Raw genomic sequence first — 94,921 nt, 5'->3', positions numbered from 1 at the left:
AAATAAACTAAATTCTCGTCCAAGAAAAAAACTGGGATTCAAAAATCCAGGTGAATTAATGGATGAACATAGGGCTGCGTTAGCAGCTTAAACTTTGATGCACTTCGGATTTGAATCCGCGGGATGAATTGCTCGCTACATTTGCGTTTTCCATATTCATTCTCCCATATTAATAATTGCGGTATGCGTGTTGACAGCATCAAGCTTATTAAGTTTTTTATTATTATTTTAAAAATAAATTTTTGAACTAAGCGCCAATACACGGTCAGAATTACTACTGTTAGCAACATAACTACTAACAACACTGCAAAATACGGAGTCAATATGCTGGGATGGTCACTGATTTTCTTTATCGTTGCCCTTATCTCTGCCGCGCTGGGTTTCGGCGGCATAGCTGGCGCGGCAACAGGCATTGCCAAAATTTTGTTTTTTGTTTTCTTAGCATTACTTGTTATATCAATGCTAATGCAGGCACTGCGGGGCAAACCGCCTCGCCTTTAAAAATATTTCATTTTTAAAAATGAAATATTTATTTCATCAAGAGGAGTACGTTATGAATCAGGATATTGCAGAAGGTAAATGGAAACAGTTGAAAGCTCAGATTAAAGAAAAATGGGCTGATTTAACTGATGACGAAATCGAGCAAGCGCAGGCCAATAACGATCACTTTATTGGCGTTATCCAAGAGCGCTACGGCATCGCCAAAGACGAAGCCGAAAAGAAATTTAATGAGCTAAAAAAGAAAGTATCTTAAGGCCTGAATTAAATTCAATATTTTTGGATTTTTAAGCGTCGAATTTTATGGAGAAAAATATGACTATTAAAAAGACATTAGCGAGTGCCATTGTTCTTTCTACTATTAGTATTACTCCCGTACTCGCCAACGACTGGCAGGGTAAAACCAATGATGCGTGGCTAGATGGCAAAATAGAAACTGCGCTCATGCTTAACAGCGAACTTAACAACTTTGAAATAGACACCAAGGTCGACAAGTCTAAAGTGCTGTTAACAGGTACGGTGAACAGTGAGATTGAAAAAGACTTGGCAGGCAAAATTGCGGAGAATGTCGAAGGGGTTAAGTCGGTTAACAACGAGCTCAACGTAGACCCTAACTACACCAGCAAAACCGCACGCGCTGGCCAAAATTTCAGCCGCACTTGGCATGACCTGAACACTACGGCGGGAATTAACATCAAGTATGCAGCCAACGATGACATCGAAGCCACCGCCATTGATGTCGACACCAAAAACGGCAAGGTGAAGCTCACCGGCACCGTTAAAAGCGACACCGCCCACGATCTCGCCATTGAGATTGCCAAGGGCTTTGACCACGTCAGCGATGTTGAAGACAATCTGCAGGTCGTCAACTAATAGCAGCTAGCTAGCCACAATATGGCGGCAATAAAAAAACCGCGCTAGGCGCGGTTTTTTTACGAATGCTGGAAACCAAAGCTGCTTAAATAGCAGTTACTTGATTTTAGCTTCTTTGTACATCACGTGCTTACGTACTACTGGATCGTATTTTGAAAACTCAAATTTATCCGGAGTATTACGCTTGTTCTTGGTGGTCGTGTAGAAGTGACCAGTACCCGCGCTGGAAACCAGACGGATTTTGTCGCTTGCGCCTTTCTTAGCCATGAGCAGACTCCTTAGAATTTTTCGCCACGGGCGCTAAGGTCAGCTAAAACGACCTCGATACCCTTTTTGTCAATAATACGCATGCCTTTGCTAGAAACGCGCAAAGTAACAAAACGCTTCTCTGCTTCAACCCAAAAACGGTGGCTGTGCAGGTTTGGCAAAAAACGACGACGAGTGCGGTTTTTTGCGTGTGATACATTGTTTCCGGTTACCGGACGCTTGCCAGTAACTTGACATACTCTAGACATGATAGTCGCCTCTTCAACCTTAATCCGCCTGCGCGGTGCAAAAGGTTTATAAAATCAGGTTCAAACCGGGCCGCCGCGCGTTTACCTATACTCGGGAGTCCTAAGAAGATGTGAATCCCGGACACGGCCCAAATGGAGCGCGACTTTATACCAGAAGGAGTCGGCGCAAGCAAGTTTTACTGTAAAATTTTACTCAGACCAAGCCCCGCTCCGCCAGCGAAATCACTTCTGGACCCGCCACCACACAGTGGTCTAACAGGCGGATATCTAGCAGTGCCAAGGCCTCACGAATCCTTTTGGTGATCCGCACATCCGCATCGCTGGGTTCCGCCACCCCCGAGGGGTGATTATGGGCCACGATCAACGCCGCCGCGTGCAGCTCTAGGGCGCGGCGCGCAATTTCCCGCGGGTACACCGCAGCGCCATCAATTGTCCCATAGAACAGCGGCTCGTATAAGAGCAAGCCGTGCTGGTTATCGAGGTACAAGACCGCAAAGACCTCGCGGACCTCTTGGCGCAGCTGGGCCAGTAGGAATTGGCGGGTGGCGGCCGCACTTGCAAACACTGGCCGCTGACGCAATTCCTCGGCCAAATAGCGCCGCGACATCTCTACCACCGCCTGCAGCTGCACAAACTTAGCATCGCCCAAGCCGTGAGAACGGCAAAAGCGCTCTTGGCTCGCGGCCATCAGCGCACTTAAGCCACCGTGTTCAACCAACAGCTCCCGCGCCAAATCCACCGCAGACTTGCCTTTAACGCCAGTGCGCAAAAATATCGCCAACAGCTCCGCGTCGGCCAATGCCGCTGCGCCCCGCTGCAAGAGCTTTTCTCGAGGCCGCTCATCTGCAGGCCAATCCCTAATCGCCATATCACCCTCCTTGGTGAAAATCCCCCACTGGGAGTAGCACTTATAACAGCGCAGGTAGTAGCCAGCGCCGATAAGCCTCATAATACCGCCAACCTCAGCGATGACGAATGGCAATATGAAACAACTGAGCAATAGACATATTTTACTTGGCGTGAGCGGTGGCATTGCCGCCTATAAAAGCGCCGAGCTGATCCGCCGCCTCAAAGACCACGGCGCCGATGTGCGGGTGGTCATGACCGCCGCCGCGATGGAATTCATTACGCCACTCACCTTACAGGCACTGTCTGGCAACCCGGTGCATACCACCTTGCTCGACCCCGCCGCAGAAGCGGGTATGGGCCATATCGAATTGGCGCGCTGGGCCGACCTGATTCTGATCGCCCCCGCCAGTGCCGACTTTATAGCTAGGCTTGTCAACGGCCGCGGCGATGACTTACTCACCACCTTATGTTTGGCCACGCCTGCGCCCATTGCCCTCGCGCCCGCGATGAACCAGGGCATGTGGCGAGACGCGGCGACTCAAGCCAATGTCGATACCCTGCAAAAACGCAAAATCCACCTATTTGGCCCCGCCGCCGGAGAGCAAGCCTGCGGCGATATCGGTCCCGGTCGTATGCTAGAGGCAGAAGAGCTGGCCGAACGCTGCGCAAGCCTGTTTAACAGCCGCCTGCTGGACGGAATTCACCTGACCATTACCGCCGGCCCAACTCGCGAAGCAATTGACCCCGTGCGCTATATTAGCAACCACAGCTCCGGCAAGATGGGTTACGCACTGGCCAGCGCCGCCGCCGATGCTGGCGCCAGAGTAAGTTTAATCAGCGGCCCCACGAACCTAGCCTGCCCAGAGCGCGTTAAGCGAATAGATGTGGTCAGCGCCTCAGATATGCACGATGCAGCGATGGCCGAAATGGGGCAGTGCCAAGTGTTTATCGCCTGCGCCGCCGTTGCGGATTATCGGCCAGCAAATTGCGCCGAGCAAAAAATCAAGAAAACCGATGACAGTATGCGCATAGAACTGGTGCGCAACCCCGATATTGTTAGCGCCGTGGCCAGTCATCCACAGCGCCCATTCACAGTGGGTTTTGCCGCCGAAACACAGGATCTGCTGCGTTACGCCAAAGACAAGCTAGAGCGCAAAAACCTTGATATGATCGTCGCCAACGATGTCGCCAACACCAGCATCGGCTTTAATGCTAACGACAATGCGGTAACTGTGCTGTGGCCCACCGGTAATCAAACCATAGCGCAAATGGGCAAGCGGCAATTAGCGGCGCAGTTGATCACCTTGATTGCGCAGCGATTTCTTAGTGCAGAAAACTAGACAGGCTGCCAAGAGCCTTCCATTATGAGTCTAAATTCGATCAGGACGACACCACAGCTGCGATGACTAAAAAGGCCTCGACTAAAATTCCGCACAAGATTAAAAAGGCATCGCGCTTATCCGCTTTTCAACGCGACATTGTCATCTCAGCTATTTTCAGTATTGGCTGCGTGGTGGCGGCGTTTTACTGGATTCAGAATTTTGAAGAGCCTCGGGCGCTAACCCAGCGCATTAATACGGTAACGGCGAGCAGCGCCGACCACCAGCGCGTAATCATTCGCGAGGCCATTGCCCAGCTCAGCACTCGCATTCAGCACCAAGCGAACAATAGTGAGCTGAGCAAAGCGCTCGCCGCCAATGACCGCAGTGCCCGCGACAACTTTGAGCAAAGCTTACAGCGCGCGTTTCCAGAGGCCGTCGACAGTAAAATCATACTCCTCGGCCCCCAGGGAATTGCCGACGAACGCAGCGAAACAAACCGCCTGCGCAATAATATTGAAATCGACATGCTGCGCAAAAGTGTTAGTGGCGACAATACGATTATTGAAGCCTATAGCCACAACGACAGCTGGCTGATTTCCTTTGTTGCCAAAGTCGATAAGCGCGGCGCCATTTTGGTTACCTTTAGCGCCAAGTATTTTGAAAAAATGCTCAGTAATATTGCTGGCAACACCGTAAACAATGAGCTGATCCAAAGCTATAAAACGCGGCGCGACACCGTAATTCGCCCCGCTAGCACAGAATACGCCGAAGCCATGCAAAGCCGTGTGCTTTCAGTGCCAGGCTGGACTTTACAGGTTTACCCACAGACGCAAACAGTGCAGACGCTGCGCTCAGACACCACCTTGCTGTGGCTGATCTGCGTGCTTTGCGTCGCTATTATCGCGGCCAGTCACGCCGTGTTTTTTGTTCGCGGCTACCGCCTACCCAGCCCAGCTCAGCCCGCGGCTAAAAAAGCCCCTGTCGACAAGATCGAATCAGAAGCCCTAAACCTTGAGCAAGCTTTAGCCCAAAAGTTAGCGGCCAACCGCAGCCGCACCGCCAGCCATCAAGACAACTTCCCCGCACCAGACAGCGCGCCACCGCTGGCCGAACTTCAGCAAGGCCGTTCCGCCAAAGCCCCAAAAATATCCACCAATTGTTTTAGGGCCTACGACATTCGCGGCATAGCAGACACCGAGCTCGACGATAATAGCTGCGTCGCCATCGGCCGCGCGGTAGCCAGCGAGGCTCTGAGCCGTGGCCAAAGTAAAATCTTACTCGGCCGCGACGGCCGCTTGAGCAGCCCTCGGATTCGAGAGGCGCTGGTATCGGGGCTGCTTAGCAGTGGTGTCGATGTGGTCGATCTTGGCTTAATCGCCACGCCAATGCTGCACTACGCCTGCCAGTACCTGAACATTGGCAACGCCATCATGATTACCGGCAGCCACAACCCCAGCCAATACAATGGCATGAAAATCAGCCTAGAGTTTCAAAGCCTAAGCGGCAAAGACATACAGCAGCTGCGTCACCGCATAGATGCGCAAGACTTTGAACAGGGCGAGGGCAATTTAACTAACGACAGCATCGAGCAGCGTTATATCGACCGGATCTGCGGCGATGTGGTGATAGCCCAAACTCTTAAAGTGGTGATTGACGCCGGCAATGGCGCCACCGCCCATATCGCCCCCGCCCTATTCGAAGAGCTCGGCTGCGAAGTGATTCCGCTGTTTTGCGAAACCGACGGCAACTTCCCCAATCACGCGCCAGATCCAACGATTTACGAAAACCTCGCCGCACTGCGAGAAGCAGTAGCCGAACACCATGCCGATATTGGCATTGCCTTTGATGGCGACGGTGATCGAGTCGCGATAGTCAGCGCCAAGGGCGAGTGTCCTCTTGCCGACAAATTAATGATGGTTTTGGCCAAAGACATGGTTGAACGCAACCCCGGCGCCGAAATTTTATTTGACGTTAAATGCTCGCGACTACTGCCAAACTTGATTATTGAGCACGGCGGGCGCCCCACTATGTGGAAGTGCGGCCACTCTTATATGAAGCGCAAAATGAGCGAGACCGGCGCGCTACTGGGCGGCGAGTTTTCAGGCCACATCTTTTTCAAAGAGCGCTGGTACGGCTTTGACGACGGCATGTACACCGCTGCCCGCCTGCTCGAAGTTCTTACCTTGTCCGGTCGCACCATGGATGAGGCTCTGGGCAGCCAAACTAGCCTGCTTAGCAGCCCCGAAATAATTATACCAGTGGCCGAGGATCGCAAATTCGCGATTGTCGAGACCTTTGCAGAAAATCAAGCCTTTACTGAAGTCACGCTGACCGAAATTGATGGCTTGCGGGTCGACTTCCGCCACGGCTGGGGCCTGATTCGCGCCTCAAACACCGGCCCCGCCATTACCTTGCGCTTTGAAGCAGACAGTGAGGCGGCACTGAGCCGAATCAAAAATGATTTCAAGGATTTGCTAGCAAGGATTGATCCCGAGCTGGCAGATAGTCTTTAATAGGCGTCTTTTTTCGCCACCGACCGCACGAGATTTCACCATGTCTATGAGTCGCACCGCCGCTGGGGATGTTGCCCGCGTACTAACCGAAGCCCTTCCCTATATTCAGCGTTTCACTAACAAAACCATCGTAGTGAAGTTTGGCGGCAACGCCATGGTCGACGACAAGCTCAAAGAGCAGTTTGCACGCGACATCGTACTCATGAAGCTGGTTGGTATGAACCCGATTGTAGTGCACGGTGGCGGCCCGCAAATTGGCGACCTGCTCAAGCGCCTGGCCATTGAGTCACATTTTGTTGACGGCATGCGCGTTACCGACACCGCCACCATGGACGTGGTTGAAATGGTCTTGGGCGGCTCGGTGAATAAAGAGATTGTGTCGCTGCTCAACCGCAACGGCGGCAAGGCAATAGGCCTAACCGGCAAAGATGGTCAGCTTATCCGCGCCAAAAAACTCAAAGTAACTCAGCGCACCCCCGACCTTGCAAAAACCGAAATCATCGACATTGGCCATGTTGGCGAGGTTGAATCGATCAACACCGAAGTATTGGATATGCTGGTTAACAGCGACTTTATTCCGGTCATTGCGCCCATTGGCGTCGGTGCAGATGGCGCGTCTTACAACATCAATGCCGACTTAGTTGCCGGCAAAGTCGCCGAAGTGCTCAAGGCCGAGAAACTGATGCTGCTCACCAATATTGAAGGCCTGATGGACAAGTCTGGTAAGGTCTTAACCGGCTTGAGCACCGAACAAGTCGACGCCTTGATTGCCGACGGCACAATCTACGGCGGTATGCTGCCGAAAATTGGCTGCGCACTCTCTGCCGTCAATGCCGGCGTCACCAGCGCCCATATCATTGACGGTCGCGTGCCCCACGCCGTGTTGCTAGAAATTTTCACCAATACCGGTGTCGGCACACTGATTACCAACACCCAAAGTATGCTCGACTAAATCCATTAGCACTAAGCTCAGCACCACAAGGTTATTTATACCGTATGAATAAACGTCCTTCACGACGCGAAGAAATTCTGCAAGCTTTAGCCACCATGCTCGAAAGCCAGCCCGGCACCCGCATTACCACCGCCAAATTAGCGGCGCAAGTCGGGGTGTCGGAGGCCGCGCTGTACAGGCACTTTCCGAGCAAGGCCAAAATGTTCGAGGGCTTAATTGAGTTTGTTGAGGACGCCATATTCAGCCGTGTCACCCTGATTCTCGGCGAAGAAGCCCAGGCGCTGGCACAAATTGCCAAGATCCTCCAGCTGCTGCTGGCCTTCACCGAGCGCAATCCCGGCATTACTCGGATATTTAATGGTGACGCGCTGGCCGGCGAGAACGAGCGCCTGCGCAGCAGGGTGGTGCAGTTTTACGACCGCTTAGAAACTCAGCTTAAACAAATTCTGCGCGAGGCCGAGATCCGCGAAGGGCTTCGCACTCGCATCACCGCCAACAGCACCGCGAATTTACTGATTGCCACCGCCGAAGGCCGCATAGGTCAATTTGTGCGCAGCGATTTTAAACGTCTACCCACCGCCGACTGGGACGAGCAGTGGCAACTGCTCAGTGAAACCATTTTTCGCTAAGGGCTGAATCTGTAGTCGATTAAAGCAGTTATTTTTTCGGCTTGGCGTAGTAATTGCGCCGTAAATCAACCTGCCCTTGCAGGTCGGCGAAACGGCGCTTGTCCCGCTCATAATTATTAGCAACCTCTTCAAGCTCTTCTTGGCGAGACGTAATATGTTGTTCTGTGGTGGTAATTTCGCGGCGCAGTGACGCCAAGGTATCAACTAGCTCACTCGGCACCGCAAGGCCGCGACGCTCAAGCTCAGCCGCTTCGCCTTGGTTACTATAAACCTGCTGTTTAATGATCGACAGATTACTTTTAAGTATAGAGATCCGCACTTTAATATCATTAATCGCACGCTTTTTGGCGACATCGATATCCTGCACATTGCTATAACGCAATAACAAGGACTCATCCCATTTGCGGGTTTTCTCATCTGCGGCAGCCCGCGCTTCTTCAACGCCAAACTCCAATTCGTGGGCTTTGCGCTCCTCATCACTCATTTTCGGCGCAACAGTTTTCACCACGGTGCCATCTAAACGAATAATGTCGTAACCACGGGGAACCGCATTGGGGGGTACGCTGCTGTCAATGACCACCGAACCATCGGGGCCCGGATAACGATAGTAAATGCTCTGGGCATTAGCCTGAATCGCAAACAGGCCAGACCAGCACAAGACTAGCGGCAATAAAACCCGAGCTGCGATCACGGTGTAGCTATCTCCCTATAAATACTATTTCACTTATGACAGTATTTATATCGCAACGCCATAGCGTTCGCGATACGCATTGATACGTGCAACCAGCTCATCATCACCGGCCGACTCAGACAAATAGGCGACAATATCTTTTAACCCAACAATACTCACCACCGCCAAATTAGCGTCCTGCTCTAGCTCCTGAATTGCCGAGCGCTCGCCTTGGCCGCGCTCCTGGCGATCTAAACCAATCGCAACCCCCGCCACCGCAGCACCCTCGGCGGTAATCATGGCAATCGCTTCGCGAATAGCGGTACCGGCGGTGATCACATCATCAATAATCAAAACACGGCCACTTAGCGGTGCGCCCACCAAGGTGCCACCCTCGCCGTGATCTTTCTTTTCTTTGCGGTTATACACATAGGGCACATCGCGCTGATGATGCTCAGCCAGTGCGCAGGCGGTCACTGCCGCCAGTGAAATACCCTTGTAAGCGGGACCAAACAACACATCAAACTGCACACCAGAGGCTACAATCGCGTCAGCGTAGCAACGGCCCAGCGCCGCCAGTGCAGCACCGCTGCAAAACCGGCCCGCATTGAAGAAGTAGGGGCTAACGCGACCAGATTTAAGGGTAAACTCACCAAAACACAGCGCTTCACTTTTGATTGCCTGCTGAATAAATTGCTGCTGATAATGCTTAATACTCATTTATACGTCCAATAGCCAAAGAGATTAAAATATAGACACCCATTTTACCCAGCTCCTGCAAAAACCTCACCTATGACACATTTTGCTCGGAAATATCCCCGCAACTGCGATCAATCCAGTGTTTTTTAACAGATATTTCTTGCCGCGATTGTTGTCAATAGGGTTTCATTGTAGTCTAACGCCTTGTTTATATCGAAAAATCAGCCACTCTATTGCTGAACGCCACTTTTGCATTAAGGTTTGGCGTATTTACTCGCTATAAGTTCTTAGCGCTACGCTAAAAGCTTGGTCACCACGGCCTCGTTATCGACACGATAGGAAACACATGAGAATCATCAGCTTTTGCGCTGACAGCATTGTAGATGCTGCAAAAAAAGGCTTCTTCGACTGGGTCACCAAACAGGATGCCGACATTATCTGCATTCAGAACTTGGGTATCGCCGAATACAAACTTCGCGACGATGTGTATTTCCCACGCGACTACAATCCCTATTTCTTCGATGCCGCCGACGGCAAGCACAATGGCGTGGCCATTTACTGCCGCAAATTGCCCAAGGCCATCATGACCGGCTTGGGGTTTTTAGATTTTGATATGGACGGCCTCTATATTCAGGCCGACTTCGACAATATCAGTATTGGTAGCTTACTCGCGCCCAGCGCAGAAGAAGGTGACAGCGCCGGCTTAATCCGCAAAAACCAATTCTTTGAGCAGTTTGGCAACCACCTGACCAAAGTGCGCAATAAACGTCGCGACTTCATTATTTGCGGCAATTGGAATATTGCCCATCGCGGTATCGATATTCAGGATATTCGCGGCAATCACGGCAAACCCGGCAGCTTGGCCGAAGAACAACAGTGGATGGATCGCCTGTTCAGAGAGCAGCAGTACTCCGATGCGTTCCGTCTAATCAATAACGATCCCGATGAGTTTAGCTGGTGGCCAGACGGCAAGCCTGGCGAGAACGGCTGGCGGGTAGACTACCAAATTACGTCAGAGCACATGACGCCACGCGTTGAATACGGCGCCATTTACAAGGTGCAGCAATTTGGCAAACACGCTCCCGTTATTATGGATTACGACTTTGAATTGCCAGAGAGCCCATTTTAAGGGCTCTCTGCGCCACTCAGGCCAGCGCCGCGCGCTGAGCCGCAACTAGCTCCGCAATACCCTTCTCGGCTAAATCCATCATTGCATTCATTTCGGCGCGGCTAAAGGTTGCGCCCTCTGCGGTGCCCTGCACTTCTATAACACCGCCCTTATCATCCATCACCACATTCATATCGGTTTCGGCGTTGGAGTCCTCGGCGTAATCTAGGTCCAGCACCGGCACACCTTTGTATACCCCGACCGAAATCGCAGCAACTTGCTGCTGAAGCGGATTACCAGTAACCAAACCCTTCTTTTGCAGGCTGGCAATTGCATCGGCCAGCGCCACATAGGCGCCAGTGATAGACGCAGTGCGCGTGCCACCGTCGGCCTGAATCACATCGCAATCCAAGTAAATCGTATTCTCGCCCAACATCGTTAAATCAATGGAGGCGCGCAGTGAGCGACCAATTAAGCGCTGAATCTCTTGGGTGCGGCCACTCTGCTTGCCCCGCGCCGCCTCGCGATCCATACGGCTACCCGTCGAGCGCGGCAGCATGCCGTATTCCGCAGTTACCCAGCCCTGGCCAGAACCACGCAAAAAGCCCGGCACGCTATTTTGTACCGACGCAGTGCAAATTACCTTGGTATTACCCATTTCAATCAACACCGAGCCCTCGGCATGGCAGGTGTAATTGCGGGTAATTGTTACCTGACGTTTCTCATCACTGGCGCGCTCGCTGGGTCGTGTCATCATTTAATTCCATTGGCATTCAAAAGAGTGGCGCAGATTATACCTGCCAAGCCATCCCCACCCCAAACTTCTCCCAGACAAACTCCCGCGGCCAAATCAAATCACTGCTGAAGAAACCGGCTAAAAAGTTTAGAATGGTGTTTCTAATCAACACCAAGGGGAAGACATTGACTACCAGCAGCATGACCGCATTTGCCCACCAGCAATCCGACTACCCTTGGGGCAGCGCCACCTGGGAGCTGCGCTCAGTCAATCACCGTTACTTGGAACTGTCTTTCAAATTGCCGGAAAGCTGGCGCAATTTAGAACCCAGCTTGCGCGACGCCCTGCGCAAAGGCCTGCAGCGCGGCAAAGTTGAATGTGCCCTTAAGGTCCAACTGCACAACCAGCAGCAAGAACTGCAACTCAACAATGTGCTCGCCAGTCAAATACTCGACGCCGCCAATAAGCTAAAATCAGACATCGCCCACGCCGCGCCCATCAATGTTTTTGAATTATTGCGCTGGCCAGGCGTGCTCGAACCCCAAAGCGTCGACGGCGACGCCATTAGCGGCCAACTGCTCGAAGGTTTTCAGCAAGCCCTTGCCGAACACATCGCTCATCGCGAGCGCGAAGGCTTGGCTTTAGCTGGGCTAATCACCCAGCGTCTCGATAGCATCAGCGTCATCGTCGCCGACATCCGCAGCAAAATGCCAGCAATCGTCACCGCCCAGCGCGAAAAACTACAACAACGCCTTGCTGAACTGCAAGTCGAACTCGACCCAGACCGCCTAGAAGCCGAAATTGCCCTAATCGCTCAAAAAGCCGATGTAGACGAAGAACTCGACCGCCTCGACACCCACGTAAAAGAAGTGCGCCGCGTGCTAAGCAAAGGCGGCGCCAGCGGCCGCCGCCTAGACTTTTTAATGCAAGAGCTAAACCGCGAAGCCAATACCCTGTCGTCGAAAGCCGTGGTATCTGAAAGCACACAAGCTGCAGTAGAGTTAAAGGTGTTGATTGAACAGATGCGGGAGCAAATTCAGAATATTGAATAGGTCTAGCGCGCCTCGGGAAATTCATATTTTTCCTTTAAAATTATAAGGTTAAATATATTCAGGGTGCTCCACAACGCCAGCCGCTACACTTTAATGCGCATAAAAATGTGATTTCTTTCTTTTTTACGCGCATTAAAGTGTGGTGTTCAGACTTAGGGAAGCGCTATCCATCTAGCTCTACGGGAAAACTCAGCTTTACTTAGTGACGAGCACTGTAAAATGTGTATTTTTTAATTTTTTACGCCTAAATATAGCAGCTAGACGATTTAACTACTCAACACTATCTCTCATGAATAACCAAATAAGCCTATTATTCAATTTATCCATCACACCTTAATTTTTTTATATACTTCATCCACCTCTGAAAATTTAACGACATTTTCTATCCGTGAAATCGTGGTAAGTTTCATTGAATGTAAAAATTTCCGAAGAGGGACATTGTTTACTGACTGTTGTAACGTAAGTGGTTTACCTAATTCAAACAAGTAGTACAACTCATCCGACCCAGACTGCATTCCCGCCTGATTTTCAGTTATTTCATAGCGTGGTATTAAGGATACTCGTTTTACTGGCCACACCTTGTCTATCTGCTTTGTACTCGGAATTTGTTTCGAAGGCGAAGCCAACGCTAAATAACGAACCTCGTTCACAATGTGAGCGCCAATTTGCCCCTCTAGCTGATGAATCGCTTTTTGCTTTATGTGATACCACTGAGCAGTGCCGTTCTCAAAATTTTCGAGGTAGCTTTTACTACGACCTGTTAGGTTTCCTAGCGCGGCCGTTAGTGTCAAATCCGGATACAGCACTTGGCGCATTCCGTAATAAGGAATACGGGCAGCTTCTTTCACATATTGCCGCTCTGCCATGCCAGCAACTGGGTACAAAGTATCATTGGCTTGCCCCGCCTTCACACTTGAAGCCGTGCCGATCTGGGCCTGCAAAAATTCTGACAGCCATTGATGGCCGCAGTAATTAATTGCCGCTTGACTGGGCAGTAACGCAAATGCGCCTATTCCAACCTCTTCTATCGCCTCTTCGTAAGGGTTAGCCTCTTGGGCTTGATCAAAATAGCCGGGATATAATGCAAACGCGCCAAACACAGGCCGACTTTTCTTAGCTCGGTCGCTTGAAACCGCATTGACCGGTGTCGACAGGCGAATTAAAGCATCTCTGTAACGGTGCATTTGGTTAATGGCATCATTTGGCACGTAATCTGTCTTAGAAGTATTGTCTTCGCCGTCATTAATACGGTATTTGGCATCAAAGAGCCAAATAAACTGTTTTTCTTCGTCAGATTCAGAATTTTTTGGCAGCGTGACCTCCAATACAATATCGGGCTTTTGGTCAACTAAAAATGCTTTTATCGGGGTACTTTTTTTGGAGAACGTTGGCTCATGAGCCAGCCTTGCTAATACGCCATCGGCGCGCTTAAAACGAAACGCACCGCGCAACCCATCCTCTCTAAATTTATATTCAAAAAGGCCATTTTCTTTCAATTCCGCAGCGCCATTTTCAACTAAAATGAAGCCTAGGTCCTGTTCTAAAATATTTTTCACACACAGAAAACACCACACTTCATAAATCTCAGCCACCGATTTCATTGAAATGCTCGACTGACGGCCAAACACATCTAAGTAAAATTTAAGCTCCTGCCACACGCGATAAACCGCGCTGTAACCAGTTTTTTGTTGTAGCACCAACGATTCACGATTCAGCCCACCGTATGCGCCCACCTCTTTTAAAAAGCTTTGATTCAACACCTTTTGCAGAGGCTGTTGCCAGCTATGCAACTCATTTAAAAAAGAATCCGATAAACGTTGCCGCTCTGGCGCTCTGTTACTTGCGCGCAGCTTGGCTTCAAATTCGGCCAACTGCCGCTTACTGCGCTTAACCGCCATTTTAATAAAACGATTTTCTGGCGTATCTACGCTCAGTTGCTTTTTTTCTAGTCGATAACGTTTGTCATATTGGCCATTGGCAAAATCTTGTTTAACTTGCTCACCCAGCTTGTAGGGCAGACGACCTTTTAACTTCGCCGCTTTAATATTGGCCACCGTGGGTTGAAGCCGACTGTGTGGTGCCGTGCAGATGACTTTAAGGCCTAGCTCAAATCGCGATCTTAATGCGACGAAGTTAGCCAACCACATTAGCGGAAAGTGACCTCGCTGCTTACTGCTTGCGGCATCTTGCTCGGTTTTTTCAACCAAACTAAAGCGCCATAGAGGGTAAACAGAATCGATAGTTCTATACATGGCAGGTAAGTCTTGATGCAGCGCCATTTTCGTCGGCAACACTTCAAAAGCAATATGCTGTATGTGCGTTTTCCTCTCTTCCTCAAAAGACAGCGGTAAACGCATCCAGCCAACATCATTGCCGGTATTAATGGAGCCTATTAAACGCGCAGGAAGCGGGCCGCGTTGCTTAACAAAACGAAATGCTTCGCTCATGCTTCGGCTACGGTGTTCTATGCGGGCATCAGATACGGCGCCAAAGAAAACCCATTCAAACTGATATTGGGTATTTTCAAAAAACAAAAACGCATTCAAGGGAAGCGTTGAACGTTTTTCAGGCGCGGTGACACTCGTCGCCAACGCTGATTGCACGTAACTATCGTCCGGCATATCAATAACTGCAATATCAACCAGTTTCACCTCTGGCGCAAAGCGTAGCTCAGGTTTTAAATTTTCCTCATCGTCGGCTCCGGTAAGCGCTAAGCCCGCTCTTTTTTCCACAGTGGCCTGATATACCTTCGCCCGAGCGCTAATGTCATTAGCCCAAACCGAAAATTCGAAATCAGGCGTTTGCAATCGCAATAACTCAGGCATTCCTAGCCACTCCTTTTGCTTTTATTTTAGCGTTATGGCCAAAAACTCGTGAACGTCGCGCTATCTAAGCGCTGCTTCATCCATGCCAATTTTCCTTTTGAACGACACGCAATACGCAGCACTTTATCTTCTTCCGCAGTATCCTCAGCGCCCGATTGTTCGCGATACAAGTCTGGTCGCTGATTAGCTTGATCATTATGTTTGTCCGCATTCCAGATAGGCGATAACTGATCAGCCAACACCTTATTCAGCTCAGCCAACACATTCTCGCCTGTTGTCGTTGTCAGCTTGTCGCTATCGCCTTCAATCCTAGGGAGTACTTTGCACATCATAAAGTCATCCCACACGGCTTTTAGGGTGAGTTCGTTCTGTGGCTGACTGCTGATCACGGCTAGTAATAATTCATTCAGTGCTCGGAACGCCAATTCGAACGGAGTGTTTTTTAAAACCGTATTTACAGCCGTTAAAAATGCGATGGATTTTATGCCCTTCACATCAGCTGTCGCATCTAGCAATACGACACTATTTCTAGCACCTGACCAAATGGGGTAGCTAAGGGTTTTGTGCACGATGGCTGGCGGATCAGACAAAAAATCATCGTAGCTATTGGGAAAAAATGCGCCAAAATCAACGCTCAATGCGCGGTCAATCACCTTACGCGAAAAACCATGAGTCGTTTCATCCATATTCACAGTGCCCGCGACCATTAAATTAAATGGAATTGCTAAGCCATACCCGCAAATCAACTGCCACAGCTCGTCGTAGTCCGACGAATCAAAGCCCAGATCAGCTCTTAGTTTGGACTTATCCGCCACTGCGTTAATCGTTGCCGGCTTTAATAAGGCATCACTGAAGTAGATAAAAGTATCCTCTTCCCAAAGCCATTCTCGCGTTTCGAGCACCGACAAATAATCGGCAAAATACTGCTCGACGGGGGCAAGGTTCATTTCATCTAAACACAACCAATACGGCAACACGTCGGTTAACGCAGTGCGATCGCCACTCACCACCAAACGTTTGCCTTGCCTAGGGCAATCCTGCACTTCAATTGCTAAGCCCTTGTCAGCAATGCCACGCCACGCCTTGGCAATAAATTGTAATACGTCTGTAGTGATATATTCCGCTTGACCGTAATTTGAAAGACGCGAGATATAGCCCAGTATATCACTCGGCTCATGCCAGTCAGGCCTTACCGAAGTTAGGCAATAGGTTTCACTCAGCTGCCCAGAAGATTTTGCTTGTTCACGTACAAAACGGGTTTTTCCTGTACCGGATATGCCTGCAAGAAGTAGAAAAGGCTTCTCTAATCTAACCTCACCAACTAAGCTAATTTTTTCCCCTATGTTCTTATATGAAGACAGAAAATAACCTTTCAATTTATCATATAGCTCTACATTTTCTGTTAATGAATAAACAAGATCACCGAATATGCTTGACGATGAATTCGGCAAATTAATTTGCGTCAACAGCACAGAACCAAAGCAATCCTCGTTAGACCGTATAGTTCTTTTAGCGCCATTTACATTGAAAATTGATTTCCCACCAAGCCTTAACTCATCATTTTTGCTATTTTGATCACTGAATTGAATAAATCCGGCAAACAAATCGTAATCGTCAGCATCGAAATCCTCTTTGAATACCTGTGAATCTACTACTTTATCGATTATTTTTTGTCTATTAGAATCGCACAGCAACATAATATCGGAGCTAGATCTAAACCTGTCAATACATTCAAAATATTTTTTTAGCTCAAAAGCTAAATCCTGTAATTCAACCGCAAATCTATACATTTGATTTGGAAATAAGGCGAAATTCGTTGAGCTTGTATTAGCGTAAGATGAATATGGATTTACCTTTAACTTATTCGCTAGAATATGATTCTGAAGCTCCTCCCTCAAATACGTCGGAATCTTAATTTCACCAAGACTTTCTTGATTTACAATTAACGCCTTATTCTCAACAATAATTCTCAAGTCTTTTAACATTTTCATCCCTATATAATGCTAGATATTTTCTTAGCAAGCGCCGCTACAACTGGGACGGATACGCTATTCCCAAACTGCTTATAAGCCTGAACTTTTGAGTCACTCGTTAAAAACTCATCTGGGAACCCTTGCAACCTTCCCGCTTCCCTCGGGCTTACCTTCCTCGGGTTACTTCCCTTTTGATCGACCAGAATTTCACTTCCGTCTTTGTAATATCGCGCAGATATAGTATTAGTATAGGGCGACTCTGGAGTCACCAATCCATAACCAAAGCCTTTTCCATTAATTTTGTTTTGCTTTTTCCGGCGCTGATGCCCTTCCCACAATCGATCCGAAATAGTTAATTTCGGATCTGGTTTATCCTCTAGGATTGATCCGACCCTAGTCTCTACACCAAGCGGCCGAGGATAATCGAAACGTTCAATTTCTCCATCCCGCCAAAGCACGATGTAAATTCTTTGCCTATTTTGCGGAACACCAAAATCAATTGATTTCAACACCATTTCTTTAGCCAAATTTTGTATTTCTTTGGTGGTACCGTGTTCAATGGTTTCTTTTGGTATATTGCAGCTATACCCTATCATTGTCATAGTTTTAAGAATTACTTTTAAAGTATGCCCTTTATCATGGCTTATCAGCCCCTTTACGTTTTCTAATAGCGCGAATCGAGGCTTCTTAATTTCAATTATTTTTGCTATATCGTGAAATAATGTCCCCCTAGTATCCTCAATCCCAAGTTTTAGTCCCGCATGAGAAAATGGCTGGCAGGGGAAGCCTGCTAAAAGAACATCATGATCAGGGATGCTATTTGGATCTACTAAGGTGATATCCCCAAATGGGTGCTCCCCATGATTACGAAAATATGTCTGCTGAGCATGCCGATCAAATTCAGATGAAAAAACGCAAGCTCCACCCGCATTTTGAAATCCAAGCCTGACACCACCAATGCCAGCAAAAAGATCAATAAATCTAAACCTAGCGTTCTTTTCTGGCCTGAGCTTAAGAGCGCCGAAAACCAGATCAAAAAAATCATCCTGATTTGTATATATTTTCTGTTTTTTAAGTGCCGCGAGTATTTTCTTCTTCATCGCCGCTGGTGGCGTAATAGTAGGATCACAAAAAAACTGACTACCCGTTGCAATAGCATGCAACCATTGATCTACAAGCGCCTTCGGCTCTGTGCCCTCAGGTACATGCGGCAGAACAAATGGTGCAATTAGGCGCTCAGCCGAAGCCAGTATGTCTTTTCTATTCTTCATTATTTACTACTACAATTTTTGATTGTTGACCAAAATACCCAAGTGGTTTTTTAGTTACTTAGCGTGGCGAATGACTTTTTGGTTGTTTTCCGCATCAACGACTCATGTACCAGATAGACCAATGAGCGTAGCGCTCAAGCTTGATCTGAAGCGCACAACATACTGTATATCCAGACAGTTAAAAAACATTAACACCATACACCAATTAGGCAAGCATTGTAGGTCGTTCTACCTACAACGAGAACCAATTTATTCTCCCCAGCCGCTACCAGCTGGGCCAGTGAAAGCTGATGCCCGCAAGATAATGCCCCTGACTTTTCCCCATTGAGTGTGACGCATAGTCCGTAGACTCCAGTTCAATCTTTGGTGAAAATGGGTCATTTAAACGCCTCCGGACCGCAACCATGAATCTACCAACACACGACAGCTCAGGCACAAACGACCGGAACGCTAGATTCGAAATTCATATCGACGCCAATCCCGACCGATGGCGGGGCGGCTTTCAATGGGCTATCACTAAGTCCGGAATAGAGTTTGATTGTGGATTGAGCTTTACTGAGGAAGACGCCGCGGAGGACGCTCAGCGGCGCATCGCCGAAATCCAAGGCACCTAAGATCATCGCTAGCATAATGCCAATACCCACAGAATTCCCCCCCTTCCGTGACGCCTTGCTAAACTGGTCGTATAATCTAAACGCTATCTGTCGCGCAGCCACCGCCGCGAGCACAATAAAGAGGACGACCCCGTCGCTATGCACAGTCAAGGTACTCTCTATACCATTTCAGCGCCCTCTGGGGCCGGCAAAACCAGTTTGGTGGCGGAGCTGCTGAAACGCACTGCCCAGCTCAGTGTGTCGATCTCGCACACCACAAGGCCTATGCGCCCTGGTGAGCAGGATGGGGTGAATTATCACTTTATCAGCCATGAGGTGTTTCAGCAGATGCTGGGCCAAACGGCATTTTTAGAACACGCCCAGGTATTCGATAATTTTTACGGCACTTCCCAGGCGTGGGTGGAGTCGGAGCTGGCCCGTGGCGAAGATGTCATTCTGGAAATTGACTGGCAGGGCGCCCAGCAAGTGCGCCGCCTAATGCCGGAAACAATCGCGATTTTTATTCTGCCACCGTCGCGCGAGGCGCTAAATGAGCGCCTCACTGGCCGGGGTCAAGACGATGACAGTGTGATTCAGCGCCGCATGGACGCCGCTGTTGCCGAAATGTCGCACTATGTTGAAGGCGATTACGTGGTCATTAACGACGACTTTAACACCGCGCTCGGTGACTTGGAGGCGATTATTCGCGCCCGTCGCCTGCAACTCGACAAGCAACAGGACCGTCATGACGCCCTGCTTGCCGCGCTACTGTCATAAGCTCACGCTTTTTGATAGACTGCCAAGTAATTAACAGCGCGCAATTTGTGCGCTGATTTTGTTTAGTCTGCAGGAAACACATCATGGCCCGAATTACTGTTGAAGACTGCCTACAAGCCGTCGATAATCGCTTTGAATTAGTTATGGTCGCCAGCAAGCGCGCCCATGCTCTGGCAACTGGCGGCAAAACTGCGCTGGTAGCTGAAGAAGGCGATAAGCCAACGGTTATTGCGCTGCGCGAACTGGCCGAAGGCAAGATCACCCGCGAACAGGTGATGGCTGCCAACAAGCACGACGACGAGCCAGAAATCGATCTGGGCGCTGAATTGGGCGCCGCTTCACTGTAATTCGCGTCTGAAAGGGGCGTCGATGCATCAATACAGTTTTTTCAATCCAAGCAGCAGCACTAATGTGCCGGCCGGATCGATCGACGCCCTAGCTATTTCCCTTGCTGAATATCTCACCCCCGAACAGGTCAATCAGGTTCGGCGCGCTTACTATTACGCCGAACAGGCCCACGAAGGCCAAAATCGCCGCAGTGGCGAAGCATATGTAACCCACCCCCTCGCCGTTGCCTGCATCCTTGCTGAAATGCACATGGACGTTCAAAGTTTGATGGCGGCTATGCTTCACGACGTTATTGAAGACACCCACGTCACTAAGCAGGGCTTAAGTAATCAATTTGGCGAAGTGGTGGCCGAACTTGTCGATGGGGTTTCTAAGCTAACCCGTATCGAGTTTCAGTCTAAGGCCGAGCAGCAGGCCGAGAATTTCCAAAAAATGGCGCTGGCCATGGCTAAGGATATTCGGGTTATCTTGGTTAAACTGGCCGACCGTCTGCACAATATGCGCACCCTCGGCGCCATGCCCCAAGACAAGCGCCGACGCATCGCCAAAGAAACCTTAGAAATTTACGCGCCAATCGCCCAGCGTTTGGGTATGCACAATATTCGGGTGGAGTTTGAAGACCTAGGCTTTATGTCTATGCACCCCATGCGTGCCCGACGCATTCGCAAGGCCATTACCACCCGCTTTGGCGACCGCAAAAAAACCATAAGCAATATTAAAGAAAGTATTGAAAATTGCCTGACCGAAGAAGGTCATACGGCCAATGTTATCGGCCGCGAAAAGCACCTATTCAGTATTTACAGTAAAATGCGCAATAAGCGTAAGTCGCTTAAAGAGATCATGGATCTCTATGCTTTTCGCATTGTGGTGGACTCGGTCGACAGCTGTTATCGGGTTTTAGGCTGCGTACACAGCCTCTACAAGCCGGTGCCAGGCCAGTTCAAAGATTATATTGCCATTCCCAAAGCCAATGGCTACCAGTCTTTACACACGGTGTTGTTCGGCTTAGAGGGCGTGCCGATTGAAATTCAAATTCGCACCCATGACATGGAAGACATGGCCAATAACGGCATTGCCGCTCACTGGCTGTATAAAAGCTCGGAACACGAACCCAAACGCAATTCCAGCCACGCCCGCGCCCGCCAATGGGTGCAGGGCCTGCTAGAAATGCAGGAGCGTGCTGGCGACTCTCTGGAATTTATCGAGAATGTAAAAATCGATTTATTCCCCGACGAGGTGTATGTATTCACACCCCGCGGCGACATTATGGAATTGCCAGCTGGCGCTACCGCCGTCGACTTTGCCTACGCGGTACACAGCGATATTGGGAATAGCTGTGTGGCCTGTCGGATTAATCGCCGCCTAGCACCACTGTCGGAAACCTTGCAAAGCGGCCAAACTGTAGAAGTCATCACCACCCCCGGCGCCCAACCCAATCCCGCGTGGCTGCATTTTGTGGTTACCGCTAAAGCCCGCACGGGTATTCGCCACCACCTGAAATACCAGCGCAAGAACGAAGCCGTTACCTTGGGCAAGCGCATGCTAGAGCGCGCGCTGGCCAGCATGAACGAGAACATTGCCGACTTTGAAGGCAAGTACATCCAGCAGTTAATTGAAACTACCCACGCCAAAACCCCAGACAATGTTTATGAGCAGATTGGCATGGGCAACCGAGTTGCCTACTTAACTGCGCGCCAGCTGCTCAATTTGCGCGACGATATCGCCGACGGCGACGCCCTGCGACCGCCACCAACCCGACAGTCTATGGTCATTCACGGCACCGAAGGCTTCTTGGTTAACTTTGCCCGCTGCTGCTACCCCATACCCGGCGACCATATCATTGGCATCGTCAGCTCCGAAAAGGGCGTGGTAGTGCACTGCGAAAACTGCCACAACAGCATTGAGTTAAGCAGCCAGCCCGACCGCGTAGTACCACTGAGCTGGGCCGAAAATATCGAGCGCGACTTCTCGGTAGAAATGAAAATTGAACTAACCAAACAACGCGGCATTATTGCTGTGTTAGCTACCCGCGTAAACGGCGCCGATGGCAGCATAGAAAAAATCAGCGTAGAAGACGAAAACGCCAAAATCAGTACCATTCACCTTATTGTCGGCGTGCGCTCGCGGGTGCATTTGGCCAATGTAATGCGCCGGATTAGAAATATTCCGGCGGTGATTAAGGTAACGCGGGAAAGGCATTGATCAGCCAGACGCTTGATGAGAGACGGTAAACGCAAAAGCCGCTTATCTTGGCATCTCCCGTCTCCCGTCCAGCATTAAGCAATTCCACTAATCAATATCAATCCTGAAACTAGGAAGCAAACCCCATGAGCACTAAAGAATACATCAACACCCTTCACGCCCCAGAAGCCATTGGCACTTACTCGCAAGCGGTGAAGGTGGGTAATACGGTTTACCTGTCTGGTCAGATTCCCTTGGTTCCAGAAACCATGACCATGATCGAGGGCGGTATTGTTGAGCAGGCCACCCAAGTTTTTCACAATCTTGCAGCAGTGGCAGATGCCAGCGGCGGCAGCTTGAATAACGCCGTTAAGGTTAATATCTCCTTAACCGACTTAAGTGTATTTGCTCAAGTTAACGAGGTAATGGCTAAGTTCTTTAGCGAGCCCTACCCCGCGCGCGCCTGTGTGCAAGTTGCGGCCCTGCCCCGCAACGCGCTGATTGAAGTCGAAGTGATTCTCGCGCTTTAATCGCTATTTTGCGCTTTTCCGGTACTAGCCCGCCATGCGCGCAGTACCGGTTCAAAGCCGCTGCGAAATGTTGGGTACTTCAATGCGTAACCGCTGGCACGCAGCCGAGCATTTACGCAGCGCTTGCTGCCGGTGCGCGCAATAGGCTCACCCTTGCTGGCGTAGGCCACATTTAATTGCTCTGCCAACCAGCCCTGCACATCTTGAATACTCGCCGCCTCGTCATCAACGCCAACATAGCAATTTTCAAGCTCGCCGCCCTCCTCAGCCTTATTAATTAAATGCGCAATAAAGCCAACGCAGTCGTCGCGGTGGATGCGATTGGTGTAGTGCAGTGGTTCTGCCGGCGCGCAGTCGCCCGCCAAAACTTTATTTAGCATAAAGAATCGACCCGTACCGTAGATACCACCAAAGCGAATATTGCTATACGGCCAGCCAGCGGCGGCAATAGCTTGCTCGCCTCTTAATAAACTTTGCCCAGAGAAGCGATCTGGACTGGTTTCGCTCAGCTCATCAATCAGGTCGTGATTAGCCTGAGCGTAAACACCGGTGCTCGACACAAAAAAGATACGCTTAGGCGCCGTCGCAATCGCGGCCAATATATTCGCCAAACCCTGCTCAAACACCGCAGCATAGCCCGCGGCGTTATTGCCGGCCGGCGTTAAGGTCACCACCACATAGTCGGCCTGCAAAGGGCCAAGAGCTGCAATACTGCGGGGCTCACACACATCTGCCGCCAGCGGTTCAATACCTGCGGCCAGTTTAGTAATATCACGGCGCAGGCCCTGCACCTGCCAGCCGCGCGGCAAAAACATCTGCGCTAGGCCATTGCCGATGTCACCACAGCCAATAATCAGTAACTTCTTTTGCTTGGTCATCTCGTCGTCACCCATCGCCAAACTGCTCTCCTAAATTTAATTTACCAACGTTGCACGCTGGCAATTGGCTCAGTTGCTTCGGTCTTCGCTATACTGACCCACATCTTTTTTGCTAGGTTTTAAGTGGCCACCCTAAACGCCGACGCAGAGCTTAGCACTTTGACCCCGAGGACGACCATGTCAACGATTCCCGCCACCCGCCGCATTGTCATCGTAAATAGCGAAGATCACAGCCTTAGCCTCGGCACCGAAGCCATGCCGACCCCTGCCGCCAACGAAGTCCTCATTAAAGTGATTGGCTCCGGTGTTAATCGCCCCGACTTAATGCAGCGCTATGGCTTGTATCCACCGCCAGCCGGCGCCAGCCCCATATTGGGATTGGAGGTTTCTGGTGAAGTCGTGGCAGTCGGCAGCGAGGTCAGCCGCTGGGCGGTTGGCGATATGATCTGCGCACTGTGCAATGGCGGCGGCTATGCCGACTACACCGTGGCTCCTGCCAGCCAATGCCTGCCGATTCCAAAAGGCTTGTCGGCGCTCGATGCCGCCGCCCTGCCCGAGACCTTGTTCACGGTATGGCACAATGTTTTTCAGCGCGCCAAATTGCAAGCTGGCGAGCACTTTTTGGTTCATGGTGGCAGCAGCGGCATCGGCACCACCGCCATCTGCCTAGCCACCGCGATGGGCGCCAAGGTTTATACCACCGCCGGTAGCGAAGCCAAATGTGCAGCCTGCGAAGATCTCGGCGCCATTAAGGCGGTCAATTACAAAACCGAGGCCTTCGAAACTGTTCTCGCCGAAGCTTCAGACGGCCACGGCATGGATGTGATTCTCGACATGGTCGGCGGCGACTATATCCAAAAGGACATTAAGCTCGCCGCTGCCGACGGCCGCATTGTGTTTATTGCCTTTCAGGCCGGCTTTAACGCCGAACTCAATTTTGTGCCAGTCCTCATGAAGCGCCTCACTTTAACCGCCTCTACCCTGCGCGCCCAAAGCGGCGAACAAAAAGCGCAAATGGCGGCGGAGATTGAAGAGCAGGTACTGCCGCTGTATAGCAATGGCAAAATGAAGCCGGTAATTGACCACGTATTTCGCTTTGAAGAGATCGCCGCCGCCCACGCCCGCATGGAAAGTGGCGCGCATATCGGCAAAATCCTGTTACGATTTGAAGACTAATCTAAGCGACTGACATAAAAGAATAAATTGCCTTTTAAAGACGGCAGGGTACTATTAGACGCCATAGCTATTAACTATTAGGCTTTTGCCGTTAAGCAGGTATCTTTTATGACGCTGACCGAACTGCGCTACATTATTGCCCTGAAAGATTCGGGGCATTTCGGCAAAGCGGCAGAAAAATGTTTTGTCAGCCAGCCCACCCTAAGCGTGGCCATAAAAAAGCTGGAAGACGAACTCGGTATCTCGCTGTTTGAGCGCAACCGCGGCCAAATCAAAACCACACCGGTAGGCGAGCAAGTTATTCGCCAAGCGCGGGTGGTTCTTGAGCAAGCCGATCATATTCGTGAACTGGCCAATCAGGGCCGCGACCCGCTTGGTACGCCGCTCGCCATCGGCGCGATTCACACCGTTGGCCCCTATCTTTACCCGCGCTGTATTCCGCTGATTCGCGAATACGCGCCGGACATGCCCTTGTACATCGAAGAAAACCTTACCGGCGTACTGCGCGAACGCCTGCGCGCATCCCAGCTCGACGCGATTATTGTGGCGCTGCCTTTTAACGAACCCGATGTGGTTACCCAGCCGCTCTACGAAGAACCCTTTGTGGTGCTACTACCCTGCGACCACCCCTTAGCGGCTAAAACAGTGCTGCACCAAGACGACTTGCTCAATGAAAACGTGTTGCTACTCGGCGAAGGTCACTGCTTTCGGGATCAGGTTATGGCCGCCTGCCCAGGCTTGCGGCAAACCTTTGCCAACGGCGATCGGCTTTTGCAGTCAGTGGTGGAAGGCAGCTCATTAGAAACCTTAAAGCACATGGTGGTTTCTAAACTCGGCATAACCATTTTGCCCCTGTCTGCCGCGCAAGTTGCACCCTACGGCGACGGTGTGTTGTGTACGCGGCCCTTTGCCGACCCCGCGCCAACCCGCACCGTGGCACTGGCATGGCGAGCCAGTTTTCCCCGTCACCAAGCCGTGGATGTTGTTAGTCGCGCGATTAAGGCCACCGCGCCCGCGCTAACTATTTTGCCCAGCGCCGAAGCCTAAGCCCAGCTAATGAATCGCCCGCCCACCAATAAACCGCCCGCAACACTTGCGATGGATCAACTCAGCATCGCGGTTTTGAAGGGCGTGGGACCAAAGCTTAAAGAGAAACTGTCGGCGTTGGGTATTACCACCATCCAAGACTTGCTGTTCCACCTGCCGCTGCGCTATCAGGACCGCACCCGCATCACCCCAATTGGCTCGCTGCAACTCAGCACCGATGTTGTTATTGAAGGCAAGGTACTGGTCGCCGATATTGTTTTTGGCCGGCGCCGCAGCTTGGTATGTCGCATTCAAGATGGCAGTGGCACCACCACCCTGCGCTTTTTCCATTTCAGCGCCGCCCAAAAAGCACAGCTCACCCCTGGTGCACGTCTGCGCTGCTTTGGGGAACCTCGGCGGGGCAGCGGCGGCCTAGAATTCTACCACCCCGAATACCGCGTGCTTGGTGGCGACGAACCAGAGCCCGTTGAAGAGCGCCTGACCCCTATTTATCCTAGTACCGAAGGTTTTGCGCAAACCAGCTGGCGTAAACTCTGCGATCAGGCGCTGCAGTACCTCGACCACCACCCGGTAAGTGAGTTGCTGCCCAAGCAATCCCTACCCACTACGTTAACCCGCAGCCACTGGACCTTGGCCGAGGCGCTACGCTATTTACATCATCCGCCCACCGACGCATCAATAAGCCAATTACAAGATGGCCTACACCCCAGTCAGCGGCGCTTAGCATTTGAAGAATTGCTCGCTCACAATTTAGCACTGCAGGAACTGCGCAAAGAAACCCAGCGGGCCGGCGGCCCTGCACTCGACGGCCCCACCACCTTGCAGCGCGAATTTTTAAAAGGGCTGGGCTTTACTCTAACTGCTGCCCAGCAGCGGGTCGCCAAAGAAATTGCCACCGACTTGCGCGGCCACATTCCCATGCTGCGCTTAGTGCAGGGCGATGTTGGCAGCGGTAAAACCGCCGTGGCCGCGCTTGCAGCGCTGCGCGCGATTAGCAGCGGCTATCAAGTGGCTATGATGGCGCCCACCGAAATATTGGCCGAACAGCATTACCACAGCTTCAGCCAGTGGCTGGAACCTCTCGGTTTAAAGGTGGCTTGGCTCACCGGTAAATTAAAGGGCAAGGCCCGCCAACTGCAAAGCGATGCCATTGCCGACCACAGCGCCCACCTCGCCGTTGGCACCCACGCGCTCTTTCAAAACGATGTTGAGTTCGCCCGCCTCGGTCTGGTAATAATTGATGAGCAACACCGCTTTGGGGTGCATCAGCGCTTGGCGCTAAAACAAAAGGCCGCCGCCAATGTAGGCCAACCCCACCAGCTCATCATGACCGCCACCCCCATTCCCCGCACCCTAGCAATGACAGCTTACGCCGATCTCGATACCTCGGTTATCGACGAGTTACCGCCCGGGCGCACGCCGGTAAACACCGTGGTGCTCGGCAACGAACGGCGCGGCGATGTTATGGAAAGACTGCGCGGGGTCTGTGCCAGTGGTCAGCAGGCGTATTGGGTATGCACCCTCATTGAAGATTCTGATAAATTGCAGGCCCAGGCCGCTGAGGCGAGCTGGGAATTACTCAAAGAAACCCTGCCAGAATTGCGCGTCGGCTTGGTTCACGGCCGCATGAAGCCCAAAGAAAAAGCGGCGGTAATGGCTGAATTTAAAGCCGCAGAACTCGATTTATTAGTCGCCACCACCGTTATAGAAGTGGGCGTAGATGTGCCCAACGCGTCCTTAATGGTCATTGAAAATGCCGAGCGCCTCGGCCTTGCTCAGCTCCACCAATTGCGTGGCCGCGTCGGCCGCGGCAGTCTACAAAGTTTTTGCGTACTGCTGTATCAAGCGCCGCTATCGCGCAATGGCCGCGAGCGACTATCGGCACTGCGCGATAGCAACGACGGTTTTGTCATTGCAGAACAAGACTTAGCGCTGCGCGGACCGGGTGAAGTACTCGGCACCCGCCAAACCGGCTTGATGAGTTTTAGAATCGCCGACTTACAGCGCGACGAAGACCTACTCGACGCCGTGCGCGAACAAGCTCAGCTCATCATGCAACAATACCCCGAACGGATAAAACCGCTTATTCAGCGCTGGCTTTCTAATCGTACCGTATACGCTTCTGTTTAATTAGCTCGGGGCGTCTTTACAAAACTATACCCCAGCTTTGCCGCACCAAGCCTAGCTTCAGCCAGCCAATATCAGTGATGTAGCTCTGTATTGCTCGCGCGCTATACGCATTGCAAACTCACGACTATACTTAAATTTCATTGCCGCAATAAAAGGCGCGACTTCATGTTAAAGGGAATTATTATTGATCTGATTACGCCCACGCACGTTAACGGTGCGCCAGACTACGAAACACTGGAAACCCTGGTGGACTGGCATGTGGATAACGCTAGTCACGCATTAATTGTCGGCAGCGCAAACCACCAAGCGGAAATTTTAAATATAGAAGAACGCACAGAGTTACTGCGTCGTGCAATTTGGCAAGCCGACCAGCGAATCTCTATTATTGCCGACCTCGGCGATAAGGTTAACGAGCAAACTTTTGAGTACGCCAATATCGCCGATGAATGCGGCGCGAGTGCGCTGCTGATTAGCATACCTGCCGCCGCCGGCCTCTCCCAAAGCCGGATGCTAGAAACTATTCGCGAGATCGCCAACCTAGCCAAACGCCCGCTACTAGTGCGTGCAAACCTCGACAACCCTAATGTGGGTTCATCCAATACTGTAACCGAACTTGCCCGCATTTCAGGAGTAAGCGGCTTTGTCGACAGCTCGGCAAATACCGAGCATAGCCAAGAACTCCTCAGCCTTAAGTTGCCCAGCGGATTCGGCTTATACGCCGGCCATGACGCCAGCGCATGTCAGCAAATACTAATGGGCTACAACGGCAGCGTTTCGATAGTGGCCAACGTCAATCCAGCACAAATGCAAAAATTATTTAACCTAGCCCAAGCCGGAGACCGCGCCGGCGCGCTCGCTCTAGACCGCCACCTACAAGCGCTATACGCAGCACTTTTAGAAGACCCAAATTCCACCCCATTAAAATGGGCGCTAATTGAAATGGGCTGCATCCCCGAGGGCGAGCACCCGCCAAGCCTAAGCCAAGCCAGTGATTATTCAGCACTGCGTCGCGCCTTGCGCGCCGCCCAAGTCTCTATATAAAACGCTAGAATAACCAAGCGCACATACAAACAGGTGGGCCCATCAAAACTAAAAAAGTAAAATATAAATATGATTAATAAAATAAATAATCTGCGACGTTTTTTCCGTCTGCCCTACCCCCGAGCAGCGCAACCGCCACTCACGGTAGATAAAGACACCGCCTACCGGGTTTTAGAAATTTCAGAGCTCGGCATTTTACTTGCCAAAAAATCAGAATCGCCCCTACAAGTAGGTGAGACCTTGAGCGGTAACATCCTGTTTCACGACCACCACAGCGAAGAAATTGAGGGCGAAGTTTACCGACTGGACGCCCGCGGCGTGATCGTTCGCCTGAGCCGCGGTATTAGCTCAAAATACATGATAAAAGAACAAATCTACGTGAAAAACACATTCCCAGTATTTTTCCGCTACACCGTACAGGAAAATTTTAAAGCGACTAAATAAAAATTAGCCGCCGCTCTGCCACAATGAATACAAACCGACCAGACTACTCAAGCACCAGTGCCGCCCCATACTTATTATCTGAATGGCTTGCCTCGCAAAGAAAAATGAGCATCACAATCGCACCAATTAAAGGAATAAGGTAGATCAACTGCCACCATCCGGAGCGACTGGTATCATGCAGACGGCGCGTCGTGATACTAATACTGGGAATTAAAACGACGAGAGAAAATATTGGCGCAAGCCACGCCGTGTATAGCACACTATCAATAACAAACAGCCCAACATAAATAAGAACGTAAATTAGCACGAACATCCAATAGTCTTTGCGGCTTGCCCGCCCCGAAAACTCAGCGTATTTTTTAAAAGCGTCGGTAAAGTATTCCATTAATACATCCTTTTTAGGTTTTCCGTGTCGCTATTGAACAAGCGCTTTTTGTATTGCTAAACATTAGACGAACTTACTTATTAGTGCATCCCTCTGTCGCTTCAATGCCCTGACGCAGCTTGCTAATAAAATTCATATTCCAACATCAAACGCAGTGTATAGTCGGCGCTACTTTCATTTAAACCAATAACACTGCCGAGCTCCCAGCGGATACTGTCGGTGGTACTGAGGCGGGTCATTCCCACCAAGGCCGGACCAATACCGCGGTAATCTTCTGCGGCGTAAAATTCTAGGGCGGGTTCTAAAAAGGGCTTATAGCGGTAGCGCGCCTGCACCGAGAGGCTGGTCTCAAATTCGGCGCCGGTAGCTTCACTGTCTTCATAAATTAAACCCGCATTGCCGGTAAAAATATAGCTGCCCCACTCTCGCAGGGCGATCAATTTAGTTGCTAATTCTTCGACATCGCTGTCGCGGCTATTTTCGTATTCTACTATTACGCCCCAATCCACTGGGTATTCGCCTTGCTCGGTGAGCTGCCAGCGCGCTTCCAGTTCATAGCCACTAAAGCTCGAGGCATCGTCGTCGCCACGGCCAATCACATAAGCTTCTAGCGCAAGAGTATCGCTTATGGCGGCGCCAAAGCCTAAACGCTGAATAATGATGCCATTGGGCGCTTGCAAGCCGCCTTGCGCGCGGCTAATCCGGTATTCGAGCTCTTTTTCTAGAGCGTTAACATAAGGCGCGTATATTTTGTCTACTGCCAAACCATCTGCTTGAGCAGACTGACTGGCAATACCCAGAAACACGGCACTAATACTGCAAGCCATGAAGCGATGGAAAAGTGTGTACTCGATGGCTGTCATTATTATTCCGCTGCTGATGTTTCCGAAGATAACCGCTTAGCGCCCTGCCGATAACTCAGCAGTAAACTTGCCAGCATCAATAATATCGCCGCCGCGTAAATTGCTACTTGAGCGGGCGACGGCGAGGCCTCGTAACCCATCATGGCATACAGTAATTGTCCGGGTAGACCATCCTCAGGCAATAGATTACTCGTGTCCCAGGCTTGGCCGTCGGGCAGCCAATCTGCCTGGGTTAACATTTTGCATCCCTGCAACACCATGCCACCCGCTACGAGGCTTAGCAAGCCGCAGCCGAGTAACACCGCTCGGCGCGGACTAAAGCTGAGCAACCAGTAATAAAATAGCGCGCAAAAACTAAAGCCAATACCCAAGCCAATCGCCGAGCCACTATACAGGCCCATCCGCGATTCGCTGCTCTGCTGAAACGCCGACAAATAAATATAAATTTCTGAGCCTTCCCTAATCACCGCCAAGGCGATTGCCGCGCCCATTACCGACAATAAACCGCTACCTGCCGGATGGGGATTATGAAGATAAAATAATAATTTTCGGCAGCTATACAATAGACAAAGATAAATAAGGGCTTGGATACTCGCATCGCTTAGCTCCTGGCCAACACCGTCCCACATTTGCGATATAGCGCCCATTTGGCTGCCGTAGAGCACCGAACCCAACAAGCCCGCCAACACCCCCCACTTAAACCACGCTTGGCTAATACGGAGCTGGCGGCACATCGACAGCAAAATACTAATTAACAGCGCCGCCTCGAGGACTTCCCGAATAATGATGACAACACTGGTCAACAACATACTTGTTCACTCTTGCGTGGATTATATTTCATCATTCTGCAATGATTTTCCCCTGAGCACTTTTCGGATTAAACTCCCCAAAAAACGGATAGTTACCGACAGGTAAAGGTCCGATGAAAATTACGGCCTTGTGGCCACCTAAAATAACCTTCTCGCGATTAAGCTCGTAGCTTTCAAACTCTTCTGGCGTACTGTCGAGGTTGTGGACTAACAGTTTAATTTTAGTATTAGCCGGCACGCGCAATTCCGAGGGCGAAAATAAATGTTCACGAATTTCAATATTGAACACCGGTTTATCTGCCAGCGCCGCAGCTGCGGGCAATAGCAGCAGCGTTAACAGGCTAAGCCAACACATTGGGAGCTTGCCAATCAATCTTGTCACTGCTTACCTCCCTGCCCGCTGTAACGCTTAGCACTATTGATGGGTTTTACTTTAATACCAAGCTCGCTACTTGTTGCGGTGCTTGGCGGCAGCGGGAAAATAATGCTAACCGCTAGGCCTGGGCCGTCATCTAGACCTTTTGCCATCATAATTTTTGCGCCGTGCAATTCTGCAATATGTTCAACAATAGACAGGCCCAAACCGCAGCCACTCACCCCCGAGCTGTGACGATCGCCACCCAAGCGATAAAACCGTTCAAACACCCGCAGCTGCGCTACCTCATTAATTCCAGGCCCATTATCAGCCACCGTTAGCCACACACCGTCGGCCCTGCGCTCTACGCGCACCTCGATGCGGCCCTGTTGCTGGGTATATTTGCTGGCGTTGTTAAGCAGATTTTGCACTAAAATACCCAGCGCAAAGCGATCGCCATCTACGGTCACCGCTTCGCCAACTAACTCGATGCTCTGATCTTTTGCCGCAAAATCTGCGTAGCGCTCGGCAATAAGTTCACGCGCTAAGCTAGGTAGTGAAATTGGCTCAAACTTAGCTGGGTAATGATCTGGTGTGGTGCGGTGTAACAAAAGCATTTGCTCGACCAAGTGCGCCAAGCGATCGACGTCTTTTGTTAAGCTGCGCAGCGAATCACTGCCGCCGGGCAATTCTTCGCGAACATTATGCAAGTGCATTTTTATGGCGCTAATAGGCGTACGCAATTCATGAGCGGCGTCGGCAGAAAAGCGGCGTTCCCGCTCAAACGAGGCGTTCAAGCGCCCCAGCATGGCATTAACCGAGTTGATCACTGGCATCAATTCTTCTGGGGCGCCATCTACTTTAATGGCGCCAAAATCGTCGGGATTCTTGCGGCGCAAAATTCCCGCCAACACCCCCAAGCTATTTAAGCCGTGACCGATAATTAGCCAAATTAATATACCCGCGACTGGCAGCACCAACACCACCGGCACAATGGATTCTAATATCACACTCTCGGCCAGCCGATAGCGCTGATCTACCCGTTCGGCAACCACCACCCTGCGGCCATTATCCTTGTTTAAATAACTTAAGGTTCGCCAGCGATAGTCGTTAAAATTATGTTCGCTAAAACCCGGCTCGTCGCTAATCAAATCTACTGGCGCGTGGGCAGAGCGCCACAATAACCGCCCCTCTTGGCTAAAGATTTGAAACACCATTTGCTGGTCGTCGGGTGCCGGTGGCGGCACACTTCCCGTCAGCGGTATCACCGCGTACTGGGCAGCCATTTCGCTGAGCTTTTGGTCAAACAGGCTTTCGGCTTCAAGCATACTAGAGCGATAGCCGTGCAACGCGGCAATAAAATTGACCAGCATCAACGCCGAGAGCACGCTGATAACCAGAAAGCGACGCATAGAATTCATTCACTGGCGCCCAGAATAAAGCCGACACCGCGAATAGTTTTGATCAGAGAATGACCCAATTTTTTACGCAAATTGTGAACATGCACATCTACAGTATTGCTGCTCACTTCGTCGCCCCAACTATAGAGCTTTTCCTCTAACTGCTCGCGACTAAAGACCTGACCTGGGCGGTCGGCCAAGGCCCGTAAAATAGCAAATTCGCGCCGTGACACTTTTTGTACTTCGCCATTCATTTGCACTTCATGGCTCGCAATATTAATACTCACATTGCCAATTTGCAGCTCGGTTTCACGCAGCTGACCATTGCGCCGCGACAGCACTCTAATACGTGCCAATAACTCTTCAAATGCAAAGGGCTTGGTTAGATAGTCGTCGGCACCGGCATCGAGGCCGGCTATCTTGTCGCTAAGCGCGTCCCGCGCGGTAAGAATAAGCACAGGAATTCCAGCTAGTAGCTGACGCAACTCTCGCAATAAACTAAGACCGTCGATATCGGGCAGGCCCAAATCTAAAATTACTAAATCTAACTGGCCTGCCTCAGAAAAACGGCGACCTTCGGCGCCAGTTGCGGCGTGGTCGACCGCATACCCAGCGCGACGCAATGCAGTCAACATTCCTTCGGCTAAAGATTCGTCATCTTCTATTAGCAATAGGCGCATGGTTTATAACTCGGCTCACACAGAAGCTTTGATACTAGCACGTATTCAATACACGGTTGGGGCACCGCTAGTGGCCTCGGTGCTGGGTGGCGTAGCGGCGAATGGTTGGTAATTGTTTTTTTAGCGCATTAGCCACCACATTAGGCAGCAAGGCATTGAGGCGTACAAAAAGTTTTTCTGGCCAGCCTAGATAGCGGCTGCTACTGCGCCGCTGGGTGAGTAATTGCAAAGCGGCGGCAGCGACAATTTCAGGCTCGTCCTCGCGGTTGCCTAACTCCTTGTTCATCGCCATCACTGCGGGACTATTCATCGTAGTTCGCACCGCCCGCGGCGCAAGATAATGTACGGCGATAGGCTGATCGGCCAACTCACGCTGTAGCACCTCGGTAAAACCGCGCAGACCAAACTTACTGGCACAGTAGGCGCTAAAGCCCGGATAGCCAATACTGCCGAAACTGGAACCAATGTTGATGATAGCGGCATTACCGCTGCTACTAAGCAACGGTAGCAATGCTCGGCAAAGTCGCATCGGCGCTAATAAATTTACCTGCAGCATTTGGGCTATGGCGTCGTCTTGCAGGTCGGCGACTAAACCAAAATCAGACAGCCCCGCATTATTTATAAGCACATCTATTTCACCCATCGCCGCCAACTTGGCAGCGATGCTCGCAATCGTCGCGGCGCTACTTAAATCTGCCAGCATAATTTGGTGACGACTGGGCTCCTGCAACCTCCCTTGTAGCGCCGCTAGGGCGTCGCTATTTCTACCCAGCAAAATCAAACGGTGGCCCGCGCGAGCAAAACTTTGCGCCATCGCGCTGCCGATACCGCCGGTGGCACCAGTCAAAACAATTTTAAGCGCGGTCATAGCGAATCCTTGTGCTGCTCGGCCTTAAGCGGCCTGTGATAGGGATGTGCTGCTGCCCAGCTCACGGAAGATATTCCCGTAGAGCCGGTAAAACAGTTTGGCGCTGTGAATAATCTCCGTTTGGTCGGCAGGATTGTCGATGCGGTTCATTAAATCTTTAAAAAATTCTACGTGGCTAACATCGAGGGCGCCGTGGGATTTTAGGTAGCTAAAGGCTTTATTGGGCAGGCCGAGTTTGGCTTGAATAGCATCGGCCGCACTGTCGGCAATCGCAATGCTAGTGCCCTCTAGCACCTGCACCATACCAAAAAAGCCGACCGGATTTACGCGGTTAATCTTGTCGTAAGCGTAGGCAACCATCAGTTCAGTTGCGGCGGCCGGGCGACTATTACTAACCGTCTCGCTGTCGCCACCACAGGCGGCTATATCGTTTAAAATCCAGCGCTGGTGGCCCAACTCTTCTTCTATATACTCTGCCACCGCCTCGCGCAGCCACTCATAGTGCTCCGGCAGCCGACCACCGCAGGCCATTAACAACGGCACGGTGTGTTTAACATGATGGTAAGCTTGGCGTAAAAAACCGATGTAATCCTGCAAGCTCAATTCGCCAGCCACCCCACGCTGCAAAAAATCGATCTGGTAGAGCGCCTCGCGATCTAATTGGGTTTCATTTTGCAAACGCGTATAAAAATTCATACTAATCCCCACTACCGCTGCTTGCGGCGTCAATTTTATCTGGATCCGCGCTTGCTAAATCAAGCTCAGATTGCTGTAGCGACGGAATATAGCTACGCTGAACACCACCTAGAGGATAAACAATACCCGGATAACAATGTGCGATTAGTTCAGGATAAGCGGCAATAATGGCCTCGCGCTGTAAGCGGCCATTGGCGGTGAGCAAGCCATCGGCGACAGTAAGGCGCTTAGGCAGCGCCGCCCAGCGGCGTATTTGCGCGTAGTCGGGAAGGCGTTGATTGCACTCGCGAATATAGCGGCCAATATCGTCGTAGTTATAACCGGGGGTTACAAAAATTAGCGCGCTGCAATAGGCCTCGGCATCGCCAATTACCAGACACTGCGCCACACCGGCGTACGCCAGCAATTCACTCTCGGGCCATTCCGGCGAAATATTGCGACCGTAGCTACTCACCAACAGATTTTTACTGCGGCCTTTCAGCCACAAAAATCCGCCTTCATCTAATTCACCCAAATCACCCGAGGCCAAGCCATCCACAGATTCCAGCTCGGCACCGCCAAGATAGCCAAGTGAAACATTGCCCTTAATCATCACCTCGCCGTCGGCAATCTCAACCTGACAATGAGCAAGGATTTTTCCCGCCGAACCCGCGCGCTCGGCACTGGGGGTATTTAAACTCACGACCGAGCCACACTCAGACAGGCCATATCCTTCGTAAACCGGCAAACCCAATTCCCGCGCTTGTCCAATTTGCTCTGGCGCCACCCGTGCACCACCCACGGCCAAAAACTGCAAGCTTGCTGGCGGCTGCCAGCGACCTTGCTCCGCATTGGCTATCAAGCCCTTAAGCAGCTGCGGCAGCAATACCGCACTGTCTGGCAGCAAGCTACTTATGCACGTACTCAACGCGTCAATATCTAGCCCGGAGCTGCCGGCCCAGCCCAAGCTTTGCAAACTGGGTAACACTAGCTCGGCGCCACGCAATAATGTGGCATAGGCCCCCGCCACGTTCTCTAGCAGTGTCGCCAGCGGCAGCACCGCCAAATGCCGGCGCAGCGGCGTACCGGACAAGACGGAGTTCAGCGCCGTCGCCGTCGCCAATAAATTTGCAGCAGACAAGCACACCCCTTTGGGCGCACCCGTTGAACCCGAAGTGTAAGTAATTTTTACGGTACCTGCGGGCAAATCGGCAGTCTGTTCAGACTCGGCAAGTGGCCAAACACGCAATTGCGCGATGGTATTGAAGCTACTGACCTCTGCTTGGCTCGCAAGTAACTGGTGTAATTCCGCGTCATCGACAGAACTGTCGCTAATTAAAATCTCTGCACCGCTGCTGCCTAAGGTATTTGCCAACTGCGTTGCGTTAAAAAACCCTGGGATGGGAATAAGTGCCGAACCTGTTTGCAGGCACGCTAAATCGGCGATAATCCACGCGGGACTATTGTCGGCCAATAGGGCAATTCGACGGCTTCCCAGCTGAGCTAGCTCAGCAGCCAAGCTATCGACGGCCGCGATTAACTCGCTGTAAGTATATTGATCTTGCTCACCAGACAGAGCCACACGGTCCCCCGCGGTGCAGGCGATGCGACGTAACTCGGTAAGTAATTTAGTCATATAAAGTGCCTATATTATTGCTGCTGCAGCTAATTTCTAGTTGGTGTTTGCAGCTGGCTAATAACATACTCGACATAGGCTGGCGGGCAAAGATATTAAGGGCGTGGACGGCGTTTACCGCGACCAGAGAGGGCGAGCTTTTGTAGTATGTCCCCCAGTCAGCCAACTGCTCACCGAGTTTACTGCCATCGGCCGTTCCCAGCACATACTGCTTTACACCTAGACGCCCTAGTAATTTCTGCACCTCTGGAGTGGCGGTAAACACCGCCCACTCGGCGCCAACTTGAACAATTAAAGCTGCCAAAGCGATGAACAGGAGCTGACTGCTGCCCCGCCACGCCGACACCAAATTGCCAACTTCGACCAAGGCCTGACGTGGAATAGTCCGTCCCACGCATTGGCTCAAAGCCTGCTCCGCTGGTACCGCCAAGTAATTTTCCATAAAAAAGGGCTGCGCTCGCTGCCCTCTCCGTATGCCTAGTACACCCGCAAAACCTCGCGGCGCCTGCAACACCAAAAAATACGGCATAAATTCCGCAACTTTAGCCCCATAGCTAGCCGCAAATTTTTCCACTATATAGCGCTCAATTTCCACTCGCGAGGGCTCGTTACGGCCAATAATAGCCAGCTGCGGCGGTTCAATAACTGATGGCAGGCAAGGGCTTGGCACTGGGCCACACTTCACATAACCGGTAGACACTGAACTAAACATGACAAAAACCCTCTGGCAGCACTTTCACGCTACTAGCCTAAGGTCTAATTTTTAAGGATTTCTTAAGAAAATCTGCGAGACGGCTTCGGCTACACAAAAATCACAAACCACAGGAGATATGCGGTAGCGAAGCTTCGGAAAGTGCCTATACTCTCAATTGCCAAGATACGTATACTTGGAGGTCGTGCATAAAATATTTACTCGATATAGCTATATTTTTTGGCGAGGTGAGCTTTTCACGGTAAGCGAATCGCGGCCCGTAATAGCGACACTGATCGCTTTTAATCCACGTTACGTACGACGATGTACCTAACGGCAAATCATAGCTGCGACGTTTAATATAGGCGCCCAGAGTGTTACTCAACTAAATGGCCTAGCCGCCTTGCAGAAGATTCGTGTATGAAAGGTCGGGCTAACCCAAACCAGCCTCACCTTGCGGATATACAGTGCATTAGTCCGTGATTTTCTGCTGTCCACGGTAGCCGGCAAAATCGATATCAGGGTAGATACAATGCAAAAGGATAAAGGAACCAGTAAATCCAAGGACTTAGCCTCACCAGTTGCGGAGAAGCCCTTGACGATTGTCGGCGTAGGCTCCAGTGCCGGTGGGTTAGAAGCCCTGCAGATTATGATCGCCAATCTGCCTGACGACACCAATATGAGCTTTATTGTGGCGCAGCATCTGTCTCCATCACACAAAAGCATGATGGTTGATTTACTGGTAAAAGACGCACCCATTCCGGTATTTACCGCCGTCGATGGCGAGGCCCTTCGCGCCAATGCCCTCTATATCTGCCCGCCCAACCACAATATTGAGATATCTCGCGACAATAAGATCGTGCTAACCAGCTATGTTGAAGCCCGGCGCACCCCGCGGCCGTCGATCGACATGTTGTTTGAGTCAATTGCCACCCACAAAGGCGATGATGCTATTGGCATTATTCTGTCTGGCACCGGCAGCGATGGCAGCCGCGGTATACGCGCGATTAAAGCCGAAAACGGCTTTGGTATAGTCCAAGATCCTCATACCGCCAAATACGACGGCATGCCTAATTCGGCCATCAACTCCGGCAATGTTGACCTCATTGTGTCGCCTGAGCAAATTGGCGCAGAATTAAAAAGCATTGTTATGTTTCCTAGAGACAGGACGATTATTGACGAAAAAACCATTCCCCGTGAAACCTATATTGGCATCATACGGCTGCTAAAATTACACTCAAAAGTCGATTTTAGTCTGTATAAAGAAAACACCATACTACGCCGCATTGAGCGGCGGATGACCTCGCTCAAAATTGCCAAGTCTGAAGATTATCTGCTGCATTTGAGCAAGCACAGCGAAGAAATCAGTTTTCTGTTTAACGACATGTTAATCGGCGTTACCTCGTTCTTTCGCGACGTGCGCGCCTACGAGGCCTTGCGCCGTGAACTGCAACTGTATTTGGCAAACAAAACCGACAAGATTATTCGGGTGTGGTCGGCAGGCTGCTCCACTGGTGAAGAGCCTTATACGCTGGCGATGATTATCAGCGATATCCTCGGCGACAAGAAAAACGAATATAAGATTCAAATTTTTGCGACCGATATCGACGAGCAGGCCATTAGCTTTGCACGAGAAGCGGTATACCCAGAGAGTGCGCTTCACTATTTGCCAAAACAAATAAAGGCCAAGTTTTTTACGGTCAATGGCGACCAGTACGAGGTTATCAAACCAATTAAAGCGATGGTGATTTTCTCGCTGCACGACATTAACAAAGATCCACCGTTTTTACGGCTAGATTTAATTACCTGCCGCAATTTGATGATTTACTTCACCGCCGAATTGCAGCGCATGTTACTACCCACCTTTCACTACGCCTTAAATCCGGGCGGGCTGCTGATGCTCGGCATTTCGGAATCCATTGGCTTATTCCAAGAGCAGTATCGCGTAATCTCAAAAAGCGCCAAACTTTATCAGGCGGTATCGATCAACAAATCCTTGCCCCCTGAGCGGACCATGCACAGCCGCCGGATTCCTGATTATATTGAGCCTACTCCGGCGGTGGACCGCCATATCATGTCGCCCACCAAACGCCTAGACCAAGACTACAGTGCACTGATCATGGAGGCCCTGAAAAGTCGGGTACTGCCAAATGCACTATTAATAAATGAAAACCAAGACATTGTGTTTAGTGAAGGCAATAATGAATTGCTAGTTCGAAGCGAAGGCATTCCGACTAATAATATTTTCAAAAACTTTCATCCTAAATTAACGGTTGAACTGCGCTCTTCGCTCCATGAAATTGACGTTGGCAAACCCTTTGTTGATACCGGCTACCAAAACATCAAACTCAAAGACGACAATGTTTGGGTGAGAATGATGCTAGTCAGAGTGGATCGTTCACCACCACTGGGCAGGCTTACCGTTATCTTTACCGATATTGAGCGGCCCTTTGCCCTGCCCAATATAAAAGATATAGAGGGCAATATTGGCACTGAGGTCGCGAAGGAGCAGGAGCGCCTTCTCAACCGCACCCGCGACCAACTGCAGAACGTTATTGAGGAGTTAGAAACCTCTAACGAAGAAATGCAGGCCATGAACGAAGAATTGCAAAGCTCTAACGAAGAGCTACAAAGCTCCAACGAAGAGCTAGAGACCACCAACGAAGAACTGCAATCTACCAACGAAGAGCTGCAAACTGCCTACGCCGAACTGCGTATGGCATATGAGGAAAAAGAGCAACAGCAGAGCGAGCTACAAGTTCTGCGTTCAGACTTAATGCAGTCCAATAATCTATTGCAAGAGGCCGAGAAAATTGGGCTTAGCGGCTCATGGATGTGGGATATCGAAAATCGACGGCTAACGTGGAGTAAAGGCTGCTTCACCTTATTTAATCTGGACGCAAATGAATACCAGCCCTCCTTCGAAGCGTTTATCGGACTAGCTCACCCCGATGATCGCAATCGCCTAGAAACCCAGATGAAAGAAATGCTAGTTAAGCAGGTAAAACTGCCCATCACCTTTAAAGTTGGCGGTGCAGACCAAGCGGTACGGGTAATTTCTCTCGACGCCGTGGTGTCTTTTAATGAATTGAAGCAGGCAACCAAGGTGATGGGCACCATGACCGACATCACCGAAAAAACTCATTACGAAAAGAACACCAGCGCCTACAAAGACAAGATTAATTACATTCTCACCAGCAGTCTAAATTGCGCCTATATTTACAATTTCATCGACCAGCATATTGAATATGTAAATCCAACCCTAACCCAGCAGTTTGGCTTTTCCCTCGCAGACTTGGAAGACTTCAGCGGCGAAGCCTTCTTCAAACTTTTTGCCAGCGAAGAGCTAGAAAAAATTAAGCAGCATTTTGATCGTGTTAGAACTGGATCACCCGGCGCCACTTATCCCAGCAAGTACGCTTTCAAGAAAAGGGATCCAAATGGCTTCACCCCAGTTTACGCCAACCATACCGTTTACGATCTAGACGAAACCACCGGCTATGCCAGCAAAATGCTGGTGACTTTTTTCGCAGCGGAGTAGGAAAAAGCACATGCGACAACATCCTATATTTAATCGACGAGTGGGAGATCGCAACGGGCTTAGCTTGGCGACCTCTACAGACGGCCGTGGTGAAAACCACAATCGCTACCCCACGCCCTATCTCATCATTGATGAAAAATACTGGATAATTTACGCCAACACTGCAGCATTGCGCGAAATAGACAAAAATTTACTCACCGGCAATCAAAGCATAAATAGAACGAATCTACTGCGCTATATCAAACGTGGAACCACCGAGTTCTTAAATTGGGTCGACACCGAGTCACATGAGCCGCTTGAGCTGAGAGTACTATGTCAGAATCAAGCTCGCCGCTGCTTACTCTATAAAGAAATAGTCGTCGAAAGCGGCTCGCGAAATATCCACCTCACCTTACTCATCGTGGACGCTCAAAATTTCGCAGACGCGGAGTTTAATACCCATCGACTTGTGTTTACCAATACTCAGCAAGCGATCTATGTGTCGAATAGCGACGGCAAAATTACTGCCGTAAACCCCGCTTTTTGCCGAATGTTTAAATACCATGAACAAAAAATTATTGGCTGTGACGAGGAAACCCTCTACGACAGCGCAACAAAAAAAATGCGGAAAGATGAAATAACGCTTAATTTAGAGCAGCTAGGATCATGGACTGGACGCGTCGTTAATGTTAGCCAAGAAGGCATACCATTTCATACTTCATTACACGCCAGCACCGTGCACATGGAAAACAGCAATGATTACTATATTGTTAATATTATTGAAGACATTAGTCATCAGCTACAGCTGGAAGAGCAACTCAAAGAAAGTGCTGAGATTGACTCCCTCACCCGCCTTCACAATCGCCTCGCCTTCAATCGCCACTATCACGAAGTTTTCACTGAGGCCCAGCGCAATGATGAAAAGCTCAGCCTGCTATTTATCGACCTTGATAAATTCAAAGAACTTAACGACCAATTCGGCCATGACTACGGCGATGAATTATTGATCAATGTGAGTCGTCGTCTGAAAAACACGCTAAAGGATACTGACTTTATCGCGCGGCTAGGCGGCGACGAATTTGTCATCTTGTTGCGTGGTGAGATGAAAAAAGAAACCCTCACCGCCTTAAGTAATAAATTAATTAAGACCCTTGCCGAACCCTTTAAATTGAAGGACCTGACTTACCAGTGTACTTCCAGTATTGGTATCGCCCGCTACCCCTTTGACGCCATCACTGCTGAGCAGCTCTTGCAAGCTGCCGACAGCGCGATGTATCTATCTAAGAAAGCGGGGCGGAATTGCTGCTGCTTTTATAATGAGGAAGCGCAAAAGCAAGCGCAGACCTTAGTCGAGCAGCGCCATGAAATTGCCAACGCGATCGCGAACGGCGAAGTAAAAACCTATTTTCAACCAGTTCACAATCTACTTACGGGTAAAATTGTTGCCTTTGAAGCGCTGGCCAGATGGGTTCAGGGTGAAGACGATATCCGTCTACCCGCCGCTTTTTTGCCAATCATTGAAAATGATCCGCTGATGGTGAAACTAGGCTTACAAGTAGCAAATCAGGTTTATCAGCTTTCTGGAATTCTCGACCGTATGAATTTAGCGACGGAGGTTGCCATGAATTTATCGGCAATCCAGCTTCGCTCCGAAGAATTAATTAGCTATATTGAAACCTTATTTGCCAAAAAAGGCCGCGATTACTGCAATAAAATTCATATCGAAATTGCCGAGCCGCTGGTTTTTGACCGCGATCCGGTGATACTCGAAAATTTAAAACGTCTGACTGGTATCGGTTTTCAATTGACCTTAGATAATTTTGGCAAGGGCAATTCGTCAATATACACCCTTAAGCGAATCGAGTTTTCAACAGTCAAAATTGACCGTATTTTTCTAGAGGCATTTAATCAGGAAGACTCTCAAGACGCACAGATTCTTACCGGCCTCATTCAGCTCCTACACAATTTGAATGTGCGTATTATTTGCGAGGGGGTCGAGTCCCAGAAGTATGTTCACTTTTTACTCGACCGGGGCTGTGTGCTTGCCCAAGGTTGGCTTTTTTCAGAGGCTCTAGCCAAAGATAAACTTCTGCAATATCAACGTAGATTTATTTAATCAGCCTAACTGCCACTACATACTCATACTCGCAGAAACTGGCTAGCGCAGGATAGCGGGAGTAAGATACCACTATTTATGCAACCCCCCATTCAAGAGGTTTCAGTGACGAAACAAGGCGCAAAAATTCTCGTTGTCGATGACGAACCCGCATCATTGGAGTCGCTCTGCGTGATTCTAGAACACGGCTGCGAGTTATTTATGGCGGAGACCGCCCAAGCGGGGCTGGACTGTATTGCCCAGAACGATATCGATTTGATACTGCTAGACGTAGATTTACCGGATCAATCAGGCTTCGATGTTTGCAAGAAAATTAAAGCGGGACCAGAGACTAAACATATTCCCGTCATTTTTCTAACTGGCTTTGAGGGACTGGTTTTTGAAGCCCAAGCCTTTCAAGCTGGCGCAGTGGATTTTATTACCAAACCCGCCAGTCCTTATCGGGTATTAATGCGTGTCAACGCGCATATAAAAAACGAGTATCACATCAAACTACGCAGCGACCTTAAGTCTTGAGCTAAAATTGACCTAGGGCTGACTTATGCCTCATCTTCAGGTATTTCCACATAGCGCCGCAATATCGCCACTGTCTCTTGAATAGCGATGAAGAGTGGTGTCATTGACGCGCCTGGGTCATTAGCTACACATTGTTTGGTATCACTGTTAATTTCCGCCAGTTTTACCGCTCCTACAGAAGCGGCAGCGCCTGTTAAGCGGTGAAAAAACCGCCGTTGCTCATCGGCGCTTAACCCCCCTTTATTCATCCAGTGCGCCAGCTCTTTTTCCATATCCTTAACAAATGCCACGGCCACACGCCGATACCCTATTTCGCCAATTTGCTGGTAAATAGCATTATCTGGACTGAATTCGGCGGCAGCAAATAGGCCCGCTAGCGAGCTATGATCACCGTCGTCAACGACGGCCGCCGCAGGTTTTTCTAAAACCACGTCATCCGCAACGGGAAGCCAATATTGCAAAATAATATTAATGAGTTTTTCAACGTTGATCGGTTTGGCGATATAAGCATTAAATCCCGCCGCCATTGCCTCTTTAATATCACTGTCAAAACTTGCCGCAGACAAAGCAATAATAGGCAACTGGGTATCTGTATACTGTAGACGCATTGCCCTGGCAGCGCTCAAACCGTCCATAACCGGCATTTGAATATCAAGAAATACCAAATCAAACTCGCTATGCCGTGCCCGCGCTAACGCCTCTTTACCATCATTAACTAAGGTAACGGCCAAGCCAAAACTACTGAATAACTCTTGCAGCAAAACGCGATTATAGGCGTTGTCGTCTGCCACCAGTATTTTGGGAGCGCGCGCCCACTCAAGACGCTGCTGCACGATCGCGACTAATATCTTGACTAAGCCCGGCTCGGCCTCGCCACCAAGCACCGAAATTATATTTTTTTTGCCCAAAGCTTCCAGCAGTCGTGACATAGTCACCGGCTTTTGCAATACCGTAATATCAGCAAACTCTGGCGAAGTGGCTATTTCGCTGCGATCTGCTGCCAGCGCCATAAGTATCTCTGGCGGACGCGAGTAAGACTTGTCATCAAGGTAAGCATTGATACGGCGAATTAAAGCGAGCCCCTCACCCCCCGATAAGTGCTTGTCTACGATCAGCAAGCCGAAGGCTTCACCTGCAACTGCGCTTTCAACAACGGCGTAATAGGCTTCGTCACTGCTATAAAGAGCTTTGGTTTTACAGCCCCAGTAACCAAACATTTTTTCAAGCACCTCGCAGACCCGAGGATTTTCATCAGCAATCAACACATTTTTGGGCAGTTTCTCGCGCAACCGGCCAAGTTCACCACTGCGCTCTGCCGCCACCTCTAGTGTTAACTCAAAAGAAAAGTTCGAGCCCTCTGCGAGCGAGCTTTGCACCTGCAATCGGCTATCCATCAACTCAAGTAAATGCTGAGTAATAGACAAGCCAAGGCCGCTGCCACCATATTGCCGAGTGACGGAAGCATCTGCTTGCACAAAAGGTTCGCAGAGCCGGTCAAGTTCTGCCTCGTCAAGACCGACACCGGTATCGCTAATACAAAACCGCACTCTGGCACTGCCGCTTATTCTCTCGACCAAATCAACGCGGATCGTCACGAAGCCTTTGGCGGTAAATTTTACGGCATTGCCAATCAGGTTATTGAGCAATTGCTGAATACGCAGTGCGTCACCATTTAAACTGAGACTAGACAGTTCCGGCGCAACTTCAGAAAGTAATTCAATACCCTTGGCTTCCGCCTCACCAGAAAACAAGGCAACAGAATGATCCACCAGTGGGTCGATAGCCAACTCATTACTCTCGAGCTGCAAACGACCAGACTCGATTCTACTTAAATCTAGGATGTCGTTGATTAATGTTAATAAATTACGCGCCGCCGCGCTCACCAAATCCAAATTGCGCATTAAACTCTCGCCGTCTGGCTTGCGGCGAATAATTTCGAGTAAACCCATAATCGACGTTAAAGGAGTGCGAATTTCATGACTCATATTCGCCAGAAAAGTCGACTTATAAAAGTTGACCTTCTCTACCTCTTCTATCTCGTACTGAAGCTGCTTATTAAGCGCTAACAGCTTGCGATCAGAGGTATACACATAAGCGGCCACACCAACGGAAAACAGGAGTAGCACTCCTAAAATAGGCAAGCGCCACAATATTGCCTCGCGGCTTATCTGCCGAAGATAGTCGTCACTCAAATAAGTTTGTACGTAATAGGTTTTTTCACCGCCACTAAGCAGGCCGTTTAATCGCCCTAGTGTCTCGCTGTCATTGCTGTATTTTCCGCTGATATCGGCATCTGCCCGCGCAATCAAATCCATTGTATGCGCTTTACGGCTGTGCCCATGATCTGCAATGCTCAGGCCCAGCAGCGACGACCATGCTCGTTCGGCGTTATCCGTATCAATCAACAAATTGGCGTCGGAGTCCAGCAAGCGAAACACCATCCCAGCACTAGTTACCTGATATATTTTTTCAAATATCGAAGTGAGGTCAATATTCAAAACGATCAGGCCAAGCCTCAAGCCCTCCTCATGGCGAGTAGGAATCACCATTCGCAAGGTCGGCTGAAAGGGTTGCACAATTTTATTTAGCTCTACATTCAAATCGATCGGGGAAATATAAATACTCTCCCCCGTCCCGCTAATTGCCTCGGAGTAGTAGTAGCGAGAGGATTTGTCTTGTAAAACTTCGGCTGAGGTAAATTCCGTGCCGTCTCTGGAGGCTCTATCTAATCGCGCGCGCTCCATCCCCGTATCGTCTAACCAGCGAATCTGGGAAATAAGTGAGTTGTTTGAAGTATACTTCAGCAGAAGCGCTTCTAAGGACGTGCGCTGGAATGGCTCCGAGGGAGTTAATAATTGTTGACGGATAATAGCGAGTTTAATATCAAACAGCACAAAACCGAGCAAATCAACTTCGTGGACTAGTACGCTGGTGTTGCGATCGCGAATAACATCTAAATTATTTAAGCTGCGAGTATACAGATTACTTTTGTAGTGACTGTATAGAATACCGGTCACAATCACTGAAAACAGCGAAAGCGCCAAAAATAGAAAAACCACACGTAATTTGAGTCTTTGGCGGGTCACCACTACGTCCTTTTTAGGGCTAATGCTGAAGGCTAGCTGGCCTGACTATTGCTGCTATGTAGCTGACCGAGCATACTTCCATCATTGCATGTTCTGGCGAGCAAACCTAACGCTAAGACTTTACTGCGGCCGATTTAATTTATAGTGATGCTTGTTATTTATAGAGTATAGCGGAAATGCAAAAGGCTGCCATGACGACAGCCTTCCATTAGATTTGGCTCAGCTTTACGCTATTTTGCTATTACCAGCTCACCGACTTTGCTGAACCGCGTTTCACAATCGGAGTTTCACCCTCCCAGATTGCTAAACCTGAGTTGATATCGGTCAAGCTCAACTGAAAGAAGTATTCGACCTGCTGCTTATTACGGCCCATGCTGTGATTGCGCTGCAGAATTTTGCCGGTTAAAGACAGTTCTGGCGCTTGCAACTGACCCTTGGCGGCAACGCGGCTTTGATCAAACTCGCTATTACCGCGCAGCTCTCGAGCGTTGTAGCTCATTTCATCTTCGGGGCCGTTAAACGCCACCGCGGTGGTAACCACAACCTTGCCAGAGTTTAGCAATTCGATACGGATTTTTTTCACCAACTGATCAGTATCAATGCGCTGCATGGTGTCGTTAATCATACGGCCAATCGCCAATACATAGCGGCCGCCACCGGGCTTGCTAACCGCGCCACTGGCAATCATCGACTGCACCGACTCACCCGCCGCTTTTTCAAAGTCGCGGTATTCCAAGCCCATCACCGAATCAGCGGTGTCGTTATTGGTGTCAACAATCTGCACACCACTCGCACAGCCAGTCAGTACCAGCGCCATAGCGCAGGCGGTAAATAATTTTTTCATGCTTTTACCCCTTTATTTTTCGGCAATTTCAATACGATAATCAACAGCTTCTGGACCTGGTGCACTCTGCACAATCTCGACAGTTTGCCCAGATTCAATAGTGCGCTCCTGCCATTTACCCAGTACGGTGTTTACTGGCTGGCCGTCGGCCTGATACCACAACACCCGAAAGGAGATGCGCACGGTGGTCATAGCCTTAGACTCAACTTGCAACATTAGTTTGGTGCCCGTCTGCGAATCAGGCCACTCGCGGAGCTCCAGAATATCCAAATAGCGACCATCGTAGCTAACATGGGCCGCCCACGCAGGGGCATTGTCGCCGCGCTGCAAGCCCGCGCAAGCTGCCAGCAGCGCCACACCGAAAACCACCATAATCCGCTTTACGTTTGTCATTGATGATCCCTTTTATAAGTAAAACAACTCAACATAGGGCGCTGCAGTTGGGCTTGGCTGCTTAATATAGATCAATACATCTTTATTCGCAGGTAAGCTCAAGATTGTCGCCAGTCCACTACCGTAAGGTATTTGTAAATTTTCGCTCTGTTTGGCCGGAATTTTCGCCAGCGACCACTGCTCCGGCATGGCATGCCAAGCGCGGGTATCTGCCGAAGCGCTGGCATTGGCGTAGACCATACCCACAATATTGCCCAGCGGTCCCATTTCTTTAGCCATCCGGTCTTGCAGCACGGCCTTGCTCGCCGCAGACACAATCGCCCTTGTCACCGTAGCCGACCAGCGCTTTTGAAACTCAGTTTGCATCACCCGATCCATACGCGCAAAGGGCTGTAATACTAGCGCCTGATTGCCCACCGCCAAGCCGTTCACACTGCTGCGGCTGGGACGATTCACCAATTCTGGCAGCGCCACCGTCACTTGAATAAACGCATTGGCAGTAAACCACGGGATTGAAAAGCGTTTTTCACCGTACACCGGGCTTAAACCACTTTCATACACAATCCAGCGCTGGGCGGCGCCATTATTCAAGCGGCCCTGTTTACGCAAATTTAATAGATCTTGGGCAATAACCGGATTGCCGCCGATCATGCCATTAACCCGCTCCAATAAAGTTTCGGCCTGCGCAATATCGCTGCCACTGCCGCCAGCCAAAAACATGGCGTTCATATACGCCACCGCCGGGTTAACGAAACTATCGTAAACCTGCCACTGATCCATATTGGGGAAGTTCTGGCGCAGCGCACTTTGCACCCCAGACGACTGCAAATTGCGATTGGCGTCGCGGCCTTCCTGTTGGGCTTCGACAATCATTGCTTCATAGCGTTCTACCGCGATGCGCGCCCGCTCATTAGCACGATTAAATTCAACGCGGGCATTGTCTTTTTCACCAAGCGACCAAAATGCCAAGGCCTTATAAAAATTGGTCAAAATACGCTCGGCGGGCGGCGGCTCATAAGAGCGAACCGCATCGTTCACAAGTGCCGCGCCAATATTCTCGCCAAACCGTCTCGCACCGCTCTGCACATCTTTGTCTTTAAACAAATCCTCCAGTGCATCGTAATGGGCGATCGCGCGGCGGGGATTACCCGCCAAACGCCAATTCTCAGCAGCCTCGAGATGCAATAATACCTCCCCAGAACGAGCCTCTACCGCTGCCAACTCCCTGGTTTTTACATCCATCAAGCCTAGCTGCTGTTCAATGGCCTCGGCCGCAGCGAGGTATTGCCCCGCTTGATAGCGCTGGTCAATATTTTGAACAAAGTCGCTGCTTTGGTAGCTTACGCAACCGCCAAGCAGACACAGCATAGCCATTAACCACAGTATTCGGCCTACGGCAGCGCTATTTTCTTGACCGGATATTCCGCTCACTATCACTTATTACCCTACTCCAAAATTTTAAATCTTGGTTCACTTGATAAAGACGAGCCTGCATCTTGCGCTATAGACCGCTATTGTGGAAATCCGTGCGCAATGTCGACTGAGGACTTACCAGCCAAGAACCGCCAACTTAGATATTTCCTTACAAAATCAACTAGTTATATTTATCTTGCAGCGGAAAATCGCATTTTACAAGTATCCGTAATAGGCCGTTTATTCAGTGCCATTCACTTATAAGGGATAGCTAAAGGCTAGGAATATACAAGGCGACTTACAGGTTTACCATAACAAGCTAATTTAGGCATGCCACAACACGGCAGCCGCACAGGTAAATTTTAGGAGGGAACTAGAGCACAGGCCGTTATTATTTAGGGGATTCAGGACTTAGCACTACTATTGCAGTAGCGCTAAGTGGAGGGCTAGCAGATGAAAATCAACCCGCAGCTAATCGAAAGGGAGCGCGACACCAGCAACCGGTTTTTTCACTTCGACGCTTGCCTTAGGTTTGACCACTGGCGCAGAGGCTGGACGAAGAATCATTCCCGACTCAAATTCACCACCCGCTACTTTCGTGGCGTGAGACATCTTTGCCAGCACTTTACTCACCACGATACTGCCCATCAAGGTCTCTTCCGAGCCTAAAGACTCGCCAGTATAGGGGTCAAAAAGTACCTCGCCGGGCCGGAATACATTGTATCGCTGGCCAATCGAAACCGATCTGCCACCCGCATTGATGATCACGCCAGAGGACGAAACCTTGATAATTTGTTTGGGATAAATTCGTTCAACTATATCGGTAATCGCTGTTTTTGAAACACTCGCGACAAGCCCGCGACTATTTTCTACCGTAGTGGCAGCCCGATACTGCTCTGCAAATTTTACCTCACCGGTAGCAACCGCAATGACTTTCACGCTGACAGTAATCGCCCCAGAAGACCAAGTTTCAGTTTGGCCGGTGATCTTAATGGTCTTACTCTGCGTTGAGCCGCTGGCACTCACAATTTCTGGGAGCAAGAGGAAGTCGGCACCAAGCATACGACCCAGTTTGGCCTTTTCTTCTCTAGAGGTCGCATCGGAAGAAATCAGATTCAGCTCGGCACCGATTTCAGCAAGATTGTCTCTACTTAGTACCGCAAACTTTCGCGTTTGTACCAGCTCCTGCTCCATGGCGCTGGTAATCAAGCCGGCAAGTTCAGACCCAGAGTAATTACGAAACACAAAATACTTCCCATTTTTTGCTTTGGTCTGCAGCAGGGCCATCCGCTTCCGCGCAGAGGATGCCGGTGTATCGTAGCGATAAACACGAACACGAAGTTTCGCCTCATAACCCGAGTCAATTTTGCTCAACGAGAGCACGTCATAGCTATGAATATTGCCACTAGTCTGAGTGCGGGCTGACATAGAAGCCGACAAGGTAACGTCGACGTCCTCTGTTACCCCATCTTTATTACTCACTGCACCAGTAACATTGCTGCTTGCGGTAACCTGATCCGCCTGCAAAGACGTGCCGTTTACTTGTGATACTGCCGCCGCAAGACCGGAGCGTATAGCTTCGTCTTGAGTTCCGCCGAAACCACTTGCCTCTACTTCAACCTGCCGCGTACCTGATGGCTGAGCATGCAGCGTTAACGAGGCCAGCAAGCTAACGGCCAAAAGCACTAATACCCTAGTTAATTTATTGCCGAGAAATCTCATAACACCTACCAATCTTCGCTGATCACAGGCGCAGATCGTGTACTGCCTGTGGCTTTCCCTTGCGTAGATGCGCCTATATTCGCACCGCCAGATTTTCCTTTATCAAACGCAGCGTTACCGGCCGCGCGAAATTGCTGCGCTGCCGATAACATGCTGGGGCTCCAAGCATACGCTGTGAGGTAAAAATCAACACCCGAGCCATCGTCGCTGTATTTTTTAGCGTATATTTTTGATGCGCCCTTTAAACGCAAGGTAGCCTGGGTTTTGTAGGCCTGTTCCAACTGGCTTATAACAACACTTTCCTGTAATTGGCTAACTGTATCGCTTCCATCTTCAATAAGCCTTTTAACAGAGTGCTTGGTGTCGTCTTTAGTTGATTGATCTAATTTATGCGCAATTGCCATATTCGAGAATCTTGCCAATTCGCGAATCGCATTTGTTTCAGAGATTTTTCGTTCAGACTGGGTTCGGCTACTATTCATTACATTCGAGGCCGAGCGCTCGCTTGCGGGCGCAATGCCAAAGCCAATTATCGCCCATTCGCCATTTGACAGCTTGGTCATGCGCGAGCCAACTAAGCCCAGTACGGATCCAGCTTGAGCGTCGAGCTGTGTGCGCACCCACTGCTGTATTTCAGTTTTGGCCGCGGGATTTGGTTTCGCACTAGACTGCTGAGAACTTAATATACCGGCGACCTCAGCAGTGTCTGTAGACAAGCCGATTATCACACCTATCTGTCCTTGGTGGATAACAGATTGCACAATACGCGCACCTGAAAATGAATCATTCACTGCCCGCGACACAACATCAGTAATTAAACGTCGATCTGTTGTAGCCGAGCATTCGATCACCGAGTCTAGCTTCGATTTCACCGCTTTTTCTTCGTCACTACTCGATAAAGATCGAATAGCGCCTTTAACTACATCAACAAATGATTCCTTGGCTTCGGCATCTTGCTTGGCCGCTTGATGCCGCTCTTCGCAATCGGCAACTAATGCTTCCGCTGGACCACCCGTGCTAGTTACATTGACACTGGTTTCAGCCGAAATCATCTCGGCACCGAGCTCGCTTGCGAGTTGCGCGTATGCCTGCGCTAATGCAAATTGGTAAGCCGTATTCACGCTGGTCACATATGCCGTGCTACCTTTCGCGCCCGCGATACCGGCAATGCCATAGGCCATATGATAGTTTTTACCACTGGCCAATAACTCCGACTCCATCTGAAACTGGTAGTCTTCAATGGCATCAAATAATGACGTATTTTCGTCAATATTTAGCTGGGCCGCTACGGCACCGGTCGCATAAATCAACGTGCCGATGGCGAGGCTCGCACGCAAAATGCTAGCTTTAAACATATCGAATTCCTACCAGCTAACGGTGTTCGCGGAGCCACGCTTAATAATTGGCGTCTCACCTTCCCAAATTGCTAAACCACTATTGATATCGGTTAACGTTAACTGAAAGAAATATTCAACTTGCTGCTTGCCACGTGACATATTGTGGTTGCGCTGAAGGATCTTTCCAGACAGCGATAAATCTGGCGCCTGCAACTGACCTTTGGCAGCAACTCGACTTTGATTAAACTCGCTATTACCACGTAATTCACGGGCAGCCATCGTCATCTGATCTTCTGGGCCATTTAAACCTACCGCAGTAGTTACAACGACCTTGCCAGAGTTAAGAAGCTCTATGCGAATTTTTTTCACTAGCTGATCGGTGTCTATACGCTGCATGGTGTCATTTATCATCCGGCTGATAGCAAGCACGTAACGACCGCCATTTGGATTATTTACCGCACCGGTTGCCAACATAGACTGGACAGACTCGCCAGCGGCTTTTTCAAAATCGCGATATTCTAAACCCATAACACTCTCGGCGGTGTCGTTGTTGGTGTCGACAATTTGCACACCACTGGCGCAGCCTGTGAGCGCTGCGGCCAGAAAACACATTGAAATAAACTTGTTCATTTTAATTCCTCAACTTATTTTTCAATAATTTCAAATCTATAATCAGCGGCGCGTGGCCCTGGCGAGACTTGCACGAGCTCAATAGTCTGCCCAGGCGAAACAACACGCTCCTGCCATTTGCCAAGTACTGTTTGAATAGGCTGGCCATCGGCGGTATACCAATTAACTTTGAATGAAATTCTTAGGTCGGTCATCGCGATAGATTCTGCTCGCAACATGACCTTCATACCCTTTTGCTCACTCGACCAATCGCGTACATCCAAGATGTCGAGATAGCGCCCTTTGTATGAAACATGCGCTGCCCACGCCGGTAGCGATGCGTCTTGTGGTTTCAGCTCGCCGCAAGCTTGCAGTGCAAAAACCGTAACTACAGCAATAAAAATCTTTATTATCCTAATCACCAAATACTCCTAATTATAAGTAGAACATTTCAACCAAGGGTGCAGCGTGAGGTGTCGGTTGCTTGATATAAATCAAGGTGTTTTGATTTGCTGGCAGCATGACTTCTTTATACTCGCCATTTCCGTAGGGTATCCGTAGCGAAGATTCTTGCTGCGCGGAGACTTTTGCCAACGACCACTGCTCCGGCATGGCATGCCAAGCACGGGTATCTGCCGACGCACTAGCATTTGCGTATACTGTGCCCGCCAGGTTTCCTAGCACGCCGAATTTACGTCCCATCTGATCTTGTAATACCGCTTTGGTCGCAGCAGATACCACCGCACGTGAAACAGTCGCGGGCCAGCGTTTTTTAAATTCTGTGCGCATGACCATATCCATTCTCGCAAATGGCAGGAACTCTAGGGCCTGATTATCAATTGCCAATCCGTTTACACCCATACCGCTAGGGCGATCGATGAGCTCGGGAAGTGCTACCGATACTTGAATAAGGGCGTTGGGAGTTATCCACGGAATAGAGAATTTCTTTTCGCCGTACACTGGGCTGAGGCCGCTTTCAAAGATAATCCAGCGCTGTGGCTTACCGTTTGTCAGGCGACCATGCTGACGTAGATTGAGTAAATCTTCATTGATAAGTGCATTGTCGCCAATCATGCCGCTGACACGCTGCATTAAGGTTTCAGCTTTAGATACATCAGCACTGGGGCCATGCGCTAAAAATATTGAATTGATATAGGCAACGGCTGGATTGACAAAACTGTCAAAAACTTCCCAGTACTCAATATTGGGAAAATTTTGTGCTAGTGCTTTTTGAACACCGTCGGAATGAAGATTTTTATTTGCACCGTCGTCTTTTTCATTTTTCTTCTGCTCTTTTTCAATCATTTTTTGATAGCTTTCAACCGCTATCCGCGCACGCTCATTAGCCCGATTAAACTCAACCCGCGCGTTATCAAGCTCACCCGATGACCAAAAACTCAAGGCCTTATAAAAATTGGTAAGTATGCGCTCAGCGGGTGGTGGCTCATAGGACCGCACGCTATCGTTTATCAAGACCGCGCCAATTCCTTCAGCTATTTTTTTCCCATAACCCTCGGTATCTTCGTCTTTGAAGAGCGTTTCGATAACATCGTAATGCTCAATCGAGCGCTCTTTATTGCCGGTTAAACGCCAGCTTTCAGCCGCCTCTAAATGCAATAAGATGTTACCGCTTGGGGTAACTGCGAGTAACTCACCGGTTTCTGAGTCGACAAGCTTGAGTTGGCTTTCAATAGATTCGGCGAGAACAGCGTAATCCCCAGCCTGATAACGCAAGTCTATATTTTGAGTAGAGTCTGAAGATTGGTAGGTAGCACAGCCCGAACTCAAAATTCCAAAGGCGACTATAGCGAGGGAGCGACGTGCCAAAAATGGCACAAGTGAAGATAAAACTGACTGACAAGCGCGCACCTAATTTTCACTCCTTGAAATTAAATATACTGGGCAATCATTTGCCTCAGCGTCATCCTAGACGCCGCCAGTTAAACAGCTTTTAAAATTATTTTCACTATTTTTGAAAAAAATTGAACTATTCCGCCTCGAAAAAGTCATCCACTCCCGCATACTGCTTACCTCCCCGCCAGTAAATACTTACTTACCAATATCAGTGCGCAGCGCCTGCAGGCCTTTTTCGATGGTATTCAAATGCTCTCTGACGCCAGCCTTGCTACGAGAAATTCCGACCGCCAAAATATCCAACACCGCCATGTGCGCAAGGCGTGAAGGCAGCGGCGTATAGTCGCCGTCGTCTTTATCGACATCAATGGCAATGGCAAGATCAGCCAACACCGCAATTGGCGAACCCGAGGGCGCCAAAGCAATAACCGGTGCGCCACTTTGCTGGGCCAACTTGATGGCGTCAAGTAGGGCGCGGGTTCGGCCCGACTGGGAGATGGCCACCACCACGTCGTTTTTCTGCAGTGACATGGCCGACATCGCTTGCACATGGGGGTCGGAGTAGACACTGGCCGAAATTTGCAGACGAAACAGATTGTGCTGCGCATCCGTTGCCACCGCCGCCGAGGCACCAAAGCCGTAAAACTCCACCCGCCGCGCCGCGCTAAGCAGGGCTACAGCCTGCTCAATGGCGCTGACTTCAATGCTGTCGCGCACTTTTTTTAAAGCTTCCATGGTGGAATCAAACACCTTAAAGGTGTACTGGCGGGCGGAGTCTTCGTCGCCAAAGCTGAATTCTTCGTAGTCTGGGCTGTGGGCGATATGCTGAGCGAGGGCAACCTTAAAGTTCTGAAAGCCGTCACAGCCTATCGCGCGACAGAAGCGCACCACCGTTGGCTCACTAACATGGGCCTCTTGAGCTAAATCAACAATCCGCATATGAATGACTTCTTTGCGGTTTTCAAGAATATAGTCGGCCACCTTGCGCTCGGAGCGCCGCATTTGCTCCCGGCAGGTTTCCATGGCGCGGATGATATTTCTCGGTCGCAAATTTAACTCCGACAGCTCAGTTTTATTGATTTAGGCCCTTCATTGTAACTCAGCCTAGAAGTATTGGCGCCTACTCGCCGCTAAACGGCGCTTCCCCCCAATATTGGGGAGGTCACCCCGCGTAATAAGCCCTAGCCTTACTCTAGAGGAGGCTCTGCACAAGATGTGTATTTAGGGTTTGATCTTATTAAAAATAGTGCGGCTATTGGAGTAGCGACAATGAAGTTAAAATTGCTTGGTTTGAACTGTATATTTCTTATCAGTGCCTGCGGCGGTGGAAGTGGCTCTAGCGGTGGCGGCGGCTCGCCCGCAGCCGATGATAGCCTGCAAGGCATTTTTACCGATAGCCCGGTGTACGGTGTTAAATACCAAACCGATAGCTTGCAGGGCCTGACCAATGCCCTCGGCGAATTCAACTACCGCGAGGGTGAGTCAATTGTATTCTCTATTGGCGACTTACAGTTCCCCAGCATCAGTGCTAATGAACAAATCACCCCAGCCGACCTCGCCCAAGATAACAGCGAGGTTCGCACCAATATCTTGCAGCTACTGCAATCGCTAGACAGCGATGGCAACCCCGACAATGGCATTGAAATCTCGGCGGAAGCAGAAAACGCCTTTAAAGGCAGCACCTTAGATTTAGAAAGCGCCGACTTCGACAGCGAAGCCCAAACGATACTGGATACCATCAAAGACGGTATTCAGCTTGTCAGCGAAGCCCAGGCTGAAGCGCATTTTCAACGCGCACAGCAATCACAAATTCTCGGCAGCTGGCTATACAGTGAAGGGGAAGGTAAGCGCAATGTACTGAGCTTTATTGACGAATCACGCTATATCATTATTCATGAACACAGCGATGACGGCGATCAAACTGCCGGTTCAGTTGAATTTGGCAACTACAGCTGGGACGTGGAGGATGGGGCATTCAGCACCTCGCTAATCGCCCAATCCGATAATTCTGGCGGCCTTTACGATGAAGGAAGCTCAGTATCAACGGCCAGCGTCACCGGCGACACTCTGACACTCAGTTTTACCGACACCGAAAGCGGCACAGTCGCGTTTAGCCGCGTAAAAAATCTGAACAATGAAATACAGGGCGCGTGGCAACTCTATGAGCCCGAAGCAGATAACCTCAATATCCTTACATTCCTGTCTAACTCCGAGTACGTTCTCGCGCACACCAATAACCTCGAAAGTTACGAGGACCTCCCTCCACAGGCTTTATCGGGTGAGTTTGGTACGTTTACGGTGGATGGGGACAGCTATACCTTCGCTGCCAGTGTAGATAGCGACGGTGATGGCGGCTTATACAATAAGGATGAGCAGAGTTACAACATCAGTGGCTTAACGGCAGAGCGGTGGGGCGACTTAAAGTTCGTGGACGAAGGCGATCAAATATTTTTTGCGCGTGTAGGACAATTCACAAGCACACTCGTTGGTGAGGGTGACGATTTAGTCGATATTCTCGTGAATCGTGACGTCGGTTTTGATGAAACCGCCTTAGTTGGCAATTGGCAGGTCACCACTACCTCGCCGTCTTATCACGACAAAGTGGGCTTTGTTGAAAGCTTCAGCGTTCAGCTCAAGGCAGACGGCACCGGCACCGTAACTTTCGGAGAAGATGATGTCACCACCCTTGTCTGGGAGGTCAACTCAGCGGGCACCCTGTCTTACACAGAGACCGATGACTCTGGCGACACTTGGCGCCTCAACATTGCACCGGTAAAAGGCGCGGCAAATAGTGTGTTAATTGATAGCAAAAGCCCCACCGGCCAAGAAGATTTTGCCGATGTACTCGTGGAAGCAAGCTTTACACCCATAACAAGCAAGGAGCTACAAAAATAGCGGCACCTGCGCCACAAAAGCCCTAGGTATTCTGCCCATCCGAGCATGATACCTAGGGCTTTCTGCATTTTTCTGCATACGATTAACGCTGATCGTAAAGCGTCAAAAGCCTGCCATACCCTCCTCACCCTATCGATTTAGGCCCTTAGCCATAAAACTCGCTTCGAATAATGCCACTCACTCTCCGCTAATCACCATTTTAGCGGTGCCAGCGGCGGATAATCCCAGTAGAATACGGCGCCATGGACGTATCTTATATTCTTGACGAACTCAATGACGCACAGCGCGACGCGGTCACCGCCGACAGCCCTGGCACCTTAGTACTTGCCGGGGCTGGCAGCGGTAAAACCCGGGTGCTGGTCCACCGTATTGCCTGGAAGATCAAGGTAGAGGGACTGTCGACCCACAGCATTATGGCGGTGACCTTTACCAATAAAGCCGCCAAGGAGATGCGCGGGCGCATCGAAAGCTTGCTGGGTAGCAGTTTAAATCACGGTATGTGGGTGGGCACCTTTCACGGTTTGGCTCATCGCCTGCTCAAGGCCCACGCCCAAGAAGCTGGGCTACCCAATAATTTCCAAATTTTGGACAGCGACGACCAGCTCCGCCAGCTCAAGCGTATTCACCGCGAGCTAGCGCTAGACGACAGCCGCTGGCCACCTCGGCAATCCCAATACTTTATCAACGGCCATAAAGATGAGGGGCGCCGCGCTGCCCACATCGACGATTTTGGCGGCGATCTTTACCTGACCACCATGCTCAAGGTTTACCGCCGCTACGAGGAGATCTGTCGCCAGCAAGGGGTAATCGACTTTGCCGAACTGCTGCTGCGCGCACTGGAGCTGTGGCGCGACAATCCAGCGATTCTCGACCATTACCAGCAGCGCTTTAAGCACGTTTTAGTCGACGAGTTTCAAGACACCAATGCCGTGCAATACGCGTGGCTGCGCCTGCTCGCCAGCAAGGGCATGGCGATGACCGCAGTGGGCGATGACGACCAGTCGATTTACGGCTGGCGCGGCGCCCGCATTGAGAATATTCAACAGTTCTCCAAAGATATTGAAAACACCCATGTGGTGCGCCTAGAGCAAAACTATCGCTCCACCGCCACCATCCTCAAAGCCGCCAATGCGCTGATCGCCAATAACAGCCAGCGCCTCGGTAAAGAACTGTGGACCGAAGACGGCGACGGCGACAAAATCTCGCTGTTTGCCGCCTTTAACGAACAAGATGAAGCTCGCTTTCTCACCGACCGCATTGCCGAGCTGGTCCGCGACGATTACCGCCGCAGCGATATTGGCGTGCTATACCGCAGCAATGCCCAGTCGCGAATACTGGAAGAATATCTGATTCGCGCCGGTCTGCCCTACCGCATCTACGGCGGTCAGCGCTTTTACGACCGCCTAGAAATTAAAAACGCGCTGGCCTATATGCGCATTGTTGAACTGCGCGACGACGACACCGCCATCGAGCGGGTGATTAACACTCCCACCCGTGGCATTGGCACCCGCACCGTAGAAATTCTGCGCGAATACGCCCGCGAGCATCAAACCTCGCTGTGGCGTGCAGCACTGGCCATTATTGAAAACGGCCTGCTGCCCGCCCGCGCGGGTAACGCCCTGCGCGGCTTTTTGGCATTAGTTGAAGACTTGGCCGAACAGTGTCGGGATAAACCCCTTGATGAACAGATCAACATCGCCATTGATCGTTCGGGGCTACTGGCCTTTCACGAAAAAGAAAAAGGTGAAAAGGGTCAAGCGCGGGTCGAAAACTTACACGAGCTGATTACAGCCGCCGCCGCTTTTGAACCAGAAGACGAAGACATAGAACCGCTGCGCGCCTTTCTCGACCGCGCCGCGCTGGACGCCGGTGACCAGCAGGCCGACGAACACGAAGACAGCGTGCAGTTAATGACTTTGCACTCGGCCAAGGGTTTGGAATTTCCAGCGGTGTTTATTGTAGGCGTGGAAGAAAATCTCTTTCCCCACAAAATGTCGATGGAAGATCCCGAGCGTTTGGAAGAAGAACGTCGCTTGGCCTATGTCGGTATAACCCGCGCCGAGCAAAAGCTGTTCTTAAGCTACGCTGAGTCTCGTCGCTTACACGGCCAAGAAAGCTTTAATAGCCTGTCGCGCTTTGTGCGCGAAATTCCCAACGAGCTAATTGACGAAGTGCGTATTAATAACACCGTTAGTCGGCCAAGTAGCTATGCCCAAAGTGGCGTCACCACCTCTCAGCAAGCCTCAGCAGCGGCGATGGGCATCGCCCTTGGTCAGCGTGTACTGCACAGCATCTTTGGCGCTGGCGTTGTACTCAGCTTTGAGGGCCAGGGAGCCAGCGCCCGCGTACAGGTTAATTTTGAAGACGAAGGCAGTAAATGGCTCGTGCTGCAGTACGCCAATTTGCAGCTTTTATAAAACAGTTTTTTAAAAAACTTTTGTTAAAAAATTAGTACGACCGCTTTTGTAATAGGGAAGACCATGAAGCCCAGTAAAAATAATTATACGCCGCTCATTATTCTCGCCCTGCTCGCCGCGCTGATTAGCATGAGCTGGCTTTATGTTGGCGAGCGCAGCCGCGACCACAGCCGTAGCGAACAGCAAAAAAGCAGCAGCGGTCAGCAGGTTTTCCACTGGAAATTGGTCACCACTTGGCCTAAGAATTTTCCCGGCTTAGGCACCGCACCCGAGAAATTTGCCAATATTGTTAATGTGATGAGTCAGGGCCGGCTACAGATAAAAGTCTACGGCGCTGGCGAGTTAGTACCTGCGATGGGTGTGTTCGACGCCGTCTCAGCAGGCAGTGCCCAAGCTGGCCACGGCGCGGCGTATTACTGGAAGGGCAAACTGGCCTCATCAATATTTTTTACCGCCGTACCCTTTGGCATGACCGCTCAAGAAATGAATGGCTGGCTCTATCACGGCGGCGGTATGCAGCTGTGGCGCGAAGCCTACGCACCCTTTAACTTAGTTCCCTTCGCTGGCGGCAATACCGGCGTACAAATGGCGGGTTGGTTTAATAAAGAAATCAACTCCATTGACGACGTTAAAGGCCTAAAAATGCGTATTCCCGGTTCCGGCGGCGAAGTCTGGAATCGCTTAGGCGGCAGCGCCGTTACCCTGCCCGGCGGCGAGCTATACACCTCGCTGCAAACCGGCGTAATTGATGCAACCGAATGGGTGGCGCCCTACAACGACTTAGCCTTTGGCTTTCACGAAGTAGCCAAATATTACTACTACCCAGGCTGGCACGAGCCAGGCTCAACCCTAGAATTAATTATTAACAAAGACGCCTTTGCCGCGCTACCCAAAGATTTGCAAGCCATTGTAGAAGCCGCTGCTCGCTACGCCAATGCCGATATGCTCGACGAATACACCGCGCGCAATAACGCCGCGCTAAAAGAGCTAGTAGGCGAACACCGTGTACAACTGCGAAAACTTCCAGATGACGTACTGCGCGAACTACACCGCGTATCAGATGAATACTTACTGGAATTATCAAAAACCGACGAGCTAACAGGTCGAGTTTACCAAAGCTGGAAGCAATTTTTGGAAGGCGCCAAAGAGTATCACCACATCTCTGAGCAGTCGTATATTAATGCGCGGGATCTTTAAATTTTGCAGATAAGATTTATTTTCGCTGGTCTTACATCAGTAAGAAAATAAGGCGAGCACGCGTAACACCATTATTTTTAAATAATATTTTATACGCGTGATTTACTTGCCCAAGGGTAACCTTAATCAACTACCCGAGTGCGGCCATTGCCATCAATCGCCACAAACACGAACTCGCCCTCGGTTACTTTAGCGGGTTCGTATTGATGCTTATTGGTTACCCAAACTTCTACACGAACACGTATTGAGCTGCGGCCAACATCAACAATGTCGGTATAACAGCTAACTGCTGCACCCACATTAACCGGTGTCATAAACGCCATGCTATCGACGGCAACAGTCGCCACTCGCCCGCCAGCACGGCGCGCCGCCGTTTGACTGCCAGCAAGGTCCATTTGCGACATAAGCCAGCCACCAAAAATATCACCGCTGGCATTGGTATCTGCCGGCATGGCGATGGTGAGTAAAGCGAGCTCACCTGCTGGTTTGGGCGTGTCGTCGATGTCACGCATAAAATAGTCTCTCTACATTAGTAATTGTAATGGGCGCATAGTTAACGTGCACTACTGCGCATTGTCAATGACGTATATATCATTATTAAAGCTGCGGGGATACCAGACCATTCCCTTATTGCCCACGAACAAAAGCGGGTAACCACGTTGCCAGATCCGGCCACCACGCCAATAAAAATAACATTAGTAATTGCAACCCAATATACGGTGCAACGCCACGATAAATATCGGCGGTAGACACCGACGGCGGCGCCACACCGCGCAGATAAAATAGTGCGAAACCAAACGGTGGGGTTAGGAAGGAGGTTTGTAAATTAAGCGCAATCATAATACCCAGCCAAATGGGGTCCACACCCATGGCCAATAAAATTGGGCCAACAATTGGCACCACCACAAAGGTAATTTCGATAAAATCGAGAATAAAACCCAGTAAGAAAATCACCACCATAACGATCAAGGTTGCGGTAATAACGCCGCCCGGCAATTTCGCAAAGAAGTGTTGAATAAGATCATCACCACCAAAGCCACGGAACACTAATGAGAATACCGCCGCGCCAATTAAAATCATAAACACCATGCAGGTGACTTTCAGGGTCTCCCTCGCCACCTCACCCAAGCGCTGCCAGCCTAGCTGCCCCTTGGCGATAGCCATTGAGGCAGCCCCTAACGCACCCACTCCTGCGGCTTCGGTGGGCGTGGCAGCACCGGCCAATATCGAGCCTAAGACCGTCATAATGAGCGCGATTGGCGGCAGCAAGCCTTTTAATAGAGAGCTGATTGGCGGTGGATTTAAGTCTTTGGCGGCGGGCGCGCGCGCTGGCTGGCGAATGGCGACAAAGCCCATATAGAGCAAATACAAACAAACCAACATCAAGCCCGGCACCAACGCGCCGATAAATAAATCACCTACCGATAGGGTCTTGGGGCTGTATACGCCCATGTCCAACTGGGCCTGTTGATAGGCGCTAGACAAGGTGTCACCGAGCAAGACCAGGGCGATAGAAGGCGGAATAATCTGCCCCAAGGTACCGGTCGCGCAAATGGTGCCCGTCGCCAATTTTGGATCGTAGCCGCGATTGAGCATAGTGGGTAATGACATCAAGCCCATTGTGACCACGGTGGCGCCAACAATACCGGTACTGGCCGCCAACAACATGCCCACCAGAATCACCGAGAAGCCCAGGCCACCGCGGCTGCGACCAAACAGCGCCGCCATATTGTCGAGTAATTCCTCGGCCAAGCGACTTTTTTCGAGTAGGACGCCCATCAGCACAAACAGCGGCACTGCAATTAGGGTGACATTGCTAATGGTGCCGTACAGCCGGTTTGGCAGCGCCGATAAAAATGAGGCGTCAAAATAACCTAGAACAATACCAATGCCGGCAAATATCATCGCGGTGCCGGCCAAACTAAAAGCCACCGGATAACCCAGCATCAACACCAAGCAAATGGCGACGAACATCAATATAGGCAGTAACTCAATCAACATTATTGGCGGCCTCTGGGCTGACGAGCACGAGTGCATTGCGCAGGAGCTCGGCGATGCCTTGTAAGGCGAGGTTTATGGCCATAAGCGGCAAGAGTGATTTCAATAAATACACAAATGGCAGGCCACCAGGCTCTACCGAGGTTTCGTGAATCGCCCAAGCGTTGCCGGCAAATTCCCAGCTAGTGAATAAAATGAGTCCGCAGAGGGGTAACAAAAACACAATACAACCGATACTATCAATCCATGCTTTAGTGCGCAGCGAGTAGCGCTGATAAAAAATATCGACCCGCACGTGGCCACCATGCTTGAGCGTGTAAGCAGCGCCCAGCATAAAGACAGTGCCGTGCAGATACGTTACAGATTCCTGCAATGCGGTCATGCCCTGACCAAAGCCGTAGCGCATAATGACCACCGCGGCGGTTCCTAGCATCATCAAGGGAATTAAGTACGCCAAAAGGCGTCCAAAGCGCTCGGTAAACGAATCGATTAAAATTACACACTGTTTCACTGATCGGCATCCCTGAATTAGCTGCACATTATAGCCATTCTATTGCCGCTCCCGCGAGCCTAGCTCAGGAGAAGCCATGCGCAGGATTTTACTTAGCACTCTAGTCGCTCTATGCAGCGCTACTAGCCACGCCGATATTATTGCTCGCTACGCCATGGGCTCAGAAACCATTGTGCTCAGCTACCGCGATGACCAGCATATTCGCGTCGATCGCGGGCAAATGGGCTATTCCATTATTAATGGTGAGCAGGCAACGGCCATTATTAGCCAAGGCGGCGCCCAAGTAGTGATGAATGTAGACGATATGGGCGAGGTGATTGCCAGCGCACAACAGGGCCAGGCCATAACCGTTCCTGACACTCAGGCGGTTAGTCTTAGCCCCACCAAGGAGTTTAGTAATATCGCGGGCTTTAAGGGCCGCGTGTATAACGTGAACACGGGCTCGGCGAATTACCGCACGGTACTCACCGACAGCCCGGTGGTTATTCAAGCCAGTGATGCCCTGCGGCAATTTTTCCGGCGCTTTGCCGGTGCCATGAAAAATGACCGCGGCAATAAGCTGCTCGCCCTAGAGAACAGTTTCAAAGATCAGCCTGATCGCGGGGTTTTATACGTTGAAGGCGGTTTTAAGCTGGTCAGTATTGGCGAAGGCGATCGCCCCAACAGTCATTACACGCCACCGCCAATCGGTATTCAGTTTAATATGCCCGCTGCCAGCCGTTAAATCTGTGGCTTAGACGACAAGCTGTAGCGTACACCGTGAATTGAGTGCGTAAAATCGGTATCATTGGCCGCCCATGCCAAGTGAATTTATACGCGCTATGACCGAACAAGCTCCCTTTGCCGACCAAGAAACCTTGCTGGAATTATTTGCGGGTATTCACCCGAGCAATAATCAGCCCATTTTCGAGAAAGTCTTGGCCACCCCATTAGAAGGCGTAAGCGAGTACCGACTGCTGAAGTCGCCGCTGTTTGTGCGCGGCCTCGCCGCATTAGACACAGTAAAAATTAACGAAGATGCCCGCGGCCGATTTAACTTAATTGAGCACAGCGGCAACCTCTGTGTGCGAGTGTTTTTGCGACAGCCCAATGAAGATCTAGAAGTTCAGCTCACCGCAGAAATTGAAAAGCTCGGCGGCAGCCTCGATATTAAAACCGATCGCGCCATCGCCTACAGTATTCACTTTGGTGTGGGGTTTAGCAGTATCGAAGAATTGCTAAACAAATGGGCTAATAGCGATCAGGCCAAGTGGGTCTATGGCAATGTTTACGACCCCGAGACTGGCGACCCACTGAATTGGTGGCAGGCACTACTCCAAGCTTGAACCAACTGTCACAGGACTCACTATGCTACTACTTATCTCGCCAGCCAAAACCTTGGATTTTGACAGCCCAGCGCACACCAAGAAATTTAGCCAAGCCGATTTTTTGCCACGCTCCCAAGCGCTGATTGATCAACTGCAGGCGCTCAGTCCAGACGACATCTCCGGCCTGATGAAAATCAGTCCCAAGCTCGGCGAACTCAATCACCAGCGCTTTATGAACTGGCAGCTGCCCTTTAGCCCAGATAATGCCAAAGCGGCGGTGCTGGCCTTTCGCGGTGATGTATATACGGGCCTAGATGCCGACAGCTTTAACGCTAGCGATTTCACCTTTGCCCAGCAGCATCTGCGTATATTGTCTGGGCTATATGGCCTACTGCGCCCCCTCGACTTGATCCAGCCTTACCGGCTAGAAATGGGCACCAAGTTTGAGAATAAAGCGGGCAAAAATCTTTATCAATTTTGGGATACCGAGATTACCGAGGCGGTGAATAAACAACTCGCCGACATTAAATCTCAGGTGCTGGTCAATCTGGCGTCTAATGAATACTTTAGCGCCATCAAACCCAAGGCCCTCGCCGCTGATATTATTACCCCAGTATTCAAAGATTATAAAAACGGAAAATACAAAATCATCAGTTTTTACGCCAAAAAAGCTCGCGGATTAATGGCCAGCTACGTGATTAAAAATCGGATTAAAAACGTGGACGAGCTAAAGCAGTTCGACACCGACGGTTATTATTATTGCCCCGAACAATCCACTGCACGGGAATGGATCTTCTTACGCGACGGCGCAGAATAATTCTACTGCGCCATTGTCATAATCTGGCGCCACTCCTCTGGAGTGACCGGCATAATCGACAGGCGACTACCCTTTTGTACTAGCAGCATTTCACCCAGTGCCGGCTCTGCTTTTAGCGCGGCCAGCGGCAGCAAACGTTCAAACTTACGCTCAAAGCGCACATCGACCATAAACCAGCGCGGGTTTTCTGGGCTGGCTTTGGGGTCAAAATAGCGCGACTCTGGATTCTGAGCGCTGCTGTCTGGGTAGGCCTCGCGCACCACTTCGGCAATACCGGCAATCCCCGGTTGAGGGCAGGATGAGTGGTAGAAAAACACTTTGTCACCCAGCTTCATTTGGTCGCGCATCATATTGCGAGCCTGATAATTTCTCACTCCGTCCCAGTGCTCGGTGCTATTAGGCCGGTCGCGCAGATCGTCAAGGCTAAAGGTGTCGGGCTCTGACTTCATCAACCAGTAGGCCATTGTTGTACTCCTGAAAAAGCCGTTACACTTGGCGCCAGCCGAGGAGCGGCTAGCCGTATTCGCCAAGGGATGATTTAAGCATAGTTCAAAGGGATTTAACCATGATTCAAGCCAAGCCCTTTTCACAGGCCTGTGAAAACAACCAATATTATATTTTTGAGAAAATCGCGCCCTTGTTGGCCGCCCGCCAACGCGTGTTAGAAATTGGCAGCGGCACGGGTCAGCACGCCGTGTATTTTGCCGCCAATATGCCCCATATTCACTGGCAGTGCAGTGATCGCAGAGAGAATTTAATGGGGATACAAGCGTGGGTCGACGAGTCGGCACTTGCTAATTTAGCGCCACCAGTCGCCCTTGACGTACGCGAAGTCGAGTGGCCGGCACCGAAATTTGACGTAATTTACTCGGCAAATACCCTACATATTATGAGCTGGCACGAAGTGGAATTGTTTTTTAGCCACTTGCGCAAAAGCCTTAAAGATGAAGGCTTACTCTGTATTTACGGACCATTTAATTATAACGGTGACTACACCTCGGCTAGTAATGCAGAGTTTGACAGCTGGCTAAAGCAGCGCGACGGCCAAAGCGGTATTCGCGATTTTGAGGCAATAAACACCCTCGCTGAAAAAATCGGTCTGCGCTTATTAGCCGACCACGCCATGCCCGCTAATAATCGCCTGTTAATTTGGCAATCTGCCGTTCAATAAACCTGCCCATAAAAAAACCCAGCACGGTGGCTGGGTTTTTTTATGACGAACTAACTAATTACGTATTAGTAGTCCATTTCGTCATCTGAAGATTCATACTCGTACTCGTCTTCAGCAGCAGCTTCAGGCTCATCGCTCATGAAGTCGTCAGCAGCTGGAGCAGGAGTTTCAACCTCGTCTTCTGCCATCGGCTCAACCATTGGCTCTTCGTCCAACATTGGCTCTTCGTCCAACATTGGCTCGTCGTCCATCATCGGCTCAACTGAAACACCAGAACCATCGCCAAGTACTTTCAACTCAACACGACGGTTTTGCGCACGGCCGTCTTTAGTTTCGTTGCTAGCAATAGGCTGCTCTTCACCGTAGCCGCGAGCAGTCAAACGATTTGCCTCAACACCGCCGCTAACCAAGTAGTTTTTCACTGACTTAGCGCGATTCTGTGACAGGTTCATATTGTAGCTATCGCTACCAGTGCTGTCGGTGTGACCCTGCAGTTCAACTTCAAAGCCAGGTGAACTTACCAGTGTTTCAGCAACACCATTAAGAATGGTTTCCGCATTCATGGTCAGTTGTGCACTGTTCAGTTCAAAGTTTACGCCGCGCAGTATTACTGCTTGATCCTTCGCACAGCCATTAGACATAACCGCTTGGCCAGCTGGGGTATCTGGGCAAGCATCGTCGGCATCTACTACGCCGTCGTTGTCGCTATCTAAAGGGCAACCGCTAGCATTTACTTTAGCGCCAGCTGGTGTATTTGGGCACTGATCAAGGTAATCGGCTACACCGTCGTTATCGCCGTCAAGTGGGCAGCCAACGCTGTCTACCTGAACGCCACGTGGTGTTGCTGGGCACTCGTCCATTTCGTCAGATACGCCGTCACCGTCGGTGTCTTTTACGCCGTACTGCGCTTCAAAGAAGTTAAAACGCAAACCCAGCTGCACGCTCTGTGCACTGTATTCAGTTTCTTGCTCAGACAAATTGGTTTTAAACGTCGCGTCTTGTGCAACGCTATAACGATAGCCCGCATCCAAGGCAAGACGTGGGGTCAGGAAGTAGGTGATACCAGCACCAAGTTGACCAATAGTAACGTCGTCATCGGCATCGCCAATGTCAAGATTCGCCATACCCAAACCAAAACCAATGTATGGACGCAGACGCTCACCAGCAGAGAAGTCGTACCACAAATTACCCATCATCGAAGTGACTTCAAGGCTGTCGTCACTAGTCGTGGAAACACCACCAGTGGTGACTTTATCCAGATCATTCTCGCCCTGGCGGTATTCAAATTCGAGGCGGTATGGGCTTTCAAACTTATAACCAAAGCTGAAACCGTAGGCAGTATCGTTATCGTAGCTGGTTTCAAAATTAGCTGAACTACCGGCTGAGCCACCTAGCAGACCATCTAAAATGCCGCCTAAAACTGGAATCGCAGCAAAACCACCTGCAGTATCGGTAGTGATTTTCCCATCAGCATCAAAGACTTGGTTGTAAAAAACATTGCCACCTAGATAAAAACCGGTCTCTTTATCCTCGGCCATCGCCGCACCAGTTGCCGATGCTAAAATCACACCCGCAGCCAGCGCAGATTTCCATTGCTTGCTCATAAACATCCCCTGATCATTAAAGTTATACCCCGTTTTACTGTCACGTAGACAACAAAATCGGAGGTTAATTCTCACTTGCGCAATACTAGTCCATAGTAGTGCAAAACATTATCAAAAATACGTGCACAATTAACGAATACGCAAGGCCGCATGCTAAACCGGCAAAATGCCGCGGTAAAGCTTTGCTTGCGTGCTACTTTCCGTAAGCATCGGCCATTATACTACTTGGCGCGAATTACTTTTAGGGTAACACGACGATTGCGAGCGCGCCCTTCGCTGCTATTATTGTCAGCAACCGGCATACTAGCACCAAAAGCGTGAATATCCATCCGCTGGGCCGCAACACCCATGGCAATTAGCTCCGCCCGAACCGCCCGCGCCCGCGCCCTAGAAAGCCGGTAATTAAGCTCGTCGCTACCGCTATTATCGCTGTGACCCTGCACCGCCAAGCGAAACTGGGGCGAGGCCAGCATAAGCTCGGCCACCCGACTAAGATGTTCGCGAGCCTGCTCACTAACAGTGGTTTCACCCAAACCAAAGGCAAGCCCCTCCAGACGTACGGTTTGCCTTGCGGCACAACCATTGCGCAATACTCGCTCACCTTGGGCACTATTGGGGCATTGATCGGCACTGTTTTTGACCCCGTCATTATCGCTGTCCATACAGCCATTGTTATCGACTTCATTGCCCAGCGGCGTGTTTGGGCAGCGGTCAATCGGGTCGATCACCCCGTCACCATCGCTGTCGGCACAGCCATAATGATCAACTAATGCAGCTTGCGAAGTATTCGGACAGCGGTCAGCTCCGTCACTTACGCCGTCACCATCACCATCCAAACTGCGAGGCTCAGCTGAGGGCGACAATTGGTAGCGCAACCCCAACTGCCAGCGCTGCCCCCGCGAAGCGCTGTTAAAATCCTGATTTGAAGCGGCAAAATAAAGGTCTTCCCCCACATAATACTGATACGACAGATCAACTATCCAGCGCGGCGTCAGCTGCACACCTAGCGCGCCACCCCCGTGCAGCTCCCACAGCGCCTGCGTCTCGCCAGCAAATTCAGCCCGAACCCCGGCCAGCCCGCCACCCACAGAAAAATTAAAGCGTGAATTTCCCAGCGGATAATCCCTCCATACGCTGGCACTCAAGCCTTGCTTGCGCAAGGCGAAGTGAGTCTGCGGTAGTCCCCTCGAATCCGCTTTAGCAAAGCGCAGGCGCTCGTCAAGATAGTCAATCTCGGCCCGCCAAGCCTCGGCCACACTCAGCCCGACGCCAAGCATATAGCGATAGCTGTCATCGTAACCAAACTGTGAGTCTACGGTGCTGTCCGCCATTGGGAACAACAGCGACGAATCGCGGCTTCGCTCGCTAAGCGAGGCCTCACTTGTAGGCAGCACCAAGCCCATTCCCGCACTTAAATAATAGTTACCCTGCGCCTCCGTTGCACCGCATAACAAGGGGGAAAAGCCCGCTACAAGCAGAAGACTTTGCCAGTAATTATTATTCCGCAATTGTGTTTACCATCTCTTGTGAATAACTGCCGATTGCCTGTACCGAGTGTAGCCCTCTGCCACGCATTGACCAATAGCGCAGAACCAAGCGCTTTGCGCTACCATACGCAACTGATTCCACTCTCCACCGCAAGGCTTCAATACCATGATCCCTGAACTCCTGTCTCCCGCCGGCAGTCTTCGCAATATGCGCTACGCCTTTGCCTATGGCGCCGACGCCGTCTACGCCGGACAACCCCGCTACAGTTTACGGGTGCGCAACAATGAGTTTAAGGACCTAGACACTCTGCGCTCCGGTATGGATGAAGCCCACGCGCTGGGTAAGAAATTCTATCTCGCCTCTAATATTTCACCCCATAACGACAAAATCCGCAGTTATTTGCGCGACTTAGAGCCGGTTATTGAAATGGGCCCAGACGCGCTGATTATGGCCGATCCCGGCCTGATGATGCTGGTGCGCGAAAAATGGCCTGAGCAGGTCATCCACCTATCGGTGCAGGCCAATGCCGTCAACTGGGCCGCGGTGAAGTTCTGGCATCAAAACGGCATCCAGCGGGTTATTCTGTCACGGGAGCTGGCACTAGATGAAATCGAGGAAATTCGCCAGCGAGTACCCGAGATGGAGATCGAGGTCTTCGTTCACGGCGCCCTGTGTATTGCATACTCGGGCCGCTGCCTACTGTCGGGCTATATGAATCACCGCGACCCCAACCAAGGCGCCTGCACCAACGCCTGTCGCTGGAAGTACCAGGCCCACGAAGCCAAAGAGGATGAAACCGGCGACTTTGTTGCTGTAAACAAACTCGCGCCGGTGCAGACTTTTGTACCCGAGCCTAAACCCGCGATTGTCACCGAGCCAGTCTTATTGCAGCAGGCCCAACGTCCCGGCGAGTTTATGCCCGCTTATGAAGACGAGCACGGCACTTATATTATGAACTCCAAGGATTTGCGCGCGGTGCAACACGTAGAGCGCTTGGCCGCGATGGGCGTGCACTCGCTAAAAATAGAGGGTCGGACCAAGTCTCACTACTATGTGGCCCGCACCGCTCAGGTGTATCGCCAAGCCATCGACGACGCCGCTCACGGCAAGCCCTTTGATATGCATCTTATGGATGAGTTAGAGACCTTGGCCAATCGCGGCTATACCGAAGGTTTCTACCGCCGCCATCCCCCCAAGGAATACCAGAACTACGAAATGGGTTTAAACAACGCCCAGCAACAGCAGTTTGTTGGCGAAATTATCGACGCCAAAGACAGCGTTATTACCGTTGATGTTAAAAACCGCTTTGCCGTTGGCGATACCTTAGAACTCATGCTGCCCAGCGGCAATACCCGCTTTCAGCTGCAAACCCTGAGCAATAAACACGGTAAAAGTATTGATGCCGCGCCGGGTTCTGGCCATCAAGTGCGTATACCACTAAACCAAGCACTGCCGGAGTCGGCACTAAAATACGGGCTGTTGGTCAAAGACATCCACGCCTAATTTAGCAAGCTACACTCAATGAAACGGTAGCAAACAACAGGGTATATGAGGAGCCAATATGGAGCGGAAAAAACTTCGCAATTTACGCGGGCTGGTCAATATCAGCCTATTGAGCATGGTATTTGGCGCCATTCTCAATTTATTAGGTGACATCCTTGGCAATAACTATGTATTGATCATTGGCTTTTTAGTAGTGCTGATCACCTTTTATTGCTATCGGCGCGCCGACAGCGAAGCGGCATCCAGCAAGTCCTATTATATATGGCGCTATTTGCCCACCCTCATTTTTGTCGCCATGCCTATTTTGGTGTACTGGCTGAGCAGCGATGCCCAGTGGTCATTATCTGAAATAGTATTGCTCACCCAAATAGGCACCAGCTATGTTCTGCCCATCCTCTGCCTGCTCTATGTTGAGCGCGTACTAAAAAACGCCCAGCAATAAGGCTTTTCTCTAGCGCCCAAAAAAAACGAGCTTGGGCGCTGATTTTAATCACGCATCACCCACAATCTGCTCAACGGAAACAGCCTGGGTAGTGGGAAATACCGCTGGTCCAAACTGATTGTACACCGCAACATCCGCAGCATCGCGACCATAACCTATGGCCACATAGCCGCCCTGCAAGATATTCACGGTGGCATCAAAGGTATACCAACGCCCACCAATATAGGCCTCAAACCACGCGTGTAAATCCATCGGCTGGAGTTGGTGTAAATAACCCACCACCATCCGTGCCGGAATACTCAAGCTGCGGCACAGGGCAATACACAAATGTGATAAATCTCGGCACACCCCCCAGCCCCGCTCATTTACTTCCGCCGCCGACACCGGCTCAACACTGTCGCCGGGGCGGTATTGAATATTGTTATGCACCCACGCGCTAATTGCCGCGACTTGGTCGTAACCAAGGGTGTATCCTGCAACGATGTCGGTAGCCATATCGCAAAACCGGTCAGATTCACTGTAGCGGCTGGGCAACAAATAATTCAGCGCGGAATCCGGTAAATATTGAATTTCAACAAAGGGCGCACCGGGGCTTTGGTCGACGTAGTCTGCAGTTCTTACCTCTGCCGCGGTCGTCACTTGAAAATACGGCGGCAGGGCAATAAGACGCTGACAAAGATTGCCATAAATGTCGGTGAACTCCGTCGCTGGCACACTCGGCGTCAGTTTGTATTCTTCACGGGCAACCCACTGCTGCGCGCCACTGCGCGGGCGCAGCATTAAAACAAAGGGCGTGGGTTCAAGAATATTGAAGGAAATATCACAGCTGGTACGCAACCACATGGTGTAGATCCTCTAATTTGGCCAGCGAAGCTGGCGAAAACACCATTAGCACAGGGCTCTTAGCGAAACCCAGCATAACAATATCTGTACCTTGGCGTGTGAGTCTTTTTATTATTTGAACAAGCCAATGTCACACCATTGCGGTAGTATTTTTGTTTATACGGCTCAGTAATCACAATCAATAACACCAAGGAGAGGAAGATGGCCATCTCGGTTAATATTAATGGCGAACAGCGCGACCTCAATGTCGACCCCGATACCCCGCTGCTATGGGTTATTCGCGATCACCTACAGTTAACCGGCACCAAATTTGGCTGTGGTATCGCCCAGTGTGGCGCCTGCACCGTGCACATGAATGGCACGCCTATTCGCTCCTGCTCGATGCCGGTTAGTGCGGTGGCTGGCCAGCAAATCACCACTATCGAGGCCGTCAGTGGCCCAGAAGCCGAAGCGCTGCAAGCTGCATGGGAAGAGCTCGCCGTATACCAGTGCGGCTATTGCCAATCTGGCCAACTGATGTCGGCGGTCAATCTCTTAAAGTCCAAGCCTGCTCCCAGCGACACTGATATTGATCAATTTATGTCGGGAAATATTTGTCGCTGTGCCACTTACGTGCGCATCCGCGCCGGCATCAAACACGCCGCGACGCAATTGGCTACCGAGGTGACCCTATGAAAACCAAAGCAATCAGCGTATCTCGCCGCCTGTTTTTAGTTCGTGGCGCCCAAGCCGGTGCCGGGCTAAGCCTTGGGCTGCAATTCAGTAGTGGCGCCCACGCCGCCAGCAAGGCTGACCCAAGCAAGGGCTTAGAGGCCAATGCCTTTGTTAGTATTCACCCCGACAACCGCGTCATCCTCACCATTAAACACTTAGAAATGGGCCAGGGCACCTATACCGGCTTAGCCACTTTAATGGCAGAAGAGCTCGACGCCAACTGGGCGCAAATAGAAACCGTGGCCGCCCCCGCCAATCCCGAAAAATTCAAAAACTTATTATTTGGTGGTCAGCTCACCGGCGGTAGCAGCGCGATTGCCAACTCCTATTCACAAATGCGCGAAGCCGGTGCTGCCGCTCGCCATATGCTAGTTGCCGCCGCCGCTGCCCAGTGGCAGGTCAAGCCAGCCAGTATTAGCGTTAAACAGGGCATAATCAGTCACGCCGTGAGCAAGCGCAGCGCCAGCTTTGGCGACATGGCGATCGCCGCTGCCCAACAAAAGTTACCCAGCACCGTAATTCTCAAAGACCCCAAAGATTTCGTGCTAATCGGCAAGGCCAACTTGGCTCGCAAAGATACCGGCAAAACCAACGGCAAGGCGATTTTTACCCAAGACGTGCAATTGCCCAATATGTTGACCGCCGTAGTAGCCCACCCGCCCGCCTTTGGTGCCAGTCTTAAAAGTGTGGACGCCAGCACAGCAGAAAAACTGCCGGGCGTTAAAGCGGTAGTCACTATACCCAGCGGCGTAGCAGTTTTAGCGGACACGTTCTGGCAAGCTAAAAAAGGCCGTGATGCCCTGAACGTGGAATGGAATAAGCCCACAACTGAAATCTCCAGCCCTGCGCAGATGGCGGAATATAAAAAGCTTGCCCAAACACCTGGCCTGCAAGCCCGCAGCGACGGCAATGTTGCAGCCGTGCTCGGCGCCGACAAGAATCACCTTATAGCTGAATATGAATTCCCGTACTTGGCCCACGCGGCAATGGAGCCGATGAACTGCGTGCTGCAAAAAACCGCCACCGGTGTCGAAATGTGGTATGGCTGCCAAGGCCAAAGCTGGGATCAAGCCGCCGTAGCCAAGGTGTTTGGCTTGGCCCCAGAACACATCAAAATTAATACTCTGCTCGCCGGCGGCAGCTTTGGTCGCCGCGCGACTTTCAATAGCGACTACGCCGTAGAGTTGGCCAATATTGTGAAGGCTTGGGGTAAATCCGCCCCTGTAAAATTAGTTTGGACCCGCGAAGATGACACCCAGGGTGGCTACTACCGCCCCGCCTATGTGCATCGCCTCGCCGCCAGTCTCAATAACAAAGGCGACATTGCTGCGTGGCAGCAGTGCATTGTTGGTCAAGCGATCACTGGCGCCGACGCCAAAACCGTCGATAACCTAAGTGTTGAGGGCGCCGCCAACCTGCCTTATGCCATTCCCAATATATTGGTAGAGGCACACAACACCTACAACGCCGTGCCCGTGTCCTTTTGGCGCAGCGTGGGCTCAACTCACACTGCCTATGCCGTAGAAACCTTTATAGACGAGCTAGCCCACCGCGCCAAACAAGACCCGCTTAACTACCGCTTGGCAATGCTCAAAGACCACCCCCGCCACCGCGGGGTACTTAAATTAGTTGCCGAGCGCGCTGGCTGGGGTAAAAAATTGCCGGCTGGGCATTTTCAAGGTTTAGCAGTGCACGAGTCGTTTAACTCGTATGTGGCGCAGGTTGCTGAGATTGCCAAGCTCGACAACGGCAAATTTCGCATACACAAAATCACCTGTGCGGTGGACTGCGGCGTAGCGGTAAACCCAGACGTGATTCGCGCGCAGATGGAAGGTGGCATAGGCTTTGGCTTGTCGCCGCTGATGTTAAGTGAAATCACCCTAGACAAAAGCCAAGCTCAGCAGAAGAATTTCGACGCCTATAAAGTAATTCGCATACAGCATATGCCGGAGATTGAGGTGCATATTGTGCCGTCGGCAGAAGCACCCACCGGCGTCGGTGAACCCGGCACGCCGGTCGTTGCACCCGCAGTGGCTAACGCCCTGTTTGCCGCCACCGGCAAACGCTTGCGCAAACTACCCGCCGGCGCGGAATTCTTTCAATTATAGGCAGTTGTAGAAACTAGAGAATACCCCCCACTAAATACGGCGATATTCTCTAGGCTAAATCAAGCGAGCTACTAAGCGTCAATCCCAACCTTAGTAACTTCTCCTTCGGTGCGGGCGATAATCACCGCCGCACAAGAGTCGCTAAACACATTCACTGCGGTGCGCATCATATCCAACACGCGGTCGGTGACCAGCAGTAAACCAATCCCCTCTAAAGGCAGTCCAATAGCCCCCAAAATAACCGAGATTGCCACTAGGCTTGCGGCAGGTATGCCGGCTACGCCAATTGAGGTCAGCAGCGCGATCATCACCACCGTAAATTGTTGTACCCAACTCAATTCTAATCCGTAAACCTGCGCAATAAACATCGCGGCAACGCACTCATACAATGCTGTACCATCCATGTTTACCGTCGCGCCAAGGGGCAATACAAAGCCACTAACCCGTTTCGACACCCCCGACTCTTCCTGGATACTTTTTAACGTCAGCGGCAAGGTTGCTGAGCTAGAGGCGGTGGAAAAAGCGGTGAGCATAGCCGGGGTCATCGCCGCGAAGTGTGCCTTGGGGTTGACCTTGCCCACGTAACGCAGCAATAAGGGCAGTGCCACAAAGGCGTGAATCATCAAGGCCAGCAGCGCGGTAAAGAAGAACAGCAACATCGGCTTAAAGGCCGAAAAGCCAGTGAGTGCGACGGTTTTGGCCACTAAGCCAAATACCCCTAACGGCGCGAACTTCATCACCCACATGGTGATTTCAGTCATAATATCCATCACGCCCTGCCAAAAATGCATTAGCGTTGCAGCGTGCTCAGACTTGCTGCGAGCCAAGAAAAAACCAAACAATAAACTAAAAAAGATTAAGCCCAGCATTTGGCCATCGGCGGCGGCCGCCACTACATTGGTTGGCACCATGCGCACAAATACTTGCACCACATCGGCCATACCGCGGCCCTCTACCTTGGCAAGGGTATTGGTAAGTTCGGTATCACTGCTGCTAATCGTGGCGGCCAAGGCCTGATTATCGCCGCTGCCTGGTGCGACAATATTAACCACCAACAAGCCGATAAGAATCGCAATTAAACTACTGGAAGCGTAAAAGAGTAGGGTTTTGCCACCTAGCTTTTCCAGCTTATCGCCGCCCACCCCCGCCATACCGCTAATAATGGACGACATAACCAAGGGCACAATCAGCATTTTTAAGGCATTGAGGAAAATCGTGCCCAAAAAGTCATACACCGCTATGAAGGATAGTCCGGCAACACTCGCATCGGCGCCACCGAGAATACCAGCGAAAACCGCAAGTGCGATGGCGATGGCAATTTGCCAGTGCAAGGGAATAGTGCGCATAGTGCTATTTACTCTTCGGTGTTGGTGGCTGAGTGACATAGCGCTTTACTCTAGCGTGAAGGCTGCGCAATGGCTATAGGGGGGCAGACGAGCAAGCATGACGCTTGACGGGAGATGGAAAGCGCTAAAATACGCTCCCGCGCCTCGTCAGACTTCAAACATCCGGCGGTTCAGTAAGGTTAGCCCTTCACCGCCGAGCCGTAATACATATACCCCGCAATGCGCGGTACATCTGCAACATAACACTGGGCCAACTGCTCTATTTTAAAGCCGCAGCTAACAATCAGCTTATCGATTGGCCGATTTAGGTGACAGCCGCCAGCGAACTTTTTCCAAACAGGCGTAACGCGGTTTTGCCAGTTATTCACCTTGTGATCTGGCGCGGCGCCGTGTTCACAAAACAACAGCCGGCCACCGGGCTTTAATACCCGTCGCATCTGCTGTAAGGCCTGCCGCCAATCGGGGATAGTACACAGCGTGTATGTGAGCAGCACCGTGTCTACGCTATTGTCTTCCAGTGAGATTTCTTCGCCGGTTAAATCTAACCATTTCACGGTAACGGCGGCTTTCTCGACATTAACACGGGCCTTTTTACGCATACCCGCCGAAGGCTCCAAACCCCAAATAAAATCGATATTTTCGGCTTTATACAGCGCCAAGTTAATTCCGCTACCCATACCCACTTCTAATACAACACCGGTGGCCAAGGGCACTACCTGTTCGCGCAGCGCCATAATCGGCTGCATTGAACACGCTTTGTCGATAACCATGGGCAAAATCTTATTCTCATAAAAACCCATATTGCATTTCCTTACTTGGCATTATTTTATTTATATTGCAGACCAACATGGTTTCCACACAACCAGAACTCGGAACCTATAGAGATTCTAGACCGTATTATGATTTGAACTATGGAAAAACCACCGAATATCTCTTTATTTTTATCTTATTCAAAAACAACGTAAATACTAGGTTCCTGCACGCCAGTATTCGTCCACCTTCAGCATCAAAAGTAATTAAGCTCAGCGCGCACTGCAAACAATACAACACAAATTACACTCTGTGAGTATTTAATATAAACCCTAATTGACAAGATATGTTTTCAGGTTAAACATAGCCCTATAGCAATAAGAGGCTTTAGCGCGAGCCAATATCGTGCTCTCTGACATAACAAAAATGCATAGAATGCGGCTGTTTATGCCCAATAAACCACCGATAGCGGCCTTTTCCCCACCAGAGAGCTCCATCGCAAGCGTGTAAGTCCTCAATAAACGGATTGTTCTGCCCGCTCTAAAGCCCCAAATCCTTGGGCGCATTTTTGGAGCGCGCTAATTTTGGTGATGCCATGATGAAATGTTCTCAACTCTTAGTAGCGAGCTTTGTTGTTTCGCTGAGTGCTTGCGGCGGTACAAGTCACTCAACCACAAGCTATTCCTCAGCCAGCGGCTACGCGACGGAAACCTTTACTACCGATGCAGCTACCGATCTCGCCGCCTTTAATATTGCCGATCCCAGCGATATTAATCCGCTGTGTATTCCAGACACCGCCTCAAACTCACCACTGCCTGAAGGTTTACTGGTCTTTAAAAAAGATGAAGCCCCCACCCGTTTGGTGGTCTTTACCCACGGCATAGGCCACAACGTTCGCAGTAGCTGGCTACCCCATATGTTGCGCGAAATTCGCATGGCGAAAAGCTTTGCCAACCACCCCAGTGATGTTGCCTTTGTCACCACCGATTACCGCGACAATTTAGGCTTTCCAGCCCTGCGCGGCGCCCACGACACCATTGCCGCTACTTTGCATGCCATGGAGCGATTTCCATCAATAGAGACCGTGTATTTATTTGGTGTGTCTATGGGTGGCGCGGTTTCGGGCACCGCGATTGTCGAGTCAACCGCGGTCACCGAAGACGGCAGCTCCCTCTATGATTATTGGTTGGATATTGAAGGCGTAAGCCAGTTGGCTGAGACCTATACAGAGGCAGCCGCAGTCGCCTCTATGTCTGAAACCGCCGCCCAAGCCCAAGCGGGCCTAGAGCGCGATACTGGCGGCAATCCGATTATCTGCCCACTAGCCTATGCGCGTCGCTCACCAGCTTACCACGGCGCCGAAATGAAGCTAGCAGGGCTGCGCGCAGCAACGGTAGTACACGCCATTAACGACGGCTTAGTGCCCCATAATCAGGGTCGCGTGATGGCTTCCGCCTTAACCACTGCCGGTATTCCAACCCAATTCTTTACGATAGCCGAAGTGAGCCCTGGTCAAGACCCAGGCACCACCGGCACCGGCACCCTAGGTGCAGGAGATCTCGACCCTTATCTTAATCTCGCCGGCCACGGTTCCGAGGCTCAAGCTACCCACCCCGTTATGCGCGTCGGCTTTGAAAATATGCGCAAAATGCTCGACGGCACCTACAACGAAACCGTGCCCTATTTTGAATGCGTAATTGATCCCAACATCCCCGATGACAGCTGCCCAGTAGACCAAGTGCAGCCGTAGAGATTCCGGCCAAGCCCCCGCGCCAAAAGGCTTGGCGCGGTATACAATTTTCTACATTGACCACGCCAAAACCCGCTGTCTATACTCAGACCTTAATCAACACTTTTAACACGGCACTGATTCATGGATGAGAATATCGATTTTCGGGTCTTTGGGATCACCGACATAGGCCAGGTACGCGAGCACAATGAAGACGCTATCGGCATCACGGCCGACCGCGCCTATATGGTGCTGGCCGATGGCATGGGTGGCCACAATGCCGGCGAAGTGGCGAGCAGTATCGCAATCGCCGAAGTTTCCCGCTATTTAGACGCTGGCCAAGCTGCCGAAGCAAGTGCCGAAGATTCCATCTACTCCCCGCAAACCCTTGCCCTGCGAGACGCTGTACTCACGGCCAACCGCGAGATACTCGCGGCCGCCGAGCACGACACGGCCCGCAAAGGTATGGGTACCACCTTGGTGGCCATGCGCTTTATCGGCCAACGTCTTGCGGTAGCCCATGTTGGCGACTCCCGCTTATACCGATTTCGCGAAGGTTTTTTAGATCAGCTCACCACCGACCACACCCTTGTACAGGAATGGGTGGCGCGCAAGCTCTATACCGAAGAAGAAGCCCGCACCGCCAAAAACAAAAATGTAATAACCCGTGCCCTTGGCTTGATGAGCGAGCTTGAGGTAGATTTACTAGAAGAATTAGTTCGCAGTAACGATATTTATCTGCTGTGCTCCGACGGCCTGACCGGTATGCTTACCGATGCCGAGATCGCCGCGGTTCTCAGTGAGCAGGGCCGCGACCCCGAGACGGCAACCAAGCATTTGCTGGCAATGGCCAATGCAGCTGGTGGTAAAGACAATATTTCAATTATTGTAATTTGTGTAGACGAGGTGGTGGCCGGTCAAGACGATGCATCAGCAGATGACTCGCTTGAGTGGTTCGACTAAGGGAAATAACTCGGTAACAGGCAAGAAATATGGCAAAGCTGGTTCTCAGTTTTCAGGGTAGAGTGATTGAGGATTTCCCGCTTGATAAAGAGCGAGTGACGATTGGCCGCGCGGCAAACAATGATATCTGCATTGAAAACTTAGCGGTCAGCGGTCGCCACGCGGCGGTGGAAACCTTTCAAAATGACAGCTTCCTAGTCGATCTCGGCAGCACCAATGGCACCTTGGTCAATGGCAATCCGGTGACTCGGCACGCCTTGCGCAGCGGTGACTACATCACCATTGGCAAGCACTCACTAACCTATCACGGCGCCGTTCGCGCCGCAGAAGCCGAAGAAGATGTTGAAAAGACCATCGCCATTCGGCCTAGTATGCAACGCAGTGAACCCGCCCCCGCGCCCAAGATGGGTTATTTACAGGTGCAAAATGGCGGCTCCGCAGGCCGAGAAATGGTATTGAGTAAACCGATGACTAAATTGGGTAAGGCCGGATTTCAGGTCGCCGCGATTAGCCGTCGCCAGCAAGACTATTACTTGGAGCACATCGAGGGCCAAGACGGTCGCACCCCCAAAATCAATGGCGAAGCCATTGGCATGCAAGCCCGCAAGCTCAATCACGGCGACACCATCGAGATTGCCAATACCCGCCTAGGCTTTGAATTGCGGCCCGCTTAAAGGCAAGTATAAAAGACATAAAAAAGCCCCGCTTTGGAATACCAAAAGCAGGGCTTTTTTATAGCTGAACGTTTACAGATCAGAGCATCAATTCACAAGCCCGATTATGCCGAGCTTATGAATACCTCCTCAGGGCATAATCGCCGGCAGCAGCTTTTGCAGTGCCATTTTCTGCTTAGTGCCGTCACCGGTCAGGGCAAAGCCCAACAAATCACCGTTGCGGTCAATAAAGCGGGCAACCACGTTGATGCCATCTTGCTCAATCTCCCAGCTGCCTTCCGCGTCACGGGGTGCGGGGCTAACCGTAACTGGACAAGCTGGAACCTTAATGGTAACCGGCATTGCTGGGTAGCTAACTTCCGTCGCCTCACCCGTCAAGGTCTTGGCCAACGCGCGGGCCTGAGCCATCAGCGGCGCCACGTATACCAGCACGTGGCCGGCGACTTCGGCGCAATCACCCATAGCGTAAACATTGGGCGCATTGGTTTCCAGCAGGCGGTTAGTCACAATACCGCGATTAGTGGTAATACCCGCTTCCTGCGCCAAGGCGATTTGCGGACGCACGCCAACTGCAGACAACACCAAATCGCAGCTAATGGTTTCGCCATTGTTCAGGCTAACCGTCAGCGCATCACCGGTTTTGTTTACTTCGGTAACCAGCGGCCCAAAATGGAATTTAGCCCCCTGGGCTTCTAAGCCAGCCTGCACTGCCTTACCCGCCGCTTCGGGCAGCAAAGTAGGAATGCAATAACCCAGCGGATCAACGGTTTCAGTAGCAATACCGCCGTTGAGCAGGTCGTTGGTGAACTCACAGCCAATAAGACCACCACCAATAATGCAGACCTTCTTAACATTGTTTTTAGCGACTGCGGTGCGGAAGTCGTCGTAGTCCAGCAGGTCGTTCACCGAGTACACGTATTCCAGCGCATTGCCTTTAATCGGTGGGCGAATAACGTCGGCGCCCAGCGCCAGCACCAGTTTCTTGTAGTGAATTTGAGTGGCTTTATCACCAATGGTAATGGTCTGCGCTGCGGTGTTTATGGCCGTGACCTTGGTCGAGGTCCACACACTGGCGTTAAGGTCTTCACCCATAGTGCCGGCGTCTTTTTGGGTAAGTGCATCGGCATCCATATTCTTGGTAAAGCCAGTGGACAACATCGGCTTAGAATAAGCGCGGCCATCGTCGGCGCTAATCATAATAATCGGGCTGTCTTTGTCGTATTTGCGAAGCTCGCGCACCAGACCGTAACCGGCGAGGCCAGTGCCGATCACCACAATCGCGGCTTCGGCGCTGGCCGTGGCGGGTTCGTCGTGATGGGGCAGGTCACTCTCTTCCGACTTTTCAATCATTTCAAAGTCTTCTTTACCTACGCCGCAGTCGGGGCATAGCCAATCATCGGGAACATCTTCCCAGCGAGTGCCTGCGGCAATACCAGAATCGGGGTCGCCAACGGCCTCATCGTAGACCCAACCGCAAACAATACATTCCCATTTACTCATTAGCCAAAATCCTCTGCACACGGAGCTTCTATCAGTGAAGCGTAAATAATTAAGGGTATCAGATATCAGGACTTATTCAGCCAATTCTGACACTTGCAAGTCGAGGGTGAATCGCGCATTCTGCCGCCACGCTTTTTTCATTGTAGCAATTTTTTTAACGGCAAGGCTCTTATTGACGCCCCCCTCAATACCGAAGGCCGCCATTGTACGCTTTTCAAACGACACGATTCCAGACCGCTGAGCCAAAGTGGCAGGATTATCGCCAGTTTGCCGCCGGCAAACCCCCTGCACCGACCGCCCGCTGGCTCTTAGACACCGGTTCGCTGACCGCTCATTTGCGACGGGTGTCGGGCGGACATTTTCACGTAGAGGTATTGGCTCAGCGCTGGCAACTACCGCGCCTATCTGAGCGACGCCTGCTCGGCATGGGCGACCGCGACTGGGGGCTAATACGCGAAGTTTTGCTCTGCTGCCACAATCAACCCTGGGTTTTTGCCCGCAGCGTAATGCCCGCCAGCTCCTTAGTTGGCCGTTTGGCGCGCCTGCGCCACCTCGACAACCGGCCCCTGGGCCATTTGCTATTTACCGACCACAGCATGGCCCGCGATCCCTACGAGATCTGTCAAATGCCCAGCAGCGGCCTGCAGCTAGGTATAAGTCCTAATTCTGAAAAATTGCTGTGGGGACGGCGATCACGTTTTCTACTCAGCGATCGGCCTATTATGGTTAGCGAGATTTTTCTCCCAGCTTTTACGCCTTGGTAGCACCGTCGTTCTCGTTTGGCGCTGCTGCTATACTTTTGCAACACAGTTCTGAAGAGCGCCTTATGACACGGTTTCTAGAGCATATCCAAAAGCAGCGTCCCCACTATTTAGCCCTGATGCGCACCGACCGGCCCATTGGCACCTATCTTGTGCTATGGCCGACCTTATGGGCGCTGTGGCTGGCGGCCGAGGGCCTGCCGCGCTGGGATTTACTGCTTATATTTATTATCGGCACCTTTCTGATGCGCTCTGCTGGCTGTGTGATTAACGACTATGCCGACCGCAAAATAGACGCTCACGTCGGGCGCACCAAAAATAGACCCTTTGCCCAAGGCACGGTCGGTGAAAAAGAGGCGCTGATTCTATTTTCCTGCCTGTGTTTGCTGGCCTTTGTATTAGTTCTGTTCACCAATACCTTAACGATTCTGCTGTCGTTCGGCGCGGTATTGCTCGCCGCCACCTACCCCTTTATGAAACGCTACACCCATTTGCCGCAGCTGGTCTTAGGAGCCGCCTTTGCCTGGGGCATACCCATGGCGTTTGCCGCGCAAAGCGGGACCCTGCCACCCGCGCTGTGGTTAATTTATATTGGCGTATTGATTTGGACAGTCTGCTACGACACTTTTTACGCCATGGTCGACCGCGAAGACGATCTCAAAATTGGCGTTAAATCCACCGCCATTTTATTTGGCGACGACGACATCACCATCACCGCCATGCTCCAAGTTTGCGTGATTATTGTCATGCTCATGGTCGGCGTGCGCTTTGGCATGAGCTTTATTTACTACGCCAGCTTAATCGCCGCCAGCGGCCTGTTTATCTACCAGCAACGGCTGATTCAATACCGCCAACCAGAAAATTGTTTTAAAGCCTTTTTAAACAATAACTGGGTCGGCGCGGTGATTTTTGCCGGCATTGCCCTGCACTACCTAATCGCGACATGAGAATTTTTTAATGGTGGAATTGGAGTTTATTAACGCCATCTCGGCAATTGATGCGGCAACATGGAACGCCATCGCCGGCCAGGATTACCCCTTCACCCGCCACGAATTTTTACAGGCATTAGAGTCTAGCGGCGCGGTTGCCGCCGACAAAGGCTGGCAGCCCCACCACCTTGTGGCGCGCCGCGACGAGCAAATTGTCGCGCTCATGCCCCTGTATATTAAAACCCATAGCTACGGCGAATACGTTTTCGACTGGTCTTGGGCCGATGCCTACCAGCGCCACGGCCGCTCTTACTACCCCAAATTACTCGCCGCCATTCCCTTTACCCCAGCAACGGGGCCAAGGCTATGCCTGGCCAACGACGCTGAGCGCGAGGACGTAATGCGGGCCATCGCCAGCGCCCTACCCGCGCATGCGCGGCAAATGGGCGCATCGTCGGTGCACATCTTATTCTCCAAGCCTGAGGTTTCCAGCGCGTGGCAGCCGCTGGGCTTTATGCAGCGCAGCGGCCCCCAATACCACTGGTTTGATCGCGATTACGGCGATTTCGACGGTTTTTTAGCCAGTTTTAGCTCGCGCAAACGCAAAACCCTGCGCAAAGAGCGCAAAGCGGTGGCCGAACAAGGTTTGGATTTACAGATATTATGTGGCAGCGAGATTAGCCCCGCCCAGTGGCGTTTTTTCTTTCACTGCTATCAGCTCACCTACGCCAAGCGCAGCGGTCACGGCGGCTATTTGCCCGAGGCCTTTTTTACGCAATTGGCCGCCACCATGCCCGAACATTTGGTGCTGGTGATTGCCAGCCATGGCGACGAGCCAGTCGCGGTGGCGCTTAATTTTCGTGATCAGCACACCTTATACGGACGCTACTGGGGTTGCGTGCGCGAGTACGAATTTCTGCACTTTGAAACCTGTTACTACCAAGGTATTGAATACTGCCTGCGCGAAGGTTTGCGCCATTTCGACCCCGGCGCTCAGGGCGAGCACAAAATTCAACGCGGCTTCACGCCCATCGCAACCTACTCCAATCACTGGCTGGCCGATGCCGATTTCTCAGCAGCCGTCGCGCAGTTTTTAGATGACGAAAAACTGCATATCGCTAAGTATCTGCGTGATGCCAGTGCCATGCTGCCCTTTAAACAAGAAGAGGCTTAAACCTCTTCCAACCACATTTCTGCCAGCTCGATATCATTAAAATAAAAGGCTTTTACTTCTAAATACGGAAACAGCTTTCCTTCAAGCTCGCTGGCTTTTTTTAGCCATTTCTTGTCGGTTAACACCGCAATACGCTTAAATTTTTTCATGAGTTTAAGCAACTGTCGCATTCGCGAAAACTCAACCGCCAGCGCTGCCAACGACGGCAACTTAAAATCGACGATGCGGTAAACCATCACCCCGTTTTCGATGTTTTCAGATTCGTCAATCAGGGTATCCAAGGCCAATGTCATATCTTGAGAACGCACCTTACCACTGATAAAAATATCAATGCGGTTGCCGGTATTATGAATAACTTCAATCATGTTTTTCCCAACCCTGCTTATTTATAATTATCGAAGCAGTCACGTAAACGCACGTCACTCACCAGTTAAAAAACCGCGGCACACAGACCAATACCAAGCCAACACCAATCACCGCCCATACACTGCTAAACAAATAAGGATAGAGCATTAAGGCCACGCCGCTATACAACACCACTTTACTGCCTTGCTTGCGACCATAAACAAAGTAACCCAAGCCAATAGAGTTGAATAACAAACTCCAAAGTAGCATTGCCTCACTGGTCATCCATACCGGCCTCTGCGTCGTTTAAAATATCATTACAGACTAGTGCAAAAAAGACGGCTTATCATAGTTATGCCACGTTAAAGTGGTATGCCGTATTTCCTTGCAAACATGCAATTCTACGCGGGTAAAATTAATTCCCGCATCCATACCCGTGGTGGCACTTAAGCGCAGTAGTTTCTTGCCGTCGCGCCACTGGCCTTCGGCATTATCTAAATACACCGACACCCCGAATTTAGAGTGTAGCATGGCGCTAACACAGGCATCGGGAAACGCCTTAAGAAACTCGGTAGTCGCGGCCTCTTCATTATCGGCGCTAATATATTCAGCTATATCAAGGGTCAGCGAGGCATTCTCAGTGATGGCACTAATAGGTTCAGTCAACTGAATAATGGTGGTGGTATCAACAAGGTCTATTGGCTTTGGAGTTAGTAAAACCGCACCGCCGAACAGCAATATTTTAAGCAAGGTCAACATGTAATGATCATCCCTGTGAATTACTCGCTAGCGAGTTCTGCCGTAAAGGCACTCACTATGAAACTACTATTGTTGAATTAGACCCAACTTCCGGTAGAACGAGCGCAAACTAATACCGGCGATTTTTGCCGCCTGCGCTTTGTCACCCTCACAATGGCTTAGCAAATCATTGAGATAGCGGGCTTCACGGGTTTTTAAATCTTCCCACACAAAGGTTTCAGGTATCTTCTTCCGAGGCGCCGCGTCTAATAAACAACGCTCGAGAATTTTAAAATCAATAATATTGGAATGCGCAAAAATGGTGGCGCGCTCCAATACATTGCGCAATTCTCGAACATTGCCGGCAAAGTGACAAGCACTGAGCATTTTAATCCCCGAATCGGTAAGACGATAATTCTCGTCGGGGCTGAGTTTGCGGAGAATAGACTTAGCAATCAAACCCACATCTTCGCGGCGCTCGCGCAGCGGTGGCAACACAATAGGGAAGGCATTAATCCGGTAATAGAGGTCTTCGCGAAACGCACCGCTGGCGACCTGCTCCATCAAGTTTTTATGGGTGGCACAAATCAAACGAAATTGCGCGCGTTTAAGCTGGGTGCTGCCCACCGCTCGATAACTACCGGTTTCTATCAAGCGCAGCAGCTTAACCTGCATGCCCAGCGGCACATCGCCAATCTCGTCCAGAAACAGGGTGCCACCCTCGGCATTTTCTAATAAACCCGGTTTATTACTCACCGCGCCGGTAAACGCGCCTTTAACATGACCGAATAACTCGCTCTCAAACAGAGTTTCAGTAAGCCCCGCACACTCCACCGTCACCATTGTGTGCTTGTGCCTAGGGCTGGCATCGTGAATGGCCTTGGCCGCCAACTCCTTGCCGGTGCCCGACTCTCCCATCAGCAGCACCGAGGTATCGCGGCTGGAAACAAGATTTATCATCTCAACCAAGCGGTTAAACGCTGGGCTGCGGCCTACCATTTGCTGAGTACTAAATTCTGCGCTGGCAATGGTGACCGGTTTTAAAATCTCAACAAAATACTTTAGCTCGCCATCCTCGCCGCGAATCGGCAGCATTTCGACATCCACATGCTCTTTGCCACGGGGCGTACTGTGAATATGCAGTACCCGCTCTTTGCTACCCGAACTTTTACAGGCCAGCAGCGGGCAGCTTTCACCCGCCTGATCACAGGGAACTCGATAGCCATGTGAGACCTCATAACACCGAGAGCCTCGGTCGCGGGGTATCTCACCAAAGGTCTCGGTATATAGCTCATTGGTTGCCAAAATTTCGTAATCCGCCGACACCAAGATGGCAGGGTAATCAAAGCCATCAAGCATGAGAGCAACATTGCGGTCTGAGTCTTTTGCGATTAGCTGCATAGCTTTGCCATTTTTGTCTAAGTATTTTGCCAATAATGGCAATTAACCGTATTCAATACTAGCGCAGACATTGGCGGCGCGCATCACCGAGGTATTTAATGCAACAGAAACAAAAGCTTAGTAATTAAAATTACACCTAACGCGGATCTGGCACCGGCCTTGCTCTCTATTGTGTAATTGTCAGCATTTGGGCTGCGCTCAGCCATACCAAACAAGCATCGCCCCCGGCGGCCAACCAATTTAGGAGGATGAATATGGATTTCGACCCCTTTGTGCTGGCGCGCATTCAGTTTGCTACCAATATCAGCTTTCATATTTTATTCCCGGCCATCTCCATAGGCCTGGGCTGGATTCTGCTGTTCTTTCGGCTGCGCTTCACCCAAACCGGCGACCAAGCTTGGGAGTACGCCTATCTCTTTTGGGTAAAAATTTTTGCACTTACCTTTGCTATGGGGGTGGTGTCGGGTATTACCATGAGCTTTCAATTTGGCACCAACTGGCCGGGCTTTATGGAAAAAGCCGGCAATGTGGCTGGGCCGCTGCTGGGCTACGAAGTACTCAGCGCATTTTTCTTAGAAGCATCGTTCCTCGGCATTATGTTGTTCGGCAAAGACCGCGTGTCTAACCGCATGCATTTAATCAGCTCCTTCCTGGTGGCCTTTGGCACCACCCTGTCGGCGTTCTGGATTCTGAGCCTCAACTCATGGATGCAAACCCCCACCGGCTACTATCTTGAAAATGGCGTGGTGATGGTCGACAGCTGGATGGAGGTAATCTTTAACCCCTCCTTCCCCTACCGCTTTTTCCATATGCTCATCGCCTGCATGTTGACCTCGGCCTTTGTGGTTGCCGGTGTTAGCGCCTGGCGGGCACTGCGCAATGTCGACGGCCCCGCTACCTGGAAGGTGATGAAAACCGGCGTGGTCATCGCCGCCGTACTCGCCCCCATTCAAATACTGGTTGGCGACTTTCACGGTTTGAACACTCTAGAACATCAGCCCGCCAAAATAGCGGCCATGGAAGCCGTGTGGGAAACCAAAAAAGGCGCGCCCTTTACGCTATTTGCGCTACCCGACGAAACCACTCAAACCAACCGTTATGCGATTGAAGTGCCCTATGCGGCGAGTTTTATTCTTACCCACGACCCAATGGGTGAAGTAAAAGGCCTCAACGAATTTAAAGGTGAGCATCCACCCGTCGCCATGGTGTTCTGGTCATTTCGCGTAATGTTAGCGATGGGCGGCCTAATGCTGCTGGTGTCGTGGTGGGCAGCGTGGCAGTTACGCGGCAAAAGCACCCCCACCAAAGCCCTGCTCTACGCGCTCTCGGCCATGACCTTCTCGGGCTGGATCGCCGTTTTAGCGGGTTGGTATGTTACCGAAATTGGCCGCCAGCCGTGGATCGTCACCGGCGTGCTCAAAGTGCAAGACGTAGTTGCCGATCATAGCAGCGCCACGGTGGGCGGCACCTTGATCGGTTATGTATTGCTCTACGGCTTTTTGCTCGCCTCGTATATTGGCGCCCTACTCAACTTGTCGCGCAAACCCGCAGCGTCACTAAGCCTAACGGCGATCAGCGCCCCCCAAACCGCTAACAAGGAGGCCTGAGCAATGGAATATTGGCTGCCAATAATTTACATGGGCATCATGGGCTTAGCACTGCTGATCTACGTGATTCTCGACGGCTACGACCTTGGTGTTGGCATGTTAGTGCCGCTGGCTGGCGAGGCCGAAAAAGACATGATGATCGCCTCCATAGGCCCCTTCTGGGATGCCAATGAAACGTGGATCGTACTGGGGGTTGGCGTGCTGCTTATCGCCTTTCCCGTTGCCCACGGCATTATTCTCACCAGCCTGTATTTACCCGTCACCATTATGTTGATGGGTTTAATACTGCGCGGCGTAGCCTTTGATTTGCGCGTAAAAGCCGGCGACCACCGCCGCGGCCTGTGGAATAAGGCCTTCTTTGCTGGCTCGTTAATCGCCTCCGTAGCACAGGGCTGGATGCTCGGCGCCTACATCACCGGCTTGCAGCACAGCGCCACCAGCTTATTGTTCTCTGCGCTTATTGCCATGACTCTGCCCGCCCTCTACCTGATTTTAGGCTGCGGCTGGCTGCTCATGAAAACCGACGGCGAGTTGCGCAACAAGGCTATCGGCTGGGCGCGCATGGCCATCTGGCCCATGGGCTTGGGCCTGTTTATGGTGTCTATCGCCACCCCATTGGTAAGCAATACTATTGCCGAAAAATGGTTCACCCTACCCAACGCCCTGTATTTAATGCCGATCCCCATAATTTGCCTATTTTGCTACGGCCTTATTGTGGTGGTATTAAACAAACCCAAGATGCTCAGCACCGGCTATAGTTGGCTTATCTATGCCTGCACCGTTGCGATCTGCTTTATGGCGAGCCTCGGCTTGGCCTACAGTATTTTCCCCGACATTATTATTGGCGGCCTCACCATTTGGGAATCGGCCGCGTCGGTGAAGTCACTGCAATTTACCTTAGTGGGCGTGGTCATAACCTTGCCCGTTATATTGTTTTACACGTTTTTTGTTTACCGAATATTTCATGGCAAAGCCACCGCGCTGTCTTATGAATAAGTTTAAAGAGGAGATTAACACTATGACAACAATACCCTTTAAAACCGATCTGGCCGTCACCCCTACGGTGCTTGCGTTTTTTGACGAGCCCACCAACACGTTTACCTATGTGGTAAAAGATCCGGCCTCCAATGCCTGTGCGGTAGTCGATTCCGTTATGGAAATCGACTACGCCGCAGGTCGGCTCGGCCTTAACGGCGCCGATAAAGTGATTGACTATATCCGCAGTCAAAATTTAGAACTGCAATGGATTATTGAAACCCACGTACACGCCGACCACCTCTCGGCCGCGCCCTATATCCAAGAAAAACTAGGCGGCAAAATTGGCATTGGCGCCGAGATCACCACAGTGCAAAAAACCTTTGGCACAATCTTTAACGAAGGCACCGATTTCTGTCGCGACGGCACCCAGTTTGATCACCTCTTTAAAGACGGCGACGAATATATGGTTGGCGAAATGCACTGCTACGCGATGCATACCCCCGGCCACACCCCTGCCTGCATGACCCACGTAATGGGCGACGCCGGTTTTGTTGGCGACACCCTGTTTATGCCCGACGGCGGCAGCGCGCGAGCCGACTTTCCCGGTGGCGACGCCAAAATTTTATATCAGTCCATTCAACGCATTTTGAGCTTGCCCGACGAACTGCGGCTATTCATGTGCCACGACTACATGCCCAACGGCCGCGACGTTGAATACCAAACCACCGTAAAGCAACAGCGCGACAACAATATTCACGTTCACCAAGGCGTTAGCGAAAGCGACTTTGTCGCCATGCGCGAAAAACGTGACGCCACGCTAGGTATGCCCAGATTGATCCTCCCCTCGCTGCAGATAAATATGCGCGCCGGTCATTTGCCTAAGGCCGACACCAACGAGGTGGTTTACCTAAAAGTGCCGCTAAACCTGCTCTAAACCACCAATGCAATTTGTTGAATTAGGGAATGACGATGAACATTAAAGAATTGAATGCCAATTTAAGTGTCTCTGAACAATTACTGCCTAGCAATATTAGCGAGCTAGCCAAGCGCGGTGTGCGCGTCCTAATTTGCAACCGCCCCGACGGTGAGGGTTCAGACCAGCCGCTATTTTCTGAAATAGAAAAAGCCGCCGTCGAACACGGCATACAATGCCATTACCTGCCGGTAATCACCGGTAAAGTTGGCGACGAGGAAGCCGCCGCCTTTGGCGAATTGCTCAAGCACGACGGCCCCATTCACGCCTACTGCCGCAGTGGCATGCGCTCCACCACGCTGTGGGCGCTGAGCCAAGCCAAGCACCTACCGCTAGCAGACATTGTGGCCACCGCGAAGGCGGCGGGCTACGACATGAGCGGCGTGGCCGCCCGCATTGCGGGCAAGACCGGCGAAATAAACGCGCTGCAAACTTACGACGTGGTTATCGTCGGCGGCGGCGCCGCGGGCATTGCGACAGCCGCCAGCCTGCTGGCCAGAAACAGCGCGCTGTCTATTGCGATTATTGATCCCGCCGACAAACACTATTACCAGCCGGGCTGGACCTTGGTTGGCGCGGGCATTTTTACGCCAGAGCAAACCATGCGCGAAATGGCCTCACTCATTCCCAAAGGCGCCGACTGGATCAAGGCTGCGGTTGCCACCTTCGACCCCGACAGCAACACCGTCACCCTCGAAGGCTGTCGACTTATTAAATACGCTCGCTTGGTAGTTGCCGCCGGTATAAAGCTCAACTGGGACGGCATTGAAGGCCTGAGCGAAACCATTGGCCGCAATGGCGTAACCTCTAACTACCGCTACGATCTGGCGCCCTACACCTGGGAATTAGTTCGCAATTTAAAGGGTGGGCGCGCGCTGTTTACCCAACCACCCATGCCCATTAAATGCGCTGGCGCGCCGCAAAAAGCCATGTATTTGTCTGGCGACCACTGGTATAAAAATCAGGGCATAAACAATATTAATATTGAGTTTTACAATGCTGGCGCGGTGCTGTTTGGCGTGGCCGACTACGTGCCCGCCTTAATGGAATACGTTAAAAAATACCAAGCAGACTTAAAGTTTAACCACAAACTGGTGCGCATCGATGGCGACAACAAAACCGCCTACTTTGAAACCGCCACTGCCGACGGCAGCACCGAAATTGTGAGCCGTGAATTCGATATGATTCACGTTTGCCCACCGCAAACCGCGCCCGACTTTATTCGCAGTAGCCCGCTGGTAGATGCCGCTGGCTGGGTAGATGTAGATCAATACACGCTCCGCCATAAGCGCTACAACAATATCTGGGCGCTAGGCGATGTATGCAATGCGCCCAATGCCAAAACCGCCGCCGCTGCGCGAGTGCAAGCGCCTATTGTCGCTGCCAATATCATTGCCGACACCAAGGGCAGCCACAAAATTGCCCACTACAATGGCTACGGCTCCTGCCCCTTAACAGTAGAGCGCGGCAAAATAGTATTGGCCGAGTTTGGTTACGGCGGCATGCTGCTGCCGAGTTTTCCAAAATGGTTTATCGACGGCACCAAACCCACTCGTGCGGCGTGGTTCTTAAAAGAGAAATTACTGCCGCCCATCTACTGGCGCGCTATGCTCAAGGGCAAAGAGTGGCTGGTAAACCCCGTGATGAGCGATGAAGCCTAGGAAATAAGACTTTGAAAATAACAGCGATAAAAAATTACTTTCCCATTATCACATGGGCTGGCGAATATAATCGCGAGGTGCTGCTCAGTGATTTACTGGCGGCGCTTATCGTCACCATAATGCTAATTCCCCAGTCTCTCGCCTACGCCCTGCTCGCTGGGCTACCGCCACAAATGGGCTTGTACGCCAGCATGTTGCCGCTGGTCGCCTACGGCATTTTTGGCACCAGCCGCACCCTGTCGGTGGGACCGGTGGCGGTGGTGTCGTTAATGACCGCCTCGGCCATTGGCCATATTGCCAGCGCTGGTAGTGTGAGCTATATCGAAGCGGCCTTACTGCTGGCATTTTTATCCGGTGTATTCCTGCTCGGCATGGGCTTGCTGCGCATGGGCTTTTTAGCCAATTTTTTATCCCATCCCGTAATAGCCGGATTCATCACCGCCTCGGGCATCATTATTGCCTGTAGCCAGCTCAAATATATTTTGGGCATCAAGGCCAACGGCGAAAACCTGTTTGCTCTGCTGCACTCGCTCTACGCCTCGGTGGCCAGCACCAACTTCTATACCGTAGCGGTGGGTGTACCCACGCTGATCTTTTTATTCTGGGTGCGCAGCGGCCTTAAACCACTGCTGGTGCGCGCAGGCCTTGGCGACAAAGCCGCTGGCATGCTGGCCAAAACCGGCCCCGTACTGGGCATTATCGCCACCAGCTACGCTGCTTTCTATTTCGACCTCGGCAGCAAAGGCGTAATTTTAGTTGGCGAAGTGCCCACCGGCCTACCCAGTTTTCAAATGCCCAAACTCGGCCACGACGCGTGGCGCGAGCTAATGCTGTCGGCGGTGTTTATTTCAATCATTGGTTTTGTCGAATCGGTATCGGTTGGTCACACTTTGGCAGCAAAACGCCGCCAGCGCATAGTGCCAAACCAAGAACTAATCGGCCTTGGCGCCGCCAATATTGCCGCGTCATTTTCTG

The 94,921-nt window shown here is 51.0% G+C and carries 88 protein-coding genes (1 of these 88 running past the window's edge); 44 read left to right on the top strand and 44 right to left on the bottom strand.

The genetic code is table 11. The annotated features are described in order from the left end of the window. Nucleotides 1-324: 324 nt before the first annotated feature. Genes AB4876_RS13405 through AB4876_RS13395 form a run of 3 tightly spaced genes read left to right on the top strand, consistent with a single transcriptional unit; the run spans nt 325 to nt 1,371 of the window. Nucleotides 325-501 carry a DUF1328 domain-containing protein gene (locus tag AB4876_RS13405; protein ID WP_301028686.1) on the top strand — a complete coding sequence of 59 codons (177 nt, stop codon included), beginning with the start codon at nt 325-327 and terminating at the stop codon, nt 499-501. Nucleotides 502-553: 52 nt separating this feature from the next. Next, on the top strand, nt 554-754 hold the full coding sequence (locus tag AB4876_RS13400; protein WP_008252727.1) for a CsbD family protein: 201 nt from the start codon (nt 554-556) through the stop codon (nt 752-754). A 59-nt stretch (nt 755-813) separates the two neighbouring features. After that, nucleotides 814-1,371 carry a BON domain-containing protein gene (locus tag AB4876_RS13395; protein ID WP_368382290.1) on the top strand — a complete coding sequence of 186 codons (558 nt, stop codon included), beginning with the start codon at nt 814-816 and terminating at the stop codon, nt 1,369-1,371. A gap of 96 nt (nt 1,372-1,467) precedes the next feature. Here AB4876_RS13395 and rpmG read toward each other — a convergent pair whose 3' ends face one another. The 3 genes from rpmG to radC all read right to left on the bottom strand — a co-directional run bounded on the left by rpmG (nt 1,468) and on the right by radC (nt 2,754). Beyond that, nucleotides 1,468-1,638, bottom strand: coding sequence for a 50S ribosomal protein L33 (gene rpmG / locus AB4876_RS13390; protein ID WP_008252729.1), 171 nt, complete (start codon nt 1,636-1,638; stop codon nt 1,468-1,470). Between the two features lie 11 nt (nt 1,639-1,649). Next, nucleotides 1,650-1,886, bottom strand: coding sequence for a 50S ribosomal protein L28 (gene rpmB / locus AB4876_RS13385; RefSeq protein WP_008252730.1), 237 nt, complete (start codon nt 1,884-1,886; stop codon nt 1,650-1,652). Nucleotides 1,887-2,079: 193 nt separating this feature from the next. Further along, entirely contained in the window at nt 2,080-2,754 is a 675-nt protein-coding gene (gene radC, locus AB4876_RS13380) for a RadC family protein (RefSeq protein ID WP_368382289.1), read from the bottom strand. 115 nt (nt 2,755-2,869) lie between these two features. Here radC and coaBC point away from each other — a divergent pair, with 115 nt between their 5' ends. The 4 genes from coaBC (at nt 2,870) to slmA (ending at nt 8,151) form a co-directional block, all read left to right on the top strand. Continuing rightward, nucleotides 2,870-4,075 (top strand): bifunctional phosphopantothenoylcysteine decarboxylase/phosphopantothenate--cysteine ligase CoaBC, encoded by a 1,206-nt coding sequence (gene coaBC / locus AB4876_RS13375; RefSeq protein ID WP_368382288.1) that lies wholly within the window; start codon nt 2,870-2,872, stop codon nt 4,073-4,075. 62 nt (nt 4,076-4,137) lie between these two features. Continuing rightward, the gene (locus AB4876_RS13370; protein ID WP_368382287.1) at nt 4,138-6,570 is read left to right on the top strand and encodes a phosphomannomutase/phosphoglucomutase; all 2,433 of its coding nucleotides are present in this window, start codon (nt 4,138-4,140) and stop codon (nt 6,568-6,570) included. Between the two features lie 40 nt (nt 6,571-6,610). Continuing rightward, the gene (gene argB, locus AB4876_RS13365; RefSeq protein ID WP_008252737.1) at nt 6,611-7,522 is read left to right on the top strand and encodes an acetylglutamate kinase; all 912 of its coding nucleotides are present in this window, start codon (nt 6,611-6,613) and stop codon (nt 7,520-7,522) included. 44 nt (nt 7,523-7,566) lie between these two features. Beyond that, nucleotides 7,567-8,151: a nucleoid occlusion factor SlmA gene (gene slmA / locus AB4876_RS13360; protein WP_008252739.1), complete on the top strand. Its 585-nt coding sequence runs from the start codon at nt 7,567-7,569 to the stop codon at nt 8,149-8,151. A 28-nt stretch (nt 8,152-8,179) separates the two neighbouring features. Here the strand turns inward: slmA and AB4876_RS13355 are convergent, their stop codons facing one another. Then, the gene (locus AB4876_RS13355; protein WP_368382284.1) at nt 8,180-8,842 is read right to left on the bottom strand and encodes a hypothetical protein; all 663 of its coding nucleotides are present in this window, start codon (nt 8,840-8,842) and stop codon (nt 8,180-8,182) included. Between the two features lie 45 nt (nt 8,843-8,887). Beyond that, the gene (gene pyrE / locus AB4876_RS13350; RefSeq protein ID WP_008252741.1) at nt 8,888-9,541 is read right to left on the bottom strand and encodes an orotate phosphoribosyltransferase; all 654 of its coding nucleotides are present in this window, start codon (nt 9,539-9,541) and stop codon (nt 8,888-8,890) included. 325 nt (nt 9,542-9,866) lie between these two features. On the opposite strand from pyrE, the gene AB4876_RS13345 reads away from it, so the two are divergent. After that, nucleotides 9,867-10,649 carry an exodeoxyribonuclease III gene (locus AB4876_RS13345; RefSeq protein ID WP_008252742.1) on the top strand — a complete coding sequence of 261 codons (783 nt, stop codon included), beginning with the start codon at nt 9,867-9,869 and terminating at the stop codon, nt 10,647-10,649. A 16-nt stretch (nt 10,650-10,665) separates the two neighbouring features. On the opposite strand, the gene rph is transcribed toward AB4876_RS13345, so the two are convergent. Next, entirely contained in the window at nt 10,666-11,382 is a 717-nt protein-coding gene (gene rph / locus AB4876_RS13340) for a ribonuclease PH (protein WP_368382282.1), read from the bottom strand. 182 nt (nt 11,383-11,564) lie between these two features. Here rph and AB4876_RS13335 point away from each other — a divergent pair, with 182 nt between their 5' ends. After that, complete coding sequence (locus tag AB4876_RS13335) at nt 11,565-12,416, top strand: YicC/YloC family endoribonuclease (RefSeq protein WP_008252763.1); 852 nt, start codon at nt 11,565-11,567, stop codon at nt 12,414-12,416. A 326-nt stretch (nt 12,417-12,742) separates the two neighbouring features. On the opposite strand, the gene AB4876_RS13330 is transcribed toward AB4876_RS13335, so the two are convergent. The 3 genes from AB4876_RS13330 to AB4876_RS13320 form a co-directional block, all read right to left on the bottom strand. Then, a complete protein-coding gene (locus tag AB4876_RS13330) occupies nt 12,743-15,067 on the bottom strand; it encodes a DUF2357 domain-containing protein (RefSeq protein WP_368382279.1) in 2,325 nt (774 codons plus the stop codon). 206 nt (nt 15,068-15,273) lie between these two features. Beyond that, the gene (locus AB4876_RS13325) at nt 15,274-17,226 is read right to left on the bottom strand and encodes an McrB family protein (RefSeq protein WP_368382277.1); all 1,953 of its coding nucleotides are present in this window, start codon (nt 17,224-17,226) and stop codon (nt 15,274-15,276) included. An 8-nt stretch (nt 17,227-17,234) separates the two neighbouring features. Then, complete coding sequence (locus AB4876_RS13320; RefSeq protein WP_368382275.1) at nt 17,235-18,485, bottom strand: DNA cytosine methyltransferase; 1,251 nt, start codon at nt 18,483-18,485, stop codon at nt 17,235-17,237. Between the two features lie 404 nt (nt 18,486-18,889). Between AB4876_RS13320 and AB4876_RS13315 the strand changes: the two genes are divergently transcribed. From AB4876_RS13315 to AB4876_RS13295, 5 genes are all read left to right on the top strand, one after another. Then, a complete protein-coding gene (locus AB4876_RS13315; protein WP_368382273.1) occupies nt 18,890-19,099 on the top strand; it encodes a hypothetical protein in 210 nt (69 codons plus the stop codon). Nucleotides 19,100-19,237: 138 nt separating this feature from the next. Further along, nucleotides 19,238-19,855, top strand: a complete 618-nt coding sequence (gene gmk / locus AB4876_RS13310) for a guanylate kinase (RefSeq protein ID WP_368382271.1) — start codon at nt 19,238-19,240, stop codon at nt 19,853-19,855. 83 nt (nt 19,856-19,938) lie between these two features. Continuing rightward, nucleotides 19,939-20,202: a DNA-directed RNA polymerase subunit omega gene (gene rpoZ, locus AB4876_RS13305; RefSeq protein WP_008252847.1), complete on the top strand. Its 264-nt coding sequence runs from the start codon at nt 19,939-19,941 to the stop codon at nt 20,200-20,202. A gap of 22 nt (nt 20,203-20,224) precedes the next feature. Further along, nucleotides 20,225-22,405 (top strand): RelA/SpoT family protein, encoded by a 2,181-nt coding sequence (locus AB4876_RS13300; protein WP_368382269.1) that lies wholly within the window; start codon nt 20,225-20,227, stop codon nt 22,403-22,405. A 125-nt stretch (nt 22,406-22,530) separates the two neighbouring features. Continuing rightward, a complete protein-coding gene (locus tag AB4876_RS13295; protein ID WP_368382267.1) occupies nt 22,531-22,914 on the top strand; it encodes a RidA family protein in 384 nt (127 codons plus the stop codon). Here the strand turns inward: AB4876_RS13295 and AB4876_RS13290 are convergent. Continuing rightward, nucleotides 22,911-23,807 carry an NAD(P)H-binding protein gene (locus AB4876_RS13290; protein ID WP_368382293.1) on the bottom strand — a complete coding sequence of 299 codons (897 nt, stop codon included), beginning with the start codon at nt 23,805-23,807 and terminating at the stop codon, nt 22,911-22,913. The two genes, AB4876_RS13295 and AB4876_RS13290, sit on opposite strands and share 4 nt — an antisense overlap. Nucleotides 23,808-23,969: 162 nt before the next feature. On the opposite strand from AB4876_RS13290, the gene AB4876_RS13285 reads away from it, so the two are divergent. From AB4876_RS13285 to AB4876_RS13265, 5 genes are all read left to right on the top strand, one after another. Beyond that, nucleotides 23,970-24,968, top strand: coding sequence for an NAD(P)H-quinone oxidoreductase (locus AB4876_RS13285; RefSeq protein WP_368382265.1), 999 nt, complete (start codon nt 23,970-23,972; stop codon nt 24,966-24,968). 108 nt (nt 24,969-25,076) lie between these two features. Beyond that, the gene (locus tag AB4876_RS13280; protein WP_368382263.1) at nt 25,077-26,015 is read left to right on the top strand and encodes a hydrogen peroxide-inducible genes activator; all 939 of its coding nucleotides are present in this window, start codon (nt 25,077-25,079) and stop codon (nt 26,013-26,015) included. 9 nt (nt 26,016-26,024) lie between these two features. After that, a complete protein-coding gene (gene recG / locus AB4876_RS13275) occupies nt 26,025-28,145 on the top strand; it encodes an ATP-dependent DNA helicase RecG (protein ID WP_368382261.1) in 2,121 nt (706 codons plus the stop codon). A 165-nt stretch (nt 28,146-28,310) separates the two neighbouring features. Further along, nucleotides 28,311-29,186 carry a dihydrodipicolinate synthase family protein gene (locus AB4876_RS13270; RefSeq protein WP_368382259.1) on the top strand — a complete coding sequence of 292 codons (876 nt, stop codon included), beginning with the start codon at nt 28,311-28,313 and terminating at the stop codon, nt 29,184-29,186. A 69-nt stretch (nt 29,187-29,255) separates the two neighbouring features. Further along, nucleotides 29,256-29,630, top strand: coding sequence for a hypothetical protein (locus AB4876_RS13265; protein ID WP_368382257.1), 375 nt, complete (start codon nt 29,256-29,258; stop codon nt 29,628-29,630). 43 nt (nt 29,631-29,673) lie between these two features. Here AB4876_RS13265 and AB4876_RS13260 read toward each other — a convergent pair whose 3' ends face one another. From AB4876_RS13260 to AB4876_RS13215, 10 genes are all read right to left on the bottom strand, one after another. Further along, nucleotides 29,674-30,015: a DUF805 domain-containing protein gene (locus AB4876_RS13260; protein WP_368382256.1), complete on the bottom strand. Its 342-nt coding sequence runs from the start codon at nt 30,013-30,015 to the stop codon at nt 29,674-29,676. Between the two features lie 122 nt (nt 30,016-30,137). Beyond that, nucleotides 30,138-30,878 (bottom strand): hypothetical protein, encoded by a 741-nt coding sequence (locus AB4876_RS13255; RefSeq protein ID WP_368382254.1) that lies wholly within the window; start codon nt 30,876-30,878, stop codon nt 30,138-30,140. A gap of 2 nt (nt 30,879-30,880) precedes the next feature. Further along, nucleotides 30,881-31,687: an FTR1 family protein gene (locus AB4876_RS13250; protein WP_368382252.1), complete on the bottom strand. Its 807-nt coding sequence runs from the start codon at nt 31,685-31,687 to the stop codon at nt 30,881-30,883. Nucleotides 31,688-31,718: 31 nt separating this feature from the next. Continuing rightward, on the bottom strand, nt 31,719-32,042 hold the full coding sequence (locus AB4876_RS13245; RefSeq protein ID WP_368382292.1) for a cupredoxin domain-containing protein: 324 nt from the start codon (nt 32,040-32,042) through the stop codon (nt 31,719-31,721). Nucleotides 32,043-32,065: 23 nt separating this feature from the next. Then, nucleotides 32,066-33,463, bottom strand: a complete 1,398-nt coding sequence (locus AB4876_RS13240) for an ATP-binding protein (protein ID WP_368382251.1) — start codon at nt 33,461-33,463, stop codon at nt 32,066-32,068. Continuing rightward, nucleotides 33,460-34,122, bottom strand: coding sequence for a response regulator (locus AB4876_RS13235; RefSeq protein ID WP_368382249.1), 663 nt, complete (start codon nt 34,120-34,122; stop codon nt 33,460-33,462). Before AB4876_RS13235 ends, AB4876_RS13240 begins: the two co-directional genes overlap by 4 nt. Before the next feature lie 67 nt (nt 34,123-34,189). Beyond that, on the bottom strand, nt 34,190-34,990 hold the full coding sequence (locus tag AB4876_RS13230; RefSeq protein WP_368382247.1) for an SDR family oxidoreductase: 801 nt from the start codon (nt 34,988-34,990) through the stop codon (nt 34,190-34,192). Between the two features lie 24 nt (nt 34,991-35,014). Next, a complete protein-coding gene (locus tag AB4876_RS13225) occupies nt 35,015-35,686 on the bottom strand; it encodes an iron-containing redox enzyme family protein (RefSeq protein WP_368382245.1) in 672 nt (223 codons plus the stop codon). 1 nt (nt 35,687) lies between these two features. Continuing rightward, complete coding sequence (locus tag AB4876_RS13220) at nt 35,688-37,301, bottom strand: AMP-binding protein (protein ID WP_368382243.1); 1,614 nt, start codon at nt 37,299-37,301, stop codon at nt 35,688-35,690. Next, nucleotides 37,294-38,013, bottom strand: a complete 720-nt coding sequence (locus tag AB4876_RS13215) for a thermostable hemolysin (protein ID WP_368382242.1) — start codon at nt 38,011-38,013, stop codon at nt 37,294-37,296. The genes AB4876_RS13220 and AB4876_RS13215 overlap by 8 nt, the downstream gene beginning before the upstream one ends. Before the next feature lie 511 nt (nt 38,014-38,524). On the opposite strand from AB4876_RS13215, the gene AB4876_RS13210 reads away from it, so the two are divergent. The 3 genes from AB4876_RS13210 to AB4876_RS13200 all read left to right on the top strand — a co-directional run bounded on the left by AB4876_RS13210 (nt 38,525) and on the right by AB4876_RS13200 (nt 44,144). After that, nucleotides 38,525-41,533, top strand: a complete 3,009-nt coding sequence (locus tag AB4876_RS13210; RefSeq protein WP_368382240.1) for a chemotaxis protein CheB — start codon at nt 38,525-38,527, stop codon at nt 41,531-41,533. A gap of 10 nt (nt 41,534-41,543) precedes the next feature. Continuing rightward, nucleotides 41,544-43,628: a sensor domain-containing protein gene (locus tag AB4876_RS13205; protein WP_368382238.1), complete on the top strand. Its 2,085-nt coding sequence runs from the start codon at nt 41,544-41,546 to the stop codon at nt 43,626-43,628. Between the two features lie 105 nt (nt 43,629-43,733). Continuing rightward, nucleotides 43,734-44,144, top strand: a complete 411-nt coding sequence (locus AB4876_RS13200) for a response regulator (protein WP_368382236.1) — start codon at nt 43,734-43,736, stop codon at nt 44,142-44,144. Between the two features lie 23 nt (nt 44,145-44,167). On the opposite strand, the gene AB4876_RS13195 is transcribed toward AB4876_RS13200, so the two are convergent. From AB4876_RS13195 to AB4876_RS13150, 10 genes are all read right to left on the bottom strand, one after another. Further along, the gene (locus AB4876_RS13195; protein WP_368382235.1) at nt 44,168-47,230 is read right to left on the bottom strand and encodes a hybrid sensor histidine kinase/response regulator; all 3,063 of its coding nucleotides are present in this window, start codon (nt 47,228-47,230) and stop codon (nt 44,168-44,170) included. Nucleotides 47,231-47,471: 241 nt separating this feature from the next. After that, nucleotides 47,472-48,074 (bottom strand): penicillin-binding protein activator LpoB, encoded by a 603-nt coding sequence (gene lpoB, locus AB4876_RS13190; protein WP_368382233.1) that lies wholly within the window; start codon nt 48,072-48,074, stop codon nt 47,472-47,474. Nucleotides 48,075-48,086: 12 nt separating this feature from the next. Next, nucleotides 48,087-48,467, bottom strand: coding sequence for a YcfL family putative periplasmic lipoprotein (locus AB4876_RS13185; protein WP_368382231.1), 381 nt, complete (start codon nt 48,465-48,467; stop codon nt 48,087-48,089). A 12-nt stretch (nt 48,468-48,479) separates the two neighbouring features. Then, on the bottom strand, nt 48,480-49,898 hold the full coding sequence (locus tag AB4876_RS13180) for a COG3014 family protein (RefSeq protein ID WP_368382229.1): 1,419 nt from the start codon (nt 49,896-49,898) through the stop codon (nt 48,480-48,482). A 453-nt stretch (nt 49,899-50,351) separates the two neighbouring features. Next, on the bottom strand, nt 50,352-51,602 hold the full coding sequence (locus AB4876_RS13175) for a CsgG/HfaB family protein (protein WP_368382227.1): 1,251 nt from the start codon (nt 51,600-51,602) through the stop codon (nt 50,352-50,354). A 5-nt stretch (nt 51,603-51,607) separates the two neighbouring features. Next, on the bottom strand, nt 51,608-52,957 hold the full coding sequence (locus AB4876_RS13170; protein ID WP_368382225.1) for a hypothetical protein: 1,350 nt from the start codon (nt 52,955-52,957) through the stop codon (nt 51,608-51,610). A 9-nt stretch (nt 52,958-52,966) separates the two neighbouring features. Beyond that, nucleotides 52,967-53,569, bottom strand: coding sequence for a penicillin-binding protein activator LpoB (gene lpoB / locus AB4876_RS13165; RefSeq protein WP_368382223.1), 603 nt, complete (start codon nt 53,567-53,569; stop codon nt 52,967-52,969). A gap of 14 nt (nt 53,570-53,583) precedes the next feature. Beyond that, on the bottom strand, nt 53,584-53,970 hold the full coding sequence (locus AB4876_RS13160) for a DUF1425 domain-containing protein (RefSeq protein WP_368382221.1): 387 nt from the start codon (nt 53,968-53,970) through the stop codon (nt 53,584-53,586). Between the two features lie 13 nt (nt 53,971-53,983). Beyond that, entirely contained in the window at nt 53,984-55,375 is a 1,392-nt protein-coding gene (locus tag AB4876_RS13155) for a COG3014 family protein (protein ID WP_368382219.1), read from the bottom strand. A 222-nt stretch (nt 55,376-55,597) separates the two neighbouring features. Continuing rightward, complete coding sequence (locus AB4876_RS13150; protein WP_368382217.1) at nt 55,598-56,452, bottom strand: MurR/RpiR family transcriptional regulator; 855 nt, start codon at nt 56,450-56,452, stop codon at nt 55,598-55,600. A 219-nt stretch (nt 56,453-56,671) separates the two neighbouring features. Here AB4876_RS13150 and AB4876_RS13145 point away from each other — a divergent pair, with 219 nt between their 5' ends. From AB4876_RS13145 to AB4876_RS13135, 3 genes are all read left to right on the top strand, one after another. Further along, nucleotides 56,672-58,297, top strand: coding sequence for a hypothetical protein (locus tag AB4876_RS13145; protein WP_368382215.1), 1,626 nt, complete (start codon nt 56,672-56,674; stop codon nt 58,295-58,297). A gap of 242 nt (nt 58,298-58,539) precedes the next feature. Next, nucleotides 58,540-60,714, top strand: coding sequence for a DNA helicase II (gene uvrD, locus AB4876_RS13140; RefSeq protein WP_368382213.1), 2,175 nt, complete (start codon nt 58,540-58,542; stop codon nt 60,712-60,714). A 63-nt stretch (nt 60,715-60,777) separates the two neighbouring features. Next, entirely contained in the window at nt 60,778-61,911 is a 1,134-nt protein-coding gene (locus AB4876_RS13135) for a TRAP transporter substrate-binding protein (RefSeq protein WP_368382212.1), read from the top strand. Between the two features lie 122 nt (nt 61,912-62,033). Here AB4876_RS13135 and AB4876_RS13130 read toward each other — a convergent pair whose 3' ends face one another. From AB4876_RS13130 to AB4876_RS13120, 3 genes are all read right to left on the bottom strand, one after another. Further along, nucleotides 62,034-62,423: an acyl-CoA thioesterase gene (locus AB4876_RS13130; RefSeq protein WP_008252927.1), complete on the bottom strand. Its 390-nt coding sequence runs from the start codon at nt 62,421-62,423 to the stop codon at nt 62,034-62,036. 115 nt (nt 62,424-62,538) lie between these two features. Then, on the bottom strand, nt 62,539-63,912 hold the full coding sequence (locus AB4876_RS13125; RefSeq protein WP_368382210.1) for a TRAP transporter large permease: 1,374 nt from the start codon (nt 63,910-63,912) through the stop codon (nt 62,539-62,541). Beyond that, entirely contained in the window at nt 63,902-64,420 is a 519-nt protein-coding gene (locus AB4876_RS13120) for a TRAP transporter small permease subunit (protein WP_368382209.1), read from the bottom strand. Before AB4876_RS13120 ends, AB4876_RS13125 begins: the two co-directional genes overlap by 11 nt. 76 nt (nt 64,421-64,496) lie before the next feature. On the opposite strand from AB4876_RS13120, the gene AB4876_RS13115 reads away from it, so the two are divergent. From AB4876_RS13115 to yaaA, 3 genes are all read left to right on the top strand, one after another. After that, nucleotides 64,497-65,144 carry a hypothetical protein gene (locus tag AB4876_RS13115; RefSeq protein ID WP_368382207.1) on the top strand — a complete coding sequence of 216 codons (648 nt, stop codon included), beginning with the start codon at nt 64,497-64,499 and terminating at the stop codon, nt 65,142-65,144. Between the two features lie 73 nt (nt 65,145-65,217). Next, nucleotides 65,218-65,745, top strand: coding sequence for a DUF4265 domain-containing protein (locus AB4876_RS13110; RefSeq protein WP_368382206.1), 528 nt, complete (start codon nt 65,218-65,220; stop codon nt 65,743-65,745). 22 nt (nt 65,746-65,767) lie between these two features. Beyond that, entirely contained in the window at nt 65,768-66,544 is a 777-nt protein-coding gene (yaaA, locus tag AB4876_RS13105; RefSeq protein ID WP_368382204.1) for a peroxide stress protein YaaA, read from the top strand. A 2-nt stretch (nt 66,545-66,546) separates the two neighbouring features. On the opposite strand, the gene AB4876_RS13100 is transcribed toward yaaA, so the two are convergent. Further along, nucleotides 66,547-67,008, bottom strand: coding sequence for an EVE domain-containing protein (locus AB4876_RS13100; protein WP_301030047.1), 462 nt, complete (start codon nt 67,006-67,008; stop codon nt 66,547-66,549). 101 nt (nt 67,009-67,109) lie between these two features. Between AB4876_RS13100 and AB4876_RS13095 the strand changes: the two genes are divergently transcribed. Further along, a complete protein-coding gene (locus AB4876_RS13095; protein ID WP_438273417.1) occupies nt 67,110-67,715 on the top strand; it encodes a DUF938 domain-containing protein in 606 nt (201 codons plus the stop codon). A 65-nt stretch (nt 67,716-67,780) separates the two neighbouring features. Here the strand turns inward: AB4876_RS13095 and AB4876_RS13090 are convergent, their stop codons facing one another. Together AB4876_RS13090 and AB4876_RS13085 are read right to left on the bottom strand one after the other, a co-directional pair. Next, a complete protein-coding gene (locus AB4876_RS13090; RefSeq protein ID WP_368382202.1) occupies nt 67,781-69,319 on the bottom strand; it encodes an OmpA family protein in 1,539 nt (512 codons plus the stop codon). Nucleotides 69,320-69,540: 221 nt separating this feature from the next. Further along, a complete protein-coding gene (locus tag AB4876_RS13085; protein ID WP_368382201.1) occupies nt 69,541-70,827 on the bottom strand; it encodes an OmpA family protein in 1,287 nt (428 codons plus the stop codon). 145 nt (nt 70,828-70,972) lie between these two features. Between AB4876_RS13085 and trhP the strand changes: the two genes are divergently transcribed. Together trhP and AB4876_RS13075 are read left to right on the top strand one after the other, a co-directional pair. Continuing rightward, nucleotides 70,973-72,310 (top strand): prephenate-dependent tRNA uridine(34) hydroxylase TrhP, encoded by a 1,338-nt coding sequence (gene trhP, locus AB4876_RS13080; RefSeq protein WP_368382199.1) that lies wholly within the window; start codon nt 70,973-70,975, stop codon nt 72,308-72,310. 58 nt (nt 72,311-72,368) lie between these two features. Then, entirely contained in the window at nt 72,369-72,752 is a 384-nt protein-coding gene (locus AB4876_RS13075) for a hypothetical protein (protein WP_368382197.1), read from the top strand. A gap of 48 nt (nt 72,753-72,800) precedes the next feature. Here AB4876_RS13075 and AB4876_RS13070 read toward each other — a convergent pair whose 3' ends face one another. Then, nucleotides 72,801-73,595: a transglutaminase-like domain-containing protein gene (locus AB4876_RS13070; protein WP_368382195.1), complete on the bottom strand. Its 795-nt coding sequence runs from the start codon at nt 73,593-73,595 to the stop codon at nt 72,801-72,803. 201 nt (nt 73,596-73,796) lie between these two features. Here AB4876_RS13070 and AB4876_RS13065 point away from each other — a divergent pair, with 201 nt between their 5' ends. Together AB4876_RS13065 and AB4876_RS13060 are read left to right on the top strand one after the other, a co-directional pair. Further along, complete coding sequence (locus AB4876_RS13065) at nt 73,797-74,270, top strand: (2Fe-2S)-binding protein (RefSeq protein ID WP_368382193.1); 474 nt, start codon at nt 73,797-73,799, stop codon at nt 74,268-74,270. Then, nucleotides 74,267-76,417 (top strand): xanthine dehydrogenase family protein molybdopterin-binding subunit, encoded by a 2,151-nt coding sequence (locus AB4876_RS13060; RefSeq protein ID WP_368382192.1) that lies wholly within the window; start codon nt 74,267-74,269, stop codon nt 76,415-76,417. The genes AB4876_RS13065 and AB4876_RS13060 overlap by 4 nt, the downstream gene beginning before the upstream one ends. A 71-nt stretch (nt 76,418-76,488) precedes the next feature. Here AB4876_RS13060 and AB4876_RS13055 read toward each other — a convergent pair whose 3' ends face one another. Both AB4876_RS13055 and AB4876_RS13050 read right to left on the bottom strand, forming a co-directional pair. Beyond that, on the bottom strand, nt 76,489-77,763 hold the full coding sequence (locus AB4876_RS13055) for a dicarboxylate/amino acid:cation symporter (protein WP_368382191.1): 1,275 nt from the start codon (nt 77,761-77,763) through the stop codon (nt 76,489-76,491). Between the two features lie 179 nt (nt 77,764-77,942). Further along, a complete protein-coding gene (locus tag AB4876_RS13050) occupies nt 77,943-78,563 on the bottom strand; it encodes a class I SAM-dependent methyltransferase (protein WP_368382190.1) in 621 nt (206 codons plus the stop codon). Nucleotides 78,564-79,108: 545 nt separating this feature from the next. Here AB4876_RS13050 and AB4876_RS13045 point away from each other — a divergent pair. From AB4876_RS13045 to AB4876_RS13035, 3 genes are all read left to right on the top strand, one after another. Continuing rightward, nucleotides 79,109-80,263 carry an alpha/beta hydrolase family protein gene (locus AB4876_RS13045; RefSeq protein WP_368382188.1) on the top strand — a complete coding sequence of 385 codons (1,155 nt, stop codon included), beginning with the start codon at nt 79,109-79,111 and terminating at the stop codon, nt 80,261-80,263. A gap of 123 nt (nt 80,264-80,386) precedes the next feature. Beyond that, nucleotides 80,387-81,205 (top strand): Stp1/IreP family PP2C-type Ser/Thr phosphatase, encoded by an 819-nt coding sequence (locus AB4876_RS13040; protein WP_368382186.1) that lies wholly within the window; start codon nt 80,387-80,389, stop codon nt 81,203-81,205. Nucleotides 81,206-81,234: 29 nt separating this feature from the next. Then, nucleotides 81,235-81,879 (top strand): FHA domain-containing protein, encoded by a 645-nt coding sequence (locus tag AB4876_RS13035; RefSeq protein ID WP_368382185.1) that lies wholly within the window; start codon nt 81,235-81,237, stop codon nt 81,877-81,879. Nucleotides 81,880-82,008: 129 nt separating this feature from the next. Here the strand turns inward: AB4876_RS13035 and AB4876_RS13030 are convergent, their stop codons facing one another. Next, nucleotides 82,009-83,379, bottom strand: coding sequence for an FAD-dependent oxidoreductase (locus tag AB4876_RS13030; protein WP_368382183.1), 1,371 nt, complete (start codon nt 83,377-83,379; stop codon nt 82,009-82,011). Between the two features lie 203 nt (nt 83,380-83,582). On the opposite strand from AB4876_RS13030, the gene AB4876_RS13025 reads away from it, so the two are divergent. The 3 genes from AB4876_RS13025 to AB4876_RS13015 all read left to right on the top strand — a co-directional run bounded on the left by AB4876_RS13025 (nt 83,583) and on the right by AB4876_RS13015 (nt 86,243). Beyond that, the gene (locus tag AB4876_RS13025; protein ID WP_368382181.1) at nt 83,583-84,143 is read left to right on the top strand and encodes a chorismate--pyruvate lyase family protein; all 561 of its coding nucleotides are present in this window, start codon (nt 83,583-83,585) and stop codon (nt 84,141-84,143) included. A 62-nt stretch (nt 84,144-84,205) separates the two neighbouring features. Continuing rightward, nucleotides 84,206-85,087: a 4-hydroxybenzoate octaprenyltransferase gene (gene ubiA, locus AB4876_RS13020; RefSeq protein ID WP_368382180.1), complete on the top strand. Its 882-nt coding sequence runs from the start codon at nt 84,206-84,208 to the stop codon at nt 85,085-85,087. A gap of 10 nt (nt 85,088-85,097) precedes the next feature. Beyond that, nucleotides 85,098-86,243, top strand: a complete 1,146-nt coding sequence (locus tag AB4876_RS13015) for a GNAT family N-acetyltransferase (protein ID WP_368382179.1) — start codon at nt 85,098-85,100, stop codon at nt 86,241-86,243. Here the strand turns inward: AB4876_RS13015 and AB4876_RS13010 are convergent. The 4 genes from AB4876_RS13010 to AB4876_RS12995 form a co-directional block, all read right to left on the bottom strand. After that, nucleotides 86,240-86,608, bottom strand: a complete 369-nt coding sequence (locus AB4876_RS13010) for a SpoIIAA family protein (RefSeq protein WP_368382178.1) — start codon at nt 86,606-86,608, stop codon at nt 86,240-86,242. The two genes, AB4876_RS13015 and AB4876_RS13010, sit on opposite strands and share 4 nt — an antisense overlap. Before the next feature lie 58 nt (nt 86,609-86,666). Then, entirely contained in the window at nt 86,667-86,873 is a 207-nt protein-coding gene (locus AB4876_RS13005; RefSeq protein ID WP_368382177.1) for a hypothetical protein, read from the bottom strand. A 39-nt stretch (nt 86,874-86,912) separates the two neighbouring features. Then, a complete protein-coding gene (locus tag AB4876_RS13000) occupies nt 86,913-87,347 on the bottom strand; it encodes a hypothetical protein (RefSeq protein WP_368382175.1) in 435 nt (144 codons plus the stop codon). Between the two features lie 66 nt (nt 87,348-87,413). Further along, complete coding sequence (locus AB4876_RS12995; RefSeq protein ID WP_368382174.1) at nt 87,414-88,727, bottom strand: sigma-54 interaction domain-containing protein; 1,314 nt, start codon at nt 88,725-88,727, stop codon at nt 87,414-87,416. Between the two features lie 254 nt (nt 88,728-88,981). Between AB4876_RS12995 and AB4876_RS12990 the strand changes: the two genes are divergently transcribed. The 5 genes in view from AB4876_RS12990 to AB4876_RS12970 are tightly spaced (at most 35 nt apart) and all read left to right on the top strand, a layout consistent with a single transcriptional unit that may run on beyond the window. Further along, nucleotides 88,982-90,334, top strand: a complete 1,353-nt coding sequence (locus AB4876_RS12990) for a cytochrome ubiquinol oxidase subunit I (RefSeq protein WP_368382172.1) — start codon at nt 88,982-88,984, stop codon at nt 90,332-90,334. Nucleotides 90,335-90,337: 3 nt separating this feature from the next. Then, the gene (locus AB4876_RS12985) at nt 90,338-91,330 is read left to right on the top strand and encodes a cytochrome d ubiquinol oxidase subunit II (RefSeq protein WP_368382170.1); all 993 of its coding nucleotides are present in this window, start codon (nt 90,338-90,340) and stop codon (nt 91,328-91,330) included. Between the two features lie 22 nt (nt 91,331-91,352). After that, nucleotides 91,353-92,246: an MBL fold metallo-hydrolase gene (locus tag AB4876_RS12980; RefSeq protein WP_368382169.1), complete on the top strand. Its 894-nt coding sequence runs from the start codon at nt 91,353-91,355 to the stop codon at nt 92,244-92,246. A 35-nt stretch (nt 92,247-92,281) separates the two neighbouring features. Continuing rightward, nucleotides 92,282-93,946, top strand: a complete 1,665-nt coding sequence (locus tag AB4876_RS12975) for a bifunctional protein tyrosine phosphatase family protein/NAD(P)/FAD-dependent oxidoreductase (RefSeq protein WP_368382167.1) — start codon at nt 92,282-92,284, stop codon at nt 93,944-93,946. 11 nt (nt 93,947-93,957) lie between these two features. Then, nucleotides 93,958-94,921, top strand: partial view of a SulP family inorganic anion transporter gene (locus AB4876_RS12970; RefSeq protein WP_368382165.1) — the 5' portion only. The gene runs 797 nt beyond the window's last position; only the first 964 of its 1,761 coding nucleotides appear in the window; its start codon is at nt 93,958-93,960; the stop codon falls past the right edge of the window.

This window comes from Zhongshania guokunii (genome assembly GCF_040892635.1).
GTDB lineage: Bacteria > Pseudomonadota > Gammaproteobacteria > Pseudomonadales > Spongiibacteraceae > Spongiibacter > Spongiibacter guokunii.
This window is presented reverse-complemented; position numbering and strand designations above follow the sequence as displayed.

What these genes read in the sequence shown, in the direction of transcription:
- AB4876_RS13405 (WP_301028686.1), top strand. Translation starts at nt 325, where the DNA reads ATGCTGGGATGGTCACTGATTTTCTTTATCGTTGCCCTTATCTCTGCC.
- AB4876_RS13400 (WP_008252727.1), top strand. Translation starts at nt 554, where the DNA reads ATGAATCAGGATATTGCAGAAGGTAAATGGAAACAGTTGAAAGCTCAG.
- AB4876_RS13395 (WP_368382290.1), top strand. Translation starts at nt 814, where the DNA reads ATGACTATTAAAAAGACATTAGCGAGTGCCATTGTTCTTTCTACTATT.
- rpmG (WP_008252729.1), bottom strand. Translation starts at nt 1,638, where the DNA reads ATGGCTAAGAAAGGCGCAAGCGACAAAATCCGTCTGGTTTCCAGCGCG.
- rpmB (WP_008252730.1), bottom strand. Translation starts at nt 1,886, where the DNA reads ATGTCTAGAGTATGTCAAGTTACTGGCAAGCGTCCGGTAACCGGAAAC.
- radC (WP_368382289.1), bottom strand. Translation starts at nt 2,754, where the DNA reads ATGGCGATTAGGGATTGGCCTGCAGATGAGCGGCCTCGAGAAAAGCTC.
- coaBC (WP_368382288.1), top strand. Translation starts at nt 2,870, where the DNA reads ATGAAACAACTGAGCAATAGACATATTTTACTTGGCGTGAGCGGTGGC.
- AB4876_RS13370 (WP_368382287.1), top strand. Translation starts at nt 4,138, where the DNA reads ATGACTAAAAAGGCCTCGACTAAAATTCCGCACAAGATTAAAAAGGCA.
- argB (WP_008252737.1), top strand. Translation starts at nt 6,611, where the DNA reads ATGTCTATGAGTCGCACCGCCGCTGGGGATGTTGCCCGCGTACTAACC.
- slmA (WP_008252739.1), top strand. Translation starts at nt 7,567, where the DNA reads ATGAATAAACGTCCTTCACGACGCGAAGAAATTCTGCAAGCTTTAGCC.
- pyrE (WP_008252741.1), bottom strand. Translation starts at nt 9,541, where the DNA reads ATGAGTATTAAGCATTATCAGCAGCAATTTATTCAGCAGGCAATCAAA.
- AB4876_RS13345 (WP_008252742.1), top strand. Translation starts at nt 9,867, where the DNA reads ATGAGAATCATCAGCTTTTGCGCTGACAGCATTGTAGATGCTGCAAAA.
- rph (WP_368382282.1), bottom strand. Translation starts at nt 11,382, where the DNA reads ATGACACGACCCAGCGAGCGCGCCAGTGATGAGAAACGTCAGGTAACA.
- AB4876_RS13335 (WP_008252763.1), top strand. Translation starts at nt 11,565, where the DNA reads ATGACCGCATTTGCCCACCAGCAATCCGACTACCCTTGGGGCAGCGCC.
- AB4876_RS13325 (WP_368382277.1), bottom strand. Translation starts at nt 17,226, where the DNA reads ATGTTAAAAGACTTGAGAATTATTGTTGAGAATAAGGCGTTAATTGTA.
- AB4876_RS13320 (WP_368382275.1), bottom strand. Translation starts at nt 18,485, where the DNA reads ATGAAGAATAGAAAAGACATACTGGCTTCGGCTGAGCGCCTAATTGCA.
- AB4876_RS13315 (WP_368382273.1), top strand. Translation starts at nt 18,890, where the DNA reads ATGAATCTACCAACACACGACAGCTCAGGCACAAACGACCGGAACGCT.
- gmk (WP_368382271.1), top strand. Translation starts at nt 19,238, where the DNA reads ATGCACAGTCAAGGTACTCTCTATACCATTTCAGCGCCCTCTGGGGCC.
- rpoZ (WP_008252847.1), top strand. Translation starts at nt 19,939, where the DNA reads ATGGCCCGAATTACTGTTGAAGACTGCCTACAAGCCGTCGATAATCGC.
- AB4876_RS13300 (WP_368382269.1), top strand. Translation starts at nt 20,225, where the DNA reads ATGCATCAATACAGTTTTTTCAATCCAAGCAGCAGCACTAATGTGCCG.
- AB4876_RS13295 (WP_368382267.1), top strand. Translation starts at nt 22,531, where the DNA reads ATGAGCACTAAAGAATACATCAACACCCTTCACGCCCCAGAAGCCATT.
- AB4876_RS13290 (WP_368382293.1), bottom strand. Translation starts at nt 23,807, where the DNA reads ATGGGTGACGACGAGATGACCAAGCAAAAGAAGTTACTGATTATTGGC.
- AB4876_RS13285 (WP_368382265.1), top strand. Translation starts at nt 23,970, where the DNA reads ATGTCAACGATTCCCGCCACCCGCCGCATTGTCATCGTAAATAGCGAA.
- AB4876_RS13280 (WP_368382263.1), top strand. Translation starts at nt 25,077, where the DNA reads ATGACGCTGACCGAACTGCGCTACATTATTGCCCTGAAAGATTCGGGG.
- recG (WP_368382261.1), top strand. Translation starts at nt 26,025, where the DNA reads ATGAATCGCCCGCCCACCAATAAACCGCCCGCAACACTTGCGATGGAT.
- AB4876_RS13270 (WP_368382259.1), top strand. Translation starts at nt 28,311, where the DNA reads ATGTTAAAGGGAATTATTATTGATCTGATTACGCCCACGCACGTTAAC.
- AB4876_RS13265 (WP_368382257.1), top strand. Translation starts at nt 29,256, where the DNA reads ATGATTAATAAAATAAATAATCTGCGACGTTTTTTCCGTCTGCCCTAC.
- AB4876_RS13260 (WP_368382256.1), bottom strand. Translation starts at nt 30,015, where the DNA reads ATGGAATACTTTACCGACGCTTTTAAAAAATACGCTGAGTTTTCGGGG.
- AB4876_RS13255 (WP_368382254.1), bottom strand. Translation starts at nt 30,878, where the DNA reads ATGACAGCCATCGAGTACACACTTTTCCATCGCTTCATGGCTTGCAGT.
- AB4876_RS13250 (WP_368382252.1), bottom strand. Translation starts at nt 31,687, where the DNA reads ATGTTGTTGACCAGTGTTGTCATCATTATTCGGGAAGTCCTCGAGGCG.
- AB4876_RS13245 (WP_368382292.1), bottom strand. Translation starts at nt 32,042, where the DNA reads ATGTGTTGGCTTAGCCTGTTAACGCTGCTGCTATTGCCCGCAGCTGCG.
- AB4876_RS13240 (WP_368382251.1), bottom strand. Translation starts at nt 33,463, where the DNA reads ATGAATTCTATGCGTCGCTTTCTGGTTATCAGCGTGCTCTCGGCGTTG.
- AB4876_RS13235 (WP_368382249.1), bottom strand. Translation starts at nt 34,122, where the DNA reads ATGCGCCTATTGCTAATAGAAGATGACGAATCTTTAGCCGAAGGAATG.
- AB4876_RS13230 (WP_368382247.1), bottom strand. Translation starts at nt 34,990, where the DNA reads ATGACCGCGCTTAAAATTGTTTTGACTGGTGCCACCGGCGGTATCGGC.
- AB4876_RS13225 (WP_368382245.1), bottom strand. Translation starts at nt 35,686, where the DNA reads ATGAATTTTTATACGCGTTTGCAAAATGAAACCCAATTAGATCGCGAG.
- AB4876_RS13220 (WP_368382243.1), bottom strand. Translation starts at nt 37,301, where the DNA reads ATGACTAAATTACTTACCGAGTTACGTCGCATCGCCTGCACCGCGGGG.
- AB4876_RS13215 (WP_368382242.1), bottom strand. Translation starts at nt 38,013, where the DNA reads ATGTTTAGTTCAGTGTCTACCGGTTATGTGAAGTGTGGCCCAGTGCCA.
- AB4876_RS13210 (WP_368382240.1), top strand. Translation starts at nt 38,525, where the DNA reads ATGCAAAAGGATAAAGGAACCAGTAAATCCAAGGACTTAGCCTCACCA.
- AB4876_RS13205 (WP_368382238.1), top strand. Translation starts at nt 41,544, where the DNA reads ATGCGACAACATCCTATATTTAATCGACGAGTGGGAGATCGCAACGGG.
- lpoB (WP_368382233.1), bottom strand. Translation starts at nt 48,074, where the DNA reads ATGAAAAAATTATTTACCGCCTGCGCTATGGCGCTGGTACTGACTGGC.
- AB4876_RS13185 (WP_368382231.1), bottom strand. Translation starts at nt 48,467, where the DNA reads ATGACAAACGTAAAGCGGATTATGGTGGTTTTCGGTGTGGCGCTGCTG.
- AB4876_RS13175 (WP_368382227.1), bottom strand. Translation starts at nt 51,602, where the DNA reads ATGAGATTTCTCGGCAATAAATTAACTAGGGTATTAGTGCTTTTGGCC.
- AB4876_RS13170 (WP_368382225.1), bottom strand. Translation starts at nt 52,957, where the DNA reads ATGTTTAAAGCTAGCATTTTGCGTGCGAGCCTCGCCATCGGCACGTTG.
- lpoB (WP_368382223.1), bottom strand. Translation starts at nt 53,569, where the DNA reads ATGAACAAGTTTATTTCAATGTGTTTTCTGGCCGCAGCGCTCACAGGC.
- AB4876_RS13145 (WP_368382215.1), top strand. Translation starts at nt 56,672, where the DNA reads ATGAAGTTAAAATTGCTTGGTTTGAACTGTATATTTCTTATCAGTGCC.
- uvrD (WP_368382213.1), top strand. Translation starts at nt 58,540, where the DNA reads ATGGACGTATCTTATATTCTTGACGAACTCAATGACGCACAGCGCGAC.
- AB4876_RS13135 (WP_368382212.1), top strand. Translation starts at nt 60,778, where the DNA reads ATGAAGCCCAGTAAAAATAATTATACGCCGCTCATTATTCTCGCCCTG.
- AB4876_RS13130 (WP_008252927.1), bottom strand. Translation starts at nt 62,423, where the DNA reads ATGCGTGACATCGACGACACGCCCAAACCAGCAGGTGAGCTCGCTTTA.
- AB4876_RS13125 (WP_368382210.1), bottom strand. Translation starts at nt 63,912, where the DNA reads ATGTTGATTGAGTTACTGCCTATATTGATGTTCGTCGCCATTTGCTTG.
- AB4876_RS13115 (WP_368382207.1), top strand. Translation starts at nt 64,497, where the DNA reads ATGCGCAGGATTTTACTTAGCACTCTAGTCGCTCTATGCAGCGCTACT.
- AB4876_RS13110 (WP_368382206.1), top strand. Translation starts at nt 65,218, where the DNA reads ATGCCAAGTGAATTTATACGCGCTATGACCGAACAAGCTCCCTTTGCC.
- yaaA (WP_368382204.1), top strand. Translation starts at nt 65,768, where the DNA reads ATGCTACTACTTATCTCGCCAGCCAAAACCTTGGATTTTGACAGCCCA.
- AB4876_RS13100 (WP_301030047.1), bottom strand. Translation starts at nt 67,008, where the DNA reads ATGGCCTACTGGTTGATGAAGTCAGAGCCCGACACCTTTAGCCTTGAC.
- AB4876_RS13095 (WP_438273417.1), top strand. Translation starts at nt 67,110, where the DNA reads ATGATTCAAGCCAAGCCCTTTTCACAGGCCTGTGAAAACAACCAATAT.
- AB4876_RS13090 (WP_368382202.1), bottom strand. Translation starts at nt 69,319, where the DNA reads ATGAGCAAGCAATGGAAATCTGCGCTGGCTGCGGGTGTGATTTTAGCA.
- trhP (WP_368382199.1), top strand. Translation starts at nt 70,973, where the DNA reads ATGATCCCTGAACTCCTGTCTCCCGCCGGCAGTCTTCGCAATATGCGC.
- AB4876_RS13075 (WP_368382197.1), top strand. Translation starts at nt 72,369, where the DNA reads ATGGAGCGGAAAAAACTTCGCAATTTACGCGGGCTGGTCAATATCAGC.
- AB4876_RS13070 (WP_368382195.1), bottom strand. Translation starts at nt 73,595, where the DNA reads ATGTGGTTGCGTACCAGCTGTGATATTTCCTTCAATATTCTTGAACCC.
- AB4876_RS13065 (WP_368382193.1), top strand. Translation starts at nt 73,797, where the DNA reads ATGGCCATCTCGGTTAATATTAATGGCGAACAGCGCGACCTCAATGTC.
- AB4876_RS13060 (WP_368382192.1), top strand. Translation starts at nt 74,267, where the DNA reads ATGAAAACCAAAGCAATCAGCGTATCTCGCCGCCTGTTTTTAGTTCGT.
- AB4876_RS13055 (WP_368382191.1), bottom strand. Translation starts at nt 77,763, where the DNA reads ATGCGCACTATTCCCTTGCACTGGCAAATTGCCATCGCCATCGCACTT.
- AB4876_RS13050 (WP_368382190.1), bottom strand. Translation starts at nt 78,563, where the DNA reads ATGGGTTTTTATGAGAATAAGATTTTGCCCATGGTTATCGACAAAGCG.
- AB4876_RS13045 (WP_368382188.1), top strand. Translation starts at nt 79,109, where the DNA reads ATGATGAAATGTTCTCAACTCTTAGTAGCGAGCTTTGTTGTTTCGCTG.
- AB4876_RS13040 (WP_368382186.1), top strand. Translation starts at nt 80,387, where the DNA reads ATGGATGAGAATATCGATTTTCGGGTCTTTGGGATCACCGACATAGGC.
- AB4876_RS13035 (WP_368382185.1), top strand. Translation starts at nt 81,235, where the DNA reads ATGGCAAAGCTGGTTCTCAGTTTTCAGGGTAGAGTGATTGAGGATTTC.
- AB4876_RS13030 (WP_368382183.1), bottom strand. Translation starts at nt 83,379, where the DNA reads ATGAGTAAATGGGAATGTATTGTTTGCGGTTGGGTCTACGATGAGGCC.
- ubiA (WP_368382180.1), top strand. Translation starts at nt 84,206, where the DNA reads ATGACACGGTTTCTAGAGCATATCCAAAAGCAGCGTCCCCACTATTTA.
- AB4876_RS13015 (WP_368382179.1), top strand. Translation starts at nt 85,098, where the DNA reads ATGGTGGAATTGGAGTTTATTAACGCCATCTCGGCAATTGATGCGGCA.
- AB4876_RS13010 (WP_368382178.1), bottom strand. Translation starts at nt 86,608, where the DNA reads ATGATTGAAGTTATTCATAATACCGGCAACCGCATTGATATTTTTATC.
- AB4876_RS13005 (WP_368382177.1), bottom strand. Translation starts at nt 86,873, where the DNA reads ATGACCAGTGAGGCAATGCTACTTTGGAGTTTGTTATTCAACTCTATT.
- AB4876_RS13000 (WP_368382175.1), bottom strand. Translation starts at nt 87,347, where the DNA reads ATGTTGACCTTGCTTAAAATATTGCTGTTCGGCGGTGCGGTTTTACTA.
- AB4876_RS12995 (WP_368382174.1), bottom strand. Translation starts at nt 88,727, where the DNA reads ATGCAGCTAATCGCAAAAGACTCAGACCGCAATGTTGCTCTCATGCTT.
- AB4876_RS12990 (WP_368382172.1), top strand. Translation starts at nt 88,982, where the DNA reads ATGGATTTCGACCCCTTTGTGCTGGCGCGCATTCAGTTTGCTACCAAT.
- AB4876_RS12985 (WP_368382170.1), top strand. Translation starts at nt 90,338, where the DNA reads ATGGAATATTGGCTGCCAATAATTTACATGGGCATCATGGGCTTAGCA.
- AB4876_RS12980 (WP_368382169.1), top strand. Translation starts at nt 91,353, where the DNA reads ATGACAACAATACCCTTTAAAACCGATCTGGCCGTCACCCCTACGGTG.
- AB4876_RS12975 (WP_368382167.1), top strand. Translation starts at nt 92,282, where the DNA reads ATGAACATTAAAGAATTGAATGCCAATTTAAGTGTCTCTGAACAATTA.